An 87860-nucleotide genomic window follows, 5' to 3' on the forward strand; every position below is an offset into this window, starting at 1 on the left:
TTAGTCAAAGAGGAATTGACAAGTAAAGAGGGAGCCCGCATTTATGCCAAACGCAAGGTGGATGTCGAACCTGTATTTGGTAGGATGAAGGGTATTTTTGGCGTGCGCAGAGTCCATGTCAGAGGTCAAAAAGTGGTTGAAACTGAGATAGGATTCCTCCTAATGAGTATGAATCTCACGAAATTGGCTAAGAGATTAGTCCAAGATAGTAGAAACAGAAAGAAAAACACAGATAGTTCGGCTGAATTTCATCAGAAGCAGCTCGAATCTATCTGTGTTTTTTAGTTATTGGCTAGTTATTGGCTAGTTTTTGCCCAGCCTCTTTATAGTGGTCGTTTATTAGGCATACCAGCCTTGCGTGGAAACTTGTTTGGAGTTTCCTTTTTCTTTTCAACAATGGTCAGGGTACGAGGGTCACCATTTGGTAATTGGTAGTCAATATTTTCAATGACCTTGCCAAAAAGGAGGGTGAGGGCATTCTTGGCTTGAGCCAATTCATCCTCGGCACTGGAGGCTTTGAGGGCAATGAGTTTGCCATTGAGTTTTAAGTACGGAATGGTCAACTCGGATAAGATTTGCATACGAGCAACTGCCCGAGCTGTAACCAGGTCAAATTGGGCACGAAATTGCTTGTCTTGGGCAAAATCTTCTGCTCGACCATGATAGAAATGAACATTTTCCAAACCCAATTCCTCTGCCAACAAATGCAAGAAATTGATCCGCTTGTTGAGAGAGTCAATGATGGTTACATCTAATTGAGGGTAGATGATTTTCATGGGCAGACTTGGAAATCCTGCCCCTGCTCCGATGTCTAATAGGCGGAGGGGCTCATTTTGGATATGCCCTTGCAGAATTGGCGCAATGGAATCATAAAAATGCTTGAGATAAACGTCCTCTTCTTCTGTAATGGCCGTCAAATTGATTTTTTCATTCCATTCTACTAAGAGTTGAAAGTAGCGGAGAAATTGTTGTTTTTGTAGGTCAGTTAGTTGGATGCCTTGGTCAGCCAAGGTCTTGTAAAATACTTCAGGTTTCATAGTTTTATCTTACCATAAATTCTTGAAATTGTGGAGAGGTGGATAAGGAAGAACAGACAAGAGCGCCTATTTAGTTAGTTTATAGTCATTTGAAGAGCTTTGATACATGGTCACTTTCGGATTGCTGGACTTTAAGGAAGTGACCTGCTTGGCATGTCCTATTTCCAACCTAGAACAGCCTCTAGGCTGTTCTAGCAACCTGTACCTCAGTTCCTTGTCTGAAAGCTCTTCATTCGTCTATTGTATTTGTAACCCATACAATAAGAAAAGGCTGGGCTTAGGCCCAACCCTGTTCTTATTGACCATCCGAGGATTGCTCTGAGGATGAAGTATTGGTTGCTTCTGAGTCAGCTGTAGTATTTTCAGTTTGAGATTCTGAAGAGGAGCTTTGTGTTGATTGCTCAGTTGATTCACTGGAACTAGACACTGTGCTACTATAGTTATTGTAAGTATTATAATTATTATAACTATTATAAGCATTGGATAAAGAACGGCTACCTCTCAAATAGTAATTTGAACCATAGCGAACCAAACCACTCGGCACTTCCCATTCAGTAGCAGTATAGTCAGAATGCATATAGGCCATCATATGGTGATAAACGTCTGTAGCAACTCGCATCCCATTATCTAAGATCGGGGTCATACGGTTGGTGTAACCGGTCCAAACGGCCATGGCATACTGGCTAGAGTAGCCGACGAAGTTCTCATCTGGAACGACACTGTAGCTATAGTTAGCTTCAGGAACAGAAGCAAGAATGGATTCTGTTTCGCTGTCGGTATAGTTTGAGGTACCGGTTTTACCAGCCATCGGAATACCGCTGACAGTAGCGTTTAGTCCGTAACCATAACTCAATACAGATTTCATCAAATCTGTCATCATATAGGCTGTTTCTTCCGTCATAACACGGTTCCCTTGAGGAGCATACTCCGAAACTGTTCCATCGCTAAAGACAATCTTATTGACATATTGTGGAGCGTAATAAGTTCCGCCATTGGCGAAGGCAGCATAGGCAGCAGCCATTTTTTCAGAACTTGCACCATATTGACGACCTGTATCGGAAGTGTTACTAGAAATCGCATTTGAGTAGTGCATTTCTGGATAATTAATGCCGATACTGTTCAAGAATGCCAGAGAGTTTTCTAGTCCAGTTGCTTCAAGAGCCTTGACTGCTGTCACATTACGTGAATACTGAACAGCTGTCTTGATTGAAATGGATCCGTAGAATTGCTTGTCCCAGTTATTGATCGGGATAGTTGTGCCAGGGAAATTGTAAGGTCCATCGACCATAATGTCAGCCGTTGAAGTGTAGATGCCATGTTCATAAGCAGGAGCATAGTCGGTGATGGGTTTCATGGTCGAACCAAAGTCACGGTTGGTTTCAACAGCCTGGTTGGTACCGAAGGAAACATTACTTGATTGGTGCCGTCCGCCCAACTGTGCAACGACCTTACCGTTTGATACATCCACGACCGTAGAGGCTACCTGCATCAAATCATCCGGGTAGCTGACATACATATCGGTATTGTAAATGTCCCACAACTGCTGTTGAGCAGCAGGATCTACGTTTGTATAGACATCCATACCCGTAGTTAACAAGTTGTAGCCTGTTTTAGCCTCAACTTCTTCGATAACCTGCTTGAGATAGTTATCCATATAAGCAGGATAAGCTGCTTCATTGGATAGAGCCTGTAAACCATCAGTGACTGGAGTCAGCACAGCTTGCTCGTACTGGGCATTGTCGATGTACTTTTCTTCCAACATTTCAGCTAGGACTAAATCCCTGCGTGTTTTAGCATCTTCAGGGTTGGTATAAGGATCGTATTGGTTAGGAGCTTGAGGCATACCTGCCAGTAAGGCGAGCTGGGCTAAAGTAAGATCTTTCAATTCTTTACCATAGTAGGAATGTGCAGCTGTTTTCATCCCGTAGTTTCCATTGGCCATAAAGACTTTATTGACATAATAGGTCAATATTTCTTGTTTGGTCTTATCCTTTTCTAGTTGGGTTGCTAACCAAGCTTCTTGAATTTTCCGTTTGATGTTTTGGTCTTCGGAAGAAGTTGAGAAGTAGGTCAGTTTGATGAACTGCTGATCAAGTGTCGAACCACCTTGTAAGCGTCCGCCCGTCAGGTTGTTAACCAAAGAACCAGCGATACGGATAACGTCCACACCCCTATGGTTGAAGAAGCGCTGATCTTCAATCGCAACGATGGCATTGACCAAATCAGTCGGAATTTCTTCGATTTTTGCGCTGGATCGTTTTTCTGCTCCTAGGTCAGCAATCAGACTGCCATTTTTGTCATAAATCTTACTGGATACTGTGGCTGTCAAGCTTTCTTCGGTTAGCTTGGGTGCTGTTGCAATCCAGTAGCCTACCAAGAGAGAAACAGCTAGAAAGGTAATAATAAAGCCAGCTAATAAGATATTTGCAACTACTAGGAGAGTTTTTTTAATACTTGTAGTTTTCAAAAGAGTCACCACCTAATAAATTTTTTTCAACCACTTCAAGATAAGGCACGCTAGGAAAACGGCCCATTTGAACCTCAAAGCCAAATTGCCTAATGAAAGAGAGAGGCATAGATTTACTCCCCTTATCTGTTTGATAAAACTCAATCAAGTGGACAGCCGGTAAGAGATAGGTTTCTTTTAGCGTTGAAAAGTGAAGAAGAACAAAGCATACGCCACCCTGCTTTACAACCTGTTTCATGTGTTCAATCTGATGCTCATGAAAATTCTTCATGGGCATGGATGCTTTTTGTCGCGTTTCCTTGGCTTCGAAATCGATATAATGTTTTTTGAAGACTCCTGAATAATCCGTTGTAGACGCTTGGCGAAAATAGGCCTCAACAATTTTCGCACGGCTTCTCTTGGGATAATCAACCTTTACAATCTGCACAGGAGTAGGTTTCTTGTGTATAACCGCGATCTCGTGAGCTAGGTAGTACAGATTGCTATCATTGATGGCAGCTTCAAAGGACATTCCTCGATTGGCGAAGCTAATTTTTTGAGATGAAACAGAATTGGTTCTATTGATTTTTTTAGCTATCTTATGAGGATAATTGACCATAGAACTCCTTCTTGATAAAATAATATCAGCATATTATACCACAATTAGTGAAAAGACTACAAGGAATGGATACTAAAAGCCTTTTGATAACAGGGTACAAACATACGGATTTAGGTATTTTCTCAGACAAGGATCAACGGTTAGCTATTATAAAGTTGGCTATCAAGCAGGATCTTGTTCGATTTTTGGAGGATGGGGTTACATGGTTTGTCCTGACAGGTCAGTTGGGTTTTGAATATTGGACTTTAGAAGTTTTAGAGGATTTGCGTTCGGAAGGTTATAGGTTTCAAATAGCGACTATTTTCATGTTTGAAAACCACGGAGAACACTGGAATGAAGCCAATCAGCTAAAGTTACAGCGCTTTAAACAGGCGGATTTCATCAAGTTTGCCTATCCACGTTATGAAAATCCTGGTCAATTTAGAGATTACAATCAATTTTTAATTGACAATACAGATGGTGCTTATATTTTTTATGATTCTGAAAATGAAACCAACTTGAAATATTTGTATCATCAAGTCTTAAACAAAGAGGAGTATGATAGAAAAACGCTTACCTTTGAACAACTGAATGAAGTTGCAGAAAATTTTTCAAATTCTGAGTGATTTGACTTGATTTTTCCCTATTTTTTTTAATATAATAGGGCTAATGATGTTTTAGATATGGGAGAGAGAAATGGCAAGTATTAAATTTACAACTAAAGATATTTTTGAACAAGATTTTAAGATTGGTTTCCGTGGCTATGATCAGGATGAAGTCAATGACTTTTTGGATGATATTATGAAAGATTACGACGCCTATGAAGCCATTATCAAGGAGTTGAAAGGCGAGATTGCTCGTTTGAAGGCCCAGGTAGCAAACGCTCCTAAAGTCGCTGCTGTTGAAGAAGTGAAAGATGTTCTTCCGACGGAACGTCCATCTTCAGCTACAAACTTTGATATTCTTCGTCGCTTGAATCGTTTAGAAAAAGAAGTGTTCGGTAAACAAATTGTTCAAGACTAGTATAGTCTTGTGTGCAATTTTTGGATAATCGCGTGGTAGTTTACTACCATGAGGAAAGTCCATGCTAGCACTGGCTGCGATGCCGGTAGTGTTTGTGCTAGGCGAATCAATAAGCCTAGGGACGTTGATTAACGTTACGGCGGTTAAAATGGCTACGTCTTCGGATATGCCAAAGTAGACCTGAAAGTGCCACAGTGACGAAGTTTTTATGGAAACGTAAAAAATGGAACGCGGTAAACCCCTCAAGCTAGCAACCCAAACTTTGGTCGGGGCATGGGATGGATGGAATTGAACAGAAATCCTGACTGCGAAAGCAGTAGACAGATGATTATCGAAGGTGGTAGGACCTAGTACCACTGGAACAAAACATGGCTTACAGAAAATTGCATAATAGGTAGCTAGCTTTGCTAGCTTTTATTGTAGAGGAAAAAGATGAAAAAACAGTTTGAATTGATAGCGACAGCCGCTGCTGGTTTAGAGGCAGTTGTTGGTCGTGAAATTCGTAATCTTGGCTATGACTGCCAAGTTGAAAATGGTCGTGTACGTTTTGAGGGGGGAGTGGATGCTATCGCTAGGACAAACCTCTGGCTACGTTCGGCAGACAGGATTAAAATTATTGTTGGACAATTTCCAGCAAGAACCTTTGAAGAACTCTTTCAAGGGGTCTTTGCATTGGATTGGGAAAATTATCTGCCCTTAGGTTGTAAGTTTCCAATTTCCAAGGCCAAGTGTGTCAAATCCAAGTTGCACAATGAGCCAAGCGTACAGGCTATTTCGAAAAAAGCAGTTGTTAAGAAATTACAAAAACACTTCTCTCGCCCAGAGGGAGTGCCGCTCCAGGAAGTTGGGGCAGAGTTCAAGATTGAAGTATCTATCTTGAAAGATCTAGCGACAATCATGATTGATACGACTGGGTCTAGTCTCTTCAAACGTGGTTATCGGGTAGAAAAAGGTGGAGCACCGATCAAGGAAAATATGGCAGCAGCGATTTTGCAACTGTCCAACTGGTATCCTGATAAGCCTCTCATCGATCCAACTTGTGGCTCAGGGACATTTTGTATTGAAGCTGCTATGCTGGCCAAAAATATAGCCCCTGGCTTAAAACGCAGCTTTGCTTATGAAGAATGGCCTTGGGTGGATGAGCAGTTGGTAGCAGATGTCCGAAAAGAAGCCCAGGCTGCTATAAAATCAGATTTGGTCTTGGATATTGCGGGTTCAGACATCGATGCTCGTATGGTTGAGATTGCCAAGAAAAATGCCTTTGCGGCTGGAGTAGACCAAGATATAGTATTCAAACAGATGCGCGTTCAAGATTTACGGACGGACAAAATCAATGGAGTTATTATTTCCAATCCCCCCTATGGTGAACGTTTGTTGGATGACGATGCAATTATCACGCTCTATCGTGAGATGGGGCAGACCTTGGAACCCTTGAAAACCTGGTCTAAGTTTATATTGACCAGTGACGAGCAATTCGAGAAGCGTTTTGGTAAGCAGGCAGATAAGAAGAGAAAATTATACAACGGTACTTTAAAAGTTGACTTGTACCAATTTTTTGGTCAGCGAGTGAAACGTCAGACCGTAGAAGAGAAAGAGTAGGAGGATATTGTGGAAGAAAATAAGAATAAACTACCTTTGGAAAATGAAAAAGTTTTGGATTTCGAGGTAGCCAAAGATTTAACCATTGCAGAAGCTGTGAAAAAACATAAGGAAATTGAAGCAGGTGTGACGGAAGATGATAGTCTTTTAGACCGTTATATCAAGCAGCACCGTGATGAAATCGAATCACAGAAATTTGAAACCAAGGTCAATGATTTGTCCTTGGTGGAGCCTTCTACCGATGAAAAAGTAGATGCAGTACAGGTAGCAAGTCTTTCAACTACCTTGCCTGAGGATCTTCAAGTAGCTAGCCAGAAGGTAACAGAGCTTGTGGAAGAACCGACAGCGACTTCAAAAGAAGCTTTGGAAGAAACGATAGTTGTAGGCGCTGCTGTCGTTGACAGTGTAACAAGCACTCCTTTAGCTGAAGAGGATGATTGGGGTCAGGCAGAGGAAGCAGAGAAGGATAGAAAGAAAAAAATCTATTTCTGGTCTGCACTAGCAGCTCTCTTTCTTGCTATCCTCGCAACAGCCTTCATGTGGTTGAACTCTGTCAATAAATCGACCACAGAAACAGCTAGCAGTTCAAGCAGTAGTCAGTCATCGACCACTGCAAGCAGCTCGGCCGATGCTAACAGCCTAGCCTTCGAACAGCTCTATACTAGCTTCTTTACAGACAGTAGTTTGACCAAACTGAAGAATTCCGAGTTTGGTAAATTGGCTGAGTTGAAGGCTCTCTTGGACAAGATGGATCCGAATTCGGAGACTTATAAAAAGGCTAAAGAACAGTACGATAGCCTTGAGAAAGCCATTGCTGCTATTCAGGCAATGAATGGGCAATTCGATAAAGAGGTCATCGTAAATGGTGAAATTGATACAACTGCCACAGCTAAAGCAGATGCCAGTCTTTCAGCTACTAACACTGGTATTAGCTCGGTGGATAGCTTATTGGCTTCTGTTGTCAATTTTGGACGTTCACAGCAGGAAGTGGCGGCTAGCTCGGCTACAGCCGTTGCTGCTCCAGCTGAGAATACTCAAGCTGCTGCGACAAGCACTGAGACCAGTGCCCCAGCTTCAACAGAGAGCGCAGTAGCTAGTGGTGTGGCTGTTACTTCTGTTTCTGGAGCAGCGACTGCCTATGGTATTCCTGTACCAGATGGAGTAGTTCTGCAGCGTGATCGCAGCCGTGTGCCTTACAATCAAGCCATGATTGATGATGTCAACAATGAAGCTTGGACGTTTAACCCTGGTATACTAGAAAATATTGTGGCTATTTCGCAACAACGTGGCTATATTACTGGTAATCAATATATCTTGGAAAAAGTGAATATTATCAACGGTAATGGTTATTACAATATGTTTAAGCCAGATGGGACCTATCTCTTCTCGATTAACTGTAAAACGGGTTACTTTGTTGGTAATGGTGCTGGTCATTCGGATGCCTTGGATTACTAATACTCTTCGAAAATCAAAATCATACGTTGTTGACTTAATTTGATGAGTGAAAGGCTCCAGTGGAGCCTTTCAGCCTGTTACCTTGAAATAAAATAGTAACAGGGTTCTATCTATATAAGTAGAAACGAATTACGTTCGCCTATCTCCAACCTCCAAAGCTTCCCCAAACCTTTGGAGCTAGTCTGTTTTGGATTTTCATTGAGTATAAGCAAAACAAAAAAGCGGTTGACCCGCTTTTTTTGTACCCTAGATCTTAAATCGGTTTTCTTTCGAAGGCATCACTTGAAATACCTTGTGAAACAATCAATTTTGCCCATTCTTTAGCTGAATGCAGGCTGTGGTCCTTGTAGTTGCCACAGGATTCAATGGTTGTCCCTGGGACGTCTTCCCAAGTAATGCCATCAGCAATTTCTTGCAAGCTAGCCTTGATGACTTGAGCGATTTCTGCAGGGTCTTGCTTGCCCCACATAATCATGTGGAAACCTGTACGGCAACCAAAAGGAGAGCAGTCAATCAAACCGTCAATGCGTTGACGAATGAGCTTGGCCAAAAGATGCTCGATAGTATGCAAACCAGCAGTATCCATGGCATTTTCGTTGGGTTGAATTAAACGAATGTCAAAATTTGTGATGATATCGCCTTTTGGCCCCACTTCCTCTGAAATCAAACGGACATAGGGTGCCTTAACAATGGTGTGGTCCAATTCAAAACTTTCAACGGTAACATCTTTTTTCATGTCTTCCTCCAAACTATTTGATGAATTTATTATAACATATTTGTCAATTTGGAATTGTGAAATCGGTTCAAATATGATAAAATAGATACAGATTTTGTGAAAATCGAATTTAAAAAGAGGTAGAAATATGGAAATCATTACACTTGTAGTGGCTCTTGTTTCTGCTCTCATTGGTTTAGTAATTGGCTACTTTGCCATTTCTTTGAAGATGAAATCTGCAAAAGAAACTGCAGAATTAACCCTTTTAAATGCAGAACAAGAAGCTAGTAATGTTCGTGGTCGTGCGGAAGAAGAAGCGGAAGCTATTTTAAAAACAGCTGAACGTGACCGTCAGACCTTGAAAAAAGAATTACTCTTGGAAGCTAAGGAGGAGGCTCGTAAGTACCGAGAAGAAATCGCAGAAGAATTTAAGTCAGAGCGTCAGGAATTGAAACAGATTGAAGTACGTTTAACCGAACGTGCCAGCAATTTGGATCGAAAAGATGACAATTTGACCAATAAAGAAAAGACTTTGGAGCAAAAAGAACAAAGTCTAACTGATAAATCTAAACACATTGATGAGCGAGAGCAAGAAGTTGCTAAGTTAGAAGAGCAAAAAGCTCTTGAATTAGAACGTGTGGCAGCACTCAGCCAAGAAGAAGCTAAAGACATTATCTTGACCGATACTCGCGACAAGTTAACCCATGAAATCGCAACTCAAATCCGAGATGCTGAACGTGAGGTTAAAGAACGTTCGGACAAGATGGCCAAAGACTTGTTGGCTCAAGCCATGCAACGAATTTCAGGTGAGTATGTGGCTGAACAAACCATCACATCTGTCCACCTGCCAGATGATGCCATGAAAGGTCGGATTATCGGACGTGAAGGGCGTAATATTCGTACCTTTGAAAGTCTGACTGGTATTGATGTTATCATTGATGACACGCCAGAAGTCGTTGTCCTATCAGGTTTTGACCCAATTCGTCGTGAAATTGCTCGTATGACCATGGAAACCTTGCTTCAAGATGGTCGGATTCACCCGGCTCGTATTGAGGAATTGGTTGAAAAACACCGTGTGGAAATGGACAATCGCATCCGTGAGTATGGTGAGGCTGCTGCCTACGAAGTTGGCGCACCGAACCTTCACCCAGATTTGATTAAGATTATGGGACGTTTGCATTTCCGTACTTCTTATGGTCAAAATGTTCTTCGTCACTCGATTGAAGTGGCCAAATTAGCTGGAGTCCTCGCTGCTGAGTTGGGCGAAAATGTCAACTTGGCTCGCCGTGCAGGTTTCCTCCACGATGTTGGTAAGGCCATCGACCGTGAGGTAGATGGTAGCCACGTTGAAATTGGTACAGAATTGGCTAAGAAGTACAAGGAACATCCGATTGTGGTCAACACCATTGCCAGCCACCATGGAGATGTGGAAGCGACAAGTACCATTGCTGTTATCGTAGCGGCGGCTGATGCCTTGAGTGCAGCTCGCCCAGGTTCTCGCCGTGAGTCTATGGAGGCCTACATCAAGCGTCTACAAGACTTGGAAGAAATTGCCAATAGCTTTGACGGGATTAAACAATCCTATGCTATTCAAGCAGGTCGTGAAGTACGAATTATTGTTCATCCAAATAAAATTTCAGATGATCAAATTACTATCTTGGCCCACGATGTCCGTGAGAAAATCGAAAATAACTTGGATTATCCAGGAAATATCAAAATCACTGTCATCCGTGAAACAAGAGCAACAGATATTGCTAAATAAGTTAGGGGGAGCTAGACTAGCTCCTCTTTCTTTGTGAAAAATTCTTTTGCACATTTTAAATCAGTTGAAATTCCTGGGGATTTTTGTTACACTAGAATGAAAGATTTTAAAGGAGATATCATGAAAGAGCGAGGCTTACTCATCGTATTTTCCGGCCCGTCGGGAGTTGGGAAGGGAACGGTTCGAAAGGAAATTTTTGACAGTTCGGATAACAAATTTGAATATTCAGTGTCGATGACGACACGCCCACAAAGACCTGGTGAAGTAGATGGAGTGGATTATTTCTTCCGTAGCCGTGAAGAATTTGAAGACTTAATTCGCCGTGGTCAGATGTTGGAATATGCTGAGTACGTTGGCAATTACTATGGAACTCCTTTGACCTATGTCAATGAAACACTTGATAAGGGAATCGATGTTTTCTTAGAAATTGAAGTGCAGGGCGCTCTTCAAGTTAAGAAAAAGGTTCCAGACGGTGTCTTTATCTTCTTGACGCCACCAGATTTGGAAGAACTACAAGACCGCTTAGTTGGTCGAGGAACGGATAGCGAGGAAGTCATTGCCCAGCGTATTGAACGTGCCAAGGAAGAAATTGCCTTGATGCGTGAGTATGACTATGCAGTCGTCAATGATGAAGTGCCGTTGGCAGCTGAACGTGTGAAACGCATTATTGAAGCGGAACATTTCCGTGTGGACCGAGTGATCGGCCGCTATGATGAAATGATTCGTGATGTAAACAAGTAACAGAACCTTTATAGAAAGTAGAGAGAATCCTATTATGATGTTGAAACCATCTATTGATACCTTGTTAGATAAGGTACCATCTAAGTACTCATTGGTTATTCTTGAGGCCAAACGTGCCCATGAATTGGAAGCGGGAGCAAAACCAACTCAAGAATTTACTTCTGTAAAATCAACTCTTCGTGCCTTGGAAGAAATTGAATCTGGTAATGTGGTTATCCACCCAGATCCAGAAGCAAAACGTGAGGCAGTTCGTCGCCGTGCCGAAGAAGCTAAGCGTTTGGCGGAAGAAGAAGAGAAGAAAATCAAGGAACAAATCGCTAAAGAAAAAGAAGAAGGCGAAAAGATTTAATAAAAAACTCGGTTGGGATTACCATCCGGGTTTCTTTTCACTTACGGATTGTTAGATTTTTTACAGAAAGGAGGCAGTATGTTAGCACAGGTTATTGTTGATGTCCCTTTGATGCAGACAGATCAAGCTTATTCCTATCGCGTTCCAGCTGAGTTGGAAGAGGGGCTCATGGTTGGTGTGCGTGTCCACGTACCCTTTGGTAAAGGAAATCGGCTGATTCAAGGGATTATAGTTGACTTGATTGATGAAGATGACGAAAATAGCTTACAAGACTTAAAAGAGCTTGCCGAGGTTTTGGACTATAGTCCTGTTCTCAATAAAGAGCAATTTTGGTTGGCGGACCAGATGAGGAAGTCGGTCTTCTCCTATAAAATTACCCTCTTAAAATCCATGTTGCCCAGCTTGCTCAATTCGACCTATGACAAATTGCTCCGGCCAGGGCTTGGTTTGGAAATGGCAGAGCAGCTTAGTCTATTTGGTGATAAGGAGCAGATCCGTTTTTCTGACTTGGACGTGACAGAGCAAGGAAAAATCATGCGCCTCGCCCAGTCAGGAAAAATCTTGGTAGACTATGTGGCCAAGGATAAGAAACAAATTAAGACAGAAAAATGGTACCGGGTTTGTATGGAGAAATTACGAGAAGCAGACATCAGCAATCGAGCCAAGAAACGCCAGCAATTAAGGGGATTTCTTCTGGAACACTCTGAAGACCAGCTCCTTTCAAACCTAAAATCGGACTATTCAGCTGATACGCTCCGCTATTTCCAAGAAAATGGCTATATAGAAGTCTGGGAAGAGGAAGTGTCGCGGACTCAGGGAGTTTTTGATAAGGTGGAAAAAACGCAGGCCTTGGATTTGAATCCAGAGCAGGCCATTGCGGTTCGTGAGATTGTGGCCTCTATCGGTCAGGAAAGTCAGACCTTTTTGCTTCAAGGAGTGACAGGTTCTGGGAAGACAGAGGTCTATCTCCAGGTCATTGATAGGGTTTTAAAAATGGGGAAAACGGCTATTATGCTGGTACCTGAAATTTCCTTGACCCCTCAGATGACCAATCGTTTTATTTCACGTTTTGGTCAGCAGGTTGCTATTTTGCATTCGGGCTTGTCTGACGGTGAGAAGTATGACGAGTGGCGGAAGATTGAGGCGGGAAATGCCCAAGTAGTTGTCGGGGCTCGCTCGGCTATTTTTGCACCATTGACAAATTTGGGTGTTATCATTATTGATGAAGAGCATGAGGCGACCTACAAGCAGGACAGCAATCCACGCTACCATGCACGTGATGTGGCAAAGTTGCGGGCTGATTATAATCGGGCGACCCTGGTCTTGGGGTCTGCTACGCCCAGTCTTGAAACACGGGCTCGAGCTAGTCGAGGAGTCTATGGAAGATTGACTCTTAGCCAGAGGGCCAATCCCTTGGCTCGTATTCCAGAAGTGGAAGTTGTAGATTTCCGTGATTATATCGGTCAGCAGGAGACTAGTAATTTTACCCCTGTCTTGATTGAAAAGATTAGAGAAAAGCTAGACCGCAATGAACAAGTTGTCCTTATGTTAAACCGCCGAGGCTATTCTTCTTTTGTCATGTGTCGTGATTGTGGGAGTGTTGACCAGTGTCCCAACTGTGATATTTCCCTAACGCTCCATATGGACACAAAAACGATGAATTGCCACTACTGTGGGTTTCAAAAGGGGATTCCTCAGACCTGTCCAAACTGTCAAAGTCGGTCCATTCGTTATTATGGGACGGGTACGCAAAAGGCCTACGATGAATTGCAGGAGCTCTTGCCAGAAGCTAGAATTTTGCGTATGGATGTGGATACTACCAAGAAAAAAGGTGCTCATGAGGACTTGCTCGAACGGTTTGGTCGAGGCGAAGCGGATATTCTTCTGGGAACCCAGATGATTGCCAAGGGCTTGGATTTTCCAAATGTGACGCTGGTTGGGGTGCTCAATGCTGATACGGCCCTCAATTTGCCTGATTTTCGGTCTTCTGAGCGGACCTTCCAGTTGCTAACTCAGGTAGCTGGTCGGGCTGGACGGGCTGACAAGGAAGGGGAAGTCCTGATTCAGACCTACAACCCCAATCATTATGCCATTGCTTTTGCCAAAGAGCAGGATTATGAAGGTTTCTATCGTTATGAGATGGGTATTCGGAAAAATCTTGGCTATCCACCTTACTATTTTACAGTTGGCTTAACCTTTTCGCACAAGTCGGAAGAATTTGTCGTGAAAAAAGCCTATGAAACTGTAGCCTTTCTACGTCAACACTTAACAGATTCAATTCAAATCCTGGGACCGACGCCCAAGCCCATTGCCAGAACCCATAATCTCTACCACTACCAGATTATCTTGAAATACCGGCATGAAGACCGGTTGGAAGAAGTCTTGAACCAGATTTTGGATTGGACACAGGAGAGAGAAAATCAAGATTTGCGGCTGATTATTGACAATGAACCGCAGAATATGATGTGATACCTTCACTAGAAAGAAGCTTATGAGCCTACTACCAATCAATCAATTTGCAAAAAGAGCGGGGTAACTTCCGAAACCCTGCGGCACTATGATCGTATTGGTCTCCTAAAACCCTATTCTCAAAATGAGAGTGGGGTTCGTTTTTACCATGTAGAGCAATATGAAAAACTCAGTACCATCAAGGAATTAAAATCTTTGGGTTTGACCTTGGCAGAAATAAAGGACTTTTTGAGGACTGTCAGATACAAACAAGTATGAATCTGATAGAATATCAATTACAGGTTGTCCGACAAGGTCAGGATCACTTGAGAAAAAAATTAGTCAGACGGCAAGAATTTTTGCAAGAGGTTCTGCAGGGAGACTATGAATTCCTGGTTGTCCGAAAGCAGTTGCCAGAAGTATCATTTTTACGTCAAAGTCTATACTTTGAAAATCCAGTTCAGTTATACGAAGCGGTTATGGAAACGAATAGAATAAATCCTACTGACTTATAGTTAAAGCTATTTTGAGTTTAATAAATGATTAGATACCAGTGAAATATTTTGAGTCCTACAGCTGATTCTTATGCTGTTTTTTCTTACACGGAAAATTACGAAAATCGTGAAATTGTTTTCAGTAAGCTGTTTTCGCTTGCACATTTTCTATATTATGGTATAATTATTTTCTGTGAGTATCCCTCACTTACTCGTGGCTAGACCATGAGTCATTAGACCAAAAGGAGGAACATATCAATGGCTAAATACGAAATTCTTTATATTATTCGTCCAAACATTGAAGAAGAAGCTAAAAACGCTTTGGTAGCACGCTTTGACTCTATCTTGACTGACAACGGTGCAACGATCGTTGAATCAAAAGCATGGGAAAAACGTCGCCTTGCATACGAAATCAAAGATTTCCGCGAAGGTTTGTACCACATCGTTAACGTTGAAGCAAACAACGATGAAGCTCTTAAAGAGTTTGACCGTTTGTCAAAAATCAACGGCGACATTCTTCGTCACATGATTGTCAAACTTGACGCGTAAGAAGGTAGTTTATGATAAATAATGTAGTATTGGTTGGTCGTATGACCCGTGATGCAGAACTTCGTTATACTCCGTCTAACCAAGCTGTTGCGACTTTTACTTTGGCGGTTAACCGCAATTTTAAAAATCAAAATGGTGAGCGTGAAACGGACTTTATCAACGTAGTCATTTGGCGTCAACAAGCTGAGAATTTGGCGAATTGGGCTAAGAAAGGTGCTCTGATTGGTGTTACAGGTCGTATCCAGACTCGTAGCTATGATAACCAGCAGGGACAGCGTGTCTACGTGACTGAGGTGCTTGCAGATAGTTTCCAACTCTTGGAAAGCCGTACTGCCCGTGAAGGTCAAGGTGGTGCTTATTCGGCTGGCAACTCGTTTGCTGGTGGGAATGATTACAGCTCGCCTTATCAAGCACCTGCACAATCTACACCAAACTTCGCTCGAGAAGAAAGTCCATTTGGAGCAAGCAATCCAATGGATATATCAGACGATGACCTACCATTCTAGGTCTGAAAATAATAATATAAAGGAGAACACACATGGCTCAACAACGTCGTGGCGGTTTCAAACGCCGTAAAAAAGTTGACTATATCGCAGCTAACAAAATTGAATATGTTGATTACAAAGATACTGAGCTTCTTAGCCGTTTCATTTCTGAACGTGGAAAAATCCTTCCACGCCGTGTAACTGGAACTTCAGCTAAAAACCAACGTAAAGTAACAACAGCTATCAAACGTGCTCGCGTAATGGCATTGCTACCATTCGTAAACGAAGATTAAAAAAATGGTCCAGTGGACCATTTTTTCTTGCGTTCTGGAAATGTGAAAAGCGCAATAACAGTACGGACTGTTTTTTCATGAGCTCGAAATTAAGAAAGCGAATTAAGTCCTTGAATGGACTGTTTTTTCACGAACATGAAAATGAGAGAGCGCATCAAGACCCTGACGGGTCTTTTTAGCTTGCACCCTAGAAACTGGAAAGGCGTAACGGCGAGAGTGGACCATTTTTTCTTGCGCTCTGGAAATGTGAAAAGCTCAAGAACAGTATGGACTGTTTTTTCACGAACTTGAAAATAAGCAAGTGAAGAATATTATCTATCCAGTCTGTTTCAGCTGATTATACAGGCTTATGTCAATGAATAGCATTTCCAGGTGTCTTGATAGCTGGACTGTATAGATGGATAAAAGCGACTGGAATATTCCAATCGCTTTGTTTTATTATTGAACTGGTGACATGGCATTGCGGATATTGTATTTCTTCTTCAAGAAGTAGCGACCTCCGAAAGCTGCAGCTCCAATAAGGATGGTAACAAGTGGAGGCAAGACAGGGTTTAGGCTAGTAGGGATTAGTGCTGCCAAGAGGAAGACAAGTGACCACGCCAGTGTAGCAAGACCAAGGAAGAGGACTGCTTTCAGTAATTTAGGGCGTTGGCCAGTTTTGATTTGCTCTCTGTAAACGAAGTGGTACATGAAGTACATACCTGCTCCGACACCAAAACCAATAACTAAGAGGGTAAAGAATCCATACTGGGCACCTTGTCCTAACAAGTTCATCAAGCCATTGATACCTGCGATGATAGCCAGCATGAAGAGGCTAGAATCCAGCCACATCAACCAAGGATTTTCGTTATATTCTACCTGGTCTTTCTTCTCTTGTTCAGAAAGGCTCTTGCTAGCTGCCCACTCACTTGGTGCTCCATAGAGATTGCGAGCTGTTACGCCAGTTTTTTGTTTCTCGATAATAGTCGGCAAGATTTCTTCCAAGAGTTCTTTAATTTCACTATCAGACTTACCATCTTTGATAAGCTGGTTGGTTGCGATGTGGATGAATTCCTGGTTTTTCTTGGTTAATTCTTTAAATTCTGTAAATGACATTGTAATCTCCTAATGTTAGAACCATCTCTTACGAATGAAGTAGAAGGTTAATGATAAGCTGATGGCAAAGGCGAAGAGGATAATCCACCAAAATGCGTAGGGAATATCGTTAAAGGGAATGATGTTATCCTTAAAGTTCATACCATAGGCAGAGAAGACCATGGTTGGAATGGACATGACAATGGTCATGAGGGCCAAGGTTTTCATGATGGTATTCTGGTTGTTGGAAATGATAGAGGCAAAGGCATGGGTCATCGAATTCAGGATGGAACCATAGATATCTGCCATCTCGATTGCCTGTTGAGTTTCGACCAAGGTGTCTTCCAGCAAATCCTCATCTTCCTCGTATTTTCGAAGGAGGCGAGAAGAAGAAGCTAGTTTCTTGACCAAGCGTTCGTTGGTCTTGAGGGAGGCCTTGAAGTAGACGATGGTTTTTTCCAATTCCATGAGGACAATCAATTCTTCGTTTCGAGTTGCTTCGTGGAGCTGTTTCTCAATCTCCTCACTCTTTCTGTCAATGGTCCGTAGGGCAGACAGATAGAGTTGGGCATTACGGTAGAGGATTTGGAAAACGAAGCGCGATTTCATGAAGGTAAAGAAATTCCGCAAACGCCGATGGATAAACTGGTCAAAGAGTGGTAAGGGCTCTAAGCAAGTTGTAATGATGGCATCTTCGGTCAAGACAATACCAAGCGGAATGGTGATATAGTAGGTCTTATTATTTCGCTCTTCAAGAATAGGAACGTCCACCAAGATTAGTGTATAATCATCTTCGACGGTGATACGAGAAGATTCTTCCGCATCGAGCGGTGCTCGTAGGTCGGCTATATCAATCTTATAGTGTTCAGCCACTTCCATGGACTCGCTCTGGGAGGGGTTGACCAAATTGATCCAAGCCCCAGGTTCAAAGGTTTGGATTTCTTCTAAATCAGTCATGGTTGATAGAAAAATCTGTTTCATATGATGCCCTCCTTTGTACATTGATGCGTTGACGCAACCTCTATTATACCAAAAAATGTACTATTTCGGAAAGGTTTTATGCAGAAATGTGTTATAATATGGAGACATTTAGTTGAGTAAGTTGTACGGACTTTTTCTTATCTCTCATGTTACAGCTTAGAGCCTCTTAAGAAAGGAATTGAATACGCCTTAACCACTGTGTGAAAAATGGTCATTTCCGTGTATACGGATGAGAGTTTTTGTGTCTAAGAAATCAAAGATTTCGGACTTACCGTCTATTTTCACCTTGCGTTTTCGGGCTTTGTATCTTTAGAAAGGAAATGAACACGGGCTAATGATGTCGGTGTAATGAGGAAAACTGCGTTTTCCCTATTTCCCGATTGCAACAGTCTCCCAGACTGTTGCAACGCCCTTTGTATCTTAAATTATGCAAGAAAATATTGTGATTCATGGGGCGCGTGCCCATAATTTGAAAAATATTGATGTGACCATTCCACGTGAGAAGTTGGTGGTGGTGACTGGTTTGTCGGGGTCTGGTAAGTCGAGTTTGGCTTTTGATACCTTGTATGCCGAAGGCCAACGTCGTTATGTGGAAAGTCTATCGGCCTATGCTCGTCAGTTCTTAGGCAACATGGACAAGCCTGATGTGGATTCCATAGAGGGGCTCAGCCCTGCTATTTCCATAGACCAAAAAACAACTTCGCGTAATCCACGTTCAACGGTTGGAACGGCGACGGAAATCAATGACTATCTCCGCCTGCTTTATGCTCGGGTCGGTGTGCCTTACTGTATCAATGGTCATGGTGCAATTGCGGCTTCTTCGGTGGAACAAATCGTTGATGAGGTCTTGGAATTGCCAGAACGCCAACGTTTGCAGATCCTAGCTCCGATTGTGCGAAAGAAAAAGGGGCAACACAAGACCATTTTTGAGAAAGTGCAGAAGGACGGCTATGTTCGGGTCCGTGTCAATGGAGATGTCTATGATGTGTCGGAAGTGCCTGAGTTGTCCAAGAGTAAGGCTCACAACATTGAAGTCGTGGTCGATCGGATTGTCATCAAAGAAGGCATTCGTTCGCGGCTTTTTGACTCCATTGAGGCGGCCCTGCGGATTGCGGACGGCTATGTCATCATCGATACCATGGATGAGAAGGAACTGCTTTTCTCTGAGTACTACGCCTGTCCAGTTTGTGGCTTTACGGTGCCTGAGTTGGAGCCTCGCCTCTTCTCTTTCAATGCTCCTTTTGGGTCTTGTAGCGACTGTGACGGTTTGGGCATGAAGCTGGAAGTGGATACGGATTTGATTGTCCCAGATGCCAGCAAGACCTTGCGTGAGGGAGCTTTGGCTCCTTGGAATCCAATCTCTTCCAACTACTATCCTCAGATGCTGGAGCAAGCTATGAATCATTTTGGTGTGGACATGGACAAGCCTTTCGAGGAATTGACGGAAGAGGAGAAAAATCTGATTTTCAATGGTTCTGACGGGAAAGAATTCCATTTCCACTATGAAAATGAGTTCGGTGGGGTGCGTGATATTGACATTCCATTTGAAGGTTTGATTACCAACATCAACCGCCGCTATCGTGAAACCAATAGTGATTACACACGGACAGTCATGAAGGCCTATATGAATGAATTGACCTGTGGAACCTGCCACGGCTACCGCCTCAATGACCAAGCTCTGTCTGTCAAGGTCGGGGGTGAGAAGGGGCTTCATATCGGGCAGCTGTCTGACTTGTCCGTAGCGGACCATTTGCAAGTCATTGAAAATCTGACCTTATCTGAAAATGAAGCAACTATTGCAACGCCTATTGTCAAAGAAATCAAGGATCGTCTATCCTTCCTTAATAACGTGGGTCTTAACTACCTGACCCTTTCACGAGCAGCAGGTACCCTTTCGGGTGGTGAGAGCCAGCGAATTCGTCTGGCAACCCAGATTGGCTCTAACTTATCTGGTGTTCTCTATATTTTGGATGAGCCGTCGATTGGTCTGCACCAGCGGGACAATGACCGCCTGATTGCCAGTCTGAAAAAGATGCGTGATTTGGGTAATACCTTGATTGTGGTGGAGCACGACGAGGACACCATGCGTGAGGCGGACTGGTTGATTGACATCGGTCCAGGTGCGGGTGTCTTCGGTGGAGAAATCGTAGCTTCTGGAACGCCTGCCCAAGTAGCCCAAAACAAGAAATCCATTACAGGTCAGTACCTGTCTGGCAAACGTGAAATTCCTGTTCCTCTCGAACGCCGTGTCGGAAATGGTCGTTTCCTAGAGGTAACAGGTGCTAAGGAAAATAACCTGCAAGATGTAACGGTCCGTTTCCCACTTGGAAAATTTGTGGCGGTGACAGGGGTGTCTGGATCTGGTAAGTCAACTCTGGTCAACTCCATTTTGAAAAAAGCCATTGCTCAGAAGCTCAATCGCAATTCGGACAAGCCAGGCAAGTTCAAGTCCATTTCAGGAATTGAACACTTGGACCGTCTGATTGATATTGACCAAAGCCCGATTGGACGGACACCGCGTTCCAACCCAGCCACCTACACAGGTGTCTTTGACGATATTCGTGACCTCTTTGCCCAGACAAATGAAGCCAAAATCCGTGGCTATAAGAAGGGGCGTTTCTCCTTTAACGTCAAAGGTGGTCGTTGTGAGGCTTGTTCTGGTGATGGGATTATCAAGATTGAAATGCACTTCCTGCCAGATGTCTTTGTGCCTTGTGAAGTTTGTCATGGGCACCGCTACAATTCTGAAACCTTGGAAGTACACTACAAGGAGAAAAATATCGCTCAGGTCCTTGATATGACGGTCAATGATGCGGTCGAGTTCTTCAAACACATTCCAAAAATTGAGCGGAAGCTCCGCACCATTCAAGATGTGGGCTTGGGCTATGTGACCTTGGGACAACCTGCGACAACCCTGTCAGGTGGGGAAGCCCAGCGGATGAAATTGGCATCTGAGCTCCACAAGCGGTCAACTGGTAAGTCTTTGTATATCTTGGACGAGCCTACGACTGGCCTACATACTGAGGATATTGCCCAGTTGCTCAAGGTCTTGGCCCGCTTTGTCGATGACGGCAACACTGTCCTTGTCATCGAGCACAATCTGGATGTCATCAAGACGGCTGACCATATTATCGACATGGGGCCAGAAGGCGGTGTCGGTGGCGGTACCGTTGTCGCGACAGGAACGCCAGAAGAAGTGGCGGATAACCCAGCCAGCTATACAGGCCAGTATCTGAAAATGAAGTTGAAATAAGCAAGTAAAAAAGAGCCATCGGCTCTTTTTTACTCTTGAAAATACTTTTTTTTACTTGCAATTGCTTAGATGTCATAAATTCGGTATAATAGAAAAAATAAGATTTCAATAAGGAGATGTCCATGCAATCTGAATACGTTTTACTCTGCAGTCCATATCGATATAGCTCGGTTTTTGCGAATGTAGTGAATAGACAATTTATCGAAAAAGAACTACTGAGTGTCGTCATGCCAGGTGTCAACATTACGACAAGAAGTATGCTGAGAACCATGTTGGAAACAAACTATGGTATTACGGATGAGTCGAGTTTGAAGGAAGAAATTGCCAAGCTTGAAAATGGTGATTATCATGCTTTAGAAGATATTTCTTCATTTCTCAATGGAATAGAGAATCCAGAGGTAAAAGAATTTTATCTTTCTTTACATGAATTGACGAGTTCTCAAGACATCCAAGGCTTTGACGATTGCCGTATTATTGATGTCTTAACGAAATCCTATGCAGCTCGCTTGATTTCTAAAGAAGAATTTGAGGAACTCTTTACTAAGCAAACGGAACGTATCAGAAATGGTTATCAAACTTGGGAACAGTATCTAGCATCTTGTGTACTTGGAAACTTGCTTCAATTTATCCCAGCTTCAGAAACCATTAAAAGTGTTGAAGATTACATCATAGATATTTATTCCTTCTGTATTGCACCGACCAATGTATTTGCCTGTGGGACGTTTTGGGCAAATCACGACTTGGCTCATTTGACAGCCTTGTTAGAAAACTTCTTGCCCGAGGAAATTCTTACAGATATCAAATCCAGACAAAATCTTGTTGATTATAAGGGGCAGATTCCAGGCTTGAATGCTCCTTCAAATGCCTTGATTGCTTACTTTGATGAAAAATACATAGACACAAATTTGATTGATACCAATCGTTATGATTATCTAAGTCAGCTTTCAGACTATGTTTTTTGGACACCACTGGTTGAGAACAATCTGGAATGGCTGATTACAGAAAAGAATCTGAAAGAACAAGACACAATTCTGTTGCCGACAGAATTTGCCAGCTATTACTCAGCCAGCGAATTTTGGGATTGTTACAAAAAATACCCTGAATTACAGAATGAACATATCTTTGCCATGTTTAAAGGTGTTTTCGGTATAACTGTCTTGTTTACGGAAGAAGCAGCATACACCTTTAAGAAAAAATTATTCGGAAAACCTGCACTGGTTAAAATCCCTTGGGACCAAGTTCCTTTACATGCTTCTCTTGATTTAGAATTTAAAGAGAGCAGAATCTTTTTGGACAAAAAGGTTATTTCTGATGTCAGTCCAGTTTTAAGTGAAATTGGTTTAAATGAAGACACATTATCAAGCCTAAATTCTCAAGAAAGAAAAGCACTTGAAAAGGAATGGCAAGAAAAAATGAATCAGTTCCTAGAGAGTATTCCACAACGAATTCGTGAATTCAAAGGGAAATGAGAGGAAACTGGTTGAGTTGTTCAAAAAGTCGCTCTGGCGACTTTTTATTTTGCTGCTGGAAAAAATTGGTATTTGCCCGCATTTCTGCTATAATAGTTACAAAATCTTTGGAGGTGGCTTATGCAAGCGCGTGTGGAAAAATTTGAGGCAAAATTAGCTCAATCAGATGTGGATGGGATTTTGGTAACAGGACAGAACAATATTTATTACCTGACAGGTTTTTGGGGAACAGAGGCGACTGTTTTTATCAGTGGCAAGCGTCGTTTGTTTGTAACGGATGCACGTTATACTTTGATTGCCAAGGCGACAGTGCAGGGCTTTGATATTATTGACAGCCGTTTTGCTCTTGAAGAAATTGCTAAGGTGATTAAGGAAGATGGACTTGAAACCATTGGTTTTGATAGCGAGGTAACTTATGGTTTCTATCAAAGTCTGACCAGCATTTTTGAGGGGTATCAGTTGGTCGCTATGTCCAACTTTATCGAAGACTTGCGTATGATTAAGGATGAGAAAGAAATTGCGACCATTCGTCGTGCATGTCAGATTTCGGATCAGGCTTTTATTGATGTTCTTGACTTTATCAAACCAGGTCAGACGACTGAGATGGACGTCAATCATTTCCTGGATCACCGCATGCGTCAACTCGGTGCAGAAGGGGCATCATTTGAGTTTATCGTAGCGTCTGGTTACCGCTCTGCCATGCCCCACGGAAGAGCTTCAGAAAAGCTAATCCAAACTGGTGAAAGCTTGACCTTGGACTTTGGTTGTTACTACCAGCATTATGTCAGCGATATGACGCGGACTATTCATATCGGCCATGTTACTGATCAAGAGCGGGAGATTTACGATGTGGTCTTGCGTGCCAATAAGGCCCTGATTGAGCAGGCCAAGGAGGGTGTGACCTACCGTGAATTTGATGCAATTCCGCGTGAAATCATAAATGCAGCAGGTTATGGTGCCAACTTCACCCACGGCATCGGTCATGGCATCGGCTTGGACATTCATGAGTATCCTTATTTTGGAAAATCTGACGAGCCCATCAAGGCGGGAATGGTCTTGACGGATGAGCCTGGTATCTATTTGGATGACAAATACGGAGTCCGTATCGAAGATGACCTATTGATTACGGAAAACGGTTGTGAAGTCTTGACTTTGGCTCCAAAAGAATTGATTGTTATTTGAGAAATTTGTCAGTTTGTGGTAAAATAAAACGAATAAATAAATTTTTGAAGAGGTATTCAATACAATGATTGAAGCAAGTAAACTTAGAGCAGGTATGACCTTCGAAGCGGAAGGAAAATTGATTAAGGTTTTGGAAGCTAGCCACCACAAGCCAGGTAAGGGGAACACCATCATGCGTATGAAATTGCGTGATGTGCGTACAGGTTCTACTTTCGATACAACGTACCGTCCAGATGAAAAATTTGAACAAGCCATCATCGAAACTGTTCCAGCACAATATCTTTACCAAATGGATGATACAGCTTTCTTCATGAATACTGAAACATACGACCAGTATGAAATTCCAGTAGCGACTATCAAAGAAGAATTGCTCTACATCTTGGAAAACTCAGATGTGAAAATCCAGTTCTACGGAACAGAAGTAATCGGTGTGACTGTACCAACAACTGTTGAATTGGTTGTTGCAGAAACCCAGCCATCTATCAAAGGTGCTACTGTGACTGGTTCTGGTAAACCAGCTACTATGGAAACTGGTTTGGTAGTTAACGTACCAGACTTTATCGAAGCAGGTCAAAAACTTGTGATTAACACAGCTGAGGGAACTTACGTATCACGCGCTTAATCGTTTCCTCCTAGAAAGGAGAGCTTATGACAACAGAATACCAAGGTGAAATTGTTATTGCACCACGCGTTCTTGAAGTGATTACAGGTATTGCAGCAGCCAAAGTAGAAGGAGTACATTCTCTCCACAACAAACGTGTTGCAGATACTTGGTCAAAAACATCCTTAAATAAAGGCGTCTATCTTCAAACGGATGAAGAAGGTAAGGTAACAGCAGACATCTATGTTTACCTAGAGTACGGTGTCAATGTTCCAGCTGTGTCTATGGATATTCAACGTGCAGTCAAAACCGCTATCTTTAACTATGCGGAAGTTGAAGTCAATGCTGTCAATATCCATGTCAATGGCATTGTTCCTGACAAAACACCTAAACCAGCCTTGAAAGATTTATTCGGAGAGGATTTCCTCGATGAAGAATAATAGACATGCCCTGCGTAAGTGTGCTTTGCAGGCAATCGTATCCCTAGAATTTGGTCAAGAACCTGTTCAGGCAGCTCAATTCTCTTATCTTTACGATCAAGAAGAGGAACAAGACGGCATTGAAATTCCACTTTTCCTCCTCAATCTTGTCAATGGTGTTGCAGATTACCGTGAGGAATTGGACAAGGACTTGTCTAGCCGATTAAAAGCTGGCTGGACCTTGGACCGCTTAACCTTGATTGATAAGAACATCATGCGTTTGGGTCTTTTTGAAATCTTGCATTTCGAAGAAACTCCAGACCGTGTAGCTGTCAATGAAGCTATCGAGCTAGCCAAAGAATTCTCAGACGAAGCTTCAGCCAAGTTCGTTAACGGTGTTTTGAGCCAATTTGTGAAAGAAGAAGCCTAATCAGGTTTCTTTTTGTTTTTGGGCAATCGTCATTTAGTTTTTCTTTTATTACTTCGTTAACTCGCCTTGCCTAACTCTAGTTATGCCTGCGGCTATTGAGGCGAAATTGCTTCGCCCAATCTCCAGCCTTCAAAGGTTCCCCGAACCTTTGAAGCGAGTACTAAAAGTAAACTAAAAGACTATAAAAAACCGTACCCGATTTCTATCAAGTACAGTTTTGAATGACAATTAAATGCTGGCCCCTGCTAACAGGGATACCGGTAGGATGTAGTTATGCTTACTCAATTCCTTACCCTCGATTGTATCAATCAATAAATCAACCATAAGTTTAGCAATGTCATCTAAGGGTTGTTTGATAGTCGTTAGTTGAGGATAGAAGTTTTCAATAAAATGGGTTCCATCATAGCCGATGAGCTTTATATCGCGAGGAATGGAGAGATTGAGTGAACGTGCTACATTCCAGACCAACATAGCTGTCGCATCACCGGATACAAAAATCCCATCCGGCTGGTGTTTTTCGATGATGGTACGGATTTCCATTTCTTTGCGAACAGGAGTAAAGTCACTAGATACGTGATAAACGATGGCATCTGGTAGGATAGAAAGAAAGCCTAATTGACGAAGTCCAGTCGGTGAATTGGAATCGTCATTACCAGAAATCATAATCGGACGTTGGCAGCCTGATTTTTTAAGAGTACGGGCTGCCAGAACACCTCCGGCATGGTTATCAGAAGATACAACTGGGATGGAAGGGGACAGGTTGCGGTCAAAGGCAATGATCGGTGCGGATACACGGTCGTAGTCCTTGATCCCCAAGTTATGACTGCCTGAAATGATCCCATCCACCTGGTTGGCAGCCAACATCTCCAAGTATTCTCTTTCCTTTTCGGATTCATGCTGGCTATTGCAAATAATCGTCTTGTAACCACGGTTGAAGAGTTGGCTTTCCAAATGGCTAATTAACTCGGCATAGAATATATTGTTGATATTAGGGAAAATCAAACCAACTAGCTTGGCAGACTTACCTTGCAAACTACGCGCTAAGTTATTAGGTTTGTAGCCTAGTTCTCGCATGGCTTCTTCAACTTTGCGGACCGTTTTTTCCGATAAGTAGCCCTTTTTATTGATAACACGAGAAACCGTTGTCGGGCTAACTCCAGCAAGCTGGGCGACATCAGTTAGTTTTGCGACCATAATCTAAATGGTAGTAGGTTCCAGTCGGATTGCCAGCAGTGATGGCGATACCATTTTGATCTGCATGAGGGAAGACACGACCAGAAAATACCTTTTCTCCTTTATTGATGAAAATTTCAAAGACTGATTTGTCAATGAAGATATTGGCAGTTAATGCACCTGCCTCAATAGCACATGAGCGGCTTGTACCGAAATCTAAAGCAAATGGCTGGCCACAATGTTCACGGTCCACTGTAATCTGTCCCTTCTCTGTATCGACAGTCAAGACAAGACCCTGATTGTCTTTATTTGCGAATAGAACGATTTCATGCTTAGTATCTGCTGAAAAATCAAGTTCCAATTCATAAACATTGTTGGTTTCGCTTTGGTTTGAAAATGGCTGAGCTTCTTGGCGAAGGCTGGTAATGGCTTCCACAGGGTACTGATAAAGTTTACCGTCCTTGATAGATAATTCTTTAACCAATGACAAACAGCCTTGGTAATCATAAGCATCTGTTGGGTATTCCACATCGGGAAGAGCCAACCAGCTGACTGACAAGGTGCGACCATCTGGAGCGTTGAAGGCTTGCGTTGCGTAGCACTCAAATCCGTAGTCTAAGTTGATCAATTCACTTGGTTCAACAATAGTTGCTGTTTCAGGATCAAAGCTCTGACCAATCTTGTACATATTTGGATAGATGTTGCCGTAGTCCAAGACTTCTTTGTCCAACCCTTGTGGGCAGTAGAGAAGGATTGGTTGCTCACCGACGAATGCAATATTTGGACATTCCATCATATAGGCAGTTAAGTCGTTTGCAAAATCCAAATCGCCGACCAAGGTCCAGTTGAGGTAGTCATTGTTTTCAGCCTTATAAAGTTTGACAATCCCTTTCTTGTCCAAGTTTTGTCCACCGACAATGGCATAATATTGGCCTTTGTAGTTGAAGATTTGCGGATCGCGGAAGTGATCAGTTGTGTCTTCGGGTTGGTCAATCAAGATTTTGTCAATCTTTTCAATTTTGCCATCTTTGTCCATCAAGGCACCAATTTGGTAAGGGTGGCGGATCCAGTTTTCATCGCGGACATTTCCTGTATAGAAGAGGAAGAGTTTGTCACCAAATTCCATAGCAGAACCAGAGTAGGCCCCGTGGCTATCAAGTGGTGTATCGGGATACATAACCGTACCAGTTTCTTCAAAGTGCACCAAGTCCGTTGATTCAGTATGTACCCATGATTTTAAGCCGTGTGCAGCACCAAATGGGAAATACTGGTAGAAGAGAGTCCATTTTCCGTTGAAATATGAAAAGCCATTTGGATCGTTTAACAGACCGTGTGGAGTTTCAATATGAAAGTTGGTTCTCCAAGGGGAACTTTCAGTGTTTTTCTTGATTTTTTCAATGTATTCAGGTGTCCAGTCAGCGTAAGCTCTGTAACGTTCTTCAGTAGTAAAAGCCATACTATCTCCAATTTTATCTAATATTTCAATTATTATAGTAAACGTTTTCTTATTAAAAATCAAGCTTTTACTATAATTTTAAGAATTTTTTTAAAAAATTCTGCAAAACGTTTGACATATTTTGTAAAAGTGATATAATTAAACCATCGAAAGCGTGAAAACACTTTCAAAAACAAATAATATTTATAAGGAGATTTTTGCAAGATGAACAATACAGAAATTGCAAAAAAAGTCATTGACGCCCTTGGCGGACGTGAGAACGTACGTAGTGTTGCCCACTGTGCGACTCGCCTTCGTGTCATGGTTGTTGATGAAGGAAAAATCGACAAGGATAGAGTCGAAGACATCGAAAAAGTACAAGGTGCTTTCTTCAACTCTGGTCAATACCAAATCATCTTTGGTACTGGTACAGTAAACAAAATCTACGATGAAGTCGTTGCCCTTGGTTTGCCAACAGCGACTACTGGTGAGCAAAAAGCGGAAGCTGCGAAACAAGGTAATGCATTCCAACGTGCAATCCGTACATTCGGTGACGTATTCGTTCCAATCATTCCTGCTATCGTAGCGACTGGTCTTTTCATGGGTCTTCGTGGTCTTCTTGGAGCTCTTGGTTATACTCTTCCAGAAGATTTGAACGTTTACTCACAAATCTTGACAGATACAGCATTCATCGTATTGCCAGCCTTGGTAGTATGGTCAACCTTCCGTGTATTCGGTGGAAACCAAACAATCGGTATCGTTCTTGGTATGATGCTCATTGCGGGTCAATTGCCAAACGCTTGGGTTGTAGCATCAGGTGGCGATGTGAAACCAACTATCTTCTTCGGTTTCATCCCAGTTGTAGGTTTGCAAGGTTCAGTATTGCCAGCCTTCATCGTCGGTTTGATTGGTGCTAAATTTGAAAAAGCTGTCCGCAAGGTTGTTCCAGAAGTTCTTGACCTCTTGGTAACACCATTCGTAACTCTCTTTGTTATGTCTATCCTTGGCTTATTTGTCATTGGTCCAGTCTTCCACGTGGTTGAAAACTACATCTTGGCTGGTACACAAGCTATCTTGAACTTGCCAATGGGTCTTGGTGGTCTCCTTATCGGTGGTGTTCACCAAGTTATCGTGGTATCAGGTGTTCACCATATCTTCAACTTCTTGGAAGCTCAATTGGTAGCAAACACTGGTGCTAACCCATTCAACGCTATCATCACTGCAGCTATGACAGCACAAGGTGCTGCTACAGTAGCGGTTGGTGTGAAAACTAAAAATCCTAAATTGAAAGCTCTTGCTTTCCCAGCAGCTCTTTCTGCCTTCCTCGGTATTACTGAGCCAGCTATCTTCGGTGTTAACTTGCGTTTCCGTAAGCCATTCCTTCTTTCATTGATTGCTGGTGCGATTGGTGGTGCAGTTGCGTCAATCCTTGGCCTTGCGGGCACAGGTATGGGTGTTACCATCATCCCAGGTTTGACACTTTATGCAGGTAATGGTCAGATTCTTCCATACATCTTCATGGTAGCTGTATCATTTGCCCTTGGTTTTGCTTTGACTTACTTCTTCGGTTATGAAGATGAGGAAAAAGACGTAAAAAAGCCTAGCGCTTCAGCACAAGAAACAGCAAAAATGCTTGAAGAAGCAGAGACAGGACTTGTAGCTGAAGAAACTCTTGTATCTCCACTTTCAGGTGATGTTGTTGCTCTTGAAAATGTAAATGACCCAGTCTTCTCATCAGGAGCTATGGGTAAAGGTTTGGCAGTTAAGCCAATTGAAGGTGTTGTTTACGCTCCAGCAGATGCAGAAGTAACCATTGCTTTTGAAACAGGCCATGCTTACGGCTTGAAAACAGCTTCAGGTGCTGAAATCTTGATCCATATCGGTATTGATACAGTATCAATGAACGGTAATGGATTTGAGAAATTGGTAGCAGCTGGCGACAAGGTAAAAGCTGGTACGCCACTTGCTAAATTCGATGCAGCTAAGATTGCTGAAGCAGGTCTTGATGATACAACCATGATCATCGTGACAAACACTGCAGACTTCACAGAAGTAACTCCACTTGCTGAGGGAACGATCACTCATGGTGTAGACTTCTTGAAAGTTGCTAAATAATTTAGAAATTTAAAGGAAAAAGGCGGTAAGCCTTTTTCTTCTGTTTCTTTCTGTGGTATAATAGAACAAATAAAAAATAGGAGACATTCAGATGACAAAACTTTACGGAAGCTTGGAAGCTGGCGGTACGAAATTTGTTTGTGCGGTTGGTGATGAGAACTTTCAAGTAATTGAAAAAACACAATTTCCAACGACAACACCTTATGAGACCATTGAACGTACAGTAGAATTCTTCAAACGTTATGAAGACCGTTTGGCTGGTATTGCCATTGGTTCATTCGGTCCAATTGATATTGACCAAAACTCACAGACTTATGGTTTTATTACATCAACTCCAAAACCACACTGGTCAAACATTGATTTGCTTGGTTTGATCGCCAAGGAATTTAATATCCCATTCTACTTTACAACTGATGTGAACTCATCAGCTTATGGAGAAACCTTGGTTCGTAAGGGTGTTAAGAGTCTGGTTTACTATACTATCGGTACTGGTATCGGTGCTGGCGCTATCCAAAATGGTGAATTTATCGGCGGTTTGGGGCATACAGAAGCAGGTCATACTTATGTAGCTTTGCATCCTTATGATGTCAAGCATGAGTTTAATGGAACTTGCCCATTCCATAATGGTTGTTTAGAAGGATTGGCAGCGGGTCCTTCTCTTGAAGGTCGTACAGGTATTCGTGGTGAGTTGATTGAACTCAACTCAGATGTCTGGGATGTTCAAGCCTATTACATTGCCCAAGCAGCTGTTCAGGCAACTCTGCTCTACCGTCCTCAAGTCATTGTATTTGGTGGTGGCGTTATGGCACAAGAACACATGCTCAACCGTGTGCGTGAAAAATTCGTTGGTTTGATGAACGATTACCTTCCAACACCTGATGTTAAAGAATACATTGTGACGCCTGCTGTTGCAGAAAATGGCTCAGCGACTCTTGGTAACTTTGCCTTGGCAAAACAAGTATCTGAAAAATAAAGGAAAATCCGAGTTATTCGGATTTTTTTGTGGCTAAAAAGCTGGTGCGAAAGGATGTAAGGGAAAGACTCTTGTAAAGACGAAGAGGTAAAGACGAAGAAGGGAATAGGATTCCTATCATCCAACATAGAATTAGGCAAATACTGCTCAAGTATGGTATAATAGGTTTTTGAAAGGACTAACTTATGATTAGAAAAGAGAAAAGATTTCCGCTAGTAGCTGATAATGAAGTGCTAGTAGGAGTAAATCCAATTATGAGTTTATATGATGAAAGCGACTTGATTAGTAATATCAAGGGGCCTTATCAAGAAAAAGAATTTGCTGGTGTATCATCTAGTCAGCCAGCGATAAGAGAGACTGGTCGCCTTGTGACAGACGATGACCTCTTGCCTCCACTCTTTGAGGCCAAATCCAGTCATTATTCGCGGAGAGAGCGTCTGCAACAATATACCCAAGCCAAACCAACTCAGGTTAAGACTCAGGGTCAAGTGGCCCGTGAGCAAGCCCGTGAGGATTTGAAGAAGAAACGGTCTGCAACCTACCTGAGAGATGAAAAACCAACGCCGGCCAAGGTCTTTGTCAAGCCACCTGTTAGCCCAACACCAGAGGTGAAGGCAGGAACCTTGTCCCACTTGGCAGATAAGCTTCGTCAGACAGACTATATCTTGGCAGATATTCCTGCGGTCTATTCCTTGAAAAAAGAGGATCGTGAGCAGGAGCAACCGGTGAGAAAAAATTCCTATGACTTTTTGAAGAAAAGCCAGGTTTATAACTATCCTGAGCGCCAGCAACAAAGAGATCGTCGCATTGCACAGGAATTAAATTTAACAACTATAGAAGAGGACTAACATGACAAAAACCTATCATTTTATCGGAATTAAAGGTTCAGGCATGAGTGCCTTGGCACTGATGTTGCACCAAATGGGCTACAAGGTTCAGGGAAGTGATGTAGAGAAATACTACTTCACTCAACGTGGCTTGGAACAAGCAGGTATCGACATTTTACCTTTCGATGAGAAAAATATCACGGCTGATGTTGAACTAATCGCTGGAAATGCCTTCCGTCCAGATAACAATGTGGAGATTGCATTTGCCGATGCACAGGGCTTTAGCTACAAACGCTACCATGAATTCTTGGGTGAATTTATGAAGGGCTTTACCAGCCTTGGTGTAGCAGGTGCCCACGGTAAGACATCAACGACAGGACTTTTGGCCCATGTGATGCGCAATATCACAGACACCTCTTTCCTGATTGGAGATGGAACAGGTCGTGGCTCAGCCAATGCCCAGTATTTTGTCTTTGAGTCAGATGAGTATGAGCGCCATTTTGCCCCTTACTATCCTGAGTACAGCATCATTACTAACATTGACTTTGATCATCCAGATTACTTCACCAGCCTAGAGGATGTCTTTAACGCCTTTAACGATTATGCCAAACAAGTCAAAAAAGGTCTGTTTGTCTATGGTGAAGACGAGCAGCTGCGTCGGATTACGGCTAATGCCCCAATCTACTACTACGGAACAGGTCCAGACAATGACTTTGTAGCCTATGATTTGAAACCATCGACGACTGGTTCACAGTTCAAGGTCCGTCACAAAGAACAAGAATTGGGAGAGTTCCAAATTCCAACCTTTGGCAAGCACAATGTCATGAATGCAACAGCCGTTATTGCTAACCTTCACATGGCTGGTTTTGATTTGAGCTTGGTTGCAGAGCACTTGAAGACCTTTGCAGGTGTCAAACGCCGCTTTACAGAGAAGGTTGTCAACGATACAGTCATCATTGATGACTTTGCCCACCATCCAACAGAAATCATTGCGACCATTGACGCGGCTCGTCAGAAGTATCCAAGCAAGGAGTTGGTAGCTATTTTCCAACCTCACACCTTTACGCGAACCATTGCCCTTTTGGATGAATTTGCGGAAGCCCTAAATGGAGCAGACGCTGTTTACTTGGCACAGATTTACGGTTCGGCGCGTGAAACAGATAATGGTCAGGTTAAGGTAGAAGATCTGGCAGCTAAAATCAATAAAAAAGGTGGTCTGGTTACTGTCGAAAATACCTCGCCGCTTTTGGATCATGACAATGCTGTCTATGTATTTATGGGGGCTGGAGATATTCAGTCTTATGAGTATTCATTTGAAAGATTGCTTTCCAGCTTGACAAATAATGTTCAATAAGAAGAAAGACGGAGGCCTATGGCCCCTGTTTTTCCGCTATTTAGGGGGATGTTTATGGAGATTCGTTTTGCTCGACTATCAGATCTAGACCAGGTTCTGGAACTTGAAACTGCTAATTTTTCCAAAGAAGAACGGATTTCGGAGCAGGTTCTGGCAACCTTTTTAAGAGAAGTACCGCAGACTTGCTTGGTCATGGAAGTAGAGGGCCAATTAGCAGGCTTTATCCTGGCCAGTCCATGGGCCTCTGCCACAGTTACAGATGAAATTTTCTATCTGGAGTCTGGTCAGTTGCCGACAGGTCAACACCTGGCTATAGCTAGCCTATCAGTAGCTCCCAACTATCAAGGCCAGGGGATAGGGACCCTCTTGCTTGCAGGTCTAAAAGAAGTAGCTGTCCAAGGAAACTATCAAGGGATTGCCCTGACCTGTAAGGAGAGCCTGATCAAGTATTACCAAATCAATCAATTTGAGGACCAGGGACCTTCACAATCTCAATTTGGAGGAAAAACCTGGTATGATATGTATTGGAAAGCTTGATATAAAGGGAATTTCTTGCATTTCCTAGGCCTTTGAGATATAATGTATAGTAACTGTGTGAAAGGAGCGATAGCGTGACAAAGGATACGAATGAAAATAACACGCAGTCTTCAAGTTTTCGCGATCAGATTTTGCGGGATTTGGAAGAATTGAAATTAAAACGTTTGGCAGACCAGGCCATCAAAGGTCAGACGGAACAACCAAACCAAGTGAAGGTTGACCAGCAAATAGAATTCCCTGCGGAACCAGTTAGCCAAAGAGAAACCATTCCAGTTGGAGAAATGACTTATCCGGAGACCTATTTGGCAGAGGAAGGTCAAGAAAATCTTGAAGAAGAGGTTGAGGAAATCATTCCATCAGAGCCTGTTGTTGAGACGGAAGACCTTGTTGTCGAGAAGGAAGAAGTACCAACTTCGGCTCCAGTGACCCAAGATACAGTCGAACGCAATCTGGAAGAGTTGAGAAGATTGGTTGCAGCGAATACCACTGGTTTTGAAAATGAACCATCACCAGTTGCGACTCCAGAAACAGAAGTTGAACCCAGCTTAGAAGAGACATTTGTTGATTTTCCAGTAGAAGATGTTTCAGCAGTGACTGGTGATACAGAAATCATCTCCCTAGAAGATACCCTTCTAGCTTCAAAAATCAATGAAACGCCTGCAGAAAAGTCAGAAGAGCCAGTAGTTGCAACAGCCCTGCCATCTAGGAAGAATCTATCGAATAAGAGCAGTCTTCAACGTCGCAAGAAACAAGACAAGGCAGCCAAGCGCATCGTATCGGTGATCATGTCTTTGATTCTCCTAGTGGTAGTTGTGACGGGAATTGCAGGGTATATGTGGATCAAATCCAGCTTAGAGCCTGTTAATGCAAAAGCTACAGAAGCTGTTCAGGTTGAAATTCCAGAAGGCTCCTCTACTTTAGAAATCGGTAAGATCTTGGTAGACAACCAGCTGGTGAAGAATGCAACGGTCTTTAATTACTATTCAAAAATCAAGAGCTATAATAACTTCCAAAGCGGTTATTACAATTTGAAGCAAAGCATGTCGGTTGACGATATTGCAAAAGCCTTACAAGAAAGTGGGACTCCGACTCCTCAGAAAGAGCCGGCAGGTAAAATCTTGATCGTCGAAGGGTATACACTGACTCAAATCTCACAGGCTATTACCAATAATACCAAGACAGAAGATAAGAACGATAAGACACCATTCACTTCAGAAGAATTTATGGCGACAGTGACCAACCCAGATTTCATCAATCGGATGGTAGCTGCCTATCCACAATTGTTTGCTAGCCTCCCAGCAGCAGATAGCGGTGTTATCTATCAATTAGAGGGTTACCTCTTCCCTGCTGTCTATGAATATACTGAAGAAACAACAATGGAAGAATTGGTTGAGCAAATGATTGCGGCAATGGATGCTCGTTTGCAACCATATTATGAAACCATTGCAGCTAAGAACTTGACGGTTAACGAAGTGCTGACTTTGGCCTCACTCGTTGAAAAAGAAGGTTCTACAGATGAGGATCGTCGCAATATTGCAAGTGTATTCTTCAACCGTCTCAATAATGAAATGCCTTTACAGTCTAATATTGCTATTCTTTATGCACAAGGCAAGCTTGGTCAAGAAACAACTTTGGCAGAGGATGCTGGAATTGATACCAACATTGATTCACCATATAACATCTATTGGAGGGCTGGCTTGATGCCTGGTCCAGTAGATAGCCCAAGTGTATCAGCGATTGAAGCGGTTATCAATGCCAACACAACGGATTATCTTTACTTTGTGGCAGATGTAACAACAGGTACGGTTTACTATGCGAGAACAATCGAAGAACACGACCAAAACGTTGCTAAGTATGTCAACGCTCACTTAGAGTAAATTAGAAATTTATAACAAAATTATGTGGATTTCCACATAATTTTGTTTTCACAGAAAATGATAGAAAGAAAAGGAAATATAATGGCAGAAAAAACCTATCCAATGACCTTGGAAGAAAAAGAAAAATTAGAAAAAGAATTGGAAGAGCTTAAGCTTGTCCGTCGTCCAGAAATCGTAGAGCGTATTAAAATTGCACGTTCTTATGGAGACCTCTCAGAAAACTCTGAGTACGAAGCGGCTAAAGATGAGCAAGCCTTTGTTGAAGGTCAAATTTCAACGATTGAAACCAAAATTCGCTATGCTGAGATTGTCAACAGCGATGCCGTTGCTGCAGATGAAGTAGCGATTGGTAAAACCGTTACAGTTCAAGAAGTCGGTGAGACGGAAGAGGAAGTTTACCACATTGTTGGTGCTGCGGGTGCAGATGCCTTTGCAAGTAAGATTTCTAACGAAAGCCCAATCGGTCATGCCTTGATTGGTAAGAAGACAGGAGATGTGGCTATGATTGAAACACCTGCTGGCAGCTACGAAGTTAAAATCTTGAAAGTTGAAAAAACAAAATAAGGTGTGGAGAGAGTCGAATGATTCTCTCTTTTTTGCATTAGAAAACAACCATCCGACCAGATGGTTGTTCAGAACGCAGACAAACTCCTAAAAATACAAAAAATTGAAGAAGTTTGTGAATGATAGCAAGTCATTAAACTCTTAGAAACGTTGATATTTCGGTGGTTCTGAGAGTTTTTATTTTCAACATAAAGAAAAAAGATTGAAGAAAATTGTCCAAAATGGACTTTTTCCTCAATCTGAACAACTATCTGACCAGATGGTTGTTATTGTTTATCTAGACCGTTGTTTGCCAGCATTACGATTGGTTTTCTTAGAAGCTTTTTCTTCAATGATGGCAGATGCTTTTGGAGTAACATCTTTTACTGTAGATTTGTAAGGTTTTGGCGGGTTGTTCTTAAATTCTTCCTCTACCTTAGCGCGAACTTTTGGCTTGAGGATGAAGTTGGTCAAGGCTTGTTGGACAAGTCCAATCATACCACCGACTACCCAGTAAAGAGTGACACCTGCTGGGGAAGTCCAGGAGAAGATGACAATCATGATTGGGTTCATATAGGCGACAGTTTGCATTTGCTTTTTCTGCTCTTCATCCATCCCCACCTGCATCAGCATGGATTGGGCATAGTAGAGGATACCAGCTACAGCAGTTAGAATCATACTTGGTTGACCAAGAGGAATTCCCAGGAATGTCGCTTCGGAAATACCTGGTGTGTAGCGGGCTGCGTAGAAGAGGGCAGTGAAGAATGGCATTTGGATGAGCAGTGGAAGACAGCCCATACCGCCAAACATGCTGACACCGTATTGTTTTTGCGCCGCAAAGAATTCTTGCTGGGCAGCCAATTGTTCCTCTTGCGAACTTGCATTTTTCATGCGTTCTTGGATAGGTCCCAAGATTGGCTTGAGGTAGTTCATTTTTTCTGACTGATAGGTTGACTTCCATGATTGGTAGATACCCAATGGCATGATGAGGAAGCGGACAATCAGGGTCACTACAATGATAGCCACACCAAATCCTAAACCTTGGTTTTCAGCGAAGAAGGTGATTAGGTTCCCCATTGGTTCAACCAGATAGTTGTAAACCCATCCTTCACCGGTTGGAACACCCTTGCCATCTGTTTTGACACATCCAGCTAAAAATACAAGGCTGGCAAGAGCCATACTGCCTAAGAGGAGACGTTTATTCTTTTTCAAATCGATACATTCCTTTTAATACATGATAGATTCTATTTTACTGTTTTTATGCACAATTTTCAAGTTTTACCTATGGCTGACCTGAAAATCATGGTAGTCTTCGAAATTCGCTAGGGTCACATCCAAATAGCTCACTTTTGCCATACGTGAGGGCCCTTTTCGGACTTCATGGATAAAATGGCTGAGCTTCTCAGCGTTCTCGGATTGAGCCAGGATGGTGACTGTTCCATCTTCATTGTTCCAAACCCTGCCGAAGATGTCTCCGATTTCCACTGCTAAAAATTGAACAGCCCAGCGAAAACCAACTCCCTGCACCCGACCAGATGCAATCATTTTAACCTTTCTCATAAGTTTCTCCTTTTGACAAGACCTTTACTTTATTATATCATTGTTGGGTAAGAAAGAAAATGAGGAAATTATGGAAGTTATCCGTTCAAAATCCAATAATTTAATCAAGCAGATTAAGAAATTACAGCAGAAAAAATACCGTCGTTCATCCTACTTAATAGAGGGCTGGCATTTATTAGAAGAGGCTTTGGCTGCTGGTGCAAGGATTGAACACATTTTGGTAGTAGAAGAGCATGTGGACAGGGTTGCCCAGTTGGAAAAGGTGACTGTGGTTAGTCCAGAAATCATGCAGGACTTGGCTGATTCCAAGTCACCTCAAGGAGTAGTAGCCCAACTGGCTCTGCCTAGTCAGGAACTCCCTGACCAGCTAGCAGGTAAATATCTGGTCTTGGAAGATGTGCAGGATCCAGGAAATGTGGGGACCATCATTCGAACGGCTGATGCGGCAGGTTTTGAGGGTGTATTTCTGACCGATAAGTCAGCTGATATTTACAATATGAAGGTTCTTCGTTCTATGCAGGGGAGTCACTTTCATTTGCCAATTTATCGCCTGCCAATCGGAGATATTTTCTCTACCTTAAAACACCATCAGGTGGAGATTTTGGCAACGACCCTATCTAGTCAGTCTGTAGATTATAGGCAGGTAGCACCAGGGGCTAGCTTTGCACTTGTGATGGGAAATGAAGGTCAGGGGATTTCGGATTTTGTGGCTGAGGAAGCCAATCAGCTGGTTCACATCACCATGCCTGGTCAGGCAGAGAGTTTGAATGTTGCCATTGCAGCAGGAATTTTAGTCTTTAGCTTTATTTAAGCCAAGAAGCATAAACTGTGTTATAATAACAAAACGAGGTTTACATCTATGGGTGCTTATAAAAAAGATAAAGAATATATGGCTTATGTCGGTCACTTGATTGACACTAAAAAGGTGCAGAAGTTGGCGGACATTCCCCACCACTATCATTCGACACGCTTGGAACATTCGATCAATGTTTCCTACACCAGCTATAAAATCGCTAAAAAATTTGGCTGGGATGCCAAGTCGACTGCTCGAGGTGGTCTTCTACACGACCTTTTCTTCTATGACTGGCGTGAAACCAAATTTAACAAAAGTCATGCCTGGGTCCATCCGCGGATTGCCAAGCGCAATGCAGAAAAATTGACCAAACTCAATAAGGTAGAAGAAGATATTATTGTCAAGCATATGTTTGGTGCAACCATTGCTCCGCCACGTTATAAGGAATCATGGATTGTGACCTGCGTAGACAAGTATTGGGCAGTACGTGAGTTTACCCTGCCCTTGCAATATAAATGGAAAAATCGAAAGATCCTACGTTTTCAGTAGGATGTAAAAGGAGAAGCATATGAATAACGATTCATTTATTATCAATCAGGTGGATAATACCGCCCTCAACCGTTTCTTTGGTAAGATTTATGGTGTTGTTGCTATGGGGATTGGCTTGTCAGCCCTTGTTTCCTTCTTGGCCGTTACCGTCTTCCAGCAGCTGCTTTATGCCTTGCTTAGTGCCGGTTCCATTGTGATGATGTTGGTCATGTTGGGACAGATTGCCTTGGTGGTTTCAGCTTCTACTATGGCAGCTAAAAATAGCCCTATGGCCTTGCCAATCTTCTTGGCTTACTCGGTTACCAACGGCTTGACCATCAGCATGGTCTTGATGTTCTACACAACTGAGACGGTTGCCTTGGCCTTCCTATCAGCTGCTCTGATGTTTGCCATTATGGCAGTCATCGGTATGACAACCAAGAAAAATCTTTCTGGTATGGCCCAAGCGCTGCGCGCAGCCCTCTGGGGAATTATGATTGCTAGTGTCATCAATATCTTCCTTCGCAGCTCAGGGATTAGCTTTGCTATGTCTATCGTATCTGTCCTTGTTTTCTCAGGTTTGATTGCCTATGACAACCAACGTATCCGCGACGTTTTCGAACAGACAGGCGGCAATGTGCAAAATGGTTGGGTAGTGTCAATGGCCCTTCAACTCTACCTTGACTTTGTCAACCTCTTCCTTAACTTGCTTCGCATTTTTGGAATGATGAACAGAGATTAGTAGAATAGCGATGATAAAAAAACTCAGAAGTTTTTGGACTTCTGAATTTTTTTGCTTACTTTGTGTCATTAGCATGGCTGGCGATGATCTCCATTTGACCAGTGAGGGTCCAGTCAGTTACATCCGCAGGTAGGATAAAGTGGCTTCCTTTTTGAAGTGGGTAGCTTGTTTCGCCGACTTGGATGGCACCTTGACCGTCAATAACACTGACGAGCAGGTAAGGAACGGTTTGCTCCATCTGGATTTCTCCCTTGGTCTGCCACTTATAGACTGTGAAGAAGGGATTTGATACCAGGAGGGTGGTGTCCAGCTTGCCTACTTTGAGTTGAGCAGGTGTTGAATTAGCTACAGGACCGATGGTCAAGACATCAATCGATTTTTCAATATGAAGTTCACGGAGATTACCTTCATCATCACGGCGGTCAAAGTCATAAACACGGTAGGTCGTGTCGCTAGACTGCTGGGTTTCTAAAATCATGATTCCCTTACCGATGGCGTGCATGGTGCCGCTAGGGACGAAGAAGAAGTCGCCTTTTTTAACGGGTACATGGGTCAAGAGCTTGTCCCAATCTCCAGCTTGGATTTGCTGGCGGAGTTCTTCTTTGGATTGGGCATTGTGACCGTAGATAATCTCAGCCCCTTCTTCGGCTTCCAAGATATACCAACATTCTGTCTTGCCAAGTTCGCCTTCGTGAGCCAAGCCATAGTTGTCATCAGGATGGACTTGGACACTGAGCCAGTCTTCTGCATCCAGGATTTTTGTTAGGAGAGGAAAGACTTCATCTTTTGGATTGCCAAATAAATGCTTTTCATTTGTGTAGAGATCATCTAGTCCTCTGCCCTTGTAGCGACCGTTTGAAACGGTGGTAACCCCATTTGGATGGGCAGAAATAGCCCAGCACTCGCCAGTTTTATCGCTTGGGATGTCATAGTTGTAATTGGTTTTCAGGCGATTGCCACCCCAAATTTTTTCATGCATGACAGGTGTGAGGAATAATGGTTCCATGATCTTCTCCTTATTGTTGACTTTCTATGACTAGTATAACAGATTATGGAAGAATTTTGTAGTGGGACAGAAAGGTAGGTCTTACTTGATTATAAGCTTGTCTGCTTGGCAGGCTCTATTATGAGGAAAAGGGCTAGTTGTTTTACCCTCCCACCCCTTGCTTGTGGTATAATATACTAAAACCGAAAGAGAGGGAAGACATGACCGTTTTTGTAAAAGACTTACTTGATAATCTGCGGATTGAATGTGCCTATAGCACAGAGGAACTGCTCCAAAAAGAGATTACGACTTCCGATATTACCCGGCCTGGTTTGGAAATGACAGGCTACTTTGATTATTATTCTCCCGAGCGTATTCAGCTCATGGGGATGAAGGAATGGTCTTATTTGATGGCCATGACAGCCCATAACCGCTACCAAGTGCTATCGCAGATGTTCCAGCCAGAAACGCCGGTTATTATTGTGGCGCGTGGTTTGGAAATTCCAGAGGAGATGTACCGAGCGGCGAAAGAAAAGAAGATTGCCATCTGTCGCAGTAAGACAGCGACCAGCCGTCTGTCAGGAGAATTGTCCTCCTATCTGGACAGCCGATTGGCCCAACGGACCAGCGTTCACGGTGTCTTGATGGACATCTACGGCATGGGTGTTCTTATCCAAGGGGATTCTGGTATCGGTAAGAGCGAAACGGGTCTGGAGTTGGTCAAGCGTGGTCACCGTCTGGTTGCGGATGACCGTGTGGATGTCTATGCCAAGGATGATGTGACCCTCTGGGGTGAGCCAGCAGAAATTCTGCGCCACCTATTAGAAATCCGTGGTGTAGGGATTATCGACATCATGAGTTTGTATGGTGCTAGCGCGGTTAAGGATTCTTCAGAGGTCCAGTTGGCTGTTTACCTAGAAAACTATGAAACAGGTAAGGTCTTTGACCGTCTGGGGAATTCTGGTGATACCATTGAAATTGCAGGTATTTCGATTCCACAAATCCGCATCCCTGTTAAGACTGGTCGTAACATTTCGGTAGTAATTGAAGCAGCCGCTATGAACTACCGTGCCAAACAGATGGGTTATGATGCAACCAAGATTTTCGAGGAACGTCTAGGCAAGCTTATCCAGCAGAATAAGGAAGAGGTCTAGTATGGATCCGATAGCGATTAGATTAGGTCCTTTAGAAATTCGCTGGTATGCCATCTGTATCTTGCTAGGCTTGGTAGTGGGTGTTTACTTGGCGACCAAGGAAGCGCCGCGCAAGAAGATTTTGCAGGATGATATTTTGGATTTTATCTTGCTAGCCTTTCCGCTTTCCATTATCGGAGCCAGAATATATTATGTCGCTTTTTCATGGAGCGAGTACAAGGATAATCTCTTATCTGTCTTTGCTATCTGGAATGGTGGAATTGCTATCTATGGTGGTTTGATAACAGGGGCAATCGTACTCTATTTCTTTACTCGGCACCGTTTCATCCATACGCTGGACTTTCTGGATGTGGTGGCACCTTCTGTCATGATTGCGCAAGCCATTGGGCGTTGGGGAAATTTCTTTAACCAGGAGGCCTATGGTAAGGCTGTGGACAGCTTGAACTACCTACCAGCCTTTATTCGAGACCAGATGTATATTGATGGCGCCTACCGTCAACCCACCTTCTTGTTTGAAAGTCTGTGGAATTTGCTTGGTTTTGGCTTGATTTGTGTCTTACGCAGAAGGCCAAACCTGCTTAAACAAGGTGAAATCACAGCCTTTTACCTGATTTGGTATGGTTTTGGTCGCCTCTTGATAGAAGGCCTGCGGACAGATAGCCTCATGTTCTTGGGAATCCGTATTTCCCAATGGCTATCTGGCATTCTTATCTTAGTTGGTATCAGCATGGTTGTGGTGCGGAGAAGACAATCGTCTATTCCATTTTATCAATCCTAAAGGAGAATATATGATTATTGAAATTTCAGTCTTGATTATTGCCTTGTCCATCGCGGCTGTGGCAGTTTACATTGTTTTGCTCTTGAAAAAATTGGGAACGGTGACGGATGAAGCCCAGCAAACTCTCAAGGTCTTGACCAGTGACATCAATGTGACCCTCTATCAGACCAACGAACTCTTGGCAAAAACAAATGTCTTGGTGGAAGATGTCAATGGGAAGGTTTCAACCTTGGATCCCTTGTTTGTTGCAGTGGCGGATCTATCCACATCTGTGTCTGACTTGAATGCTTCGGCGCGTGATTTGACGGTCAAAGCCAAGTCGGCAGGTGCCAATACGGTAAAAGCTGGCGGAGCCCTCTCTGCCTTGTCAACTATCTCATCTCTCTTAGGTAAGAAAGGAGAAAAAAATGGTAAAAAAATCTAGTGTCTTAACCAGTCTCTTATTGGGTGTGGCTGGTGGTGCTGCCGCAGCAGCCTTCCTAGCAAGCAAGACCGGGCAGGCGGTTAAGGAAAAAGTCCTTAACTTTGCCAATGACTACAAGGAAAACCATGAGGAAATCAATGCGGATTTGGTCAGCAAGGCTCAGGACTTGGGCAAGCAAGCCTCAGAGCGTTTTACAGAAGTCAAAACTCAGTTGGAAACTGGGGAATTGACAGTGGAAGATTTGGTCAAGTCAGGTAAGGAAAAATCTGTTGAAACCTTCGAGCAAATCAAGGAAAAAATCGCAGAACAAAACCTGTCAACGGCTGATATCTTGGAAGCTATCAAGGCTAAGACAGTCAAGGCACCGACTGTAGAGCTTTCTGAAGACGAGGTTGAGGATGCTGTGGTGGTGTCTGAGGATATTGAAATTGATATCGAAGATGTTCAAACTGAAGTGGTATCAGAAACTGTTTCAGAAGTAACAAGCGAAACTGCTTCAGAAACAGGTAAAGCATAAAAAATGGCTCGTTATCAACTGTAATGGGTTGATGTTAGCTACACCTAGAGAGGATTTATTGATCCTCTCTTTTTTAATGTTGAAGGTGCTTTGTATATTTATACAATTTTTGAAAGAATATGGTACAATAAGGGCAGAATAAATAAAAGTAGGAAGTCTTATGAAATTACCACGTTTTGGCGTTGAGGAATGGCTAAATGTCCATGAAAACAACGCCATCTATGACATTGCAGGAGTATCCATTTCTGCCTTAACCTTAGAAGAATTGTTTGCCTTGTCGGGCACCAATCCTGAGGATTTTTATGAGAAATTGCAGGGCACCAAGCTCAACTATGGATGGATAGAGGGTTCGCCAGCATTTAAAGAGGCTGTCAGCCAGCTCTACGAACAGGTCAGTCCTGAACAAATTCTCCAGACCAATGGGGCAACAGGGGCCAACTTGTTAGTTCTTTATAGTTTGATTGAGCCAGGGGACCATGTCATTTCTCTTTATCCGACCTACCAACAACTCTACGATATTCCAAAGTCCTTGGGAGCGGAAGTGGATTTGTGGCAGATTGAGGAGGAAAATGGCTGGTTGCCAGACTTGGAAAAACTGCGTCAGCTCATTCGTCCTAACACTAAGATGATTTGCATCAACAATGCCAATAATCCAACTGGTGCTGTCATGGATAGGACCTATTTGGAAGAATTGGCGGAAATTGCTGGTGAAGTTGGGGCTTACATTCTATCGGATGAAGTCTATCGTTCCTTTTCTGAGCTGGATGTGCCATCCATTATAGAAGTCTATGACAAGGGGATTGCTGTCAATAGCTTATCCAAGACCTACTCCTTGCCTGGTATTCGTGTGGGTTGGGTGGCTGCCAATCATCAAGTGACAGATATATTGAGAGATTATCGGGATTACACCATGATTTGTGCAGGTGTCTTTGATGATATGGTGGCTCAATTGGCCTTGGCCCATTATCAAGAAATTCTAGAACGAAATCGACGCATTTTAGAAGGAAATCTAGCAATTCTGGACCAATGGATTGAGAATGAACCCCTCGTTTCCTATATTCGTCCAGCGGTTGTTTCTACCAGCTTTGTCAAGATTGCAGTGGATATGCCCATGGAAGATTTTTGCTTGCAACTTCTGCAGGAATACGGTGTTCTTCTGGTTCCAGGCAATCGGTTTGATCGTGATGGCTATGTCCGTCTAGGTTTTGCCTGTGAACAAGAAACTCTAATCAAAGGATTAGAAAAACTATCCCAATTTTTAAGAAGATTTGATAAAGAAAACTAGCTCAGGTGGTTGAGCTAGTTTTCTTTATTTTCAGTTGTGTTTCTTTGGAATAATTTCCGCCAATCTGGTAGAGAGATTTCAGGGCTTGGAATGGAGGTGCTAATATTGTCCCTCCAAATTTGGTAGCGGGTGTCAAAGAGTAGCCGAATGAGTTTGTCCATCATTTCCGCCTCTTGAGGAGATAATTCTTTTCTCAATCGGTCCATTTCCTGCAATTTCTGTAGAGGATTGACAGTTATGTCACTGAACCGTTCAATCCCAGCTTGGATGAAAATCCCGAAAAAGAGGTCAAAGAAATCTTTCAATTCTTCATCAGTTAGGCTAGCAGTCCAAGCTTTTAAAGTCTGGTCGGTTTGAAGGCTGTCGCTAGTTAGGGCAGGGGCTGACTTGAAATCAGTTCCTTCAATTTCCCAAGAAAATGTGATGTGTTGGAGAAGACCGATGGTGTTGCTCTGAACAATTTGGGCATTTTCAGGTGTTTCCAACATCATTCCCACGATGGAATTTTGTGGAATGAGGGGGTAAATCCGATTTTGAATAGCTTGGTAGCCAGGAGCTACCAAATGCTTTTTATGGAGCCCTGGTGCGTCAAAGGGATAGACAGCCACAATTCGCTCTTGTAAATCTGAGGACTGCTTACTTGCGGAATAAAGGGCTAAATTACCACCTTTGGAATGCCCTGCGATATAGAAGTTCTCCTTTTGATTAGACATTATTTTTTCCAAATAATCACTTGCAGAACGCTGGGCAGGAATTTCATCCATATAGGTCATGTGGAAGTCTTCCTTCCAACCGATGATAGTGTCATCTGTTCCCCTAAAACAAGTCAGGACAGTCTGTCTGTCCAAGCGGTAGCTAATGGCGGCGAATTGTTGCTCTTGGTCCAACTGATAATCGTCAACGAAGCCAAATGCCTTGATAGACTTGAAGCGTATGGATTTGGCTAGAAGGGCAAATAAGGCTAGGCGATTTTTGGTCACCATAGAAAAGGGAGGGAAGTCATTCCGATAAGTTGCTTCAAAATGCTCAGCCAAATGATCCAGTCGGATGCCATTTTCGGTAAAGGAGGTGGGGACGAGCTTGTCGAAAGGCAGGTAGGAAAGCTCAGTCAGGGCCAAAATGTCCAGTTTGTTTAGGGGCTGGTCGTAAAAACTGTCGTATTGACTGTCTTCTATGTAATTTAATAAATTCGGCATGGCAATCCTTTCCTTTTTCTTCTAGTATAGCGAAATATGTGTGGAATGACAAATCTTGGTTGGAGATTTAGAAAAATCCCCCTTTTTTCCTGAATTTTAGGCTATAATATATAGTATATATGAAAAAGGGAGAGAGAGCGATGCAGAAAATACTTCTTGTTGAGGATGATAAAACCATTAGCCAACTAGTTGCCAAAAACCTGATCAATTGGGGCTATCAGGTTCAAGAGGTCAAGGATTTTCAGACGGTTTTGGACCAGATAAGAGATTTTCAGCCCCATTTGATTTTACTGGATATTGGACTACCTTTTTTCAATGGCTATTACTGGTGTCAGGAAATTCGCAAGACATCCCGTGTGCCCATTATGTTTCTGTCTTCCCATGACCAGCCCATGGATATTGTCATGGCGATCAATATGGGAGCAGATGACTATGTGACCAACCCTTTTGAAATGACGGTTCTCCTAGCCAAAATACAGGGGCTTTTGCGGAGAACTTACGATTTCGTAGGTGAACAAAGTTTACTCTGGTTTGAAGAGGCTTCCTTAGATTTGAAGACTATGCAGGTGTCTTATGGACAGGCTGTAGAGGAGTTGACACGAAATGAATTTCAGATATTACGTGTGCTTTTTGAGCATGGCAAGGAAGTGGTTAGTCGTGAGGAGCTGATGAGAGAACTCTGGAACAGCGATATTTTTGTGGATGACAATACCCTGTCGGTTAACATCGCTCGCCTGCGTAAAAAATTGGCAGAACTGGGCCTGCCAGATTTGATTGCCACCAAGAAAGGAGTGGGCTACGGCCTGGTGTGGACACATGAATAAGGATGATTTTAGCCCGCTAGTATCAGAATTTTTACCCACTTGGCTCCGTCATCGTTGGATCTTTCTGGCCAGCTACTGCCTTTTTGTTTCGACCATTTTGGCTATCAGTAGCGTCTTTGACATTGAGAGGGACCTGGCTCGCTATGCTCTCATCCTCCTGAGCATTTGTTGGCTCCTCGCCCTCCTCTGGGATTTTGTCAGGGAATTTTCCCGCTTTGGAAAAATCTGGCGTGGTCAGAGAGTAGCCACTGGGACAGCCAGTGAACGTTGTTTGCAGGAGAGAGTGGAGCGACTAGAAGTTCAAAACAAGCTTCTGATGGAAAAACAACGTCAGGAACAGACAGAATTAGATGACTACTACACCCTCTGGGCCCACCAGATGAAAACGCCTATTGCAGCCAGTCAGCTCTTGGCCAATGAGGTAGACAGTAGTTCAGTCCGTCATCAGCTTGAATCAGAACTTTTTAAAATCGAACAATATACAGGTTTGGTCTTGAACTATCTCCGTCTACAGTCTTTCCATGATGATTTGGTTATTGAATCTGTCAATTTGGCAGAACTGGTCAGATGCCTGGTCAAGAAATATTCCCTCTTTTTTATTCAGGCCAATACCAGCTTGGACTTGGGACCGCTGGATAGGACAGTAAAGACCGACAAACGCTGGCTGGGTCTCTTGATTGAGCAGATTTTATCCAACGCCCTCAAATATTGTCAGGGGGGAAGTATTTCGATTGCCCTGGATGGAGATGAGTTGGTTATTCGTGATACAGGCATTGGGATTGCAGAGAGTGACTTGGAGCGGGTTTTTGAGCGTGGTTTTTCAGGTTTCAATGGCCGCAGAACTCAGCAGTCTTCGGGTCTGGGACTTTATCTCTCCCGGAAAATCGCTGCGGAGCTGGGCTATTCCCTCAAACTAAGCTCCAAAGTGGGTCAGGGAACAGAAGTGCGAATAGGCATCAAAGAAGTGGAGATGATTTTTGACTAATCTTACAAAATTGTCACGCAAATGAAAGCTAGGGCTATGGCAGACTGTCGGAGGATGGGCTAGAATGGGGGTAGAAAAAGAAAAGGAGGCAGTAAGATGACACTTTTAGATGTACAACACGTTCAAAAAATTTACCAAACCCGCTTTCAAGCCAGTCAGGTTGAAGCCTTGAAAGACATTCATTTTACAGTTGAAAAGGGTGAATATGTCGCCATCATGGGGGAATCAGGTTCTGGAAAATCCACCTTGCTTAATATTTTGGCAACCCTTGATAAGCCAACGCAGGGCAAGGTTCTGCTCAATGGTGTCAACACAGAAACGATTAAGAGCAGGGAGGCTGCAGCCTTTCGTCGGGAGAAATTGGGATTTGTCTTCCAAGATTTCAACCTCTTGGACACCCTCTCTGTCAAGGACAATGTTCTCTTGCCTTTGGTTTTGTCTCGCTATCCGATTGATGAGATGAACAAGCGACTGGTTCATACACTAAATAGTCTAGGAATTGCGACCTTACAAGACAAAATGCCCTACGAGATTTCAGGCGGTCAGCAGCAACGGGTTGCGGTGGCGCGTGCCATCATCACCCAGCCCGAAATCTTTTTGGCGGATGAGCCGACTGGAGCCCTCGACTCCAAATCAACGGCTACCCTTCTCGATATTTTTGAAAAAATCAATCAAGAAGGGCAAACCATTTTGATGGTAACCCACTCAACAGCGGCAGCTAGCCGCGCCAAACGGGTCCTCTTTATCAAGGATGGTATCCTCTACAATCAAATCTACCGGGGTGAGAGAACCAGTCAGGAAATGTATCAGCTGATTTCAGATACCTTGACACTTATGGCGAATCGAGGTGAGTAATATGTTTGGACTAACCTTTCGATTGGCTCTGACCAATCTCAAAAAGAACCGCAGGCTCTATTTTCCCTATGCCCTGATGACCAGCTTGTCCACAGCCATTGCCTATATTTTCACCGCGCTTGCCTTTCATCCTGATTTAGGTCAGGTCAAGGGAGCCAATGGGGTAACCATGGTTTTGGGATTCGGTATGATTGTAGTCATGTTGGCAGTTGCCATCATGGTCTTCTATGCCAATAGCTTTGTCATGAAGCAGCGGTCAAAAGAGTTTGGTGTCTATAGTATCCTAGGCTTGGAGAAAAAACATCTTCTTTTGATGACCTTCCTAGAAAATCTAGTATTCGCAGCCAGCACCATTCTGACAGGCTTGTTGCTAGGATTGACCTTGGATAAACTATTCTATGCTCTCTTGCTGAAGGCTATGCAGATGCCTGTAGTTCTGGCTTCAACCTTCCAGTTGAAAAGTCTAGTCACTGTACTTATCTATCTCTTTGGGATTTTCGCCTTGGTCAGTCTATTTAATATTGGGAAACTGGGCTTGACCGACTCGCTCAAACTGGTTCAAGGTAAGAAGCGAGGGGATACGAAAACAGGCTTCCTCTGGCTACAAACCCTCTTAGCTATTATTTTACTGGGGTCAGGCTATGCCATTGCCCAGCTAGTGACCAATCCTTTTCAGGCGGTTCCGAGTTTCTTTGGAGCGACTCTTCTGGTTATCCTTGGGACTTATTTGCTTTTCCAAGCAGGTGTTATTAGTCTCTTAAACTGGCTAAAGCACCGTCAGACCTATTACTACAAGCCTGAGAATTTTATTTCTGTATCCAACTTGATTTTTCGTATGCGGAAAAATGCTCTGGGCCTCGCGACCATTACCATCCTCTCCAGTATGTTCTTAGTAACTATGGTTGGAGGACTTAATATATACATCGGTGGCAAAGATTATATTGCCAATCAAAATCCAAATGACTATTCGATCGATGTTGGAATGCAACCAACCACTTCAAAAGAACAAACGGAGAAGTGGGAGGTGTGGGCGGAAGCTATCTTGGAAGAGACAGATATTCCAGTTGAAAGTAAGGTAGTCTATCCTTATCAGCAAGCCTATTTTTCTGAGGTGACAAATCAGCAAATAAAATTTTTGACGGATGAAGAGGCCGCTGGTATGGATTTCTCTGATCGAGTGGGGATCGGTTTTGTCCTTGATCAAGCCAGCTATGAAAAGATGACAGGAGAAGCACTCCAGTTGGCATCTGACCAAGTGGCAATTTTTAGTAAGGGAGTCCAGTATCAAGCTGGTCAAACCCTCACCTTTGATGAAAAGGAGATGGAAGTTGCCCAAGTCTTGCCCAAGAATGTGACTTTAGGACATCTACCAGACCATGGTTCCTTCCTTCTCAGCCAGTATCTGGTCATTGTTGTTCAAGACTTGGCTGTTTTTGAAAATCAAGCTGAGAATCGCTATTATATGGGCTTTGAAAGCAGTTTATCAGAAGAAGAGCAGGTAGATAGCCATGAATCAGGACGTTTTGAAAGTGAGCTTTGGGAGTCCAATATATTACAGAATGTAACGAACGCCATCATTCTGGCCTATCGTGCCTATGCGATGCGTGGTTTCTTCAGTTTTGCAGGTTCACTTTTCTTCATCGGCCTCTTACTTTCGCTCATCTTTTTGATGGCGGTGGTGCTGGTGATTTACTTCAAACAGATTTCAGAAGGCTATGAAGACAGAGATCGCTTCGTCATTATGACCAAGGTTGGTCTGGATGAGGATCAGACGAGACAGTCCATTCGCAAGCAATTACTGACCGTCTTTTTCCTACCTATCCTACTTGCCTTTGTTCATCTTGCCTTTGCCTACAAGATGCTATCATCCATTCTTTTGTCTATCGGCGTTGTTAATGCAGGGCTTATGTTGCAGGTGACAGCAGGCATCTGTGGTGGCTATCTCCTCCTCTACCTAGTGGTCTATGCCATCACAACACGATCTTACAAACAGATTATTTCCTAAACTTGGGGTGACCCAAGTTTTTTATTTTCTTTACAAATTTTAACTATTTTGTTTTACAAACTAGCCATCTTGTGTTACACTATAGATACAAAGCTAATAGGTAAAACAAACTAGTGATAGAAGACCAAGAAAATCACTTTTATTTTTATCAGACTAGTTGGTATTACAAACTAGGTGGGGAGGCAGTATGAAACTGGATAAGAAAAGTCGGGAAAATTGGAAACTGGCAGGCATCACGCTTGTGACGGCCATTATAACAGGCTGGGCCTTGGATTCTATTTTGATCTTAGGCATCATGTTAGCATCAGGCTTGCTGTTTGGATTTTTTGTAGAGGAAGAGGAGGACTTATGAAAGAAACCCAGATGCTCAAGGGGGTCCTGGATGGCTGTGTATTGCAAATAATCAGCCAGAAGGAGATTTATGGTTATGAGCTGGTTCAGGAATTGAGAAAACAGGGCTTTGAAAACATGGTCGGAGGGACAGTCTATCCTCTCCTTCAGAAGTTAGAGAAAAATAGCCTGATTTTTAGTCAGAACAAGCCCTCTCCAGACGGACCAGATAGAAAGTATTTTTATCTGACAGACCAGGGAAAGGCTTATCTAGAAGATTTTTGGTCTCAGTGGGCTGAGCTGGTTCAAAAGGTTCAGCGATTGAAAGGAGAGTAGGATGAGCAAACAAATGGAATACCGCAAGCAGATTGAAGTGATTGAAAGCCAGTTGACCAAGGAAAACAAGGAATACATGGGCCGTATCAATGGCTACATGATGATTGCCTCTGTCTTTCACAGGCAGGAAGAAGCAGTGACTGCCCAGCTCTTATCCATTTACCAAGATGTTCTTGAAGCCCAAAAAGACGGGCTTTCGGCGGAGGATTTTCTGGGCAAAGACAGCAAGCAGATGGCGGACGACCTACTCAGCTATCTCCCTCCGATTGGTTTCGTGGAAGTTGCAAACCTGAGTGGCCTCATGCTGGTCATCTATCTAGGTAGCCAATGGCTGATGGATTTTGCAGGGACAGGAACCATCTCCCTCAACTGGCTGGACCTGATCTGCGACGCGGTACTTAGCCACCTCCTCCCCGCTGGGATTTTCCTCATCATTCGCGGTTTGATTTACCAGACCAGCAAAATCAAGGTTTGGGCAAGTTTTCTCTGCATCCCCCTTCTTTTTCTCGTGATTTGTGGACTTCGTCTCTGGGCAATGCCCAAGGAACCTGACCTAGTCTTGACTGGCTGGGGGCTTCTAGTACCACTCACCTTGCTCGGTCTCGCTCTGCTATTTTTCCAAAAGGAAAAATTAGTCCGCTATGTCTTTTTACCGACCTATCTCTTTATGATTGTTGGCGGTGTGGTAAATATGGTCATGACCGTTCCAGTTTGGCTCAATCTGATGTTGGTCATTCTTCCAGCTATGGCCTTTTGGATTGGAACTGCGGTTTTGTAGGTGAGAAAGGAGAAGTAAGATGAACAAGCAACAGGAATATTTGAATGCTATTAGTAGTTTACAGGGGAAGTTGACCAAGGAAAACAAGGCCTATATGCGTAAGCTCCATGCTTACTTGATGTTGGCATCAGCCTTTCATGAGCAGGAGGAAAAGGCGACCGAACTCTTGCTTTCAATCTACCAAGATGTCTTGGATGCCCAGGCAGACGGTCAGTCAGCAGAGGATTTTTTGGGTAAAGATAGCAAGCAGATGGCGGATGAACTCTTGTCTGACTTACCGTCCATTCGCTGGTACTATGGTTTGCGGTTAACAGGATTGATTTCCCTTGTCTATATCAGTTGGTTTTTCTTAGGTTTGTTTGGAGTGACTGGTGAAATGGTCCTAGAATGGCGGGGCTTGCTGTGCGATTTGGTTCTGGCGCTCATTTTACCCAGCTCTGCTTTTTTCATCCTAAAGAACCTAGTCTATGAACGGTCAAAAATCAAGTCCTATCTGCTGATGGGGACCTGGGGGCTTAGCTTTGTGGGGTTGATTGTCTTGCGTTTTTGGATTAGTCGGCAGTTTTATGAGGGGATTCCCCTGCCCTTGTGGGCCAGTCTTTTGGTGATTCTAGGGATCGTAGCTGGTCTCTTCTACTATCGCAGTAAGTCAGAAATTGTAGATACCTTGATTCCAGCCTATTTCCTAACGGTTCTCAGCGGCTTTAGTCAGCTGCTGGCCAGCCAGTTTGGCTATGGACCGCAGGACTGGACTGGTTGGTTGCCTCTGCTCTTTATACTTCTTGCCTTTTTCTCAACACTTGCAGGCACATTTTTCCTATTGAAAAAGGAGAATGTGGGGTAGAAATACGATCAGGCAACTCTTTAGAGTGGTCTGATTTTTTGGTATAATGGTTGAAAGAGAGAAAAGCAACAAAGGAGTAAACCATGACATTTGAAGAGATTTTACCAGGCTTGAAGGCCAAGAAAAAGTACGTTCGCACAGGTTGGGGCGGAGCGGAGAACTACGTCCAGCTCTTCGACACCATTGAGGTCCACGGGCAAAAGCTGGAGGCGACGCCTTATTTCCTCATCAACGTGACAGGCGAGGGCGAAGGCTTCTCTATGTGGAGCCCGACCCCTTGCGACGTCCTTGCGACCGACTGGGTAGAAGTCTATGACTAAGACAGCCCTCATCACCGGAGTTTCCAGCGGCATTGGACTAGCTCAGGCAGGGATTTTTTTGGAAAATGGCTGGCGTGTCTACGGCATTGACCAGTCCAACAAGCCTGATTTGGCAGGCGATTTCCACTTTCTACAACTAGACCTAACTGGTGATTTATCCCCAGTCTTTTCCTGGTGCCAGACAGTTGATGTCCTCTGTAACACCGCAGGCATTCTAGACGATTACCGGCCCCACCTCGATATTGCGGAGGATGAATTAGCTCGCATCTTCGCGGTTAATTTTTTCGCGGTGACCAGACTGACCCGCCCCTATCTGCAACAAATGGTGGACAGACAGGCGGGCATCATTATCAATATGTGCTCCATTGCCTCCAGTCTAGCAGGTGGAGGGGGCTCAGCCTACACCGCCTCCAAGCACGCTTTGGCCGGTTTTACCAAGCAGTTGGCACTGGACTATGCCAAGGACAAGGTCCAGGTCTTTGGCATCGCTCCTGGTGCTGTCCAGACAGGCATGACCCAGAAGGACTTTGAGCCTGGCGGTCTGGCGGACTGGGTGGCAGACCAGACCCCTATCGGACGCTGGACTCAGCCTATCGAAATCGCAGAGCTGACCTTCATGCTGGCTACTGGCAAACTGGCCTCCATGCAAGGCCAGATTATCACCATTGACGGTGGCTGGAGTTTGAAGTAGCGAGGAAATTTTATGATGTTAGAAACCAATCGTCTTTTGCTCCGTCCTTGGAGCGAGTCAGACGCAGTTGACTTATTTTCTCAGGCTATTCATCCAGATGTAGGACCCGCAGCAGGTTGGCCAGTTCATCAAAGTCTGGAAGAAAGTCGAGAAATTATCAAGACAGTCCTCAGTCAACCAGAAACCTATGCCCTTGTCCTCAAAGAAACAGGCCAGGTCATTGGCAGTATTGGCCTCATGATTGGCAAGCAGAGCGGGCTTGATTTGCCAGATTCAGAAGCAGAACTGGGCTACTGGCTTGGACAGGGATTTTGGGGTCAAGGCCTCATTCCAGAAGCTAGTCAAGTTTTACTGGATTACGGATTTGCCCAGTTGAGTTTAGATAAGATTTGGTGTTGTGCATTTGTAGAAAATAGCAAGTCCCTACGTGTACAAGAAAAGCTGGGCTTTGTTTACCAATACCTCTTGGAAGATGTGCATTTCCCACTCATTGATGAAGTCCGTACTGAAAGAGTGAGTTTATTGACGAGAGAGGAATGGTATTCTAGAAAGGAAAAAACATGACCCCAACACAACTCTGGCAAGAATTTCTTGCCATCAATTCCCAAGCAGGTCCTGAGCCGGAGGCCTGGGCCTTTGGGGCGGAAGCTGATCGACTGGCTGAATTGGTGGCTAGAGGCATCAAAACCTCGACCAGCTCTGCCCATGCCCTCTACGCAGTAGAGGGAGAAGAAATCCCGACGGCTGGTGGCTACGACATCATTCTCGATGGGCAAGGTCAGGCTGTGTGTATTATCCAGACCACCAAGGTCTATGTGACGCCCTTTTCCCAAGTGACGGAAGAACATGCCTATAAGGAGGGCGAGTTCCGTCAGGAAGGTGACTTGTCTGACATAAAAGCGAAAAGTCTGATCCACTGGCGGCGGGTTCACGAAGAACTTTTCACAATCTGGCTGGCGGAAGCAGGTCTGCCCTTCTCAGAAGATATGCTGGTTGTCTGTGAAGAATTTGAATTGGTATACCCTAAAATGTAAGTTTTCTCTTGTGAGCACTTTGATTTTATAGTATAATAATATAAAAAACAAACCAAGGAGCTTCCTATGGATAAAAAACGTGTCATCAATTTATTGGACCAGCTTTCTCCCATTTTGGCCGGGAAAGAGGAAACATTCGGCAAAGAACTGACGGAGAAATTGCAGTCAGCTCTTGAGCTTGTCAAGGAAGATGTGGCAAGTAAGGAAGGATTGGCACTTGAGACCAGTTTGTCAGGCTTTGTGCAGTCCATTTCTAATGCTAGCTTGCCTGGCACCAATCTCCGTTTTACAGACCAAGAACGTCCTGTCTGGGAGGAATTTAAAGCCCTGACGGAGCAAGCAAGAGAAGATGGTCAACGAGGCCTTCATTTAACAATCTAAGGAGCTCAGGCTCCTTTTTTATATCTAAATAGTCTTCTACGCCTGAAGCGAATTATGTACGAGCCATTTCCGACTTCCAAAGGTTTCCCGAATCTTTGGAGCTAGTCTGATTTTGATTTTCATTGAGTATTAGTTAAAAGCTTGGCAGTCTGCTCTGTCATTTTCCAAAAAACACAAAATTTGCTATAATAGGGTCATATACAAATGAAAAGAGAGATATTTATGAGCAATAACTATGCAATTATCCTAGCGGCAGGTAAGGGAACTCGCATGAAGTCTGACTTGCCAAAGGTCTTACATAAGGTGGCCGGAATTACCATGTTGGAGCATGTCAAGCGTGCCGTGGATGCCATGGAGCCTGCCAAAACTGTAACCATTGTTGGTCACAAGGCAGAATTGGTGCAGGCTGTTTTAGAAGGTCAATCAGCATTTGCCCTCCAATCAGAACAGTTGGGAACAGGTCATGCGGTCATGATGGCTGAGCCAGCTCTTGCAGGTTTGGAAGGTCAAACCCTTGTTATTGCAGGAGATACACCGCTGATTACAGGAGAAAGTTTGAAGAGCCTCATCAACTTCCATGTCAGCCACAAGAATGTTGCGACTATCTTGACAGCTCAAGCTGACAATCCCTTCGGCTACGGTCGGATTATCCGTAATGCTGATGATGAAGTCTTGAAGATTGTTGAGCAAAAAGACGCCAACGATTTCGAAAAACAGGTCAAGGAAATCAACACTGGTACCTATCTCTTCGACAACAAGCGCTTGTTTGAAGCTCTTAAGGAGATCAATACGGACAATGCCCAAGGTGAGTACTATTTGACAGATGTTATTTCGATTTTCCGTCAGGCTGGCGAAAAAGTTGGGGCCTATGTCCTCAAAGACTTTGATGAAAGCTTGGGTGTTAACGACCGTGTAGCTCTTGCGACTGCTGAAGCGGTCATGCGCAAGCGGATCAATGAGAAACACATGATTAACGGCGTAACCTTTGTCAATCCAGAAGCAACCTATATCGACATCGATGTGGAAATCGGAGCAGAAGCGGTCATTGAAGCCAACGTTGTCTTGAAAGGTCAGACAGTCATCGGTGAACGCACCGTATTGACAAACGGCACCCGCGTGCGTGATTCAAAAATCGCTGCAGATGTGGTCATTAGCAACTCAGACATTGAAGAATCAGTTATCGAAGAGGGTGTGACAGTAGGTCCTTATGCCCATATTCGTCCAGACAGCCTTCTGAAAAAGGATGTTCACGTTGGAAACTTTGTGGAAGTTAAGGCTTCTACGCTAGGTGAGGGAACCAAGTCAGGTCACTTGACTTATTTGGGTAACGCAACTATCGGCAGCAATGTCAATGTCGGTGCAGGAACGATTACTGTCAACTACGATGGTAAAAACAAATTCAAGACCACGATTGGCGACAATGCCTTTATCGGTTCAAACTCAACCATCATCGCTCCAGTAACAATCGGTGATAATGCCCTGCTTGCTGCTGGCTCTGCCATTACCAAAGACATTCCAAAAGATGCCATCGGGATTGGTCGTGGTCGTCAGGAAAACAAGGAAGGCTATGCGACCCGCTTTCCCTTCCACCCAAGCCAAAAATAGGTGACACTATGAATTTTGAAGAAAAAACAATTGAGCGAAAAGAGATTTTCAAGGGACATATCTTTGATGTCGTTGTTGACGATGTCTTACTGCCAGATGGGAAGACAGGCAAACGTGAACTCATCTTTCACAAGGGGGCTGTATGTGTCTTAGCAGTTACTCCAGATGATAAGATGATTTTGGTCAAACAATACCGAAAGGCTATCGAGCAGGCTATCTATGAAATTCCAGCAGGAAAGTTGGAACTAGGCGAAGAAGATACGCTGGAAGATGCAGCCCTGCGTGAATTGGAAGAGGAAACAGGCTATACCAGTGACAAGCTGACCTTGTTGGCGGATTTTTACTCAGCTATCGGTTTTTGTAATGAGCGTATTCGCCTCTATTTAGCTGATAATTTGGTTAAAGTTGAAAATCCTCGCCCCATGGATGAGGACGAGGTCATTGAACTGTCTTATGTGACCCTAGAAGAAGCCTTGGACTTGGTAGCAAGTGGAGATATTTGTGATGCCAAGACCATTATGGCGGTTCAATATTTACAACTCATGAGAAAGTAGGAAATTGGCAATGGGCAAGCCCTTGTTAACGGATGAAATACTAGAACGAGTGAAAAAAATGCAGGAAGCTGATACAGATGAACGCTTTGGACATTTTAGTCCCAAGCAAACTGTATCCATGGATGAAAAGATTTTTGAGCCCATTTTAGATGAAGACTACCAAGGCTACGAGGAAGGACAGACCATCCGTATCCCAGTCAAACCATCGGTGGTCAAAAGTCGTAGAATTGAAACCATCAAGCGCGAGGAATTTCGTGGCAAGGTCAATAAAATTCTCTTTTGGGTCATCCTTTTACTGATTATCTTTATCATTGCAGTCTTATTTATTTAGGAGAAAAGATGAAATTTGGAATTATCGCAGCTATGCCCCAGGAGCTGAAGATTTTGGTAGAGCAGCTCCAAGACAAGGTAGAAGTAACTGTCTTGGGTCGGACCTATTACCAAGGACGAATGGGTCAGCATGAAGTGGTCCTTGTCCAGTCGGGCATTGGCAAGGTCATGTCAGCTATGTCGGTGGCCATCTTGGCGGACCGCTTTGCAGTGGATGCCATTGTCAACACGGGCTCAGCAGGAGCAGTGGCTGACGGAATCGCCATCGGAGACGTAGTTGTAGCTACTCACTTGGCCTACCACGATGTTGATGTGACGGCTTTTGGCTACGCCTATGGGCAAATGGCAGGGCAGGAATTGTACTATCCAGCAGACCAAGCCCTCTTAGAGAAGTTGACTAGCCTACTAGCAGAGCAGGAAATGACCAGCCATCAGGGACTGATTGTGACAGGTGACAGTTTTATCGCCGGTCAGGATAAGATCGCCAGCATAAAGGAACATTTCCCAGAAGTTCTGGCTGTGGAGATGGAAGGAGCGGCCATTGCCCAAGCGGCCGTTAATACAGGTAAACCTTTCTTGGTTATCCGTGCCATGAGCGATACAGCACAAGGGGATGCCAATATTACCTTTGATGAATTTATTATCCAAGCAGGAGAGCGGTCTGCCCAAACCTTGATTGCCTTTTTAGAACATGCATAAAGCAAGCCCATTGGGCTTGCTTTTTCTGAAAACATCGAAAATATCTTTGAAAACGATGAAAGAACCGAACTTTTATCTATAAAACCGATAATTGCTTGACGACCTGCTTTTTTTTTTTAGTATACTGATGGAAGTGTCTTTTGACACAAAAGTATTATATATAACGGAGGTTTTTCATATGAAAATCAAAAGAAATTCTGGCAAGAAACAACTTCATAAGTGGGCCAAACTTGGTGTTGCTTTTGCTTCTATCGCTGTTTTAGGTGGTGTGGTTGCTCCTGTGGGTAGCCAGTTGTCAAATACTCCGAATGTTGCTTATGCTCAGGAGAAGACCACTAAAGTTATTGTTAACATCAGTAAGTTTTCAAGTAACTTCGAGACAAATATACAATCAACGAATGTTGAATATATACCTACAGGAGTTTCAAAAACATATATAGCTCCTGTTTTTGAGGGGTATGAGCTGGAAGCTGCTAGGATAAGCTATTTGGATACAATGACAATCACTCACAGTAGAGATGGGGTTCTTACACTACCAGATGGATTTAGCGATAGTATTATTGGTGTAACTTTCAACTATTTTGAAGTTGAAAAACCAGCTGAAACCCAGCCAACCACGTCAAGTAGCTCGACTAGTCAATCTAGCGCTGGCAAACCAAGCGAAACAAGCACTTCCAGCACCCAACCAAGTGCTACTAAGCCAACCGCTTCAAGTAGCTCAACTAGTCAATCTAGCGCTAGCAAACCAAGCGAAACAAGTACTTCCAGCACCCAATCAAGTGCTACTAAGCCTACCACTTCAAGTAGCTCGACTAGTCAATCTAGCGCTAGCAAGCCAAGCGAAACAAGTACTTCCAGCATCCAGCCAAGTGCTAGCAACCCAACAGAAACCAAGGTTACTGAGGACCAAGTATCCACTTCACCAGTCTATCGCCTTTATCATGAAGACTTGAAGGTCCATCTCTATACCAGAGATGCCCATGAATATAAGGTCTTGGCAGGTCGTGGTTGGAGACAGGAAGGTCAGGCATTCTTGTCCGCATCAAAAGGTAGCCCAGTTTATCGTCTCTATCATGAGGGCTTGAAAGTCCATCTCTATACCAGAGATGCTCACGAGTACAAGGTTTTAGCAGGTCGTGGTTGGAGACAAGAAGGCACTGCCTTTTACTCAGTGACAGATGGCACACCTGTTTACCGCCTTTACAATGAAGGATTGAAAAAACATCTTTACACTACAGATGCAAATGAATACAAAGTGCTAGCTACACGTGGCTGGACACAGGAAGGAATCGCCTTCTACTCGGCTAAGTAAACAGAGCAAGCTTAAAGCAAGTCCATTGGACTTGCTTTATTTCTTATTCACGAACGACAAGGACAACATTTCTAGTGATTACTTCTTGCTCAGCTTTACAACCGCCTCTGTTCGTGCAGTATGTGGAAACATATCAACGGATTGAATGTATTCAACCTGATAAGCTTTGGTTAGCTGGACCAAATCTCTGGCTAGGGTTGAAACGTTGCAGGATACATAGACCATTTTCTCTGGTTTGTATGCCAAGATGGTTTTGAGGAGTTTTTCATCTAGTCCCGTCCGAGGTGGGTCGACTACTAGGGCATCTGCACGGTAGCCTTCTTTGTACCACTTAGGAATGATATCCTCTGCCTTACCAGCTTCGTAGTAGGTATTGGTCAGTCCCATTCGTTTGGCGTTGACCTTGGCATCCTCGATAGCTTCTGGGATGATGTCCATACCCCGAACAGACTTGACCTTTCGTGCAAAGGCAAAGCCAATGGTTCCCACGCCACAGTAGGCATCAATCAAGTCTTCATCGCCAGAAATATCCAGTGCCTTGACTGCTTCTCCATAGAGAACTTCCGTTTGTTGGGGATTTAATTGGTAAAATGCCCGAGGTGACAGGGAGAACTCGTAGTCCAAAACAGCTTCTTCAATGGCTTGTTTGCCCCAGAGAATTTCTGTTTTTTCCCCATAGATGTCGCTAGTCTTCTGTCTGTTCCAGTTTAGGGCAACAGTGACAATAGCAGGAAATTGCTTGGTTACTTCTTCAATGAGTTTAGTCAGATTGACCTGGCAGGAGGTGACAAAAATAACCTGCACCTGACCAGATTGACGGGCCCTGCGGACCATAACCGTACGAATTCCCTGCTCCTTACGCTCGTTGTAAATAGGGATACGGTGCTTGGTTAGTAGGTCAGCAATCCTATTGATAACCTTTTGTGTTTCCTTGTCTTGGACATAGCAGTCTGTAATACCAATCAGGCGATGGGAATTTTCAGCATAGAGCCCAGCCTTGACTTGACCCTTGAATGAACGGGTTTGAAACTGTAATTTAGCCCGATAATGACTGGGCTGATCCATTCCAATGGTTGGGTGGATGAGGTAATTCTCATAGCCTGCTGGCTTAAATTTCTTCAAGGCTTGTTGGAGCAGGTCTTGCTTGAAGTCCAGTTGCTTGTCATAACGGAGGTGCATGATTTGACAGCCGCCACAGGCTTGATAGATGTCACAGCTTGGTTTGACCCGGAATTTGGATTCCTTGTTAATTTTCAGTAGCCTTGCTTCCACAAAATTACGTTTAACAGAGGTTACTTGACAGTAGATTTCTTCTCCCTTGAGGGCACCAGGAACAAAGACCAGCGTTTTTTGATAAAAGCCAATACCTTCGCCATTGATACCCATTCGCTTGATTTTCAAGGGAATTCGTTGGTTTACTTGTAGATTCATATTATTATTTTACCGAAAATTCCTGTATAATGAAAGAATGAGAATTACAAAAATCGAAAAGAAAAAACGGCTCTATCTCTTAGAAGTTGAAGGACAGGAAAACACCTATATTACAGAAGATACCATTGTTCGCTTCATGCTCAGTAAGGACAAGGACATCACAGAAGAGGAATTTCAAGCCATTCGGGATTTTGCCCAATTTTCCTATGGGAAAAATTTAGCCTTGTATTTTATTTCTTTTAAGCAGAGGACGAAAAAGGAAGTACTTGATTATCTGGCAAAGTATGAGATAGTGGGAACAACTGCCCTAAAAATTGTCGCAAACTTGGAAGAGGACAAGTGGATTGACGATAAAGCCTATGTGGAGGCATACATCCGTCAGAATGGGTTGAGTGGTGACAAGGGACCAGCTATGCTTCGTCAAAAGTTAATGGCCAAGGGAATTTCAAAAACCTTGATTGATGGAGGCTTGGCAGAGGTCGATTTTTCAGACCTGGCTGGTAGGGTGGCTGAGAAGTTGCTTCGGAAATACCAGAACAAGTTGCCTCTACGTGCCTTACAGGATAAGCTGGTTCAGGGCTTGATGGCTAAGGGATTTTCCTATGAGCTAGCCAAACAGAGTATGAATCAATTAGCATTGACATCAGATGAAGAAAATGAAGCAGAGTTGATTGCCAAGGAGTTAGACAAGCAGTACCGGAAATACAGCCGAAAATATGAGGGATATGAGCTGAAACAACGTTTGATGCAGGCTTTGGCTCGCAAGGGCTTTGATTTTGACGCAATAAAATCTGCTCTTCGTGAATATCTATGAGAAAAATCTTCGCCTAGGTTGAAAAAATATGGTATAATAGTCAAGATAAATTGTAATAGTAGAAAGTTGGTAACAAAGTGAAATTACCAAAGGAAGGCGACTTTATTACTATTCAAAGTTATAAACATGACGGTGAAATTCATCGCACTTGGCGTGACACCATGGTATTAAAAACAACGGAAAATGCTATTATTGGAGTCAATAATCATACCTTAGTGACTGAAAATGACGGCAGACGTTGGGTAACGAGAGAGCCAGCAATCGTTTATTTTCATAAGAAATACTGGTTCAATATCATTGCAATGATTCGTGAGAACGGAGTTTCCTATTATTGTAATCTTGCCAGTCCTTATGTTCTAGACAATGAAGCACTCAAGTACATCGACTATGACCTAGATGTTAAGGTTTTTGCGGATGGTGAGAAAAGGCTCTTGGATGTGGACGAATATGAGCGTCATCGCAAGGCTATGAAGTATTCCAATGATATTGATTTTATTTTGAAAGAAAATGTCAAGATTCTGGTGGATTGGATCAACAATCAACGTGGTCCCTTCTCCCCAGCCTATGTCAATATCTGGTACAAACGCTATTTAGAACTGAGAAGTAGATAAAGTTAGAGAGAGAAAATCCTGTTTTGCAGGTTTTTTTCTTACCATAAAGGAGGAAAGATGGCTTTTGATCAAACAAATGGACGATACGCAAGTTTTGGTATTGTCACCTCATTGCCCGGAGAAGTTATTGACAGTTTTTGGTATTTTATTGATAACTACTTAAAGGGAGTTATTCCCTTAAAAAGTGTCCTGCGTTTTTCCATCAAAAATCGAAAAGGGAAGGTGACACTTGTTTTTTCTCAGGAGGGCTATAAAAATGCTATTGCTCTGGATTTGAACAGTCGCTTCGATCCTTTTTATCCGTCAACGATTTTAGTGATGGATAAGCAGGGCAAGGAAACCATTACTCTGCCAGATGAGGTGACCTTGTTATAGGTCGGATGGCTGTAGGGAGCTGGAGACTGTTTGACCCATGAAAGCAAAAGGATAGAAAATTCTTATCTACCACGTTATATGTATTGTTAATATATGATATTTGTTGTAAAATAAATATAGAGATTTCGTTGGTTAGAAAGGAGGACATGATGGTCAATCAAGTTGATGAGAAACCCCTTTATTTGCAACTGGTCGATGAGCTTGAGGTGGCTATTCGTGAGAGGATGGCTCCAAACGATAAATTATTCTCAGAACGTGAATTGACACAGGTCTATGGGGTTAGTCGCATTACTGTTCGTCTGGCCTTGCAGGAATTGGAGAAGCGTGGTCTTGTTTATAAGAAACATGGCAAGGGGACCTATGTTTCAGAAATTTCGGATACAGCTGTGGATTTATCGCAAGCCTATAGTTTTACCGAGCAGATGAAGAAAATTGGGAAGCGCCCACGGACAGCTATTTTATCTTTTGGATGCGTTCAAGCTACGGATTATATTGCCCAACATTTGCAGGTTAATCTTGGTGAGAAAGTCTTTGAAATAGAACGTCTTCGCCTAGCTGATGAGGTTCCGATGATGTTGGAAAGAACCTATGTACCTGCTTCCCTCTTTCCTGCCTTGACAGCCAGCAGGATGAGTGAAAAACCACTCTATGAAATCTTTCTTGAAGATTATGGTCAGATGATTCGATTGGCAGAAGAAGAGTTTTACGCCAGTATTTCTTTAGACAATGAAGCGAAGATTTTAGGTATTCCAAGTAACAGTCCAGTTCTTCATTTGGTGAGAAAAACCTATAATGATAAAAATAGGATAATAGAGTTTACCTTTAGTATTGCTAGGGCAGACCAGTTTCGCTATAAGATTAGCCATCAGAAACAGAAAAACGCAGATAGTTAAGTCTGCGTTTTTGCTTTTAACGGTGGTTGGCCGTGATTTCGAATTTATAGTATTTCCAGTGTTTATAGGTTTCAGTATATTCCATAATTTCGCCACTTGCACTGTGAGTGGTTGTTTTGTTTTGAAGAACGGCTGGCTCAGTGGTTTTCAACTGCAAGTGTTTTGCAACTTCTTTTGGACATGGGCTAACAATTTCATTTGTTTCCACAAATGGTTCTTCAGACATGTGGATGTTGTAATCCAACTTGAAGCGTTGGTAGATAGATTGGTAGTGCTCTAGTGGAGCATCTGGATTTTGGATATATCGTTGTGGAATATAGGAGTTATGGAAAATGTATGGCGTATTTTCTGCTGAACGGACACGAACAATTTTATAATAGAAATCATTTTTGTCTAAATTAAGTTTTTCAAGGATTTCAGGGTCATTGCCTTTTTCACAAGAGAGCACGATAACGGAATCCTTATCCATAGAGAAGACTTCAATATCAGAAAATTCTACCAAACGACCCTTTCGTGAACGAGAAACAAAGGTTCCTTTGCCTTGTTGACGGACCAGATAGCCATCCTTAACCAATTCATTGACAGCACGGATAACCGTAATAGAGCTAACGTTAAATAGTTTTGTCAATTCAGATTCAGTGTAAAATTTATCGCCATTTTCAAATTTACCAGAGATAATCTGTTGACGTAAGTCATTTTGTATCAGTTGGTACTTAGGTACTTTCATATTTATTACTTCCTTTCTAGCGATTATTATACTAAATGGATTTTGAAAAATCAAAATATATAACTGAAAAATCAAAAAAATTTAGGAGAAAACCCCTTTCAAATCAAGCATTTTTCAAAAAGAATAAAATATTTCAAAAAAATTTCAAAAAGTAGTGGACATAACCAGTAAAAAGTGTTATTATATTAACAGAAAGGTATATGATTATAAAGGTGACAAGATGACAGAGTTCTATATAAAAGATCAAATTTACTTAGATCATCAACCCTTTAAAATTTTATCGGGTGCTATCCATTATTTCCGAGTACACCCTGATGACTGGTATCATTCCTTGTATAATTTGAAAGCCTTGGGTTTTAACACGGTTGAAACCTATGTTCCTTGGAATATGCACGAACCTAAGAAAGGTGAGTTCTCTTATGAAGGAATACTAGATCTTGAGCGCTTTTTACAGCTAGCACAGGATTTGGGGCTTTATGCTATTGTTCGCCCTTCCCCATATATTTGTGCCGAGTGGGAATGGGGAGGTCTCCCCGCTTGGCTGATGCAGGAAGAGCTGCGGGTTCGTTCGCATGACGAGCGCTACCTAAAGCACTTAGATGAATATTACGCTTCTCTTCTTCCTAAATTGGCCAAGTTCCAACTCGCACAAGGTGGTAATATCCTTATGTTCCAAGTAGAGAACGAATATGGTTCCTATGGTGAGGATAAGGAATATCTAAGAGCAGTAGCAAGTCTAATGAGGAAATATGGGTTGACAGCTCCCCTCTTCACCTCAGACGGTGCTTGGCGGGCGACGCTTCGAGCAGGAACGCTAATTGAAGATGACGTCTTTGTGACGGGTAACTTTGGTTCGAGAGCCAGAGAAAACTTTGCCAACATGAAGGCTTTCTTTAATGAATATGGGAAAGAATGGCCCTTCATGTGTATGGAGTTCTGGGATGGCTGGTTCAATCGCTGGGGCGATGAGGTCATTCGCCGTGACCCAGATGAGATGGTCGATGCTGTTATGGAATGTATTGAATTGGGTTCTATCAATCTCTACATGTTCCATGGTGGAACCAACTTTGGGTTCATGAATGGTTGCTCTGCCCGTGGTCAGATTGATTTGCCACAGGTAACTTCTTACGATTACGATGCGATTTTAGATGAGGCTGGCAATCCAACCAAGAAATTCTATGCCTTGCAAAAACGTATGAAGGAAACCTATCCAGATTTGGACTATGCTGAGCCACTGGTAAAAGAAGCCAAGGCCTTTCCAAGTGTGGACTTGAAGGATAAGGTAAGTCTCTTTGCTGTAGCAGAAAATGTAAGCGATTACTCATCTAGCTTCTATCCGAAAAATATGGAAGAACTGGGGCAATCGACGGGCTATATCCTATATAGAACGCAGTTAGAGCGGGATAAGGAGGAGGCAGAACGGCTTCGTGTCATTGATGCGCGTGACCGTATTCAAGTCTATGCGGATGGTCGTTTGGTTACCACACAATACCAGACAGAAATTGGTGAAGACATTGCACTAGAGTTTGCATCCAACCATGTTGAACTGGCTGTTTTGGTTGAAAACATGGGACGGGTCAATTATGGTCATAAGTTGACAGCACCGACACAGTCTAAAGGTTTGGGCAGAGGTGCTATAGCAGACTTGCACTACATTGGTAATTGGGATATGTATCCATTGCCGCTGGATGATATTTCTGGTCTAGATTTCACGAAAGAGTGGCAGGAGGGTCAACCAGCCTTCTATCGCTATCAGTTTGAAGTGGAAGAACTGGCAGACACTTACTTAGACATGACAGGTTTTGGGAAGGGTGTCGTATTTGTTAATAATGTCAATATCGGACGTTTCTGGGAAAAAGGTCCAATCCTCTATCTCTATATTCCAAAAGGATACTTAAAGAAAGGAGTTAATGAAATAGTCGTTTTTGAAACGGAAGGGCAATATAGAGACAAGATTAGCTTTTCACAGGAACCCGTTTATAAAAAAGTATAGGTGCTCCGTTGAGGGTGTCTAACAGAAAGATTTATGAAGAAAAGGAGAACACTGTATGGCAATTATTGCTACACGTATTGACGGTCGTTTGATTCACGGTCAGGTTGCTAACCTTTGGACTACAAAATTAAATATTAGTCGGATTATGGTTATTGACGATGCTGTTGCTCAAAACGACATTGAGAAACAAGGTTTGAAATTAGCTTGCCCACCGGGAGTAAAATTATCTATTTTGCCAATCGAAAAAGCAGCTACTAACATCAAGGAAGGTAAGTATGACGCACAACGCTTATTGATTGTTGCTCGTCGTCCTGAAAACTTCCTGCGCTTAGTTGAATATGGTGTAGAACTCGCTGAATTGAATGTCGGCAATATGTCACAATCACCAGAAACTCGCTCTGTTACTCGCTCTATTAACGTTGTAGATAAGGACATTGCGGACTTTGATGCCTTGGTTGCTAAGGGAGTAAAATTGATTGCTCAAATGGTACCAGGCGACTCACCAAAAGACTTTATGCCTCTCTTGGATAAGGTCAGATAAATTTCGGATATTTTTGAAAAATTTAAAAGGAGGTTCACTATTATGCAATGGTGGCAAATATTACTTCTAACGCTCTACTCTGCTTATCAGATCTGTGATGAGTTGACTATTGTATCGTCAGCTGGTTCTCCAGTCTTTGCAGGGTTCATCTCTGGTTTGATCATGGGTGACATGGCAACTGGTTTGACTATTGGAGCAGCTCTTCAGTTGATGGTACTTGGTGTCGGTACTTTCGGTGGTGCATCTCGTATCGACGCAACTTCTGGTGCGGTTCTTGCAACAGCTTTCTCAGTATCACAAGGTATTGACCCAGAGCTTGCCGTATCTACTATCGCAGTACCTGTAGCAGCACTTCTTGTTTATACAGATATTGCTGGTCGTTTCTCAACTACTTACTTCGCACACCGTGTGGATGCTGCGGTAGAAAAATTTGACTATGCAGCAATCGAACGCAACTACCTTCTAGGCGCTATTCCATGGGCAGCATCACGTGCACTTCCTGTGTTCCTAGCGCTTGCATTTGGTGGTGAGTTCGTAGAATTGATGGTTACAAAAATCCAAGAATATCAATGGATCGCAGATGGTTTGACTCTTGCAGCTCGTATGCTTCCAGGTCTTGGTTTTGCAATCTTGCTCCACTACCTTCCATTGAAACGCAACCTTCACTACTTGGCAGTTGGTTTTGCCCTTACAGCTATGTTGACTGTTCTTTACGGTAACGTTTCAGCTTTGGGTGGTGCTGTTGCTGGTATCGTTGGCACTCTTCCTGAAGATGCAGGTATCGCTTTTGTGAACAACTTCAAAGGCTTGTCAATGATCGGTATCGCTATTGTGGGTGCTTTCCTTTCAGTGCTTCACTTCAAAAATAGCCAAAAAGTAGCAGTGGTTGCTCCATCAGTTTCAGAAAGTGGGGAAATTGAAGATGACGAAATCTAATTACAAACTAACAAAAGAAGATTTTAATCAAATCAACAAACGTAGCTTGTTCACTTATCAGTTGGGCTGGAACTATGAGCGAATGCAGGGTTCTGGTTACCTCTACATGATTTTGCCACAGCTTCGTAAAATGTATGGAGATGGTACTCCTGAATTGAAGGAAATGATGAAATTGCATACTCAATTCTTCAACACTTCTCCATTCTTCCATACTATCATTACTGGTATTGACTTGGCGCTTGAAGAAAGCGACGGTGTCGCTTCTAAGGATGCGGTTAACGGTATTAAGACAGCCTTGATGGGACCATTTGCCCCAATCGGTGACTCTATCTTTGGTTCCCTTGTTCCAGCTATCATGGGTACTGTAGCAGCGACTATGGCTAAAGAAGGAACTCCAGCAGGTATCTTCCTTTGGGTAGCAGTAGCAGTAGCTTATGACATCTTCCGTTGGAAACAGTTGGAAATTGCCTATAAAGAAGGTACTAAACTCATCACAACTATGCGTGATAAGTTGACAGCTCTTGTAGATGCTGCTTCTGTAATGGGTGTCTTCATGATGGGTGCCTTGATTGCAACTATGATTAACTTTGAAGTATCTTGGGCTCCAAGTGTTGGTGAAAAAGTGATTGATGTACAAGACTTGCTCAACACTATCTTCCCTCGTTTGGTACCAGCTATCTTCACAGGCTTTGTCTTCTGGTTGCTAGGACGCAAAGGTATGACTTCTACTAAGGCTATCTTGATTATCATCGTTCTTGCAGTAACGCTTTCAGCAATCGGTAAGTTTGTCTTTGGCATGTAAGCATATGGGTAAGAGTTTAGTTTTAGTAAGTCATGGTATCTTCTGTGAAGAGTTGAAAAAATCAACTGAGATGATTATGGGTCCTCAGGAGGATATCTATACAGTAGCTCTTTTACCAGAAGAAGGTCCAGAAGACTTCCAGAAGAAATTTGAAGAAACAGTTGCTAATTTAGATGACTTTGTTGTATTCGCTGACTTGTTGGGCGGAACACCAGCCAACGTTGTTTCCCGTAAATTGATTGACGGTGGGCAGTTTGACCTCTATGCAGGTATGAACATGCCTATGGTGATTGGTTTCTTGAACGGCGTCCTACTAGGTGAAGCAGTTGACTATGTGGAATTTGGTACAAACAACCTCGTCCATGTCAATGCCTTGCTAACTAGTGGCAGTGATGATGAGGATGAGTGAAACAGTTCGGGGAACTGTTTCAGCTGGTCACCTTGAAATAAGAAAGTGACCAAAGAAAGCCCGAGCCTAGAAATGGGTTTCTCGTTCCAGTTTTCTGACTAGTCATCTATATGATGAGGCTTTAAGTATCCTGAGGGGAAGCAAATTGATTGCCTCCCCTCATTTGATGTTGTGAGGAAAAGCAATGATTGAAGTAAAAGAATTTGGTGAAAAAGCGAAGCTCTATTGCTTGAAAAATAAAAATGGTATGCAGGTCAGTCTGACGGATTTTGGTGCCAGAGTGGTGGAATTGCTTTTGCCAGTAGATGAAAATGGCGGTCTACGGAATGTCAGTTTGGCAGCAGGGTCGGATGATGATTATCGTAAGACAGACTTGTACCCTGGTTCAACTATTGTCCCAGTAGCGGGGCGTATTTCAGGTGCTCAGGCTGAGATAAAGGGAACCAGTTATCAGTTCACAGAAAATGAACCTGGTAGAACCTTGCATGGTGGGATTGACACGGCAAATGAACAGTACTGGGATGTTGCTCTTGACCATGAAAAAAATCAAGTTACCTTTGGGATTGTCCTAAAAGATGGTTTCAATGGTTTTCCAGGAGATGTGAGGGTTGAGGCTATTTATGGTCTAACAGACCAGAACGAGTTGACGGTGGATTATCGAGCGGTGTCTAGCAAAGACACGATTTTCAATCCGACCAATCACATCTATTTCAACTTATCGGGGGATTTTCAGCAGTCAGTAGCAGACCATGAAATTCGAATTGCGGCTAATCGCTATGCTCCGCTTGGTGAGGATAATCTGCCAATAGGTGTCTTGGAGGATGTGACGGGAACGCCGTTTGACTTTAGGGAGAGAGCAAGATTTGCTCAGGGCTTTGACAGTCAACATCCTCAGAATATCCTTGTGAAAGGTTACGACCATCCATGGCTTTTGGAGCAGGTGGAGGTTCCGGTTGAAGTTAGTAGCCCAGATGGGAAAATAAGTCTGCGCGTGCGAACCAATCAGGCATCAGTTGTCATCTACACCTACAATTATCCTGTTGAAGCTTTGGCTGCCTACCATGGTGCCTTTAGCTTGGAATGCCAGGCTCTGCCAAATGCTTGCAACCTAGATGGCTTTGGCTCTATTTTGCTGGAAAAAGATGAGGAATTCTTGTCTGAAACAGTTTATCAATTTACTTGGTAAGAAGGAGAGGCTCTACCTGCTAGACAGATAGGGCTTCTTGTCTTTTTTGGAAAATGTGGTATAATAAATCGGTGTGTTTCGATTGAAGCAGACGAAAGAGGAAAATAATGACAAAAGAACAAGAATTTTTAAAGGAATTTGAAGCTTGGGTCAACACTCAGGTCATGGTAAACGAGATGGCGGTAGAAGAAAGCCGTCGTGTATTGGAAGAGGATAAGGATGCGCGTGCTGCGGATGCTTATATTCGTTATGAAAGTAAGTTAGATGCCTATCGCTTTATCCAAGGGAAATTTGCCAACTACCATGCTGGCAAGGGCTTCCATGATTTACCAGATGGCTTGTTTGGCCAGAGACATTATTAAAGAGAGGAAAGAAATCTTGGCAAAGAAAAAAGTAAATCGTAAGAAACAATTGAAAAAATACATAGCAGACTTAAGACGTGCAGGTCATCTGACTACGAATGTAGCGCGTGAGGCTGTTGAAACTGTAGTTGAAAAGACAGAAACTGTAGTGGAGCAGGCTGTTGAACAAGTCAAGGAAATTGTAGCAGAGGTGACTTCTTCAGCGACTTCATTGGAAGACTTTTTGGCACTTCCTGACTTGGAAGGCATTGCGGCAGCGCGTTTGGAAACCTTCTACCAAGCAGGTATTCAATCTGTGGCTGATTTTGCAAACCATACAGAGAAAGAGCTCTTGGCTCTTAAAGGCATCGGTCCTGCAACCATCAAGCAGTTGAAAGAAAAAGGGATTGAGTTGAGCGCTTAATATAACAGAAACCAACGGAAATGAGTTGGTTTTTTCTTTTTCTCTTGCTATAATAGAATTAGAATATTCAAGGAGAAAATCTAATGGCAAAGAAGAAAAATCGGAAGAAAGTTGTTTCTATTCATTCGAAGAAAAAACTTACTGGACAAGAAATGAATGGTTTATCAACAGATCAACTCTTTTGGGAGGTTGTTTACAGGAAGTATCCACATGAAATCAAGAGTGGTCTTAGAGAGATTTTGAAGTTGAATCCAGAGCATCTAGGTGCTCGATTTGAATTGTACAAGTTTGAATACCCTGAATGGGGATATGAAAATCTCGAAGATATCAATTTATTTGCGGCAGAGGCTATTGAATTGTGGCTCGAGGAAGGTTGCCCAGCCTGGAATAAGGAAGAACCAAGTTACAGTTTAGGAATCGTTTTAAATATCTTATATTTTTATTTTGAAAAAGGTCTGTACGGATTAGCCAATGATTTGTGCGATATTATTATAAGTCATCCCCAAGAAGCCTATCATCGCGACTTTATTTTTATATTATTGAGCGTTAAAAATCAGGTTTTTGACTTTGAATATCTACAGAACCAGTTTGAAAATGAATTAAAGAATGCAACAGTTCAAGATGCGACCGCTATACATTTTTTAATAGCTTCTATGGTTAGGGGCGAATTTGCTGTGGCTAAGTCAGTCTTGCGACTAATTCTTGAACGCTATCCTGAATATTCGTGGATCTTTCAAATTGGTCATTGGCCGACGGTGGCTTTCGAAGAAAATGGTCTATTTGTTATTAGTGAATCAGATACCATGTTTAACTCGCTGGTATTTATGCAGGATTTCCTGGACCGTAGACGGGATTTGGTTAAAAGAGTCAATCAAATGACCAGGGAAATTGAGGAAAATCGTGAGGGAACGATTCAACATTTCTATAAGTTCTACCAACTGCCAGAGCTTGTGCATTTGCAGGAAAAACGAGTTCGAATTTTTTACGAAAATGGTATTCATAAGTTAGAAGATTTTAAAAAATGGACTGAAAAAGAATTACTAGCTTTAGATGGCATTGGAAAAACTAGTGTCGAACACTTAAAAGCTCAAGGAATTCAATTCAAATCTTAGACTTATTTTTCTTGCTTACAGTTCATAATTCTGTTACAATAAAGCTATTCAGAGGTGTTTTGAGCCCCATTTGTCACAGGAAGCGGTGGTACTGAGAAATCCGCACAAATGTCAAAACTGGTTGCTGATGATGTGAATCGAATAAGCAAAGTGCAGATAACTTATCTGAACAAGGGTGGTACCGCGGAATAACTTCGTCCCTGTCTAGCAAGTCTAGGCAGGGATTTTCATTTGGAAAGGAGAACTATGCTACATCATGTTGAAATTTACGTTTCTGACTTGGAAACTTCGCGTGCATTTTACGACTTTCTCCTGACCAAGCTGGGCTACTCGCACTATCAGGAGTGGGAAGGGGGATTTTCTATGGCTCTTTATGACTCCAAGTCGCTAGCGACGAAGGAGAGTTTAGAGCCATTGATGCAGTTTGAGCAAAGCGAAAACAGTAATCCTATGTCAAGACCAGAGCAGTACCTGGTCTTTGTCCAAACGCCACAGGATTTCCTAGAGCCAAGTTATCACCGTTGCCGAACTGGTCTCAATCATCTAGCCTTTCATGCGGGAACACCTGATGATGTTGACCAATGGCGGAAGGAATTTTTGACCAGACGAGTCAAACTTCTCTACGACGACCGCTATCCCCACGCAGGAGGACCAGACCACTACGCCCTCTATTTAGAAGATCCAGATGGGATAAAGATAGAGTTGGTGGGGGAGGGAGTATGAATCTAATTATTATTGGAGCACAAGCTTCTGGCAAGATGACCGTTGGGCAGGAAGTTGCGAAATTGACAGGGATGACCCTCTTTCATAATCACGATTCGATTGATTTTAGCCTACGTTTTATTCCTGAATTTTCTGAGGATATGTTTGACCTCAATACACGTATTACATTTGCTGTTTATGATGTGTTTGCTAGGTCAGGCCGCCCACTAATCGGAACTGCCTTGATTAATTTTAAAAATCTCATAGAGGTTCAATTCCTTACAACTGTTCAGACGATTTTTCATTATCATGGTCAGGAAATTTTATTTGTTGAGTTGGAGACTGCTTTAGAAGAACGTCTACGGCGTAATCGGACAGAAAATCGACTTACCCATAAACCTTTGAAACGACACATTGAAGTTTCAGAGGCTGAGATTCTCTCTACAGCTGATACATGTCAATATACCTCATTAGGCATTCCAGAGGGCATTCAGCATTATCTCAAAATTAATAATACTCATCTTTCTGCCAATGACGTAGCTCAACTAATTATCCAAAAAATGGAGGAACTTGAACAAAAACAAACGAAATAGCCAGCCCAAAGGACTGACTATTTCTAGGAGATTATATGAAAAAGAATTGGGCTATTTCTAGCTTGAGGATAGTATAAACCAATTTTCTTAAAGAATACTAAAGGAGAAAAATTAATGTCAAAAGAATTATCACCAAAATACAATCCAGCCGAGGTTGAGGCTGGTCGTTACCAGACTTGGTTGGACCAAGATGTCTTTAAGCCATCAGGCGATGCGGAGGCTAAGCCTTATTCGATCGTCATTCCGCCGCCAAACGTAACCGGTAAGTTGCACTTGGGACATGCATGGGATACCACCCTTCAAGATATTATCATCCGTCAGAAGCGGATGCAGGGCTTTGACACCCTCTGGCTTCCAGGTATGGACCATGCGGGGATTGCTACACAAGCTAAGGTTGAGGAACGCTTGCGGGAGCAAGGCGTGACCCGTTATGACTTGGGTCGTGAAAAATTCCTCGATAAGGTCTGGGAATGGAAGGATGAGTACGCAGCGACCATTCGTGAGCAATGGGGCAAGTTGGGTCTGTCTTTGGACTACCAACGTGACCGCTTTACGCTGGACGAAGGCTTGTCAAAAGCTGTTCGCAAGGTCTTTGTGGAACTCTACAAAAAAGGCTGGATCTACCGTGGCGAATTTATCATCAACTGGGACCCAGCAGCTCGCACAGCCCTTTCTGACATCGAAGTTATTCACAAGGACGTAGAAGGTGCCTTCTACCACATGAATTATATGTTGGAAGATGGTTCACGTGCCCTCCAAGTTGCGACAACCCGTCCTGAAACCATGTTCGGTGACGTTGCGGTGGCGGTTAACCCAGAAGACCCACGTTACAAGGACTTGATTGGCAAAAATGTTATCCTGCCAATCGTCAACAAGCCTATCCCAATCGTTGCGGATGAACATGCAGATCCTGAATTTGGTACAGGGGTTGTGAAAATCACACCGGCCCACGATCCAAATGACTTCCTTGTCGGTCAACACCACAATCTGCCGCAAGTCAATGTTATGAACGACGACGGTACTATGAACGAGTTGGCAGGCGAATTTGCAGGTATGGACCGTTTTGAAGCCCGTAAGGCAACGGTTGCTAAGTTGCAAGAACTAGGTGCACTTGTTGAAATCGAAAACCGTGTGCATTCCGTTGGTCACTCAGAGCGTACTGGTGTGGTAGTCGAGCCACGCTTGTCAACCCAGTGGTTTGTTAAGATGGACCAGTTGGCGAAGAATGCCATTGCCAACCAAGACACAGCTGATAAGGTAGAATTTTACCCACCACGTTTCAACGATACCTTCCTTCAATGGATGGAAAATGTACACGACTGGGTTATTTCTCGTCAGCTTTGGTGGGGGCATCAGATTCCAGCATGGTATAACGAATCTGGCGAAATGTACGTCGGAGAAGAGGCTCCAGCAGGTGACGGTTGGGTACAGGATGAGGATGTCCTAGATACCTGGTTCAGCTCTGCCCTTTGGCCATTCTCAACCATGGGCTGGCCTGACGAAAATGCAGCGGACTTCCAGCGTTACTTCCCAACTTCAACCTTGGTAACGGGCTACGACATCATCTTCTTCTGGGTGTCACGGATGATTTTCCAATCGCTTGAGTTCACAGGCTGTCAGCCATTCAAGAACGTGCTGATCCACGGTTTGATCCGCGACGAAGAAGGTCGCAAGATGTCCAAGTCGCTTGGAAACGGGATTGACCCAATGGATGTCATCGAGAAATACGGTGCAGACGCTTTGCGTTGGTTCCTGTCAAACGGCTCTGCTCCTGGTCAGGATGTCCGCTTCTCTTATGAGAAGATGGATGCGTCTTGGAACTTCATTAACAAGATTTGGAACATTTCTCGCTATATCCTCATGAACAATGAAGGTTTGACTTTGGATGCGGCGCGTGAGAATGTAGCCAAAGTCGCAGCTGGTGAGGCTGGTAACGTGACGGACCGCTGGATTCTCCACAACCTCAACGAAACCATTGCCAAGGTCACTGAAAACTTTGACAAGTTCGAGTTCGGTGTGGCTGGTCACATCCTCTACAACTTCATCTGGGAAGAGTTCGCCAACTGGTATGTGGAGCTGACCAAGGAAGTTCTTTACAGTGCCAACGAGGCCGAGAAAGTCATGACCCGCTCTGTCCTTCTCTACACGCTGGACCAAATCCTTCGCCTCCTCCACCCTATCATGCCGTTTGTGACAGAAGAAATCTTCGCCCAGTACGCAGAGGGCTCTATCGTGGTGGCAGCTTACCCTGTTGTCAACCCGGCCTTTGAAAATGCGGAAGCACACAAGGGAGTGGAAAGCCTCAAGGATCTGATTCGTTCGGTGCGAAATAGCAGAGCAGAAGTGAATGTTGCTCCTTCTAAGCCGATTACCATTTTGATTAAGACGGCAGATAGCGAGCTTGAAACCTTCTTCAAGGCAAACGAAAACTACATCCGACGCTTTACAAATCCAGAACATCTGGAAATCAGCTCAAGTATCGCTGCACCAGAACTAGCTATGTCAGCCGTTATCACCGGTGCTGAAATCTTCTTGCCACTCGCCGACCTCCTCAACGTCGAAGAAGAGTTGGCTCGTCTAGACAAAGAACTCGCCAAATGGCAAAAAGAACTAGACATGGTCGGCAAAAAACTCAGCAACGAACGCTTCATCGCCAACGCCAAACCAGAAGTCGTTGAAAAAGAAAAAGAAAAACAAGCCGACTACCAAGCTAAGTATGATGCGACACAAGAGCGTATCGCAGAGATGAAAAAACTGGTTAAGTAGGTAGAATACAGTCAAATGCCCAGCCTAAAAAGGCTGGGTTTTGTGGTATAATAGAAATGAGTAAGTTTTTAGATTGGAGTACAATCATGGCATTAATAAATTGGATAGAAGAGAAAGAATTAAATTATTGGGATTTCTCAAAAACTCTTTCAACCGGAATTCATAAAATCAGTGCATATCCCGCAACTATGGTGCCAGATATGCAAAATGAGTTGATTAGATTGATTAAACTTGAAGATAGTAGCATTGAAAATATTTTGGATCCTTTCCATGGGTCAGGTGTGACACTGGTTGAGGGTGAGAAAAATGGTCTAGAACCAATTGGAATAGATATAAACCCTCTAGCTAATCTAATAACAACTGTAAAATTACAAGGTATTAATAAAAACTATATAAAATCAGCAAATAAGAGACTTAAAAAGTTAGTGCAAGACAACAATTTTATGTTTGAACTTCATTCTTTCAATAATATTGAAAAGTGGTATCGTGAGGATTTTATTCATACTTTTAGTAAAATTAGGGCAGCAATTAAACAAGAAAAATATAAATATATTAGACAATACTATTGGGTTTGTCTAATTAATGTATTAAAAAAATATAGCAATACTAGAAGTTCGACATTCAAATTACATGTTAAAGCCCAAGAAGATATTGAATCTATGGTCAACAATATAGAAGAAGATTTTTTCTATAACATAGAAACACATTTTCAGTATTTACCAGAATATTCTAAAACAAAAAAATTAAATATTTTTATAGGAAAATCTGAAGAAGTTCTTTCAATGTTTGATGAATGTACTGTTGATTTAATTTGTACTTCACCACCATATGGGGATAATTCAACTACTGTCACCTACGGTCAATATTCTATGCTTCCTATTTATTGGATTGATAGAAAAGATTTAGGGAATTTCGATGAGAATTTGATAGAGAATTACTCTAGTATTGACACTAATAGTCTTGGTGGCAATTCTAAGAGAAATCGGATGAAAATTGATTCAAAAATTCTTGAAAATTATTTGTCCGTGATAAGTACTGATAAGCATAAGAAGGTAAAAAATTTTATTTCAGATTATTTTGAAGTATTAAATGAGTTAGTAAGGATATTAAGAAAAGAAAAGTATCTAGTATTGACTTTAGGGAATCGACGAGTGGATAATCAAGTTGTACCTCTTTCGGCTATCACTGAAGAATATCTAGAGAAAAATGGATTAAAGCTAGAAACATCAATTACAAGGAATATCCCTCAAAAAAGAATGCCACGAAAAGTTTCAAGAGTTGATAATAGTTCAGTTGAATCTATGAATCAAGAATATGTCCTAATATTTAGAAAGTGAATTATACAAGAGGAGGCAGTATGGAAAAGAGTCTCAAAGAAGTAAATCTGACGATTGATCCGCGAGTGATTAGCCATTTGGGTGAAGCTTTAATTGATAATGAAAAAATTGCTTTACTGGAGTTAATTAAGAATGCATCGGATGCAGATGCAAATACTTGTAATATTGTAATTGATACCTTATTTCAATCTGAGTATGGGCAAGGACGAATCGTTATTGAAGACGATGGGAATGGAATGACACCAACTATAATTGAAAAAGCTTTCCTAAAAATTGCCACATCATTTAAAGCAGAACATCAAAAAATATCTCCTAAATTTAAAAGGCAGGCTCAAGGTAATAAAGGAATAGGACGTCTGTCTTTGAACCAACTTGGCAGATATGTGTCTGTAGATACTAAGGTTGACACCGGACTAACAGAATTTTTTTCAGAAAAAGATATAATTGATGTTTTTGGATATCAAAATCATAGTGAGTTTATAAATGATAATGACTGGTATTACTATCATCTGGATATTGATTGGGAACGATATAATATCGGGAGTGAGTCAGTTGAGGATGTCAAACTTGAGTTGCAAACTAATTTATTTAATGAAACAGTTTTTAGTCATACTAAAAAACATGGAACTAGGATAGAAGTCCTTGGATTAAAAGGAATTGATTTTTGGCAGAGTAACCAAACTCAAAAGGAAATAGAGCAAGATGTATTAGAGTTCTTGAATCCTTTTCTAGAAGAAAAATATAATTTCTATGTCAAAATAAACTTAGACAATAGAGTTTTTACAAGTAATAAATATGATTTATCGGATATTGAGAATAATTTTTTATCGAAAGTTGATTTTGATTACGACTCAGAAACTGAAATATTAAAACTAATTGTAACAAGAAGCAGAAAATATATTGACTATAAGGTAACAAATCTCTTTTCTGAACTTGAAAAATGGGAGTTGGAACAAATTACGGAGATACCTTATAGAGATTACTATGAAGAGTGGTGCAAAAAAGAAATAGAGATAGATTTATCATCTTTTGATGAAGCAAATCGAACAGCACAAAATATTAAATTTGAACAATTTATCACATATGAATTAGATAGTAGTGAAAGTGAAAAAAAAATAACGAAATTTTTCTTACCAGGAAGTTTCAGAGGGAGTATCTATGGTTTTGATTTATCAACTAATAGTCCAGTATCGAAAAATTTCAGGAAAGTTTTAGAAGAAATCAGAGGTGTAAAATTATATCGAAACAATTTTAGAATTTTCCCTTATGGAAACAAAAATAATGACTGGCTAGAAATGTCAGGTTTCAACTTGCGGAATGCACCTGTTATTTATAAGCAACATACTTCGACTGGTTTTATTAATATTGATGGTGAAGAAAATTTAGAACGTTTGAAAGAATTGACAAATAGACAAGGTTTAGTTTTAGACAATTATGGTACAAATTTTCTTTTAATAGTTAGAGAGTTGGTTTATAAAATAATTGCTAAAGATGATAGATACTTTGGTGACTATTTTAACTTTACCAGAAAAACTGTTAAAAATCTAAATTCAGGAGAGATTATTGATATTGCAGGAATTAATTTCCAAAAGAAAATAGATGAGATAGCAGAAGCTGAAAAGAAGGCTGATAGCTTAGCCACCAACTTCGATATGTTAACTGATGCCGAAAAAAAAGCAGAATTAGCATCGATAAAAGAATCAGTAGAGAATGTTAGTAAGACAGTTGCTAATAGGGAACAACAAGTTATTGAATTAGAAAAACATTTTGGCGACTTCGCTCCTATCATGGGAGCAACGATTGTAGCAGAAACCTTGGCACATGAAATTATACGCTTATCAAATACCATAAAATTCTCATCAAGTAAAGCCAGACATGCCGTACTGGGAGGTCATACTGAAGAGGTACTTACGAATCTTTCAAGAATTGACTCAAGCAATAAGTTTTTACTGCGCTATGCTTCTTTACTCGATGTTAATTCTTATTCTAGGAGAAGAAGGTATACTATTGAAAGTGTTCGAGATAAACTAGAAGGAATTTTGAAAGAAAGTCCTTTGTTAACTTATGGGAATACTACGATAGAGTATAAAATTATCGGAAAGGATTTTGATGTAAGGATTATTGAGGAGAGTTTCAAAATCATTGTTGAGAATATGCTGATCAATTCAACTTACTGGTTAGATAAAAATAGGGTGAATTCTCCCCATATTATTTTTGAGCTTGATAATGAACTAGGAAAACTTACAATTTTTGACAATGGTATGGGTGTCGACAAGAGTGTGGAGAATCATCTTTTTGAAGAGTTTGTTACAAATAAGCCAGCTGAAGATGGAAGAGGAATGGGACTTTATATTGTAACTACGCTTTTAAATGAAATTGGAGCAACAATTAAGCTTGATCGGGAAAGAAATCAGTATGATAATTTATTTAAATTTGTAATCACATTCCCAAATGAAGAGGTGTAGGTAATGAGTTTTACTTTGAAAGATTGTGGTATATCTACAATTATTGCAATTGACGATGTTTTTATTGCGGTTAATGAAGAGGATATTTTAGGTGATTATCCTAAGGAAATAATTGAAACAATTGATTGGTTACTTGGTGATGATTTTCAACGTTATAAAGAATATTCAATTTCGAGATATGTAGCTGAAACGGGTGACATTGATTTTCTAAATAAGTTGAACAAAGAAATAAACAATAAGCATGAGCGCTATTCATGGTTAATGTCAGATGGAATTGATTTTAAACCAATTGGTGCTAATGTTGAAGCGATTAAAACAGCGATAAACAATTTAAGTTCAGAAGATAGATCTCGAAAGCATCTAGTTGTTCTTGATAGAAAACTTCAAGGCGATATTGGTGGTGTGGAAAACAATACTATATTCATTGAAATTTTAAAAACTGTTCAATCATTGATAAAAGAAAAAAATCTTTTGCTATTAATTTATACTGACAATGAAAAACCTGAAGAGCTAAAAAGTTTTGAAGGTACTAAAGCCTATCTAAAGAGTAAATTCTATTTGGAAACTAAAGATGCTGAAGAACTTGCATTGCATTTTAATTATGTAAAAAAGACAGAGGGAGGTTCAGTTGATTTTTTAGATAGTGTTCTAAAATCTCAAAAAGCCAACTATATCCAAGAGTATAAAAATATCTTTAATGAATCTTATAGTAAACTGATTGAACGTCTGTGGGAATTGAATAAGAATCAAGCACTCTTTTACTATGATTACATAAATGAAGGTCAGCATGCGGATGAGATTCTATATAACATTTTCTTAACAAAATTCAACCAAGTTTACTCAAAAAAATTTAGCGAGGAAGCTATCTATAATGCTTTAATCAATCCAATAAGACGGACAATGCAGAAAAAAGTATCTGATGTAGTTAGCACTGGATTGAACTATAGGTGGCTGAAAGAATTCGATATTTCACTAAAGTCGGAAGATAAACTTCTTTGGAAACCATCAAGTACAGAGATATCTTTTGGAGATATTATACAAATTGATAATAGAGAGTTTATGGTGCTGAGTCAGGACTGTGATATTGCGATAAGAGAAGACTTTACAAGGAATCTAACGAATTTCCATTTAGTTGAGATCGAGAAAGTAATAGAAGATGTTACACAAGTTAATCTAAGGGAAGGATTAAAAAAACTCAACAAAGATCATTCTAAGTTTATAAAAGATACTCTGAAAAAGAATGGATTTATTGAAAAAGAAGTGCAAGAAGTCATAAATACTCAGAATCCTATAGTTAATATTGAGCGAATTAAAGAGTTAGTGACAGAAAGAAAACTAGACGACAATTTAATTGAACTGTGTGAAAAGTACCAGGAGATAGATAATGAACCTATAATAAATGCATTAAGAAACTATGGGATTGATGCTAGCGTTGTTCAGCTCATTACCGATTTCCAAACTCCGAAAAGTAGATTGACCGAAACTCAGATTGGTGACTTTAAACGTTTTATGGGATATAAGGTGAAAGGAAAACAAATTGTCTATTCAATAAGTTGTTACTGGCTTGATGCATTGCTCATAAAAAAACAAAACTGTGATACAATAGTTTTCTCTAAAGAAAGTTTGCAAAATTCTCATGAGATAAGATATGCAACCAAAAAATATCTAGAAAAAGAACTGGATAATTTATTGAATTGGTTTAAAGAACAATCTGAAAAATCAGTGAATTCGACAGTGAAATTTATATTTAAAGACTTGAAGATAAAATGTCAAGCTAAATTTGAAAATGAAACTCTATTAGGATTTGAATTAAAAGATATAAAACGAAATGGAAGATTAGAACGATTGGAAGCGATGAAGATTTTGCAAGAAGTACAGGCTTATTCAAGTCGAATCCCGGATTCTAGTAGTATGTTGATTTAATTGAATATAATAGATTAGTGAAATAATTTTAAGGAGCTAACATGACAAATTCTGTAAGTTCACGCCAGCAGGGGAAGTTTGCTATTGCAGCGTTCTTCTCTGGTGTTGGTGGAATTGAGTTGGGCTTTGAACAGACCAACGAGTTCAGAGTGGTGTATGCCAACGAGTTTGATAAGTATGCTAGACAGACTTATCAGTTGAATTACCCAGATATTTATCTGGACGGGCGTGATATTCACGCAGTATTGCCAGAGGAAATTCCTTCGGAAACAGTCGATGTGATTGTCGGAGGCTTTCCTTGTCAGGCCTTTAGTATTGCAGGCTACCGCAAGGGCTTTGAAGATGACCGTGGAGACCTTTTCTTTGAGTTGCTTCGCATGATTGAAGCCAAGAAACCCAAGGCGATTTTTGTTGAGAATGTGAAGAACATGGTTTCTCATGACCACGGGAATACCTTCAAGGTTATCCGAGAAGCCTTGACCGAGAACAACTACTTTATCAAGTGGAAGGTGTTGAACGGCAAGGATTACGGCAATATCCCGCAAAACCGTGAGCGGATCTACATTGTTGGTTTTGATAACAAGGAAGCCTACGATAAATTCGAATTTCCAGAGGAAATCAAGTTGACCACAGGGCTTCAAGATGTCATTGATTTCGGGGCAAAACCAGAGGAGAATTACTATTATCGCCAAGGGAAACAGCCCTTCTTTGAAGAGTTGAAACAGGCTGTTACCAGTCAAGATACGGTTTACCAGTGGAGACGCCAGTACGTAAGGGAAAATAAAAATGGTGTCGTACCAACCCTGACAGCTAACATGGGAACAGGTGGGCACAATGTCCCCCTCATCTTGACTGATACTGGAGAAATTCGTAAGCTGACGCCAAAAGAAACCTTTAACGTTCAAGGCTATCCAAAGACCTTCAAAATTCCAGAAGGCGTGTCCAATGGACAACTCTATAAACAGGCTGGCAACAGCGTTGTCGTACCAGTTATTAAGCGAATTGCGGATAAGATTGCCGAGGCAATGAAAACTTCCTCTGGTCCATCACAGTTGGAGCGAACAGGAAATGTCGCTATCATCTATACCAAGATGAATGGTCAGTTTGAAGGGCAGTCTTATGTAAAAGACTTCGTTGCGACCTATGATGAAGCGATGGCTAAGTTAGACAGTTATAATGATGGTTTAGGAATTTTATCGGACGAAGACTATTTACGCTTGGTCAAAAAAGGTGGAAACTTAGAATTTTATAGTATCGCCATTACGAATAATTAAATAGGGGGCTAGTGCAAACTAGTCTTCTTTTGCTATACTATAATTAGAAAAAAGAGGTAGAGTCTATGTGGGAAAAATTGAAAGCAGAGCAGAAAGAAAAGTATCGAACATTGATTACTAACTTTGCGAGTTTGAGCGAGGCTTTTTCGCAGAAGTCAGAATCGGATGAAGAAAATGAAACTTTTAATTACGTGGCTCCGATTATTAACTCCAAATTCCAAGAAACAGTCTTTCAGAGAGCTTTTCATGCAGTTGGTGAGGATATTGCCAACACTTCTTTTGACGCCTCGGTTATGGTAGACAGTCAGCACAAATACCTAGTCGGTATCAAGTCTTTTGGCATTCAGTCAGGTGATCAAAAAGTTGCCCAGTTCAAGAAAGATTCGCAGGGCTGGACAGAAATTTTACAAGAAATCAAGTTTAATGCTATGATTGCTCATGATAAAGCAACCGCGAATAAACATAATCAGGAACTTTACTTGAAATTGGCGAGGGAGATTTCCCAACTTCGTAACCAGCGGATTGAATCTTCTAAGGCTCAAATTCGTGGTTTTGCATCGGATTCAACGGTGGAGTCTGTTTACCATGTTTTAATGCCAACGGCAAAGGGGGCCAAGCCACAAATCTATGTAGGAGAAACCAGTTATCTCCCGATTGATGTGGAGAATTTACAAATCAAGGGTGCAACAAGTCTAAAAACTCCTACAAATTTTGCTTTTACAGACGGTCAGCACGATTACAAATACACTGCAGCAGATAGCCAGCTTCACATGACCTTCCATAACAAAGAGATAATTGTAGATACATGGGATGTGGACTATGTGGAAGATCCATTTTATATTTTTGAAAATCTGCATACTTTGTCAGCGGACGAGAAAGAAGAGCAAATTCTCGATACAGTTTCATGGGTTATCACAGATAAAAACGGTCAGGTGGAAGAAAATTCAGGCTTCAACGCTTTCAATGGTGGTGCTAAACTAGCCAAAAAAGATAGGTTGGCACGTATTCAGAAAATCCAAGAGGAATTTGCTAGTCAACTCACTTCTGAAGAGTTGGCGTTTGTGACTTATTCCTTGGAAGAAATTTTGTTAAAAAAGTGGACTAGTAAAGAAGAAAAAGCTGAGATGAAGAAAATTCGCTCGGACTTGATGAATTATGCTAATGAATCGGGAGTTGAAAAGCTATCTGAAAAACTGGAGAAATTGGTTTACCGTCCTGTTAGTGAAGTTTACATTCCACTTCCGGATTCTAAAAAGTTTCATGATGCTCGACCAGACTTTTTCGGTCACAATGTTGGGACATTTGATGAAACTGGCAAGAAATTGGCACTGGCAAAAGAAGAACGAACTTTCACGCTTCGTTTTCTATCATCAGGCGATGCTATAGAAGCCTATATTAATCAGGAATCAGGTAAGGCTATTCAGTCGGTTGACAAACAAGATATTCTGGGAGAGTGGCTATTGAGAGGTGTTTTTCAATTGGCTGAGCGAGAAGTATTGACAGGTAAGAAATTAGAATCTCTGGAAATAAACGGTATTCGATTAACCAAATTTAGAAATGGTGAAATCGGTATCGAATTTATCTGGATTGATACGGAAAATCCACCAGCAGATGCGATTGGCTGGGTTAGTAGAAAAGGTAAAAAATGACAAATGTAAATAGCAAATTAAAGGTCCACCTCCCCTCCCTCATCCCTTTCGGTTTCATCCTCTCCGATAATCGTTACACCTACCGTGAGGTGTTCATGGAGGGGCAGTTTGAGGCGGTGGTGGTGGTTGATGAGGCAGGTCAGCTGTCGTCCTTTGTCTGGGATTGTGAGATGGAGGAGGTCTATACCGCCCATCTGGTGACTGCGCCAGCTGGGGCTTTTGTGGGGCAGGTGAGAGAAAGCTATCAGTCCATTTTGGCTCGGGTAGAGGAGGCTTGTTGTATCGCTCTGCCATTTTCCAAAGACCAAAGCAACCGCCTAGCCCAGCTCATCAAGGTCAAGTGGGGGGACCTACCTGATTATCCCTTTGCCAAGTCAACAGAGACGGGAACTTTTCGTCATCCTGCCAATAGTAAGTGGTACGCTTTGGTGACTCAGGTCAAGCGGGGACAGCTGGATGGGAGCTCTGACCAAGAGCAGGTGGAAATCGTCAATCTAAAGGTTGACGGTCGGGAAATAGCAGAGCTGCTGAGCCAGTCGGGCATCTATCCTGCTTACCACATGTCAAAGAAGGCCTGGGTGTCAGTCTTGCTGGATGAGACTGTGGAGGACCAGATGATTTTAGCCCTCCTTGAGAAGAGCCGTTATCTGGTAGGACCGAAATCCTACAAGGCGGAGCAAGGACCGGATTACTGGGTTATTCCAGCCAATCCAAAGGTCTATGATATTGATACCGAGTTTGCGGAAAATAAGGTAGTCTATTGGCCGCAAAAATCAACCATTCAAGCTGGGGACATCGTAGCCATCTACGTGACGGCACCTGTACAGGCCATTCGTTATGTTTGTCGTGTCTTAGGAGCGAATTTAGAAAATCTCGGGGAATCAGACATTCCAACAGAAAAGAAACTCATGCAGGTGGAATTGCTCGCTCAGTTTTCCGATGATGTTTTGCCGAGAGCGCGCATGATGGACCTGGGTGTCAGGGCGGTGCGTGGGCCAAGACGCTTAACTGAGGAGGTGATTCGCTACCTGACATCAAAAGTTAAGATTTTTTATTAAATTATCAGAATTTTTAATAAAAAGACTTTACAAGTAGGTAAAAAAGAGTATAATAGTTGTATCAATTTAAAGGAGGTAAGGTATGAAGAAAAGCTTCATTCATCAGCAAGAGGAGATTTCTTTCGTCAAAAATACATTCACCCAGTATTTGAAAGATAAGCTAGAAATCGTAGAAGTGCAAGGACCAATCTTGAGTCGTGTCGGGGATGGTATGCAGGATAATTTGTCCGGTGTGGAGAATGCGGTTACTGTTAATGTGAAGTTGATTCCAGATGCGACCTATGAAGTGGTTCACTCACTTGCAAAATGGAAGCGCCATACCTTGGCTCGATTCGGTTTTAATGAGGGAGAAGGGCTCTTTGTTCACATGAAGGCTCTTCGTCCAGATGAGGATTCCTTGGATCCTATTCACTCAGTATACGTGGATCAATGGGACTGGGAAAAGGTTATTCCTGATGGTCGTCGGAATTTAGCTTACTTGAAAGAAACAGTGGAGCAGATTTACAAGGCTATCCGTTTGACAGAGCTTGCTGTTGAAGCACGCTACGATATCGAGTCTGTCTTACCGAAGAAGATCACCTTTATCCATACAGAAGACTTGGTGAAAAACTTCCCAGACTTGACACCAAAAGAGCGTGAAAATGTGGTAGCAAAGGAATATGGTGCGGTCTTCTTGATTGGTATTGGTGGAGAGTTGGCAGATGGTAAGCCGCATGACGGTCGTGCACCGGACTATGATGACTGGACCAGTCCATCAGAACCAGGTTACAAAGGACTCAATGGAGATATCTTGGTTTGGAACGAAGCACTTGGTTCAGCCTTTGAGTTGTCCTCAATGGGGATTCGTGTGGATGAAGAAGCGCTTAAGCGCCAAGTTGCTATTACTGGTGATGAAGATCGTTTGGAATTTGATTGGCATCGTGCCCTTTTGAATGGTCTCTTCCCGCTTTCAATCGGTGGCGGTATCGGTCAATCCCGTTTGGCTATGTTCTTGCTTCGTAAGAAACATATCGGCGAAGTTCAATCTAGCGTTTGGCCACAAGAAGTGCGCGATAATTTTGAAAACATTTTGTAAGAGAGAATAAAAGGTGAGTCTGTGCAAGATATTCATGATGGATTCGCCTTCACCATTGAATAATGAAAACGAGCATATAGCCCTCACCAGGTGTATAACCTTAGTGGGGGCTTTGTGATTTACGAGCTAATGATGTTAGTAATTGTAGGGAAAACTAATCCTTGGAAAGGTAACACTTTTCTGTACAAAATTTATAAAGTATTTTTGTTATACGATTGCTATTATAGACAATATGTAAAGACCCCCAGTTGAGAATTCGTGGATTTACCTGTACACTAGAATAAAAAACAATCAACTTCTAGCAGGAATTACCACACTCAATTGGAGGTCTTATATGTTTC

Annotated in this window: 89 protein-coding genes, 1 other RNA gene and 1 pseudogene; 77 read left to right on the forward strand and 14 right to left on the reverse strand. The window is 42.4% G+C overall.

The window, feature by feature from the left end:
- Window positions 1-199, forward strand: a pseudogene (locus C1E58_RS05605) (transposase); the annotation flags it as partial.
- 124 nt (window positions 200-323) lie between these two features.
- Here the strand turns inward: C1E58_RS05605 and rsmG are convergent.
- The 3 genes from rsmG to recU form a co-directional block, all read right to left on the reverse strand.
- Complete coding sequence (gene rsmG / locus C1E58_RS05610; RefSeq protein ID WP_105113574.1) at window positions 324-1037, reverse strand: 16S rRNA (guanine(527)-N(7))-methyltransferase RsmG; 714 nt, start codon at window positions 1035-1037, stop codon at window positions 324-326.
- 295 nt (window positions 1038-1332) lie between these two features.
- The gene (gene pbp1a, locus C1E58_RS05615; protein WP_161951281.1) at window positions 1333-3504 is read right to left on the reverse strand and encodes a penicillin-binding protein PBP1A; all 2172 of its coding nucleotides are present in this window, start codon (window positions 3502-3504) and stop codon (window positions 1333-1335) included.
- Window positions 3485-4102, reverse strand: a complete 618-nt coding sequence (gene recU, locus C1E58_RS05620; RefSeq protein WP_105209674.1) for a Holliday junction resolvase RecU — start codon at window positions 4100-4102, stop codon at window positions 3485-3487. Before recU ends, pbp1a begins: the two co-directional genes overlap by 20 nt.
- A gap of 65 nt (window positions 4103-4167) precedes the next feature.
- Here recU and C1E58_RS05625 point away from each other — a divergent pair, with 65 nt between their 5' ends.
- From C1E58_RS05625 to C1E58_RS05645, 5 genes are all read left to right on the forward strand, one after another.
- The gene (locus C1E58_RS05625) at window positions 4168-4707 is read left to right on the forward strand and encodes a DUF1273 domain-containing protein (RefSeq protein WP_105113577.1); all 540 of its coding nucleotides are present in this window, start codon (window positions 4168-4170) and stop codon (window positions 4705-4707) included.
- Between the two features lie 70 nt (window positions 4708-4777).
- Window positions 4778-5104 carry a cell division regulator GpsB gene (gene gpsB / locus C1E58_RS05630; protein WP_105113578.1) on the forward strand — a complete coding sequence of 109 codons (327 nt, stop codon included), beginning with the start codon at window positions 4778-4780 and terminating at the stop codon, window positions 5102-5104.
- A 16-nt stretch (window positions 5105-5120) separates the two neighbouring features.
- Window positions 5121-5485, forward strand: an RNA gene (rnpB, locus tag C1E58_RS05635) — RNase P RNA component class B.
- 51 nt (window positions 5486-5536) lie between these two features.
- On the forward strand, window positions 5537-6703 hold the full coding sequence (locus tag C1E58_RS05640; protein ID WP_105209675.1) for a THUMP domain-containing class I SAM-dependent RNA methyltransferase: 1167 nt from the start codon (window positions 5537-5539) through the stop codon (window positions 6701-6703).
- 9 nt (window positions 6704-6712) lie between these two features.
- Window positions 6713-8158 carry a cell division site-positioning protein MapZ family protein gene (locus C1E58_RS05645; RefSeq protein WP_238142247.1) on the forward strand — a complete coding sequence of 482 codons (1446 nt, stop codon included), beginning with the start codon at window positions 6713-6715 and terminating at the stop codon, window positions 8156-8158.
- Window positions 8159-8411: 253 nt separating this feature from the next.
- Here the strand turns inward: C1E58_RS05645 and C1E58_RS05650 are convergent, their stop codons facing one another.
- Window positions 8412-8894 (reverse strand): S-ribosylhomocysteine lyase, encoded by a 483-nt coding sequence (locus tag C1E58_RS05650; RefSeq protein ID WP_105113581.1) that lies wholly within the window; start codon window positions 8892-8894, stop codon window positions 8412-8414.
- Between the two features lie 127 nt (window positions 8895-9021).
- On the opposite strand from C1E58_RS05650, the gene C1E58_RS05655 reads away from it, so the two are divergent.
- The 9 genes from C1E58_RS05655 (at window position 9022) to rpsR (ending at window position 15994) form a co-directional block, all read left to right on the forward strand.
- Complete coding sequence (locus tag C1E58_RS05655) at window positions 9022-10635, forward strand: ribonuclease Y (RefSeq protein ID WP_105209677.1); 1614 nt, start codon at window positions 9022-9024, stop codon at window positions 10633-10635.
- 120 nt (window positions 10636-10755) lie between these two features.
- Complete coding sequence (gene gmk / locus C1E58_RS05660) at window positions 10756-11376, forward strand: guanylate kinase (RefSeq protein WP_105113583.1); 621 nt, start codon at window positions 10756-10758, stop codon at window positions 11374-11376.
- A 34-nt stretch (window positions 11377-11410) separates the two neighbouring features.
- Window positions 11411-11725 carry a DNA-directed RNA polymerase subunit omega gene (gene rpoZ / locus C1E58_RS05665; RefSeq protein WP_004195201.1) on the forward strand — a complete coding sequence of 105 codons (315 nt, stop codon included), beginning with the start codon at window positions 11411-11413 and terminating at the stop codon, window positions 11723-11725.
- Between the two features lie 78 nt (window positions 11726-11803).
- Window positions 11804-14194, forward strand: coding sequence for a primosomal protein N' (locus C1E58_RS05670; RefSeq protein WP_105209678.1), 2391 nt, complete (start codon window positions 11804-11806; stop codon window positions 14192-14194).
- A gap of 45 nt (window positions 14195-14239) precedes the next feature.
- A complete protein-coding gene (locus C1E58_RS12610) occupies window positions 14240-14452 on the forward strand; it encodes a MerR family transcriptional regulator (protein WP_105113649.1) in 213 nt (70 codons plus the stop codon).
- The gene (locus C1E58_RS05680; protein ID WP_105113585.1) at window positions 14449-14688 is read left to right on the forward strand and encodes a hypothetical protein; all 240 of its coding nucleotides are present in this window, start codon (window positions 14449-14451) and stop codon (window positions 14686-14688) included. The genes C1E58_RS12610 and C1E58_RS05680 overlap by 4 nt, the downstream gene beginning before the upstream one ends.
- Before the next feature lie 237 nt (window positions 14689-14925).
- The gene (rpsF, locus tag C1E58_RS05685; RefSeq protein WP_002942403.1) at window positions 14926-15216 is read left to right on the forward strand and encodes a 30S ribosomal protein S6; all 291 of its coding nucleotides are present in this window, start codon (window positions 14926-14928) and stop codon (window positions 15214-15216) included.
- A gap of 11 nt (window positions 15217-15227) precedes the next feature.
- Window positions 15228-15722: a single-stranded DNA-binding protein gene (locus C1E58_RS05690; RefSeq protein WP_105113586.1), complete on the forward strand. Its 495-nt coding sequence runs from the start codon at window positions 15228-15230 to the stop codon at window positions 15720-15722.
- Between the two features lie 32 nt (window positions 15723-15754).
- Window positions 15755-15994 carry a 30S ribosomal protein S18 gene (gene rpsR / locus C1E58_RS05695; RefSeq protein WP_002939250.1) on the forward strand — a complete coding sequence of 80 codons (240 nt, stop codon included), beginning with the start codon at window positions 15755-15757 and terminating at the stop codon, window positions 15992-15994.
- 438 nt (window positions 15995-16432) lie between these two features.
- Here the strand turns inward: rpsR and C1E58_RS05700 are convergent, their stop codons facing one another.
- Entirely contained in the window at window positions 16433-17089 is a 657-nt protein-coding gene (locus tag C1E58_RS05700; RefSeq protein WP_105113587.1) for a DUF1129 domain-containing protein, read from the reverse strand.
- A gap of 15 nt (window positions 17090-17104) precedes the next feature.
- A complete protein-coding gene (locus C1E58_RS05705; protein ID WP_105118273.1) occupies window positions 17105-18049 on the reverse strand; it encodes a magnesium transporter CorA family protein in 945 nt (314 codons plus the stop codon).
- 427 nt (window positions 18050-18476) lie between these two features.
- Between C1E58_RS05705 and uvrA the strand changes: the two genes are divergently transcribed.
- The 6 genes from uvrA to nusB all read left to right on the forward strand — a co-directional run bounded on the left by uvrA (window position 18477) and on the right by nusB (window position 25403).
- Window positions 18477-21302, forward strand: a complete 2826-nt coding sequence (gene uvrA / locus C1E58_RS05710) for an excinuclease ABC subunit UvrA (RefSeq protein ID WP_105209679.1) — start codon at window positions 18477-18479, stop codon at window positions 21300-21302.
- A 122-nt stretch (window positions 21303-21424) separates the two neighbouring features.
- On the forward strand, window positions 21425-22771 hold the full coding sequence (locus C1E58_RS05715) for a DUF1266 domain-containing protein (RefSeq protein WP_161951282.1): 1347 nt from the start codon (window positions 21425-21427) through the stop codon (window positions 22769-22771).
- A gap of 120 nt (window positions 22772-22891) precedes the next feature.
- Window positions 22892-23953, forward strand: a complete 1062-nt coding sequence (locus tag C1E58_RS05720) for a M24 family metallopeptidase (RefSeq protein WP_105209681.1) — start codon at window positions 22892-22894, stop codon at window positions 23951-23953.
- Between the two features lie 64 nt (window positions 23954-24017).
- On the forward strand, window positions 24018-24575 hold the full coding sequence (efp, locus tag C1E58_RS05725; RefSeq protein WP_029998462.1) for an elongation factor P: 558 nt from the start codon (window positions 24018-24020) through the stop codon (window positions 24573-24575).
- A gap of 26 nt (window positions 24576-24601) precedes the next feature.
- Window positions 24602-24994, forward strand: a complete 393-nt coding sequence (locus C1E58_RS05730; protein ID WP_105117112.1) for an Asp23/Gls24 family envelope stress response protein — start codon at window positions 24602-24604, stop codon at window positions 24992-24994.
- On the forward strand, window positions 24984-25403 hold the full coding sequence (gene nusB / locus C1E58_RS05735; protein WP_105113593.1) for a transcription antitermination factor NusB: 420 nt from the start codon (window positions 24984-24986) through the stop codon (window positions 25401-25403). The genes C1E58_RS05730 and nusB overlap by 11 nt, the downstream gene beginning before the upstream one ends.
- Window positions 25404-25631: 228 nt before the next feature.
- Here nusB and C1E58_RS05740 read toward each other — a convergent pair whose 3' ends face one another.
- Window positions 25632-26597: a LacI family DNA-binding transcriptional regulator gene (locus C1E58_RS05740; protein WP_105113594.1), complete on the reverse strand. Its 966-nt coding sequence runs from the start codon at window positions 26595-26597 to the stop codon at window positions 25632-25634.
- Window positions 26578-28032: a sucrose-6-phosphate hydrolase gene (locus tag C1E58_RS05745; RefSeq protein ID WP_105209682.1), complete on the reverse strand. Its 1455-nt coding sequence runs from the start codon at window positions 28030-28032 to the stop codon at window positions 26578-26580. The genes C1E58_RS05740 and C1E58_RS05745 overlap by 20 nt, the downstream gene beginning before the upstream one ends.
- 204 nt (window positions 28033-28236) lie before the next feature.
- Between C1E58_RS05745 and C1E58_RS05750 the strand changes: the two genes are divergently transcribed.
- The 7 genes from C1E58_RS05750 to greA all read left to right on the forward strand — a co-directional run bounded on the left by C1E58_RS05750 (window position 28237) and on the right by greA (window position 36258).
- Window positions 28237-30126 carry a sucrose-specific PTS transporter subunit IIBC gene (locus C1E58_RS05750; protein ID WP_105209683.1) on the forward strand — a complete coding sequence of 630 codons (1890 nt, stop codon included), beginning with the start codon at window positions 28237-28239 and terminating at the stop codon, window positions 30124-30126.
- A gap of 91 nt (window positions 30127-30217) precedes the next feature.
- Entirely contained in the window at window positions 30218-31099 is an 882-nt protein-coding gene (gene scrK, locus C1E58_RS05755) for a fructokinase ScrK (protein WP_105117116.1), read from the forward strand.
- Between the two features lie 185 nt (window positions 31100-31284).
- Entirely contained in the window at window positions 31285-31947 is a 663-nt protein-coding gene (locus C1E58_RS05760; protein ID WP_105113598.1) for a hypothetical protein, read from the forward strand.
- Window position 31948: 1 nt separating this feature from the next.
- On the forward strand, window positions 31949-33280 hold the full coding sequence (murC, locus tag C1E58_RS05765; RefSeq protein ID WP_105113599.1) for a UDP-N-acetylmuramate--L-alanine ligase: 1332 nt from the start codon (window positions 31949-31951) through the stop codon (window positions 33278-33280).
- A gap of 54 nt (window positions 33281-33334) precedes the next feature.
- Entirely contained in the window at window positions 33335-33817 is a 483-nt protein-coding gene (locus tag C1E58_RS05770) for a GNAT family N-acetyltransferase (RefSeq protein WP_105113600.1), read from the forward strand.
- Window positions 33818-33891: 74 nt separating this feature from the next.
- A complete protein-coding gene (mltG, locus tag C1E58_RS05775) occupies window positions 33892-35694 on the forward strand; it encodes an endolytic transglycosylase MltG (RefSeq protein ID WP_105209684.1) in 1803 nt (600 codons plus the stop codon).
- 81 nt (window positions 35695-35775) lie between these two features.
- A complete protein-coding gene (gene greA, locus C1E58_RS05780) occupies window positions 35776-36258 on the forward strand; it encodes a transcription elongation factor GreA (protein ID WP_105113602.1) in 483 nt (160 codons plus the stop codon).
- Between the two features lie 273 nt (window positions 36259-36531).
- Here the strand turns inward: greA and yidC are convergent, their stop codons facing one another.
- Both yidC and C1E58_RS05790 read right to left on the reverse strand, forming a co-directional pair.
- On the reverse strand, window positions 36532-37449 hold the full coding sequence (gene yidC, locus C1E58_RS05785; protein ID WP_105209685.1) for a membrane protein insertase YidC: 918 nt from the start codon (window positions 37447-37449) through the stop codon (window positions 36532-36534).
- 66 nt (window positions 37450-37515) lie between these two features.
- A complete protein-coding gene (locus C1E58_RS05790) occupies window positions 37516-37797 on the reverse strand; it encodes an acylphosphatase (RefSeq protein WP_105113604.1) in 282 nt (93 codons plus the stop codon).
- 70 nt (window positions 37798-37867) lie between these two features.
- Here C1E58_RS05790 and C1E58_RS05795 point away from each other — a divergent pair, with 70 nt between their 5' ends.
- Genes C1E58_RS05795 through C1E58_RS05805 form a run of 3 tightly spaced genes read left to right on the forward strand, consistent with a single transcriptional unit; the run spans window position 37868 to window position 39860 of the window.
- Window positions 37868-38608 (forward strand): TrmH family RNA methyltransferase, encoded by a 741-nt coding sequence (locus tag C1E58_RS05795; RefSeq protein ID WP_105209686.1) that lies wholly within the window; start codon window positions 37868-37870, stop codon window positions 38606-38608.
- 48 nt (window positions 38609-38656) lie between these two features.
- Window positions 38657-39139 carry an HD domain-containing protein gene (locus C1E58_RS05800; protein ID WP_105209687.1) on the forward strand — a complete coding sequence of 161 codons (483 nt, stop codon included), beginning with the start codon at window positions 38657-38659 and terminating at the stop codon, window positions 39137-39139.
- A 19-nt stretch (window positions 39140-39158) separates the two neighbouring features.
- On the forward strand, window positions 39159-39860 hold the full coding sequence (locus tag C1E58_RS05805; RefSeq protein WP_105209688.1) for a Bax inhibitor-1/YccA family protein: 702 nt from the start codon (window positions 39159-39161) through the stop codon (window positions 39858-39860).
- A 55-nt stretch (window positions 39861-39915) separates the two neighbouring features.
- On the opposite strand, the gene manA is transcribed toward C1E58_RS05805, so the two are convergent.
- Entirely contained in the window at window positions 39916-40869 is a 954-nt protein-coding gene (manA, locus tag C1E58_RS05810) for a mannose-6-phosphate isomerase, class I (protein ID WP_161941091.1), read from the reverse strand.
- A 197-nt stretch (window positions 40870-41066) separates the two neighbouring features.
- Here manA and hprK point away from each other — a divergent pair, with 197 nt between their 5' ends.
- From hprK to C1E58_RS05835, 5 genes are all read left to right on the forward strand, one after another.
- Window positions 41067-41999, forward strand: coding sequence for an HPr(Ser) kinase/phosphatase (hprK, locus tag C1E58_RS05815; protein ID WP_105209689.1), 933 nt, complete (start codon window positions 41067-41069; stop codon window positions 41997-41999).
- A gap of 1 nt (window position 42000) precedes the next feature.
- On the forward strand, window positions 42001-42777 hold the full coding sequence (gene lgt / locus C1E58_RS05820) for a prolipoprotein diacylglyceryl transferase (protein WP_105209690.1): 777 nt from the start codon (window positions 42001-42003) through the stop codon (window positions 42775-42777).
- A 13-nt stretch (window positions 42778-42790) separates the two neighbouring features.
- Complete coding sequence (locus C1E58_RS05825) at window positions 42791-43201, forward strand: DUF948 domain-containing protein (RefSeq protein WP_172029289.1); 411 nt, start codon at window positions 42791-42793, stop codon at window positions 43199-43201.
- Complete coding sequence (locus C1E58_RS05830; protein WP_105209691.1) at window positions 43185-43718, forward strand: YtxH domain-containing protein; 534 nt, start codon at window positions 43185-43187, stop codon at window positions 43716-43718. The genes C1E58_RS05825 and C1E58_RS05830 overlap by 17 nt, the downstream gene beginning before the upstream one ends.
- A 160-nt stretch (window positions 43719-43878) precedes the next feature.
- Complete coding sequence (locus tag C1E58_RS05835; RefSeq protein WP_105209692.1) at window positions 43879-45003, forward strand: aminotransferase; 1125 nt, start codon at window positions 43879-43881, stop codon at window positions 45001-45003.
- A 14-nt stretch (window positions 45004-45017) separates the two neighbouring features.
- On the opposite strand, the gene C1E58_RS05840 is transcribed toward C1E58_RS05835, so the two are convergent.
- Entirely contained in the window at window positions 45018-46199 is a 1182-nt protein-coding gene (locus tag C1E58_RS05840) for a DUF2974 domain-containing protein (protein ID WP_105209693.1), read from the reverse strand.
- Window positions 46200-46339: 140 nt separating this feature from the next.
- Between C1E58_RS05840 and C1E58_RS05845 the strand changes: the two genes are divergently transcribed.
- From C1E58_RS05845 to C1E58_RS05930, 18 genes are all read left to right on the forward strand, one after another.
- Window positions 46340-47023 carry a response regulator transcription factor gene (locus C1E58_RS05845; RefSeq protein WP_105209694.1) on the forward strand — a complete coding sequence of 228 codons (684 nt, stop codon included), beginning with the start codon at window positions 46340-46342 and terminating at the stop codon, window positions 47021-47023.
- A complete protein-coding gene (locus tag C1E58_RS05850) occupies window positions 47016-48008 on the forward strand; it encodes a sensor histidine kinase (RefSeq protein ID WP_105209695.1) in 993 nt (330 codons plus the stop codon). Before C1E58_RS05845 ends, C1E58_RS05850 begins: the two co-directional genes overlap by 8 nt.
- A gap of 96 nt (window positions 48009-48104) precedes the next feature.
- A complete protein-coding gene (locus tag C1E58_RS05855) occupies window positions 48105-48863 on the forward strand; it encodes an ABC transporter ATP-binding protein (protein ID WP_105209696.1) in 759 nt (252 codons plus the stop codon).
- A gap of 1 nt (window position 48864) precedes the next feature.
- Window positions 48865-50868 carry an ABC transporter permease gene (locus tag C1E58_RS05860; protein ID WP_105209697.1) on the forward strand — a complete coding sequence of 668 codons (2004 nt, stop codon included), beginning with the start codon at window positions 48865-48867 and terminating at the stop codon, window positions 50866-50868.
- Between the two features lie 187 nt (window positions 50869-51055).
- Window positions 51056-51220: a hypothetical protein gene (locus C1E58_RS12205; RefSeq protein WP_105209698.1), complete on the forward strand. Its 165-nt coding sequence runs from the start codon at window positions 51056-51058 to the stop codon at window positions 51218-51220.
- The gene (locus C1E58_RS05870; protein WP_105209699.1) at window positions 51217-51534 is read left to right on the forward strand and encodes a PadR family transcriptional regulator; all 318 of its coding nucleotides are present in this window, start codon (window positions 51217-51219) and stop codon (window positions 51532-51534) included. Before C1E58_RS12205 ends, C1E58_RS05870 begins: the two co-directional genes overlap by 4 nt.
- 1 nt (window position 51535) lies before the next feature.
- Window positions 51536-52312: a hypothetical protein gene (locus C1E58_RS05875; RefSeq protein WP_105209700.1), complete on the forward strand. Its 777-nt coding sequence runs from the start codon at window positions 51536-51538 to the stop codon at window positions 52310-52312.
- 19 nt (window positions 52313-52331) lie between these two features.
- Entirely contained in the window at window positions 52332-53156 is an 825-nt protein-coding gene (locus tag C1E58_RS05880; RefSeq protein WP_238142248.1) for a hypothetical protein, read from the forward strand.
- Window positions 53157-53239: 83 nt separating this feature from the next.
- Window positions 53240-53476, forward strand: a complete 237-nt coding sequence (locus tag C1E58_RS05885; protein ID WP_024395019.1) for a DUF2829 domain-containing protein — start codon at window positions 53240-53242, stop codon at window positions 53474-53476.
- On the forward strand, window positions 53469-54167 hold the full coding sequence (locus C1E58_RS05890; RefSeq protein WP_105209701.1) for a 3-oxoacyl-ACP reductase: 699 nt from the start codon (window positions 53469-53471) through the stop codon (window positions 54165-54167). Before C1E58_RS05885 ends, C1E58_RS05890 begins: the two co-directional genes overlap by 8 nt.
- Before the next feature lie 12 nt (window positions 54168-54179).
- The gene (locus C1E58_RS05895) at window positions 54180-54731 is read left to right on the forward strand and encodes a GNAT family N-acetyltransferase (protein WP_105209702.1); all 552 of its coding nucleotides are present in this window, start codon (window positions 54180-54182) and stop codon (window positions 54729-54731) included.
- Window positions 54728-55201, forward strand: a complete 474-nt coding sequence (locus C1E58_RS05900; protein WP_105209703.1) for an ASCH domain-containing protein — start codon at window positions 54728-54730, stop codon at window positions 55199-55201. The genes C1E58_RS05895 and C1E58_RS05900 overlap by 4 nt, the downstream gene beginning before the upstream one ends.
- 66 nt (window positions 55202-55267) lie before the next feature.
- On the forward strand, window positions 55268-55582 hold the full coding sequence (locus C1E58_RS05905) for a hypothetical protein (RefSeq protein ID WP_105209704.1): 315 nt from the start codon (window positions 55268-55270) through the stop codon (window positions 55580-55582).
- Window positions 55583-55804: 222 nt separating this feature from the next.
- Window positions 55805-57187, forward strand: a complete 1383-nt coding sequence (gene glmU / locus C1E58_RS05910; RefSeq protein WP_105209705.1) for a bifunctional UDP-N-acetylglucosamine diphosphorylase/glucosamine-1-phosphate N-acetyltransferase GlmU — start codon at window positions 55805-55807, stop codon at window positions 57185-57187.
- A gap of 8 nt (window positions 57188-57195) precedes the next feature.
- A complete protein-coding gene (locus tag C1E58_RS05915) occupies window positions 57196-57741 on the forward strand; it encodes an NUDIX hydrolase (RefSeq protein ID WP_105209706.1) in 546 nt (181 codons plus the stop codon).
- A gap of 10 nt (window positions 57742-57751) precedes the next feature.
- A complete protein-coding gene (gene macP / locus C1E58_RS05920; RefSeq protein ID WP_105209707.1) occupies window positions 57752-58072 on the forward strand; it encodes a cell wall synthase accessory phosphoprotein MacP in 321 nt (106 codons plus the stop codon).
- Between the two features lie 8 nt (window positions 58073-58080).
- The gene (locus tag C1E58_RS05925; protein WP_105209708.1) at window positions 58081-58770 is read left to right on the forward strand and encodes a 5'-methylthioadenosine/adenosylhomocysteine nucleosidase; all 690 of its coding nucleotides are present in this window, start codon (window positions 58081-58083) and stop codon (window positions 58768-58770) included.
- 178 nt (window positions 58771-58948) lie between these two features.
- Window positions 58949-60082, forward strand: coding sequence for a hypothetical protein (locus tag C1E58_RS05930; protein WP_105209709.1), 1134 nt, complete (start codon window positions 58949-58951; stop codon window positions 60080-60082).
- A 78-nt stretch (window positions 60083-60160) separates the two neighbouring features.
- Here the strand turns inward: C1E58_RS05930 and rlmD are convergent, their stop codons facing one another.
- Window positions 60161-61513, reverse strand: coding sequence for a 23S rRNA (uracil(1939)-C(5))-methyltransferase RlmD (rlmD, locus tag C1E58_RS05935; protein ID WP_105209710.1), 1353 nt, complete (start codon window positions 61511-61513; stop codon window positions 60161-60163).
- 37 nt (window positions 61514-61550) lie between these two features.
- Here rlmD and recX point away from each other — a divergent pair, with 37 nt between their 5' ends.
- The 4 genes from recX (at window position 61551) to C1E58_RS05955 (ending at window position 64206) form a co-directional block, all read left to right on the forward strand.
- The gene (recX, locus tag C1E58_RS05940) at window positions 61551-62327 is read left to right on the forward strand and encodes a recombination regulator RecX (RefSeq protein ID WP_105209711.1); all 777 of its coding nucleotides are present in this window, start codon (window positions 61551-61553) and stop codon (window positions 62325-62327) included.
- A 77-nt stretch (window positions 62328-62404) separates the two neighbouring features.
- Window positions 62405-62938: a DUF402 domain-containing protein gene (locus C1E58_RS05945; protein ID WP_105113630.1), complete on the forward strand. Its 534-nt coding sequence runs from the start codon at window positions 62405-62407 to the stop codon at window positions 62936-62938.
- 57 nt (window positions 62939-62995) lie between these two features.
- The gene (locus tag C1E58_RS05950) at window positions 62996-63313 is read left to right on the forward strand and encodes a DUF960 domain-containing protein (protein ID WP_105113631.1); all 318 of its coding nucleotides are present in this window, start codon (window positions 62996-62998) and stop codon (window positions 63311-63313) included.
- Between the two features lie 149 nt (window positions 63314-63462).
- A complete protein-coding gene (locus tag C1E58_RS05955) occupies window positions 63463-64206 on the forward strand; it encodes a GntR family transcriptional regulator (protein ID WP_105209712.1) in 744 nt (247 codons plus the stop codon).
- Window positions 64207-64222: 16 nt separating this feature from the next.
- On the opposite strand, the gene C1E58_RS05960 is transcribed toward C1E58_RS05955, so the two are convergent.
- On the reverse strand, window positions 64223-64933 hold the full coding sequence (locus C1E58_RS05960) for a GntR family transcriptional regulator (RefSeq protein WP_105209713.1): 711 nt from the start codon (window positions 64931-64933) through the stop codon (window positions 64223-64225).
- Window positions 64934-65153: 220 nt separating this feature from the next.
- Here C1E58_RS05960 and C1E58_RS05965 point away from each other — a divergent pair, with 220 nt between their 5' ends.
- The 19 genes from C1E58_RS05965 (at window position 65154) to asnA (ending at window position 87519) form a co-directional block, all read left to right on the forward strand.
- Window positions 65154-66926 carry a glycoside hydrolase family 35 protein gene (locus C1E58_RS05965; protein ID WP_105209714.1) on the forward strand — a complete coding sequence of 591 codons (1773 nt, stop codon included), beginning with the start codon at window positions 65154-65156 and terminating at the stop codon, window positions 66924-66926.
- A 55-nt stretch (window positions 66927-66981) separates the two neighbouring features.
- A complete protein-coding gene (locus C1E58_RS05970) occupies window positions 66982-67467 on the forward strand; it encodes a PTS system mannose/fructose/N-acetylgalactosamine-transporter subunit IIB (protein ID WP_105113635.1) in 486 nt (161 codons plus the stop codon).
- Between the two features lie 39 nt (window positions 67468-67506).
- Window positions 67507-68403 (forward strand): PTS mannose/fructose/sorbose/N-acetylgalactosamine transporter subunit IIC, encoded by an 897-nt coding sequence (locus tag C1E58_RS05975; RefSeq protein WP_105209715.1) that lies wholly within the window; start codon window positions 67507-67509, stop codon window positions 68401-68403.
- Window positions 68390-69205, forward strand: a complete 816-nt coding sequence (locus tag C1E58_RS05980; protein WP_105113637.1) for a PTS system mannose/fructose/sorbose family transporter subunit IID — start codon at window positions 68390-68392, stop codon at window positions 69203-69205. Before C1E58_RS05975 ends, C1E58_RS05980 begins: the two co-directional genes overlap by 14 nt.
- A gap of 4 nt (window positions 69206-69209) precedes the next feature.
- Window positions 69210-69614: a PTS sugar transporter subunit IIA gene (locus tag C1E58_RS05985; RefSeq protein WP_105209716.1), complete on the forward strand. Its 405-nt coding sequence runs from the start codon at window positions 69210-69212 to the stop codon at window positions 69612-69614.
- Window positions 69615-69798: 184 nt separating this feature from the next.
- A complete protein-coding gene (locus C1E58_RS05990; RefSeq protein ID WP_105209717.1) occupies window positions 69799-70800 on the forward strand; it encodes an aldose epimerase family protein in 1002 nt (333 codons plus the stop codon).
- A 107-nt stretch (window positions 70801-70907) separates the two neighbouring features.
- A complete protein-coding gene (locus C1E58_RS05995; protein WP_105209718.1) occupies window positions 70908-71162 on the forward strand; it encodes a DUF1912 family protein in 255 nt (84 codons plus the stop codon).
- 16 nt (window positions 71163-71178) lie between these two features.
- A complete protein-coding gene (locus C1E58_RS06000; RefSeq protein WP_105209719.1) occupies window positions 71179-71565 on the forward strand; it encodes a helix-hairpin-helix domain-containing protein in 387 nt (128 codons plus the stop codon).
- A gap of 83 nt (window positions 71566-71648) precedes the next feature.
- Window positions 71649-72677, forward strand: a complete 1029-nt coding sequence (locus C1E58_RS06005; RefSeq protein WP_105124361.1) for a hypothetical protein — start codon at window positions 71649-71651, stop codon at window positions 72675-72677.
- 246 nt (window positions 72678-72923) lie between these two features.
- Complete coding sequence (locus C1E58_RS06010; protein ID WP_105209720.1) at window positions 72924-73400, forward strand: VOC family protein; 477 nt, start codon at window positions 72924-72926, stop codon at window positions 73398-73400.
- Window positions 73397-73972 (forward strand): shikimate kinase, encoded by a 576-nt coding sequence (locus C1E58_RS06015; RefSeq protein ID WP_105209721.1) that lies wholly within the window; start codon window positions 73397-73399, stop codon window positions 73970-73972. Before C1E58_RS06010 ends, C1E58_RS06015 begins: the two co-directional genes overlap by 4 nt.
- A gap of 114 nt (window positions 73973-74086) precedes the next feature.
- Entirely contained in the window at window positions 74087-76738 is a 2652-nt protein-coding gene (locus C1E58_RS06020) for a valine--tRNA ligase (protein WP_105209722.1), read from the forward strand.
- An 86-nt stretch (window positions 76739-76824) separates the two neighbouring features.
- Window positions 76825-78075 (forward strand): DNA methyltransferase, encoded by a 1251-nt coding sequence (locus tag C1E58_RS06025; RefSeq protein ID WP_105209723.1) that lies wholly within the window; start codon window positions 76825-76827, stop codon window positions 78073-78075.
- A gap of 20 nt (window positions 78076-78095) precedes the next feature.
- On the forward strand, window positions 78096-80540 hold the full coding sequence (locus tag C1E58_RS06030) for an ATP-binding protein (RefSeq protein WP_105209724.1): 2445 nt from the start codon (window positions 78096-78098) through the stop codon (window positions 80538-80540).
- A 3-nt stretch (window positions 80541-80543) separates the two neighbouring features.
- Complete coding sequence (locus C1E58_RS06035) at window positions 80544-82463, forward strand: hypothetical protein (RefSeq protein ID WP_105209725.1); 1920 nt, start codon at window positions 80544-80546, stop codon at window positions 82461-82463.
- Window positions 82464-82504: 41 nt separating this feature from the next.
- Window positions 82505-83737, forward strand: coding sequence for a DNA cytosine methyltransferase (locus C1E58_RS06040; RefSeq protein ID WP_105209726.1), 1233 nt, complete (start codon window positions 82505-82507; stop codon window positions 83735-83737).
- A gap of 65 nt (window positions 83738-83802) precedes the next feature.
- On the forward strand, window positions 83803-85386 hold the full coding sequence (locus tag C1E58_RS06045; RefSeq protein WP_105209727.1) for a hypothetical protein: 1584 nt from the start codon (window positions 83803-83805) through the stop codon (window positions 85384-85386).
- On the forward strand, window positions 85383-86444 hold the full coding sequence (locus tag C1E58_RS06050) for an MmcQ/YjbR family DNA-binding protein (RefSeq protein ID WP_105209728.1): 1062 nt from the start codon (window positions 85383-85385) through the stop codon (window positions 86442-86444). Before C1E58_RS06045 ends, C1E58_RS06050 begins: the two co-directional genes overlap by 4 nt.
- An 82-nt stretch (window positions 86445-86526) precedes the next feature.
- Window positions 86527-87519: an aspartate--ammonia ligase gene (asnA, locus tag C1E58_RS06055; protein WP_105146889.1), complete on the forward strand. Its 993-nt coding sequence runs from the start codon at window positions 86527-86529 to the stop codon at window positions 87517-87519.
- Window positions 87520-87860: the final 341 nt, after the last annotated feature.

This window comes from Streptococcus suis, from assembly GCF_002964575.1.
Classification (GTDB): Bacteria; Bacillota; Bacilli; order Lactobacillales; family Streptococcaceae; genus Streptococcus; species Streptococcus suis_R.

Bases quoted from the DNA above. Each gene is read 5' to 3' on its own strand.
- C1E58_RS05760 (WP_105113598.1), top strand. From the start codon at position 31,285: ATGATTAGAAAAGAGAAAAGATTTCCGCTAGTAGCTGATAATGAAGTG.
- asnA (WP_105146889.1), top strand. From the start codon at position 86,527: ATGAAGAAAAGCTTCATTCATCAGCAAGAGGAGATTTCTTTCGTCAAA.
- C1E58_RS05980 (WP_105113637.1), top strand. From the start codon at position 68,390: ATGACGAAATCTAATTACAAACTAACAAAAGAAGATTTTAATCAAATC.
- C1E58_RS05860 (WP_105209697.1), top strand. From the start codon at position 48,865: ATGTTTGGACTAACCTTTCGATTGGCTCTGACCAATCTCAAAAAGAAC.
- recX (WP_105209711.1), top strand. From the start codon at position 61,551: ATGAGAATTACAAAAATCGAAAAGAAAAAACGGCTCTATCTCTTAGAA.
- C1E58_RS06030 (WP_105209724.1), top strand. From the start codon at position 78,096: ATGGAAAAGAGTCTCAAAGAAGTAAATCTGACGATTGATCCGCGAGTG.
- C1E58_RS05840 (WP_105209693.1), bottom strand. From the start codon at position 46,199: ATGCCGAATTTATTAAATTACATAGAAGACAGTCAATACGACAGTTTT.
- rlmD (WP_105209710.1), bottom strand. From the start codon at position 61,513: ATGAATCTACAAGTAAACCAACGAATTCCCTTGAAAATCAAGCGAATG.
- C1E58_RS06025 (WP_105209723.1), top strand. From the start codon at position 76,825: ATGGCATTAATAAATTGGATAGAAGAGAAAGAATTAAATTATTGGGAT.
- C1E58_RS05720 (WP_105209681.1), top strand. From the start codon at position 22,892: ATGCAAGCGCGTGTGGAAAAATTTGAGGCAAAATTAGCTCAATCAGAT.
- C1E58_RS12205 (WP_105209698.1), top strand. From the start codon at position 51,056: ATGAAACTGGATAAGAAAAGTCGGGAAAATTGGAAACTGGCAGGCATC.
- gpsB (WP_105113578.1), top strand. From the start codon at position 4,778: ATGGCAAGTATTAAATTTACAACTAAAGATATTTTTGAACAAGATTTT.
- C1E58_RS05715 (WP_161951282.1), top strand. From the start codon at position 21,425: ATGCAATCTGAATACGTTTTACTCTGCAGTCCATATCGATATAGCTCG.
- C1E58_RS05680 (WP_105113585.1), top strand. From the start codon at position 14,449: ATGAATCTGATAGAATATCAATTACAGGTTGTCCGACAAGGTCAGGAT.
- C1E58_RS06035 (WP_105209725.1), top strand. From the start codon at position 80,544: ATGAGTTTTACTTTGAAAGATTGTGGTATATCTACAATTATTGCAATT.
- C1E58_RS05790 (WP_105113604.1), bottom strand. From the start codon at position 37,797: ATGAGAAAGGTTAAAATGATTGCATCTGGTCGGGTGCAGGGAGTTGGT.
- C1E58_RS05800 (WP_105209687.1), top strand. From the start codon at position 38,657: ATGGGTGCTTATAAAAAAGATAAAGAATATATGGCTTATGTCGGTCAC.
- C1E58_RS05890 (WP_105209701.1), top strand. From the start codon at position 53,469: ATGACTAAGACAGCCCTCATCACCGGAGTTTCCAGCGGCATTGGACTA.
- C1E58_RS05655 (WP_105209677.1), top strand. From the start codon at position 9,022: ATGGAAATCATTACACTTGTAGTGGCTCTTGTTTCTGCTCTCATTGGT.
- macP (WP_105209707.1), top strand. From the start codon at position 57,752: ATGGGCAAGCCCTTGTTAACGGATGAAATACTAGAACGAGTGAAAAAA.
- hprK (WP_105209689.1), top strand. From the start codon at position 41,067: ATGACCGTTTTTGTAAAAGACTTACTTGATAATCTGCGGATTGAATGT.
- C1E58_RS05670 (WP_105209678.1), top strand. From the start codon at position 11,804: ATGTTAGCACAGGTTATTGTTGATGTCCCTTTGATGCAGACAGATCAA.
- lgt (WP_105209690.1), top strand. From the start codon at position 42,001: ATGGATCCGATAGCGATTAGATTAGGTCCTTTAGAAATTCGCTGGTAT.
- C1E58_RS05830 (WP_105209691.1), top strand. From the start codon at position 43,185: ATGGTAAAAAAATCTAGTGTCTTAACCAGTCTCTTATTGGGTGTGGCT.
- C1E58_RS05970 (WP_105113635.1), top strand. From the start codon at position 66,982: ATGGCAATTATTGCTACACGTATTGACGGTCGTTTGATTCACGGTCAG.
- C1E58_RS05880 (WP_238142248.1), top strand. From the start codon at position 52,332: ATGAACAAGCAACAGGAATATTTGAATGCTATTAGTAGTTTACAGGGG.
- C1E58_RS05895 (WP_105209702.1), top strand. From the start codon at position 54,180: ATGATGTTAGAAACCAATCGTCTTTTGCTCCGTCCTTGGAGCGAGTCA.
- C1E58_RS05855 (WP_105209696.1), top strand. From the start codon at position 48,105: ATGACACTTTTAGATGTACAACACGTTCAAAAAATTTACCAAACCCGC.
- C1E58_RS06050 (WP_105209728.1), top strand. From the start codon at position 85,383: ATGACAAATGTAAATAGCAAATTAAAGGTCCACCTCCCCTCCCTCATC.
- glmU (WP_105209705.1), top strand. From the start codon at position 55,805: ATGAGCAATAACTATGCAATTATCCTAGCGGCAGGTAAGGGAACTCGC.
- C1E58_RS05700 (WP_105113587.1), bottom strand. From the start codon at position 17,089: ATGTCATTTACAGAATTTAAAGAATTAACCAAGAAAAACCAGGAATTC.
- greA (WP_105113602.1), top strand. From the start codon at position 35,776: ATGGCAGAAAAAACCTATCCAATGACCTTGGAAGAAAAAGAAAAATTA.
- C1E58_RS05885 (WP_024395019.1), top strand. From the start codon at position 53,240: ATGACATTTGAAGAGATTTTACCAGGCTTGAAGGCCAAGAAAAAGTAC.
- rpoZ (WP_004195201.1), top strand. From the start codon at position 11,411: ATGATGTTGAAACCATCTATTGATACCTTGTTAGATAAGGTACCATCT.
- C1E58_RS05730 (WP_105117112.1), top strand. From the start codon at position 24,602: ATGACAACAGAATACCAAGGTGAAATTGTTATTGCACCACGCGTTCTT.
- C1E58_RS05950 (WP_105113631.1), top strand. From the start codon at position 62,996: ATGGCTTTTGATCAAACAAATGGACGATACGCAAGTTTTGGTATTGTC.
- C1E58_RS05870 (WP_105209699.1), top strand. From the start codon at position 51,217: ATGAAAGAAACCCAGATGCTCAAGGGGGTCCTGGATGGCTGTGTATTG.
- C1E58_RS05690 (WP_105113586.1), top strand. From the start codon at position 15,228: ATGATAAATAATGTAGTATTGGTTGGTCGTATGACCCGTGATGCAGAA.
- C1E58_RS05750 (WP_105209683.1), top strand. From the start codon at position 28,237: ATGAACAATACAGAAATTGCAAAAAAAGTCATTGACGCCCTTGGCGGA.
- C1E58_RS05955 (WP_105209712.1), top strand. From the start codon at position 63,463: ATGGTCAATCAAGTTGATGAGAAACCCCTTTATTTGCAACTGGTCGAT.
- rpsF (WP_002942403.1), top strand. From the start codon at position 14,926: ATGGCTAAATACGAAATTCTTTATATTATTCGTCCAAACATTGAAGAA.
- C1E58_RS06015 (WP_105209721.1), top strand. From the start codon at position 73,397: ATGAATCTAATTATTATTGGAGCACAAGCTTCTGGCAAGATGACCGTT.
- C1E58_RS05875 (WP_105209700.1), top strand. From the start codon at position 51,536: ATGAGCAAACAAATGGAATACCGCAAGCAGATTGAAGTGATTGAAAGC.
- C1E58_RS05650 (WP_105113581.1), bottom strand. From the start codon at position 8,894: ATGAAAAAAGATGTTACCGTTGAAAGTTTTGAATTGGACCACACCATT.
- murC (WP_105113599.1), top strand. From the start codon at position 31,949: ATGACAAAAACCTATCATTTTATCGGAATTAAAGGTTCAGGCATGAGT.
- C1E58_RS05705 (WP_105118273.1), bottom strand. From the start codon at position 18,049: ATGAAACAGATTTTTCTATCAACCATGACTGATTTAGAAGAAATCCAA.
- C1E58_RS05835 (WP_105209692.1), top strand. From the start codon at position 43,879: ATGAAATTACCACGTTTTGGCGTTGAGGAATGGCTAAATGTCCATGAA.
- C1E58_RS05930 (WP_105209709.1), top strand. From the start codon at position 58,949: ATGAAAATCAAAAGAAATTCTGGCAAGAAACAACTTCATAAGTGGGCC.
- C1E58_RS05965 (WP_105209714.1), top strand. From the start codon at position 65,154: ATGACAGAGTTCTATATAAAAGATCAAATTTACTTAGATCATCAACCC.
- C1E58_RS06005 (WP_105124361.1), top strand. From the start codon at position 71,649: ATGGCAAAGAAGAAAAATCGGAAGAAAGTTGTTTCTATTCATTCGAAG.
- C1E58_RS05985 (WP_105209716.1), top strand. From the start codon at position 69,210: ATGGGTAAGAGTTTAGTTTTAGTAAGTCATGGTATCTTCTGTGAAGAG.
- scrK (WP_105117116.1), top strand. From the start codon at position 30,218: ATGACAAAACTTTACGGAAGCTTGGAAGCTGGCGGTACGAAATTTGTT.
- C1E58_RS06045 (WP_105209727.1), top strand. From the start codon at position 83,803: ATGTGGGAAAAATTGAAAGCAGAGCAGAAAGAAAAGTATCGAACATTG.
- C1E58_RS05640 (WP_105209675.1), top strand. From the start codon at position 5,537: ATGAAAAAACAGTTTGAATTGATAGCGACAGCCGCTGCTGGTTTAGAG.
- C1E58_RS05990 (WP_105209717.1), top strand. From the start codon at position 69,799: ATGATTGAAGTAAAAGAATTTGGTGAAAAAGCGAAGCTCTATTGCTTG.
- C1E58_RS05795 (WP_105209686.1), top strand. From the start codon at position 37,868: ATGGAAGTTATCCGTTCAAAATCCAATAATTTAATCAAGCAGATTAAG.
- C1E58_RS05770 (WP_105113600.1), top strand. From the start codon at position 33,335: ATGGAGATTCGTTTTGCTCGACTATCAGATCTAGACCAGGTTCTGGAA.
- C1E58_RS05905 (WP_105209704.1), top strand. From the start codon at position 55,268: ATGGATAAAAAACGTGTCATCAATTTATTGGACCAGCTTTCTCCCATT.
- gmk (WP_105113583.1), top strand. From the start codon at position 10,756: ATGAAAGAGCGAGGCTTACTCATCGTATTTTCCGGCCCGTCGGGAGTT.
- C1E58_RS05915 (WP_105209706.1), top strand. From the start codon at position 57,196: ATGAATTTTGAAGAAAAAACAATTGAGCGAAAAGAGATTTTCAAGGGA.
- rsmG (WP_105113574.1), bottom strand. From the start codon at position 1,037: ATGAAACCTGAAGTATTTTACAAGACCTTGGCTGACCAAGGCATCCAA.
- rpsR (WP_002939250.1), top strand. From the start codon at position 15,755: ATGGCTCAACAACGTCGTGGCGGTTTCAAACGCCGTAAAAAAGTTGAC.
- uvrA (WP_105209679.1), top strand. From the start codon at position 18,477: ATGCAAGAAAATATTGTGATTCATGGGGCGCGTGCCCATAATTTGAAA.
- C1E58_RS05850 (WP_105209695.1), top strand. From the start codon at position 47,016: ATGAATAAGGATGATTTTAGCCCGCTAGTATCAGAATTTTTACCCACT.
- nusB (WP_105113593.1), top strand. From the start codon at position 24,984: ATGAAGAATAATAGACATGCCCTGCGTAAGTGTGCTTTGCAGGCAATC.
- C1E58_RS05995 (WP_105209718.1), top strand. From the start codon at position 70,908: ATGACAAAAGAACAAGAATTTTTAAAGGAATTTGAAGCTTGGGTCAAC.
- efp (WP_029998462.1), top strand. From the start codon at position 24,018: ATGATTGAAGCAAGTAAACTTAGAGCAGGTATGACCTTCGAAGCGGAA.
- C1E58_RS05805 (WP_105209688.1), top strand. From the start codon at position 39,159: ATGAATAACGATTCATTTATTATCAATCAGGTGGATAATACCGCCCTC.
- C1E58_RS05900 (WP_105209703.1), top strand. From the start codon at position 54,728: ATGACCCCAACACAACTCTGGCAAGAATTTCTTGCCATCAATTCCCAA.
- C1E58_RS06040 (WP_105209726.1), top strand. From the start codon at position 82,505: ATGACAAATTCTGTAAGTTCACGCCAGCAGGGGAAGTTTGCTATTGCA.
- C1E58_RS05745 (WP_105209682.1), bottom strand. From the start codon at position 28,032: ATGGCTTTTACTACTGAAGAACGTTACAGAGCTTACGCTGACTGGACA.
- C1E58_RS05960 (WP_105209713.1), bottom strand. From the start codon at position 64,933: ATGAAAGTACCTAAGTACCAACTGATACAAAATGACTTACGTCAACAG.
- C1E58_RS05625 (WP_105113577.1), top strand. From the start codon at position 4,168: ATGGATACTAAAAGCCTTTTGATAACAGGGTACAAACATACGGATTTA.
- C1E58_RS05925 (WP_105209708.1), top strand. From the start codon at position 58,081: ATGAAATTTGGAATTATCGCAGCTATGCCCCAGGAGCTGAAGATTTTG.
- C1E58_RS06020 (WP_105209722.1), top strand. From the start codon at position 74,087: ATGTCAAAAGAATTATCACCAAAATACAATCCAGCCGAGGTTGAGGCT.
- C1E58_RS06010 (WP_105209720.1), top strand. From the start codon at position 72,924: ATGCTACATCATGTTGAAATTTACGTTTCTGACTTGGAAACTTCGCGT.
- C1E58_RS05740 (WP_105113594.1), bottom strand. From the start codon at position 26,597: ATGGTCGCAAAACTAACTGATGTCGCCCAGCTTGCTGGAGTTAGCCCG.
- C1E58_RS05845 (WP_105209694.1), top strand. From the start codon at position 46,340: ATGCAGAAAATACTTCTTGTTGAGGATGATAAAACCATTAGCCAACTA.
- recU (WP_105209674.1), bottom strand. From the start codon at position 4,102: ATGGTCAATTATCCTCATAAGATAGCTAAAAAAATCAATAGAACCAAT.